The organism is Burkholderia sp. Bp9099 (assembly GCF_003857805.1).
Taxonomy (GTDB): Bacteria; Pseudomonadota; Gammaproteobacteria; order Burkholderiales; family Burkholderiaceae; genus Burkholderia.
In genome coordinates this window covers 57458-172800 of sequence record NZ_QTPU01000001.1, presented here as the reverse complement: position 1 = coordinate 172800, position 115343 = coordinate 57458, and the positions used below count along the sequence as shown (strand labels likewise).

94 protein-coding genes and 1 pseudogene (2 of these 95 running past the window's edge) are annotated in these 115343 nt (G+C 67.4%); 46 read left to right on the top strand and 49 right to left on the bottom strand.

Translation table 11 applies throughout. The features are described 5' to 3' along the window. Positions 1–257: the beginning of a response regulator gene (locus DIE17_RS00745; protein ID WP_044842980.1), read on the bottom strand. Its footprint begins 418 nt before the window's first position; only the first 257 of its 675 coding nucleotides appear in the window; its start codon is at positions 255–257; the stop codon falls past the left edge of the window. Between the two features lie 125 nt (positions 258–382). On the opposite strand from DIE17_RS00745, the gene DIE17_RS00740 reads away from it, so the two are divergent. The 4 genes from DIE17_RS00740 to DIE17_RS00725 all read left to right on the top strand — a co-directional run bounded on the left by DIE17_RS00740 (position 383) and on the right by DIE17_RS00725 (position 5675). Continuing rightward, entirely contained in the window at positions 383–1483 is a 1101-nt protein-coding gene (locus tag DIE17_RS00740) for an ABC transporter substrate-binding protein (RefSeq protein WP_044842979.1), read from the top strand. A gap of 114 nt (positions 1484–1597) precedes the next feature. Further along, positions 1598–3370 (top strand): iron ABC transporter permease, encoded by a 1773-nt coding sequence (locus DIE17_RS00735; protein WP_124920524.1) that lies wholly within the window; start codon positions 1598–1600, stop codon positions 3368–3370. After that, positions 3363–4430, top strand: coding sequence for an ABC transporter ATP-binding protein (locus DIE17_RS00730; protein ID WP_059450179.1), 1068 nt, complete (start codon positions 3363–3365; stop codon positions 4428–4430). Before DIE17_RS00735 ends, DIE17_RS00730 begins: the two co-directional genes overlap by 8 nt. Positions 4431–4583: 153 nt before the next feature. Next, positions 4584–5675: a porin gene (locus DIE17_RS00725; RefSeq protein WP_124891603.1), complete on the top strand. Its 1092-nt coding sequence runs from the start codon at positions 4584–4586 to the stop codon at positions 5673–5675. A 175-nt stretch (positions 5676–5850) separates the two neighbouring features. Here DIE17_RS00725 and DIE17_RS00720 read toward each other — a convergent pair whose 3' ends face one another. Beyond that, positions 5851–6813: a zinc-binding alcohol dehydrogenase family protein gene (locus tag DIE17_RS00720; RefSeq protein ID WP_124920523.1), complete on the bottom strand. Its 963-nt coding sequence runs from the start codon at positions 6811–6813 to the stop codon at positions 5851–5853. A gap of 46 nt (positions 6814–6859) precedes the next feature. Next, positions 6860–7111, bottom strand: coding sequence for a hypothetical protein (locus DIE17_RS00715; RefSeq protein ID WP_124519573.1), 252 nt, complete (start codon positions 7109–7111; stop codon positions 6860–6862). A gap of 95 nt (positions 7112–7206) precedes the next feature. On the opposite strand from DIE17_RS00715, the gene DIE17_RS00710 reads away from it, so the two are divergent. Beyond that, a complete protein-coding gene (locus DIE17_RS00710; protein WP_124665826.1) occupies positions 7207–7986 on the top strand; it encodes an AraC family transcriptional regulator in 780 nt (259 codons plus the stop codon). 155 nt (positions 7987–8141) lie between these two features. Here DIE17_RS00710 and hpaI read toward each other — a convergent pair whose 3' ends face one another. Genes hpaI through DIE17_RS00675 form a run of 7 tightly spaced genes read right to left on the bottom strand, consistent with a single transcriptional unit; the run spans position 8142 to position 14046 of the window. Beyond that, positions 8142–8948 carry a 4-hydroxy-2-oxoheptanedioate aldolase gene (hpaI, locus tag DIE17_RS00705; RefSeq protein WP_124920522.1) on the bottom strand — a complete coding sequence of 269 codons (807 nt, stop codon included), beginning with the start codon at positions 8946–8948 and terminating at the stop codon, positions 8142–8144. Positions 8949–8960: 12 nt separating this feature from the next. Next, positions 8961–9764: a 2-oxo-hept-4-ene-1,7-dioate hydratase gene (hpaH, locus tag DIE17_RS00700; RefSeq protein ID WP_124484945.1), complete on the bottom strand. Its 804-nt coding sequence runs from the start codon at positions 9762–9764 to the stop codon at positions 8961–8963. 20 nt (positions 9765–9784) lie between these two features. Beyond that, positions 9785–10177 carry a 5-carboxymethyl-2-hydroxymuconate Delta-isomerase gene (locus DIE17_RS00695; protein WP_044842970.1) on the bottom strand — a complete coding sequence of 131 codons (393 nt, stop codon included), beginning with the start codon at positions 10175–10177 and terminating at the stop codon, positions 9785–9787. 29 nt (positions 10178–10206) lie between these two features. Continuing rightward, positions 10207–11055, bottom strand: a complete 849-nt coding sequence (hpaD, locus tag DIE17_RS00690) for a 3,4-dihydroxyphenylacetate 2,3-dioxygenase (RefSeq protein ID WP_124920521.1) — start codon at positions 11053–11055, stop codon at positions 10207–10209. 54 nt (positions 11056–11109) lie between these two features. Continuing rightward, complete coding sequence (hpaE, locus tag DIE17_RS00685) at positions 11110–12573, bottom strand: 5-carboxymethyl-2-hydroxymuconate semialdehyde dehydrogenase (RefSeq protein WP_124665823.1); 1464 nt, start codon at positions 12571–12573, stop codon at positions 11110–11112. Positions 12574–12595: 22 nt separating this feature from the next. Beyond that, complete coding sequence (locus DIE17_RS00680; protein ID WP_124920520.1) at positions 12596–13360, bottom strand: fumarylacetoacetate hydrolase family protein; 765 nt, start codon at positions 13358–13360, stop codon at positions 12596–12598. Next, positions 13357–14046, bottom strand: coding sequence for a fumarylacetoacetate hydrolase family protein (locus tag DIE17_RS00675; protein WP_124484949.1), 690 nt, complete (start codon positions 14044–14046; stop codon positions 13357–13359). The genes DIE17_RS00680 and DIE17_RS00675 overlap by 4 nt, the downstream gene beginning before the upstream one ends. 153 nt (positions 14047–14199) lie before the next feature. On the opposite strand from DIE17_RS00675, the gene hpaR reads away from it, so the two are divergent. Then, a complete protein-coding gene (gene hpaR / locus DIE17_RS00670) occupies positions 14200–14640 on the top strand; it encodes a homoprotocatechuate degradation operon regulator HpaR (RefSeq protein WP_044842965.1) in 441 nt (146 codons plus the stop codon). An 82-nt stretch (positions 14641–14722) separates the two neighbouring features. Here hpaR and DIE17_RS00665 read toward each other — a convergent pair whose 3' ends face one another. Further along, positions 14723–15934 carry an SDR family oxidoreductase gene (locus DIE17_RS00665; RefSeq protein WP_124920519.1) on the bottom strand — a complete coding sequence of 404 codons (1212 nt, stop codon included), beginning with the start codon at positions 15932–15934 and terminating at the stop codon, positions 14723–14725. A gap of 637 nt (positions 15935–16571) precedes the next feature. Here DIE17_RS00665 and DIE17_RS00660 point away from each other — a divergent pair. Together DIE17_RS00660 and DIE17_RS00655 are read left to right on the top strand one after the other, a co-directional pair. Further along, positions 16572–16919 (top strand): DUF3564 family protein, encoded by a 348-nt coding sequence (locus DIE17_RS00660; protein ID WP_044842963.1) that lies wholly within the window; start codon positions 16572–16574, stop codon positions 16917–16919. A 398-nt stretch (positions 16920–17317) separates the two neighbouring features. Beyond that, on the top strand, positions 17318–19210 hold the full coding sequence (locus DIE17_RS00655) for a penicillin-binding protein 2 (protein ID WP_124920518.1): 1893 nt from the start codon (positions 17318–17320) through the stop codon (positions 19208–19210). Between the two features lie 195 nt (positions 19211–19405). Here DIE17_RS00655 and DIE17_RS00650 read toward each other — a convergent pair whose 3' ends face one another. From DIE17_RS00650 to DIE17_RS00625, 5 genes are all read right to left on the bottom strand, one after another. After that, positions 19406–21121 (bottom strand): cation:proton antiporter, encoded by a 1716-nt coding sequence (locus tag DIE17_RS00650; protein ID WP_124920517.1) that lies wholly within the window; start codon positions 21119–21121, stop codon positions 19406–19408. Positions 21122–21330: 209 nt separating this feature from the next. Continuing rightward, positions 21331–22758 carry a cytochrome c gene (locus DIE17_RS00645; RefSeq protein ID WP_124920516.1) on the bottom strand — a complete coding sequence of 476 codons (1428 nt, stop codon included), beginning with the start codon at positions 22756–22758 and terminating at the stop codon, positions 21331–21333. Further along, positions 22755–24533, bottom strand: coding sequence for a GMC family oxidoreductase (locus tag DIE17_RS00640; RefSeq protein WP_124570039.1), 1779 nt, complete (start codon positions 24531–24533; stop codon positions 22755–22757). Before DIE17_RS00640 ends, DIE17_RS00645 begins: the two co-directional genes overlap by 4 nt. Then, positions 24533–25270 (bottom strand): gluconate 2-dehydrogenase subunit 3 family protein, encoded by a 738-nt coding sequence (locus tag DIE17_RS00635; protein ID WP_124920515.1) that lies wholly within the window; start codon positions 25268–25270, stop codon positions 24533–24535. The genes DIE17_RS00640 and DIE17_RS00635 overlap by 1 nt, the downstream gene beginning before the upstream one ends. A 638-nt stretch (positions 25271–25908) precedes the next feature. Next, positions 25909–26325, bottom strand: coding sequence for a DUF3995 domain-containing protein (locus tag DIE17_RS00625; RefSeq protein ID WP_124891596.1), 417 nt, complete (start codon positions 26323–26325; stop codon positions 25909–25911). A 350-nt stretch (positions 26326–26675) separates the two neighbouring features. On the opposite strand from DIE17_RS00625, the gene ald reads away from it, so the two are divergent. Beyond that, on the top strand, positions 26676–27791 hold the full coding sequence (gene ald / locus DIE17_RS00620; RefSeq protein WP_124484957.1) for an alanine dehydrogenase: 1116 nt from the start codon (positions 26676–26678) through the stop codon (positions 27789–27791). A 33-nt stretch (positions 27792–27824) separates the two neighbouring features. Here the strand turns inward: ald and polX are convergent, their stop codons facing one another. Both polX and DIE17_RS00610 read right to left on the bottom strand, forming a co-directional pair. Next, positions 27825–29618, bottom strand: coding sequence for a DNA polymerase/3'-5' exonuclease PolX (polX, locus tag DIE17_RS00615; protein WP_124519600.1), 1794 nt, complete (start codon positions 29616–29618; stop codon positions 27825–27827). 167 nt (positions 29619–29785) lie between these two features. Beyond that, a complete protein-coding gene (locus tag DIE17_RS00610) occupies positions 29786–30178 on the bottom strand; it encodes a TraR/DksA C4-type zinc finger protein (RefSeq protein WP_124665810.1) in 393 nt (130 codons plus the stop codon). A gap of 342 nt (positions 30179–30520) precedes the next feature. Here DIE17_RS00610 and DIE17_RS37240 point away from each other — a divergent pair, with 342 nt between their 5' ends. Next, positions 30521–30694: a hypothetical protein gene (locus tag DIE17_RS37240; protein ID WP_185735353.1), complete on the top strand. Its 174-nt coding sequence runs from the start codon at positions 30521–30523 to the stop codon at positions 30692–30694. A gap of 73 nt (positions 30695–30767) precedes the next feature. Here DIE17_RS37240 and DIE17_RS00605 read toward each other — a convergent pair whose 3' ends face one another. Next, positions 30768–32159: an undecaprenyl-phosphate glucose phosphotransferase gene (locus DIE17_RS00605; protein ID WP_185735352.1), complete on the bottom strand. Its 1392-nt coding sequence runs from the start codon at positions 32157–32159 to the stop codon at positions 30768–30770. 32 nt (positions 32160–32191) lie between these two features. Then, positions 32192–32974 carry a Crp/Fnr family transcriptional regulator gene (locus tag DIE17_RS00600; RefSeq protein WP_124484962.1) on the bottom strand — a complete coding sequence of 261 codons (783 nt, stop codon included), beginning with the start codon at positions 32972–32974 and terminating at the stop codon, positions 32192–32194. A gap of 904 nt (positions 32975–33878) precedes the next feature. On the opposite strand from DIE17_RS00600, the gene DIE17_RS00595 reads away from it, so the two are divergent. The 6 genes from DIE17_RS00595 (at position 33879) to DIE17_RS00570 (ending at position 40765) form a co-directional block, all read left to right on the top strand. After that, the gene (locus tag DIE17_RS00595) at positions 33879–34661 is read left to right on the top strand and encodes a Crp/Fnr family transcriptional regulator (RefSeq protein ID WP_185500280.1); all 783 of its coding nucleotides are present in this window, start codon (positions 33879–33881) and stop codon (positions 34659–34661) included. 168 nt (positions 34662–34829) lie between these two features. Further along, complete coding sequence (locus DIE17_RS00590; RefSeq protein WP_044842951.1) at positions 34830–35081, top strand: acyl carrier protein; 252 nt, start codon at positions 34830–34832, stop codon at positions 35079–35081. Next, positions 35078–36274: an acyl-CoA dehydrogenase family protein gene (locus DIE17_RS00585; RefSeq protein ID WP_124484964.1), complete on the top strand. Its 1197-nt coding sequence runs from the start codon at positions 35078–35080 to the stop codon at positions 36272–36274. The genes DIE17_RS00590 and DIE17_RS00585 overlap by 4 nt, the downstream gene beginning before the upstream one ends. Next, positions 36271–37242, top strand: a complete 972-nt coding sequence (locus tag DIE17_RS00580) for an amino acid--[acyl-carrier-protein] ligase (RefSeq protein WP_124570048.1) — start codon at positions 36271–36273, stop codon at positions 37240–37242. Before DIE17_RS00585 ends, DIE17_RS00580 begins: the two co-directional genes overlap by 4 nt. Continuing rightward, positions 37239–38294 carry a DUF1839 family protein gene (locus DIE17_RS00575; protein WP_124484966.1) on the top strand — a complete coding sequence of 352 codons (1056 nt, stop codon included), beginning with the start codon at positions 37239–37241 and terminating at the stop codon, positions 38292–38294. The genes DIE17_RS00580 and DIE17_RS00575 overlap by 4 nt, the downstream gene beginning before the upstream one ends. Beyond that, complete coding sequence (locus DIE17_RS00570) at positions 38291–40765, top strand: glycosyl hydrolase 2 galactose-binding domain-containing protein (protein WP_124920513.1); 2475 nt, start codon at positions 38291–38293, stop codon at positions 40763–40765. The genes DIE17_RS00575 and DIE17_RS00570 overlap by 4 nt, the downstream gene beginning before the upstream one ends. A 63-nt stretch (positions 40766–40828) precedes the next feature. Here the strand turns inward: DIE17_RS00570 and DIE17_RS00565 are convergent, their stop codons facing one another. After that, positions 40829–42220, bottom strand: coding sequence for a sigma-54 dependent transcriptional regulator (locus tag DIE17_RS00565; RefSeq protein ID WP_185735351.1), 1392 nt, complete (start codon positions 42218–42220; stop codon positions 40829–40831). A gap of 1297 nt (positions 42221–43517) precedes the next feature. Between DIE17_RS00565 and DIE17_RS00555 the strand changes: the two genes are divergently transcribed. Then, on the top strand, positions 43518–44102 hold the full coding sequence (locus DIE17_RS00555; RefSeq protein WP_124920624.1) for a drug:proton antiporter: 585 nt from the start codon (positions 43518–43520) through the stop codon (positions 44100–44102). Continuing rightward, complete coding sequence (locus DIE17_RS00550) at positions 44099–45673, top strand: mannose-1-phosphate guanylyltransferase/mannose-6-phosphate isomerase (protein WP_124920511.1); 1575 nt, start codon at positions 44099–44101, stop codon at positions 45671–45673. Before DIE17_RS00555 ends, DIE17_RS00550 begins: the two co-directional genes overlap by 4 nt. A 114-nt stretch (positions 45674–45787) precedes the next feature. Here DIE17_RS00550 and DIE17_RS00545 read toward each other — a convergent pair whose 3' ends face one another. After that, positions 45788–47077 (bottom strand): right-handed parallel beta-helix repeat-containing protein, encoded by a 1290-nt coding sequence (locus DIE17_RS00545; protein WP_124920623.1) that lies wholly within the window; start codon positions 47075–47077, stop codon positions 45788–45790. Between the two features lie 434 nt (positions 47078–47511). Between DIE17_RS00545 and DIE17_RS00540 the strand changes: the two genes are divergently transcribed. From DIE17_RS00540 to DIE17_RS00530, 3 genes are all read left to right on the top strand, one after another. Continuing rightward, positions 47512–48561: a glycosyltransferase family 2 protein gene (locus DIE17_RS00540; RefSeq protein WP_124920510.1), complete on the top strand. Its 1050-nt coding sequence runs from the start codon at positions 47512–47514 to the stop codon at positions 48559–48561. Positions 48562–49000: 439 nt separating this feature from the next. Then, the gene (locus DIE17_RS00535) at positions 49001–50149 is read left to right on the top strand and encodes a glycosyltransferase (protein ID WP_124920509.1); all 1149 of its coding nucleotides are present in this window, start codon (positions 49001–49003) and stop codon (positions 50147–50149) included. Between the two features lie 27 nt (positions 50150–50176). Then, positions 50177–51256 carry a glycosyltransferase family 1 protein gene (locus DIE17_RS00530; protein ID WP_124920508.1) on the top strand — a complete coding sequence of 360 codons (1080 nt, stop codon included), beginning with the start codon at positions 50177–50179 and terminating at the stop codon, positions 51254–51256. 59 nt (positions 51257–51315) lie between these two features. Here DIE17_RS00530 and DIE17_RS00525 read toward each other — a convergent pair whose 3' ends face one another. From DIE17_RS00525 to DIE17_RS00490, 8 genes are all read right to left on the bottom strand, one after another. Beyond that, complete coding sequence (locus DIE17_RS00525; protein ID WP_124920507.1) at positions 51316–52485, bottom strand: acyltransferase family protein; 1170 nt, start codon at positions 52483–52485, stop codon at positions 51316–51318. A gap of 111 nt (positions 52486–52596) precedes the next feature. Further along, positions 52597–54027, bottom strand: a complete 1431-nt coding sequence (locus DIE17_RS00520; protein ID WP_124920506.1) for an MBOAT family O-acyltransferase — start codon at positions 54025–54027, stop codon at positions 52597–52599. A gap of 52 nt (positions 54028–54079) precedes the next feature. Continuing rightward, positions 54080–55000: an SGNH/GDSL hydrolase family protein gene (locus DIE17_RS00515; RefSeq protein WP_185735350.1), complete on the bottom strand. Its 921-nt coding sequence runs from the start codon at positions 54998–55000 to the stop codon at positions 54080–54082. Positions 55001–55237: 237 nt separating this feature from the next. Next, positions 55238–57019 (bottom strand): HAD-IIIC family phosphatase, encoded by a 1782-nt coding sequence (locus DIE17_RS00510; protein WP_185735349.1) that lies wholly within the window; start codon positions 57017–57019, stop codon positions 55238–55240. 217 nt (positions 57020–57236) lie between these two features. Next, positions 57237–57482, bottom strand: coding sequence for an acyl carrier protein (locus DIE17_RS00505; protein WP_059666713.1), 246 nt, complete (start codon positions 57480–57482; stop codon positions 57237–57239). Between the two features lie 387 nt (positions 57483–57869). Continuing rightward, complete coding sequence (locus DIE17_RS00500) at positions 57870–59204, bottom strand: oligosaccharide repeat unit polymerase (protein WP_124920503.1); 1335 nt, start codon at positions 59202–59204, stop codon at positions 57870–57872. Further along, positions 59201–61474: a polysaccharide biosynthesis tyrosine autokinase gene (locus DIE17_RS00495; protein ID WP_124920502.1), complete on the bottom strand. Its 2274-nt coding sequence runs from the start codon at positions 61472–61474 to the stop codon at positions 59201–59203. The genes DIE17_RS00500 and DIE17_RS00495 overlap by 4 nt, the downstream gene beginning before the upstream one ends. Positions 61475–61532: 58 nt before the next feature. Beyond that, entirely contained in the window at positions 61533–62708 is a 1176-nt protein-coding gene (locus tag DIE17_RS00490) for a polysaccharide biosynthesis/export family protein (RefSeq protein WP_260435783.1), read from the bottom strand. Here DIE17_RS00490 and DIE17_RS37770 point away from each other — a divergent pair. Further along, entirely contained in the window at positions 62617–63306 is a 690-nt protein-coding gene (locus tag DIE17_RS37770) for a hypothetical protein (RefSeq protein WP_260439190.1), read from the top strand. The genes DIE17_RS00490 and DIE17_RS37770 overlap by 92 nt on opposite strands. Positions 63307–63467: 161 nt before the next feature. Here the strand turns inward: DIE17_RS37770 and DIE17_RS00480 are convergent, their stop codons facing one another. After that, positions 63468–65324, bottom strand: coding sequence for a serine aminopeptidase domain-containing protein (locus DIE17_RS00480; protein WP_124920621.1), 1857 nt, complete (start codon positions 65322–65324; stop codon positions 63468–63470). A 575-nt stretch (positions 65325–65899) separates the two neighbouring features. Here DIE17_RS00480 and DIE17_RS00475 point away from each other — a divergent pair. The 8 genes from DIE17_RS00475 to DIE17_RS00440 all read left to right on the top strand — a co-directional run bounded on the left by DIE17_RS00475 (position 65900) and on the right by DIE17_RS00440 (position 74036). Further along, complete coding sequence (locus DIE17_RS00475; protein WP_124920501.1) at positions 65900–67159, top strand: oligosaccharide flippase family protein; 1260 nt, start codon at positions 65900–65902, stop codon at positions 67157–67159. Positions 67160–67668: 509 nt separating this feature from the next. Then, positions 67669–69870 (top strand): glycoside hydrolase family 3 C-terminal domain-containing protein, encoded by a 2202-nt coding sequence (locus DIE17_RS00470; RefSeq protein WP_124519642.1) that lies wholly within the window; start codon positions 67669–67671, stop codon positions 69868–69870. A 399-nt stretch (positions 69871–70269) separates the two neighbouring features. Continuing rightward, a complete protein-coding gene (gene pqqA, locus DIE17_RS00465; RefSeq protein ID WP_124485082.1) occupies positions 70270–70341 on the top strand; it encodes a pyrroloquinoline quinone precursor peptide PqqA in 72 nt (23 codons plus the stop codon). Between the two features lie 84 nt (positions 70342–70425). Further along, positions 70426–71337, top strand: a complete 912-nt coding sequence (pqqB, locus tag DIE17_RS00460; RefSeq protein ID WP_124519643.1) for a pyrroloquinoline quinone biosynthesis protein PqqB — start codon at positions 70426–70428, stop codon at positions 71335–71337. A gap of 103 nt (positions 71338–71440) precedes the next feature. Then, entirely contained in the window at positions 71441–72193 is a 753-nt protein-coding gene (gene pqqC, locus DIE17_RS00455) for a pyrroloquinoline-quinone synthase PqqC (protein ID WP_044843142.1), read from the top strand. Further along, positions 72190–72465, top strand: coding sequence for a pyrroloquinoline quinone biosynthesis peptide chaperone PqqD (gene pqqD, locus DIE17_RS00450; protein WP_044842933.1), 276 nt, complete (start codon positions 72190–72192; stop codon positions 72463–72465). Before pqqC ends, pqqD begins: the two co-directional genes overlap by 4 nt. Beyond that, positions 72437–73609 (top strand): pyrroloquinoline quinone biosynthesis protein PqqE, encoded by a 1173-nt coding sequence (gene pqqE, locus DIE17_RS00445; protein ID WP_185735348.1) that lies wholly within the window; start codon positions 72437–72439, stop codon positions 73607–73609. The genes pqqD and pqqE overlap by 29 nt, the downstream gene beginning before the upstream one ends. A 133-nt stretch (positions 73610–73742) precedes the next feature. Further along, entirely contained in the window at positions 73743–74036 is a 294-nt protein-coding gene (locus tag DIE17_RS00440; protein ID WP_124484984.1) for a putative quinol monooxygenase, read from the top strand. A gap of 157 nt (positions 74037–74193) precedes the next feature. Here DIE17_RS00440 and DIE17_RS00435 read toward each other — a convergent pair whose 3' ends face one another. Both DIE17_RS00435 and DIE17_RS00430 read right to left on the bottom strand, forming a co-directional pair. Continuing rightward, positions 74194–75114 carry a LysR family transcriptional regulator gene (locus DIE17_RS00435; RefSeq protein WP_124484985.1) on the bottom strand — a complete coding sequence of 307 codons (921 nt, stop codon included), beginning with the start codon at positions 75112–75114 and terminating at the stop codon, positions 74194–74196. Between the two features lie 120 nt (positions 75115–75234). Further along, positions 75235–76296 (bottom strand): porin, encoded by a 1062-nt coding sequence (locus DIE17_RS00430; protein ID WP_409333434.1) that lies wholly within the window; start codon positions 76294–76296, stop codon positions 75235–75237. Between the two features lie 785 nt (positions 76297–77081). Here DIE17_RS00430 and DIE17_RS00425 point away from each other — a divergent pair. Beyond that, positions 77082–77669 (top strand): YigZ family protein, encoded by a 588-nt coding sequence (locus DIE17_RS00425; protein WP_124484987.1) that lies wholly within the window; start codon positions 77082–77084, stop codon positions 77667–77669. A gap of 221 nt (positions 77670–77890) precedes the next feature. Next, a complete protein-coding gene (locus tag DIE17_RS00420) occupies positions 77891–78178 on the top strand; it encodes an H-NS family nucleoid-associated regulatory protein (protein ID WP_124485084.1) in 288 nt (95 codons plus the stop codon). A 55-nt stretch (positions 78179–78233) separates the two neighbouring features. Here the strand turns inward: DIE17_RS00420 and ppk2 are convergent, their stop codons facing one another. Both ppk2 and DIE17_RS00410 read right to left on the bottom strand, forming a co-directional pair. Then, positions 78234–79184: a polyphosphate kinase 2 gene (gene ppk2, locus DIE17_RS00415; protein ID WP_124484988.1), complete on the bottom strand. Its 951-nt coding sequence runs from the start codon at positions 79182–79184 to the stop codon at positions 78234–78236. 212 nt (positions 79185–79396) lie between these two features. Continuing rightward, positions 79397–79846 (bottom strand): winged helix-turn-helix transcriptional regulator, encoded by a 450-nt coding sequence (locus DIE17_RS00410; protein ID WP_124519704.1) that lies wholly within the window; start codon positions 79844–79846, stop codon positions 79397–79399. Between the two features lie 335 nt (positions 79847–80181). Here DIE17_RS00410 and DIE17_RS00405 point away from each other — a divergent pair, with 335 nt between their 5' ends. Further along, entirely contained in the window at positions 80182–81105 is a 924-nt protein-coding gene (locus tag DIE17_RS00405) for an alpha/beta fold hydrolase (RefSeq protein WP_124920619.1), read from the top strand. A gap of 124 nt (positions 81106–81229) precedes the next feature. Here DIE17_RS00405 and ggt read toward each other — a convergent pair whose 3' ends face one another. Continuing rightward, complete coding sequence (ggt, locus tag DIE17_RS00400; protein ID WP_124519647.1) at positions 81230–82951, bottom strand: gamma-glutamyltransferase; 1722 nt, start codon at positions 82949–82951, stop codon at positions 81230–81232. 401 nt (positions 82952–83352) lie between these two features. Here ggt and DIE17_RS00395 point away from each other — a divergent pair, with 401 nt between their 5' ends. From DIE17_RS00395 to DIE17_RS00380, 3 genes are all read left to right on the top strand, one after another. Next, positions 83353–83877 carry a metal-dependent hydrolase gene (locus DIE17_RS00395; RefSeq protein ID WP_124920500.1) on the top strand — a complete coding sequence of 175 codons (525 nt, stop codon included), beginning with the start codon at positions 83353–83355 and terminating at the stop codon, positions 83875–83877. A gap of 291 nt (positions 83878–84168) precedes the next feature. After that, the gene (locus DIE17_RS00385; RefSeq protein WP_124920499.1) at positions 84169–88674 is read left to right on the top strand and encodes a DEAD/DEAH box helicase; all 4506 of its coding nucleotides are present in this window, start codon (positions 84169–84171) and stop codon (positions 88672–88674) included. Positions 88675–88812: 138 nt separating this feature from the next. Next, complete coding sequence (locus tag DIE17_RS00380) at positions 88813–90087, top strand: APC family permease (protein ID WP_124484993.1); 1275 nt, start codon at positions 88813–88815, stop codon at positions 90085–90087. A gap of 96 nt (positions 90088–90183) precedes the next feature. Here DIE17_RS00380 and DIE17_RS00375 read toward each other — a convergent pair whose 3' ends face one another. The 3 genes from DIE17_RS00375 to pcaQ all read right to left on the bottom strand — a co-directional run bounded on the left by DIE17_RS00375 (position 90184) and on the right by pcaQ (position 92031). After that, on the bottom strand, positions 90184–90480 hold the full coding sequence (locus DIE17_RS00375) for an XRE family transcriptional regulator (protein WP_044842919.1): 297 nt from the start codon (positions 90478–90480) through the stop codon (positions 90184–90186). 70 nt (positions 90481–90550) lie between these two features. Then, the gene (locus tag DIE17_RS00370) at positions 90551–90910 is read right to left on the bottom strand and encodes a type II toxin-antitoxin system RelE/ParE family toxin (RefSeq protein WP_124920498.1); all 360 of its coding nucleotides are present in this window, start codon (positions 90908–90910) and stop codon (positions 90551–90553) included. 107 nt (positions 90911–91017) lie between these two features. Further along, entirely contained in the window at positions 91018–92031 is a 1014-nt protein-coding gene (gene pcaQ / locus DIE17_RS00365) for a pca operon transcription factor PcaQ (RefSeq protein WP_124920497.1), read from the bottom strand. A 276-nt stretch (positions 92032–92307) separates the two neighbouring features. Between pcaQ and pcaH the strand changes: the two genes are divergently transcribed. Then, positions 92308–93015: a protocatechuate 3,4-dioxygenase subunit beta gene (gene pcaH / locus DIE17_RS00355; RefSeq protein WP_124484995.1), complete on the top strand. Its 708-nt coding sequence runs from the start codon at positions 92308–92310 to the stop codon at positions 93013–93015. A 3-nt stretch (positions 93016–93018) separates the two neighbouring features. Further along, a complete protein-coding gene (gene pcaG, locus DIE17_RS00350; RefSeq protein ID WP_044842915.1) occupies positions 93019–93612 on the top strand; it encodes a protocatechuate 3,4-dioxygenase subunit alpha in 594 nt (197 codons plus the stop codon). Positions 93613–94072: 460 nt separating this feature from the next. On the opposite strand, the gene DIE17_RS00345 is transcribed toward pcaG, so the two are convergent. Beyond that, positions 94073–94852, bottom strand: coding sequence for a helix-turn-helix domain-containing protein (locus DIE17_RS00345; protein WP_044842914.1), 780 nt, complete (start codon positions 94850–94852; stop codon positions 94073–94075). 142 nt (positions 94853–94994) lie between these two features. Between DIE17_RS00345 and DIE17_RS00340 the strand changes: the two genes are divergently transcribed. Beyond that, positions 94995–95774, top strand: coding sequence for an alpha/beta fold hydrolase (locus DIE17_RS00340; RefSeq protein WP_124484997.1), 780 nt, complete (start codon positions 94995–94997; stop codon positions 95772–95774). A gap of 35 nt (positions 95775–95809) precedes the next feature. Here the strand turns inward: DIE17_RS00340 and DIE17_RS00335 are convergent, their stop codons facing one another. From DIE17_RS00335 to DIE17_RS00300, 8 genes are all read right to left on the bottom strand, one after another. After that, positions 95810–96637, bottom strand: coding sequence for a M55 family metallopeptidase (locus tag DIE17_RS00335; protein WP_124665787.1), 828 nt, complete (start codon positions 96635–96637; stop codon positions 95810–95812). Then, complete coding sequence (locus DIE17_RS00330; protein ID WP_124920496.1) at positions 96634–97725, bottom strand: P1 family peptidase; 1092 nt, start codon at positions 97723–97725, stop codon at positions 96634–96636. Before DIE17_RS00330 ends, DIE17_RS00335 begins: the two co-directional genes overlap by 4 nt. Further along, positions 97725–98618 carry a glutathione ABC transporter permease GsiD gene (gene gsiD, locus DIE17_RS00325; RefSeq protein ID WP_124485000.1) on the bottom strand — a complete coding sequence of 298 codons (894 nt, stop codon included), beginning with the start codon at positions 98616–98618 and terminating at the stop codon, positions 97725–97727. The genes DIE17_RS00330 and gsiD overlap by 1 nt, the downstream gene beginning before the upstream one ends. 13 nt (positions 98619–98631) lie before the next feature. Then, a complete protein-coding gene (gene gsiC / locus DIE17_RS00320) occupies positions 98632–99552 on the bottom strand; it encodes a glutathione ABC transporter permease GsiC (RefSeq protein WP_124485001.1) in 921 nt (306 codons plus the stop codon). 67 nt (positions 99553–99619) lie between these two features. Further along, complete coding sequence (gene gsiB, locus DIE17_RS00315) at positions 99620–101182, bottom strand: glutathione ABC transporter substrate-binding protein GsiB (RefSeq protein WP_044842908.1); 1563 nt, start codon at positions 101180–101182, stop codon at positions 99620–99622. A 129-nt stretch (positions 101183–101311) separates the two neighbouring features. Continuing rightward, the gene (locus DIE17_RS00310) at positions 101312–103252 is read right to left on the bottom strand and encodes a dipeptide ABC transporter ATP-binding protein (protein WP_124920495.1); all 1941 of its coding nucleotides are present in this window, start codon (positions 103250–103252) and stop codon (positions 101312–101314) included. A 27-nt stretch (positions 103253–103279) separates the two neighbouring features. Beyond that, complete coding sequence (locus DIE17_RS00305) at positions 103280–104266, bottom strand: isoaspartyl peptidase/L-asparaginase family protein (RefSeq protein ID WP_124920494.1); 987 nt, start codon at positions 104264–104266, stop codon at positions 103280–103282. After that, positions 104263–105213, bottom strand: a complete 951-nt coding sequence (locus tag DIE17_RS00300; protein ID WP_124485005.1) for a MurR/RpiR family transcriptional regulator — start codon at positions 105211–105213, stop codon at positions 104263–104265. The genes DIE17_RS00305 and DIE17_RS00300 overlap by 4 nt, the downstream gene beginning before the upstream one ends. Before the next feature lie 449 nt (positions 105214–105662). On the opposite strand from DIE17_RS00300, the gene DIE17_RS00295 reads away from it, so the two are divergent. From DIE17_RS00295 to DIE17_RS00275, 5 genes and pseudogenes are all read left to right on the top strand, one after another. Then, positions 105663–106934 (top strand): MFS transporter, encoded by a 1272-nt coding sequence (locus tag DIE17_RS00295; RefSeq protein ID WP_124519659.1) that lies wholly within the window; start codon positions 105663–105665, stop codon positions 106932–106934. Positions 106935–106961: 27 nt separating this feature from the next. After that, the gene (locus DIE17_RS00290; protein WP_124920493.1) at positions 106962–109382 is read left to right on the top strand and encodes a glycoside hydrolase family 31 protein; all 2421 of its coding nucleotides are present in this window, start codon (positions 106962–106964) and stop codon (positions 109380–109382) included. A 119-nt stretch (positions 109383–109501) separates the two neighbouring features. Next, entirely contained in the window at positions 109502–110689 is a 1188-nt protein-coding gene (locus tag DIE17_RS00285; protein WP_124920492.1) for a porin, read from the top strand. A gap of 325 nt (positions 110690–111014) precedes the next feature. After that, positions 111015–111278, top strand: a pseudogene (locus DIE17_RS00280) (BCCT family transporter); the annotation flags it as partial. A 5-nt stretch (positions 111279–111283) separates the two neighbouring features. After that, positions 111284–111595, top strand: coding sequence for a hypothetical protein (locus tag DIE17_RS00275; protein ID WP_044843140.1), 312 nt, complete (start codon positions 111284–111286; stop codon positions 111593–111595). A gap of 93 nt (positions 111596–111688) precedes the next feature. Here the strand turns inward: DIE17_RS00275 and DIE17_RS00270 are convergent, their stop codons facing one another. Next, the gene (locus DIE17_RS00270; RefSeq protein WP_124519662.1) at positions 111689–112537 is read right to left on the bottom strand and encodes a class I SAM-dependent methyltransferase; all 849 of its coding nucleotides are present in this window, start codon (positions 112535–112537) and stop codon (positions 111689–111691) included. A gap of 182 nt (positions 112538–112719) precedes the next feature. Here DIE17_RS00270 and DIE17_RS00265 point away from each other — a divergent pair, with 182 nt between their 5' ends. Together DIE17_RS00265 and DIE17_RS00260 are read left to right on the top strand one after the other, a co-directional pair. Beyond that, a complete protein-coding gene (locus DIE17_RS00265; protein WP_124519663.1) occupies positions 112720–114183 on the top strand; it encodes a metallophosphoesterase in 1464 nt (487 codons plus the stop codon). A gap of 230 nt (positions 114184–114413) precedes the next feature. Continuing rightward, positions 114414–115343, top strand: the 5' portion of a protein-coding gene (locus tag DIE17_RS00260; protein ID WP_124665779.1) for a cytochrome-c peroxidase. 375 nt of this gene lie beyond the right edge of the window; the window shows 930 of its 1305 coding nt (coding positions 1–930); it begins with the start codon at positions 114414–114416; its stop codon lies beyond the right edge, outside the window.

The window sequence follows — 115343 nt, the reverse complement described above, 5'->3', positions numbered from 1 at the left end:
TCCTCGACCGAGCCGTGAGCGGTGAGGATCAGCACCGGCACCGGATTGCGGCGCGCGCGCAGCCGCCGCAGCACCTCGAGCCCGTCGAGCTTCGGCAGCCCGAGATCGAGTATCACCAGCGCGTAGTCTTGCGTGCGCAGCACGTGATCCGCCGCCTCCCCGTCCGCCATGTGATCGACCGCGAAGCGCGCGGCACTCAGCGCGTCGTTCAACGACTGCGCAAGGTTCGGGTTGTCTTCGACGAGCAGCACACGCATGGGGACCTCGGGAAATCCATGACACAAAGGACACTATTGTGAACCGAAATGAAAGCAGGCTGAAAGTGCCTCGCAATTAACATCCGCGTCACTCGAACAACACACACGCGTAACTGGAGGAAGACATGCCGTTTGCACCGAAGCAGCTCGCCGCCGCGCTGGCGATCGTCCTGGGCACCGCCGCCGGCGCCGCCACCGCGCAGGTCCCGGCCGGGTATCCGGGTAACTACCAAGGTGTCGTCGACGCCGCGAAGAAGGAAGGCAAGCTGATCGTCTACTCGACGACCGACACGGGCCTCGTGCGCCCGCTGATCAAGGACTTCGAAAGCCTGTATGGCGTGAAGGTCGAGTACAACGACATGAACAGCACCGAGCTGTACAACCGCTACATCAGCGAGAACGCCGCGAGCAGCACCAGCGCCGACGTGCTGTGGAGCTCGGCGATGGACCTGCAGGTCAAGCTCGTCAACGACGGCCTGATGACGTCGTACGATTCGCCGGAAAGCGCGAACGTGCCGCAATGGGCGCAATACCAGAAGCAGGCGTACGGCACGACGTTCGAGCCGCTCGCGATCGTCTACAACAAGCGGCTGATTCCCGAGAACGAGGTGCCGAAAACGCGCACCGACCTGATCAAGCTGCTCACGTCGCAACCCGACAAGTTCAAAGGCAAGCTGACGACGTACGACGTCGAGAAATCCGGCGTCGGCTTCAACGCGCTGACGCAGGACGCGCACCTGAACGAGAAGGTCACGTGGGAGCTCGTGAAGGCGATCGGCGCGACCGGTCCGAAGCTGCAGTCGAGCACCGGCGCGATGATGGAGCGCATCTCGTCGGGCGAGAACCTGATCGGCTACAACATCATCGGCTCGTATGCGTACGCGAAGGCGAAGAAGGACAAGTCGATCGGTTACGTATTTCCGAAGGACTACACACAAGTCGTGAGCCGCCTGGCCACGATCTCGAAGAAGGCGAAGAATCCGAACGCCGCGAAGCTGTGGGTCGACTATCTGCTGTCGAAGCGCGGCCAGACGCTGATCGCGAACCAGGCGAACCTGTACGCGATTCGCACGGACGTGACCGGCGAAACGTCGGCCGCGAGCCTCACGAAGGAACTCGGCGATTCGCTGAAGCCGATCCCGATCGGCACCGGCCTGCTCGTCTATCTGGACCAGTCGAAGCGGCTCGCGTTCCTCAAGCAATGGCAGCAGGCGATCAAGAGCTGATCCGCTGATCGGCTCGGCCGACCGACGGCCGCCCGCCGCACGCCGCGCGGGCGGCCCCCTTCCCCTTACCGACTTCCTAGAGGCGGCCGTCCGGATGGCCGCAGGGGCGAACTCATGCTTTCAACCAGCACACGCGGAGCGGCGCCGGCCGTTCCGCCCACCACCGGCCAGGGTGGCGCGATTCCCGCGCTGCAGGTCAGCAACCTGCAGCCGCTCGCCGGCATGCTGCGCTGGATCGTCGTCGCGGTGCTCACCGTCGCGGTCGCGCTGCCGCTCGGCTTCATCCTGTTCCAGAGCCTGCTGTCCGCGCCGTTCTTCGACGCGAACAAGACGCTCGGCGTCGAAGGCTTCCGCTTCATCTTCACCGACCCGGACTTCTGGTCGGCCGTGAAGAACTCGTTCATCATCGCCGGCGGGATGCTGTTCATCTCGATCCCGCTCGGCGGCATCCTCGCGTTCCTGATGGTGCGCACCGACCTGCCCGGCCGCCGCTGGCTCGAGCCGCTGCTGCTTACGCCCGTGTTCGTGTCGCCGATGGTGCTCGCGTTCGGCTACGTGGTCGCGGCCGGCCCGGTCGGCTTCTATTCCGTGTGGTTCAAGGAACTGTTCGGGGTGCAGAGCGTACCCTGGAACGTGTACTCGATCTTCGCGATCACGATGATCGTCGGCCTCACGCACGTGCCGCACGTATACCTGTACTCGTCGGCCGCGCTGCGCAACCTCGGCTCGGACGTCGAGGAAGCGGCGCGCGTGACGGGGGCGCGGCCGTTCCGCGTCGCGCTCGACGTGAGCCTGCCGATGACGATGCCCGCGCTGCTGTTCGCCGGCGTGCTCGTGTTCTTCCTCGGCTTCGAGGTGTTCGGGCTGCCGCTCGTGCTCGGCGATCCCGAAGGCCACCTCGTGCTCGCGACCTACCTGTACAAGCTGACCAACAAGCTCGGCGTGCCGTCGTATCACCTGATGGCCGCGGTCGCGGTGTGCATCGTCGCGATCACGTTCCCGCTCGTGCTGCTGCAGCGCCGCCTGCTGAAGAGCGCGAACCGCTTCGTCACGGTGAAGGGCAAGGCCGGCCGTGCGACGGTGCTGCCGCTCGGCGTATGGCGCTGGGTCGCGCTCGCGATCGTCGCGCTGTGGCTGATGCTGACGGTGATCGTGCCGATCTCGGGCATCGTGCTGCGCGCGTTCGTGACCAACTGGGGCGAAGGCGTCGCGCTCGCCGAAGCGCTGACGCTGCAGAACTTCATCGAGCTGTTCGAGCAGGACAACCTCGTGCGCGCGATCGTCAACACGCTCGGCATCGGCGTGATCGGCGGTGCGCTCGCGATCGGCTTCTACTCGCTCGTCGCCTTCGCCGGCCATCGCCGCAACGACTGGGCGACGAAACTGCTCGACTACCTCGTGCTGCTGCCGCGCGCGGTGCCGGGCCTGCTTGCCGGTCTCGCGTTCCTGTGGATCTTCCTGTTCGTGCCGGGCCTGCGCGAGCTGAAGAACTCGATGTGGAGCATCTGGATCGCATACACGGTCGTGTGGCTCGCATACGGGATGCGGCTCATCCAGAGCGCGCTGCTGCAGGTCGGCCCGGAACTCGAGGAAGCCGGCCGCAGCGTCGGCGCGACGCGCAGCCGCGTGTCGCTCGACGTGACGCTGCCGCTCGTGCGCTTCGGCCTGCTCGCCGCGTGGCTGCTGATCTTCATGATCTTCGAGCGCGAATACTCGACCGCCGTCTATCTGCTGTCGCCCGGCACCGAAGTGATCGGCGCGCTGCTCGTGTCGCTGTGGGCGACCGGCGCCGTCGACCAGGTTGCCGCGCTCTCTGTCATCAACATCGCGATGGTCGGCGCCGGTCTCGGCGTGGCCCTGCGCTTCGGAGTGAAACTTCATGGATAAGCTCATCGTCGACGACCTGCATCTCAGCTACGGCGCCAACCCAATCCTCAAGGGCGTGTCGTTCGAACTGAAGGCCGGCGAAGTCGTGTGCCTGCTCGGCGCGTCGGGCAGCGGCAAGACCACGCTGCTGCGCGCGGTGGCCGGCCTCGAACAGCCGTCCGACGGGCGCATCCAGCTCGACGACCGCGTGTTCTTCGACGGCGCGCGGCACGTCGACCTGCCGGTCGAACAGCGTTCGCTCGGCCTCGTGTTCCAGTCGTACGCGCTGTGGCCGCACCGCACCGTCGCCGACAACGTCGGCTACGGGCTCAAGCTGCGCCGCGTGGCGCCGGCCGAACAGAAGCGCCGCGTGCAGACCGCGCTCGACCAGCTCGGCCTCGGCCATCTCGCCGAGCGCTTTCCGCATCAGCTGTCGGGCGGCCAGCAGCAGCGTGTCGCGATCGCGCGTGCGCTCGTCTACAACCCGCCGGTGATCCTGCTCGACGAGCCGCTGTCGAACCTCGACGCGAAGCTGCGCGAGGAAGCGCGTGCGTGGCTGCGCGAGCTGATCGTGTCGCTCGGGCTGTCGGCGCTCTGCGTGACGCACGACCAGACCGAAGCGATGGCGATGTCCGACCGCATCCTGCTGCTGCGCAACGGCCGCATCGAACAGGAAGGCACGCCGGCCGAGCTGTACGGCGCGCCGCGCTCGCTGTACACGGCCGAATTCATGGGCAGCAACAACCGCATCGATGCGCGCGTCGCGGCCGTCGACGGCGAACGCGTGACGCTCGCCGGCGACGGCTGGGAGCTGCAGGCGCTCGCCCGCGACACGTTCGCGCCGGGCCAGGACGCGCAGGCCGTGATCCGCCTCGAACGCGTGCAGGTCGCCGACGGCCCGGGCGCGAACCGGCTGCAGGCCGACCTCGTCACGTCGATGTATCTCGGCGACCGCTGGGAATACCTGTTCCATTGCGGCGAGATGCGCCTGCGCGCGTTCGGCCACGTGCCGCGCGCGGCCGGCAAGCACTGGATCGAATTCCCGACCAACGACTGCTGGGCGTTCGCGAAAGCCGGCTGACCCGCTTCGCGGCGGCTCGTGTGCCGCCGCGCGTGCATTCAACATGCTTTTGCGACTCGAATCGGCGGACGCTTCATGGCGTCCGCCGATGGCGCACCGAGTACGCGTTTTCCGTTTCGACCAACCCACAACAACCAAGGAGACACCGTCAAAATGAAGTCACGCGCAGAACGTTCCATTCGAACAGTAGTCCTCACCGGTTCGGCCGCGGCAGCCTGTCTCGCCGCGCCGGCCGCGCACGCGCAGTCGTCGGTCACGATCTACGGGATCATGGACGCCGGCATCGAATACACGAACCATGCGGCACCGGATGGCGGCAATTCGTTCAAGCTGAAGTCGGGCAACAAGAACACGTCGCGCTGGGGCTTGCGCGGCGTCGAGGATCTCGGCGGCGGGTTGAAGGCCGTGTTTCGCCTCGAAAGCGGCATCGATCTCGCGAATGGCGCGTCCGACGACGGCCCCGACTCGATCTTCGCGCGCCGTGCGACGGTGGGCCTGAAAGGCAAATGGGGCGAGCTGACGCTTGGCCGCAACTTCACCGTCACGTACGACTACATGATGCCGTTCGACCCGATGGGTTACTCGCAAAACTATTCGTGGGCGTCGTCGTCGATGGCGACCGGCGGGCGCAAGGACGGCATGTTCACGCGCTCGTCGAATGCAGTGCGTTACGACGGTGAATTCAGCGGCTTCAAGTTCGGCGCGCTGTATGGCTTCGGCAACGTGCCGGGCAGCGTGAAGACCAGCTCGAAATACGACTTCGCGCTCGGCTACGAGACCGGCCCGTTCGCGGCGGTGCTCACGTTCGACCGGCAGAACGGCGCGGCCGACAGCGTCACGCCGGCCGATACCGTCAACTACATCCAGGGGATTCACGCGGGCCTGAGCTACGACTTCGGCAACCTGAAGACGATGGCCGGCTATCGCAACTACAAGCGCACGTTTCGCACCGCGGCGGCGAACCAGCTGAGCGATATGTACTGGCTCGGCGGGTCGTACCAGTTCACGCCGACGTTCTCGCTGATCGCGGCCGTCTATCACCAGAACATCAAGGGCGGCACGGATGCCGACCCGACGCTGGTATCGGTTCGGGCGCAATATGCGCTGTCGAAGCGCACGGTGCTGTATGCGGCCGGCGCGTTCGCGATCGCGAAGCACGACCAGAAGGTCGGCGTGTCGCGCGATTTCGCCGGGTATGGCACCACGCAGGTCGGCGTGACGGCGGGGATTCAGCAGCGGTTCTGAGTGTGACGACGTGGGCGGCGGGTGACTTTCATGTCGCGCCGCCCGTTGTCGGTACACACCACCGCCCTGCTTCGCACCGCGCGTTCGCAATCGTCTAACGGCTCGACGCGACGGTGGATGCCAGTCTGCCGCCGGTGCGCGCACCGATCGCGTCATGTCCACGGCCTGCGGCCGGTCAATCGCCGCGCATCGTGAATACCGGGCGCACCCGACTGTTCGCATCGCCCCAGTGCTCGCCGACCGCCGACAGCGGCACCGTGCGCGTTTCGAGCGTCAGCCCCGCCGGGCCTGCCGCGTCGAATACGCCGCGCACCGAAGCCAGCAACCCCGGCAGCGACACGCTGCCAATACCGCTGCCCAGCAGTTCGATCGCTGTGGCACGCAATACGGCGCCCGGCAGCAGCACGTCCGCGCCGCCGATCGAGCCGATCTGCACGAAGCGCAACCGACGGCCGTCGGGTGTCGCCTTCGCGGCGGAAATCAGCAGTGCGAGCGCGCTCGCCCCCCAAAGATAGTCGAGCACGACGTCCACACCCGCGCGGAAATGCGGTTCGAGCGCGCGGGCCAGATGCGCGTCGTCCTGCTGCAGCGACACGACGGCGTCCGCGCCGGCGTTCAGCAACGCGTCCAGCGCGGCCGCGTTGCGGCCCGTCGCGATCACCTTCGCGGCGCCCAGATGCTTCGCGATCCGCACCGCGAGCCCGCCCGAGGCGCCCGTCGCGCCGTTGACCAGCACCGTTTCGCCCGCGACCAGCCGCGCGCGCTCGGTCAGCGCCGCCCACGACGACATGCCGGGAATCGCGATCGCGGCGGCCGTCACGTCGTCGAGGTCGTCCGGCAGCGGTACGCACTGCGTATCGGGTGCGATCGTGCGTTCGGCCATCGCGCCAAACGGCGCGGGCGCGCCGAAGAAATAGACGCGCCGGCCGTCGTCGCCGCGCCCCACGCCGTCGACGCCGACGACGAACGGATAGCCGCCGTCGGACGAATAGTGCGTGCCCGCCGCGCGCGCCTGCGCAAGACGGCTCAACGCGGACGCCGTCACGTCGATCAGACGGTGGCCGGGTATCGCATGCGGCGCTTCGAACTCCATATGAACGGGGCGCTCGCCGGCGCCCGTCACGACTGCTGCTTTCATGCCGACTCCTTGATTGATGGATCTCGATCGACGGTTCCGTCGTGTATCAGCGTGCGTCGAGCCACGCGCGCAGTGCTGGATCGCGCACTTCCAGCACGTCGAACAGGCCGAGCGCACGCAGCGCGGGCAATGCGTCGAGCGCGTCGGCTTCGGCACGGGCGCGCTCGGCGGGCGCCGCATCCGGATCGGTCAGCACGCGCGCATTGACCAGGAACGCGCCGACGGTGCCCTTGCGGATCGTCGTTCCGCCGGCCTTGATCCGGTCGGCATGGTCGGGAAGCATCTGTTCGGCTCGCATCGCGTCGTACTCCGGTTGTCATCGATGGACGCAGTTTAGGCGTGCGCAGTCGGCCGATCTCCGGTATAACAGTCATTCGATACTGAAATCCGGCCATGACCGATCCACTCCTGCCCGCCCGATTCGTCACGTCCGACGACGGCCCGTTCGTCGTCGCCGCCGTGCTGTCGCAGCGCGACCCGCGCATCACGCCGCCGCATGCGCACGCGCGCGGCCAGCTCGTCGGCGCACTGAGCGGCGTGGTGTCGATCGGCCTCGACGACCAAGACTGGGTCGTACCGGCGATTCATGCGATCTGGATTCCGCCGCATTGTCGGCATTCGCTGCGCTCGTTCGGGCCGATTTCCGGATGGTCGGCGTTCGTCGCCGAAGCGCGGTGCGCGGGGTTGCCTGACGCGCCGCGCGCGATCCGCACCACGCCGCTGCTGCGCGAAGCAGTGCAGCGCGCGGCAAGCTGGGGCGATGCGGAACTCGATGCCGCGCAGGCGCGCATTGCCGACGTGATCCTCGACGAGATCGCGTCGTCGGAAGTCGAAGCACTGGGGCTGGTGCGGCCGCAGGATCCGCGGCTCATGAAGATCACCGATGCGCTCGCCACGAACCTCGCGAACAACCGGCGACTGGAGGAATGGGCAGCATGGGCCGGCATTGGTGCCCGGACGATGAGCCGCCGCTTCGTCGCCGAGACAGGGCTCACGTTCGCGCAGTGGCGTCAGCAGGCTCGGCTGCTGCGGGCGCTGGAGAAAATCGCCGACGGCGTGCCGGTCACGACGATCGCGCTCGATCTCGGATACGACAACGTGAGCGCGTTCATTGACATGTTCCGGCGGGCGACGGGGACGACGCCGGGAAGGTATATGGAAGCGGGACGATAAGGTCGGCGCGATGCGCGGCGATGACGCAAACCGATTTCTCGTATTCCGTGCGATTCAAATCATCGCCCGATCCAACCGGGCAGCTGTCCGGTCGAGTTGCGCAGCGGCCGGGTCTGCCCGGTTGCGCTGCAGATTCCTTATCCCGTCCGCTTCGCTCAATACGTCCCATCCCCCTGCTTCACCACCTCCCCACCGCCCCCCTTGAACTGCGCCGCCAACCGCTCCGCACTCCGCGCCAGCAGCGTCGTATCGACCCCCACCGCAACAAACAACGCCCCCGCTTCCAGATACCGCCGCGCCGCCGCCTCATCCGCGCTGAGAATGCCCGGCGCCTTGCCTGCCGCCTTGATCGCCCGGATCGCGCCGTCGATCGCCGCCTGCACGTCCGGATGCCCCGGATTGCCGAGGTGCCCGAGATCGGCCGCCAGATCGGCCGGCCCGATGAACACGCCATCGACGCCCTCCACCCGCGCAATCGCATCGATCGCGTCGAGCCCGGCACGCGTCTCGACCTGCACGAGCACGGCCATTTCGTCGTTCGCGCGATGCAGATAGTCGCCGACGCGGTTCCACCGCGACGCGCGCGCGAGCGCACTGCCGACGCCGCGAATCCCGTGCGGCGGATAACGCGTCGCGGCCACCGCCGCGCGCGCTTCGTCGGCGCTCTGCACCATCGGCACGAGCAGCGTCTGCGCGCCGAGATCGAGCACCTGCTTGACGATCACCGGATCGTTCCACGGCACGCGTACGACCGGCTGCGACGGATACGGCGCGATCGCCTGCAACTGCGCGAGGATCGTCGGCACCGTGTTCGGCGCATGTTCGCCGTCGATCAGCAGCCAGTCGAAACCGGCGCCCGCGACGACTTCGGCGCTGTACGGATTCGCGAGGCCGAGCCACAACCCGACCTGCGCGTCGCCACGCTCGAGCGCGGCCTTGAAGACATTCGACGGAATCTGCATCGCTCGCTCACCTCACGCGAAATAGCACTGGATCGTCCCGAGCGGGCCGTAGTCGACGCTGAACGTGTCGCCCGAGCGCGCCGCGCACGGCCGCGTGAACGAGCCGCCGAGCACGACCTGCCCCGGCTCCAGCGCGACGTCGAAGCGCGACAGCCGATTCGCCAGCCACGCGACGCCATTGGCCGGATGGTTCAGCACGCCGGCCGCGACGCCCGTTTCCTCGACCACGCCGTTGCGCGACATGATCGCCGCGACCCAGCGCAGGTCGACGTCCTGCGGCCGCACCGGCCGCCCGCCGATCACGACGCCCGCGTTCGCCGCGTTGTCGGCGATCGTGTCGAACACCTTGCGCGGCCGCTTCGTATCGGGGTCGATCGACTGGCTGCGCGCGTCGATGATCTCGAGTGCGGGCACCACGTAATCGACCGCGTCGTACACGTCGAAGATCGTGCAGTTCGGGCCGGTGAGCCGCTTGCCGAGCACGAACGCGAGTTCGACCTCGACGCGCGGCACGATGAAGCGCCCGGCCGGGATCGTGCCGCCGTCGTCGAAGAACATGTCGTCGAGCAGCGCGCCGTAATCGGGCTCGTCGATCTGCGACGTGTTCTGCATCGCCTTCGACGTAAGGCCGATCTTGTGCCCCTTGAGCGTGCGGCCTTCCGCGAGCTTGAGGGCGACCCACGCGCGCTGGATCGCATACGCGTCGTCGATCGTGATGTCGGGATGGTCGAGCGAGATCTGGCGGATCTGCTTGCGTTCGCGCTCGGCGTCGTGCAGACGCTGCGCGAGCTGGTCGATGATGGCGGGTTCGAGCATGGTCGGATCGGGAATGGGGTTCAGCCGGCCCGCTTGTAGCGGGCGTGAATGTTGTTGTGCTTGTACGAGCCGCTTTCGCTGAACTCGGTCAGCTCCATCGACAGCGCGAGATAGCGCTTCGCATACAGCTCCGCGAAATGCGCCTTGATCGCATCGAACAGCGCGTCGCACGCGGCCTGCTTGGTCTCGTCGCTGCGGCCCGAGCCGATCTTCAGCGTCACGTGGACGAACGCGTCGTCCTCCGTGCCGTCGGCGACGCAGTAATCCTGCAGCTCGATCGCGCGCGAGCGGATGCCGCCGGTCGGAAACACGCCGCCCTGCGCGATCAGCGTCGCGTTGATCGTGCGCAGCAGCGCGGGAATGCGCGCGTCGTCGCGGATGTTCGCGGTGTATTCGACGACGATGTGTGGCATGGCAACGCTCCGGATAGTTGATGCGGCGCTCAGGCGAGCGGGAAGATCGCGTTGATCTGCCCGGTGCCCGAGCTCGCGAAATAGTCGGTGACGATCTCGACGGGCTTGTCGTAACGATCCCAGCCGAGCAGGCCGAGCAGCATCGCCGTGTCGTGCATGCCGCCTTCGCCGTGACAATGCGTGTTGTACTCGGGCAGCATCGCGCAGAAGGTCTTGAAATCGCCCTGCTTCCACAGCTCGACTACGCGCAGGTCGACCTGCCGGAAGAACTCGCGGCTGATCTCGTGAATCGATTCCTCCGGGCTGCCGTTGTCGTTGAAGCGATGCGACAGCGAGCCGCTCGCGAGGAACGCGACGTTCGAATCGCTCTTTTCGATCGCCTCGAGCAGCGCCTCGCCGAAGCGCCGGCTTTCGTCGAGCGTATGCCACATGCACCAGCCCGCGATCGACACGACCTTGAAGTGCTGGTCGGCGTTCATGTAGCGCATCGGCACGAGCGTGCCGTATTCGAGTTCGAGGCTGTCGATCTCGTGTGCGCGCGTCGCGATGCCGCGTGCGCTGGCCGTCTCCGCGATCAGGCGGCCGAGTTCGGGGTTGCCCGGATACGCGTACTGCATGTCGCGAATGAAGTGCGGCAGCTCGTTGCTGGTATACGTACCCGCGAACCGCGCCTTGCAGTTCACGTGATAGCCGGCGTTGACGAGCCAGTGCACGTCCGACACGACGATCGTATCGACGCCGAGCGCGCGGCAGCGCTCGCCGATCAGCTGGTGGCCGCGGATCGCCGCTTCGCGGCAGCCGTGATGCCTGCCGGGCAACTCCGACAGGTACATCGACGGCACGTGCGTGATCTTCGCGGCGAGGGACAGTTTGCCCATCGTTCAAGTCTCCGTATCGTTCGTTCTTGCTGGCGGCGCCACGACCCGCGCCCGTCACACGCCCCAGCGGGGAATGTGATGCGAACCCATCGAGATGCACACGTTCTTGATCTCCGCGAACACCTCGAAGCTGTACTCGCCGCCTTCGCGCCCGGTGCCCGACTCCTTCACGCCGCCGAACGGCTGGCGCAGGTCGCGCACGTTCTGGCTGTTCACGAACACCATCCCGGCCTCGATGCCGCGCGCGAGGCGATGCACCTTGCCGACGTCCTGCGTCCAGATGTACGACGCGAGCCCGTAGGACGTGTCGTTCGCAAGCCGCAGCCCTTCCTCCTCGTTCTCGAACGGAATCAGGCACGCGACCGGCCCGAAGATCTCTTCCTGCGCGATGCGCATCCGGTTGTCGACGTCGGCGAACACGGTCGGGCGCACGAAATTGCCGTTGCGCAGATGGTCGGCGAGGCCGGCCGGCTTGTCCGCGCCGCCTGCCACCACGCGCGCGCCTTCCTGCTCGCCGATCCGGATATAGCCGGTCACCTTCTCCCAGTGCTGGCGCGTGATCATCGCGCCGAGCTGCGTCGCCTGATCGGACGGATCGCCGACCACCAGGTTGTTCGCACGGCGCGCGAATTCCTGCACGAAGCGGTCGTAGATCGTGCGCTGCACGAAGATCCGCGAGCCCGCGGTACAGCGCTCGCCATTGATCGAGAAGATCGTGAACAGCGACGCGTCGAGCGCGCGGTCGAAATCGGCATCGTCGAAAATCAGCACGGGCGACTTGCCGCCGAGCTCCATCGAATATTTCTTCAGGCCCGCGCGCTCCATGATTCGCTTGCCCGTGACCGTGCCGCCCGTGAACGACACCGCGCGCACGTCCGGATGGCGCACCAGCGCGTCGCCGGCCGTCGCGCCGTAACCCTGCACGACGTTCAGCACGCCCGCCGGAATGCCGGCTTCGAGCGCGAGCCGGCCGAGCTGGTCGGCCGTCAGCGGCGACAGCTCCGACATCTTCAGCACGGCCGTGTTGCCGAGCGCGAGACACGGCGCCGTCTTCCACGTCGCGGTCATGAACGGCACGTTCCACGGCGACACCAGCGCGCACACGCCGACCGGCTGGTACAGCGTGTAGTTCAGCATCTGGTCGTCGACCGGATAGGTGCGGCCGTTCATCTGCACGCACACTTCCGCGAAGAAATTGAAGTTCTCGGACGCGCGCGGAATCAGCTGCTTGCTCGTCTGCGCGATCGGCAGGCCGGTGTCCTGCGTCTCGAGCGCGGCGAGCATCGGCACGTTCTTCTCGATCAACTCGCCGAGCTTGCGCATCAGCTTCGCGCGCTCCTTCGCGGGCGTGTTCGCCCACTTCGGGAATGCGTCCTTCGCCGCGCGCACGGCCGCGTCGACTTCGGCCTCGCCGGCCGACGCGACGTCGGTGATCGCGTCGCCCGTCGCCGGATTCAGCGTCGTGAAGGTCTCGCGGCTCTCGACCTCACGGCCGCCGATCCAGTGCTTGATGGTCATGTGCTCTCCTTGGGCGACGGGCTCAGCCGGCGCGATAGTAGTCTGCTTCGCCGACGATCGTGTTCACGAGCCGGCCGATTCCTTCGATTTCGGTCACGACCTCGTCGCCCGGCTTCGTGTCGGCCAGCCCTTCCGGCGTGCCCGTCAGGATCAGGTCGCCCGGCGAGAGCGTCATGAAGCTGCTGATGTGCTCGATCAGCGCGGGCACGTTGAAGATCATGTCGCGCGTGCTGCCGCGCTGCGTCTCCCGGCCGTTCACCGTCGTGCGCAGCGTCAGGTCGCCCGCGTCGCCGATCTCGTCGCGGCTGACGAACCACGGCCCGAGCGGCGTGCAGGTATCGCGGTTCTTCACGCGCAGGTTCGGGCGGTAGTAGTTTTCGAGGTAATCGCGGATCGCGTAGTCGTTCGCGACCGTGTAGCCCGCGACGTGGTCGAGCGCCTGCGCGCGGCTCACGTTGCGCGCCGGGCGGCTGATCACGACGGCCAGTTCGCACTCGTAGTGCATGTGCGTCGCGTCCGCCGGGCGCACGGTGCGCGAGCGGTGGCCGATGAACGTGTTCGGCCCCTTCAGGAAGATCAGCGGCTCGCTCGGCGCCTTGAACGCGAGTTCCTTCGCGTGGTCCGCGTAGTTGAGGCCGAGCGCGAACGTCGTGCGCGGCGCGACGGGCGGCAGCCACGTCACCACGTCCTCGGCGACCACGCGGCCCGTGTCGAGGCGGATCGCGCCGTCGCCGGCCGGTTCGGCCGCATGCAGTGCGCCGTTGTAGATCACGCGCGCCGTCTTCATCGTGCTTCCTCCGCAATCAGCGTATGCCGCAACGTGCCGATGCCGGCGGCGGTAATCTCGATCGTGCTGCCCGCGCGGGCACGCGGTGCGCGACCCGCGACGCCGAGCAGCAGCACGTCGCCCGCGTCGAACGACATGAATGCCGTCACGTCGGCGATCAATTCCCGCACCGGGCGGATCAGCGTGGCGGTCGACGCGGACACCACGGCGTCGCCGTCGATCCGCACGGTCAGGCCGATCGCGTCGACATCGCCGAGCGCGGCCGCCGGCACGATCGCCGGGCCCAGCGGGCAGAAGCCGTCGCGACACTTGAAGCGCACGGCCGGACGGTAGTAATCGGGATGCGGGACCGACACGTCGCTCGCGAGCGTGAAGCCGTGCACGTAATCGAGCGCCTGCGCGGCCGGCACGCGCGTCGCGCGCCGCGAGAACACGACGGCCAGCGACGCGCCGATCTCCAGCGCGTCGACGCCCGCGGGCACCACGACGGCCGCGCCATCGGCCGCATGCGTGTTGGCCGGTTTGATGTAAAGGATCGGCGCCTGCGGCGGACGACCGTAAGGCGGTGCGTGCACGGCATCGCCGAGCGCGTCGAGTGCGGCGCGCTCGTTGAGCAGCGCACCGTAGACGGTACCGATGGCGACCGGCAGCGGCGGCGCCGCGGCGGTCCTGCAAGACAGCTCCATGCGTCATTCCCCTGCCGCGCGTCGCGGCGCATCGTCAATAGTTAACATCTTAAGTAAACAATCGGACGCTGGCAACCGCGATTACCCTGATACATGAAATTCAGCACCGTCGGCTGTTAAGATTGATGCGTCCCCGTCCATTCCCCACCCCCGATGAACCGTACGCTCGACCATCGCAACCTGGCCATGCTGCTGCTCGAGGCCCGCGAAACGCTGATGGGCCTGTTCCGCCCCATTCTCAAGGAATTCGCGCTGACCGAACAGCAATGGCGGATCATCCGCGTGCTCGACGGCGAGCCGGCGAATGCGCTCGAAGCGGGACAGATCGCGCGCCGCTGCTGCATCCTCAGCCCGAGCCTCACCGGCGTGCTGGAACGGATGGAGCGCGACGGCCTGATCACGCGCACACGCGCGCAGGAAGATCAGCGCCGGCTGCTGGTGAGCCTGACGCCGCAAAGCAGGAAGCTGGTGACCGAAATCGGCCCGCGCATCGACGAGCAGTATCGCCAGCTCGAAGCGCGTTTCGGCCAGGACGGCCTGGACGACATCTACCGCGCGCTCGACCGGCTGATCGAACTCGGCAACGCGTCGTAGGGCCCGCCGCGGCCGGACCGCGGCGAGCGGCGGCGGGCGAACCCGAACCCGGGAACCGGCAAGCCGCGGATCGCGCGGGCCGTCAGTGCAGCGCCCCGCGCATCAGTTCGGTCACCGCGACGCCGCGGGACGTGCGCATGCATTCCTCGACGTAATCGATGAACGGCAGCGGCTCGAAATCGATTTCGTCGCGCACGCGGCGGTTGTCGAACACGCGATCGACCGTCGCGAACTCCGCGCCACGCTGCAACGCCCGGCCGATCACGCGCTCGAGCGCCGGATCGGACCGCCCGAGCACGTCGCGCACCACGAACGGCAGGTCGGCCGGCGCACACGCGGCGTAACGCGGCGCGCCCGTCATGCCGGCCGCCTCGTCCATCGCACGCACGATCTGCGCGACCTGCGGCGCCTCGTCGCCGGCCGACACGTGGTACACGTCGTGCATCAGCGTCGGCTTCACGGCCAGCAGCATCGTCGCGCGTGCGACGTCGTCGACCGACACGATATCGATGCGCGTCATCGGCCGTGCCGTGAAGCGGCGCGCCGCGTGCGCGACGCGGAACATCCAGAACGAGTTCGGCGCGGGCCGCGTGCCGAGCACCGTGTGACCGACGACGTGCGACGGACGCACGACGACGAGCGGCAGCCCGAGCGCGCGCAGGCGCTGCTCCGTTTCCGCCTTCGCCTGCAGGTAGCCGGCCGCGAGCACCGCGCCGTGCAGCCCGTCGCTGCCCTGCGCCGCGTCGCTCGCCGCCGCACCCGCCATTTCCTCGTAAACGATCCCGCCGCGGCCCGCATGCGCGTAAGCGGTGCCGACGTACACGAAACGCTGCAGTTGCGGTGCGTGCGCGAACCGCTCGGCAAAGCGCAGCGAATCGGCGAGGTCAGCCCGCAGATGCGAACCGTCGGCCGGCGACGCGTGGCCCGCGCAGTGAATCACGTGCGTCGCGCCGGCGAGACGCGGCGCGTCGGCGCCCTGCCACACGTCGCCGAGTGTACCGACGACCACGTTCGCGTCGCCGAGACGCGATGCCCAGTACGGCGCGAGCCCTGCGCGCAGCGCCGCTTCACGCAAACGCGCGACCGCATGGCCGCGATTCCCGGCGCGCACGACACACACGATGCGCTCGAGCAAGCCTGCGTTGACGAGCGCCGTCAGCACGGTACTGCCGATGAAGCCGGTGGCGCCGGTGAGCACCAGCCGCCCGACGTTGGCCGCCGCGACCGGTGCGCTGGCCGGCGACACGAGGCTCGTGCGCCAGTTGAGCGACAACGCGGTTTTCCAGATCAGCACGATAGTCTCCTTCGAAGAATCGGCCGGACGGCGCGGCAGCCCCGGATCGCGGCGCTGCGCACGGCGGTCGGCCGGGCCGGGGCCGACGCTCGCCCCGGCAGTCCCGACCGGCTGCGGCCCGCGATCGCGTCGATCGCGTCTCTGACACGAGGCGGCGGCCCGCCACGGACGGACGTCCGCGGCGCAGGATCGGGAAAATCCAAGTGTGGGGCCGGATCGTCCGCAAGTCTGTCCTGAAAGTTTCGTGAAAGTGTGTGGATTTGTGCACGAATGTCGGGGTGTGTCGTGCCGGCCGGCTCGTCAACTCGGAAACGCCCGGTCGGGCAGCTTGCGACGGAGGTTCGCCGGCGTGCTGCGGGCGAGCGCTTCGGCGCGACACATCGACGCGCCCCGGCCTAGTCATCGCATATCCCGGGCAGACCCGGAGCAGGCCGCGGCACGCAGATCGCGGTGTCGTCTGCGTTTGCACGCGGGGCCGGAATCCGCGCGTATCGTCAGACGTCCTTTCATCCGAGACACCAATAGACACAATGCGGATTTATTGAGGATTATCGCTTGCGTTTCACTGCAGTCTATCTAGACTATCCAAACCAAATCGGTCGAATGTGTCATTTTCTACTTTCCAGGAGACGTTCCAATGCGCCTCACTATCCGGATTAATGGCAGCGAATCGGCAACCCGGCACTCGTACGCGGTGTTGTGGGTCGATACCGACGAGCGGCTGTGGTCGCGCGAGGCACACCAGGGCATCGATCTCCCGGCCTGGGGCAAGGTTCGGGACGTGGAAGGCGCGATGGCCCTCTGCGCCGCCGACAGCGGGAATGCCGTGTGCCAGTTGAAGGGCCTGTCGTTCAGCGCGATGCAGCGCGAACAAGGTCCCGCGGTGCTCGCCGGCGAGCACCCCGACGGCGCGTGGCGCCTGCAGGCGGTCGATCGCTCCACGGCGGAGCCCGAATACCACGAATTCATTTCCGTCGCGCGATAGGTATTTTTGACGGCAATCCTCTGCGGTTTTCGGGTTTATTCCGGTTTCCGTGATATTCATTTCGATATTCAGAAATAACGGCGCCTCTCTTCGAGGCGTTTTTATTTTTCCGTCCCGAAAGTAATCGGGGCCGGGTTGACTGAGTCGCATCCGCGGTCACGACCGCCGCGCCATTCCGATTCGTCGGCGACATCGGGCAATGCCCGCGCCGCCGTCCCCGCCTTCGTTCCTGCCTTCGTTCCCGCCTTCATCCCGCCTTTTCCGCCCGAAGCCCGGCCGCCGACGCGCATCTTTTACGGGGCCGAAGCACAGTTTCCCCACACGACGTTTACTCATTTATTACAATCACATTATTCCGACTGACTTGCCGCCGTCCGGCGGCCCGACCCGGCCCTTGCATGCGCGTGAAAAAGAAGACCCACCCCGCCGATCCGTACGCCGCCGCGACCAAGCACCCGATGCTCGCGTCGCGCTTGCCGATGTGGCGCTCGAAGCTGGTCGTGATCATGGTGTCCCTCGGTTTCGCCGCGCTGATCGGACGCGCGTTCTGGGTGCAGGTCGCGAACCAGGATTTCTATGTCGGGGAAGGCCAGAAGCGCTACCAGCGCACGATCGAGCTCGACGCGATGCGCGGGCGCATCGTCGACCGCAACGGCGCGATGCTCGCGGTCAGCCTGTCGACCTATGAAATCTGGGCGAACCCGAAACAGGTCGCCGAAATCGACTATCCGCAGATCGCGAAGCTGCTCGACATGCCGCTCGCGGAGGTGAAGCGCCGCCTGCGCAACGACCGTACGTTCGTGCTGCTCAAGCGGCAGATCGACGCCGAGACCGCAAGCCGGCTCGGCAAGCTCGAAATCGACGGCATCACGCAGATCGCCGATTCGAAGCGCTTCTATCCGGAGGGCGAATCGGCCGCGCACGTGGTCGGCTTCACCAACGTCGAGGACAAGGGCCAGGAAGGCGTCGAACTCGCGGCGAACGGGCGGCTGTCGGGTACGTCCGGGCAGCGCGAGGTGATCCGCGACCGGCTCGGCCGCATCGTGTCCGACACGCGCCCGCTCGTGCCCGCCCAGCACGGCGCGACGATCGAACTGACGATCGACCGGCGGATCCAGCAACTCGCGTTCAGCCAGCTCAAGGCCGCGGTGCTCGAGAACAACGCGGTGGCCGGCAGCGTCGTCGTGCTCGATGCGCAGAACGGCGAAATCCTCGCGCTCGCGAACTATCCGACCTTCGACCCGAACGACCGTGCACGCCTCACGGGCCAGCAGCTGCGCAACCGCGCGGTGATCGACACGTTCGAGCCGGGCTCGACGATCAAGCCGCTCGTCGTCGCGCTGTCGATCGACGAGCGCAAGGTCACGCCGAACACGATCATCAACACGTCGCCGGGCACCTACAAGATCGGCCCGGCCGTGATCCACGACACGTCGAACCACGGCTCGCTGACCGTCTCGCAGGCACTGCAGAAGTCGAGCAACGTCGCGCTCGCGAAGCTTGCGCTGAACCTGCCCGCCGAAACGATCTGGAACAAGTACCAGGAATACGGGATCGGCCGCGCGCCGGAACTGACGTTCCCGGGCGTCGCGTCGGGCCGCCTGCGCGGCTACAAGCGCTGGCGGCCGATCGAGCAGGCGACGATGGCGTACGGCTACGGGCTGTCGATGTCGCTGCTGCAGATCGCGCAGACCTACACCGCCTATGCGGGCGACGGCACGCTGCACCCGGTGTCGCTGCTGAGGAACGGCTCCGACCCGCAGACGGTCGAGGCCCATCGCGGCCATCGCGTGACGTCGCCGCAGACCGCGGCGGCGATCCGTTCGATGCTCGAGTCGGCCGTCGGCGAAGGCGGCACGGGGCGCCGCGCGCGTGTCGACGGCTACCGGATCGGCGGCAAGACGGGCACGGCGCGCAAGCAGGTCGGCGCAACCTATGCGAAGGGCAAGTACCGCGCCCTGTTCGCGGGGATGGCGCCGATGAGCAACCCCCGCCTGATCGTCGCGGTGATGATCGACGAGCCGCGCGGCAAGGGTTATTACGGCGGCACGGTGGCCGGCCCGGTGTTCTCGTCGGTCACGAGCGGCTCGCTGCAGCTGCTCGGCGTGCCGCCGGACGCGCCGGTCGAGCCGACACCGAATGCGCCGCTCAAGGCTGCCGTACCGCAAAAGACGGTCGCGGCGCCGAAGGCCGCCGTGCAACCGAAGACGGCAGCCGGGCAACAGGCGTCGGCACCTGTGAAAACGGCCGCGCAAGCCGGCGCGGCCGTACAGACGAAGGCGGCGGGCTGAAGCCGCCTGGGTGCTGGTGGAGTCGCCGGGACGTGGCGCCGCGGCGAACAGGTCGGCTGACCGATCGAGATCAGCCGTTCGCTACGTAGAACCCGCCGCACGCGCCGTTCCGAGAGGCCGGCGCAATCCTGTAATCCCGGCGATCCGCGCAGTCGCAGCGATCCTGTCGATCCGAGCGATCCCGGCCGCCAACCGTCAATGCGCGGCCGCCACCGGCTTCGCCATCCTGCCGAGCACGTGCTCGGTCATCCCGCGCGCGAGTTCGCTCTCCCCCATGAACACGATGCCGATGCCCTCGCTCGACAGCAGGTCGGCCTCGTCGCTGCTGTTCGTGCACAGCACGACCTCCAGCGCCGGATTGAGCGTGCGCGAGATCTCGACGATCTGCCGCACGTCGAATACGTCCGGCAGCGTGACGACCAGCATCCCGGCGCGCGCGATATGCGCCTGCACGAGCACGATCGGCTCGATCGCGTCGCCCGACACGGCCGCGACGCCGCCCGCGCGCAGCTTCTCGACGAGCTCGCGATTCTGCTCGACGACGACATAGGCGATCCCGCGCTCGTCCAGCGCATGCGCGATCCGCGTGCCGACCTTGCCGTAGCCGACGATCACGACCTGGCCGGTCAGGTGCGTCTGCGGCGTCGACATCGGCAGCGCGGCGAGCGGATCGTCGCGTGCCTCGAGCTTGCGCGCGAACGCCGAATGCTTGCGGATCCATGCGAGCGCCGGATCGATCATCGCGAACAGCAGCGTGTTCATCGCGATCGAGATCAGCGCGACCGCGAGAATCAGGCTTTGCCCCTCGGCCGACAACAGCCCGAGCGCACGGCCGAGCCCCGCGAGGATGAACGAGAACTCGCCGATCTGGGCGAGGCCGGCGCCGACCGTCAGTGCGGTGTTCAGCGGATAGCGGAACGCGATCACGAGCGCGACCGCCGCGAGCGTCTTGCCGATCAGCACGATCGCCGCGACCTCGATCACATGCAGCGGCTCGGCGAGCAGCACCTTCGGGTCGAACAGCATCCCGACCGAAATGAAGAACAACACCGAGAACGCGTCGCGCAGCGGCAGCGTCTCGTCGGCGGCACGCCGGCTGAACTCCGACTCGCGCATCATCATCCCGGCGAAGAACGCGCCGAGCGCGAACGACACGTCGAACAGCTTTGCCGCGCCGAACGCGATGCCGACCGCCGCGGCGATCATGCACAGCGTGAACAGTTCGCGCGAACCGGTACGGGCGACGAGCCACAGGACGCGCGGGAACACGCGCTTGCCGACCACGAGCATCAGCGCGATGAATGCGGCGACCTTCAGCATCGTGACGCCGAGCGTGCCCCACACGCTGCCGCCGGCCGCGTGCGCATCGCCGGGCGGCGTGCCGCCGAGCAGCCCCGCGACGGGCGGCAGCAGCACGAGCACGAGCACCATCACGAGATCCTCGACGACGAGCCAGCCGACCGCGATGCGTCCGTTGACCGTCTCGACGAGCCCGCGCCCCTCGAGCGCCCGCAACAGCACGACCGTGCTCGCGACCGACAGCGCGAGCCCGAACACGAGCGCCGCGCCGAGGCTCCAGCCCCAGGTGAGCGCGAGCCCGCCGCCGAGCAGCGTCGCGACGGTAATCTGGACGACGGCCCCCGGCAGCGCGATCTTGCGCACCGCGAGCAGGTCGCCGAGCGAAAAATGGAGGCCGACGCCGAACATCAGCAGCATCACGCCGACTTCCGCGAGCTGCTGCGCGAGCGACAGGTCGCCGACGAAACCGGGCGTGCCGGGGCCGATCACGATCCCGGCGAGCAGATAGCCGACGAGCGGCGGCATTTTCAGCAGCGACGCGAGGTAACCGAAGATCATCGCGAGACCGAAACCGGCCGCGAGCAACGCAATCAGGCTGATGTCATGAGGCATCCCCCCTCCCGAGTTTTTGTAACGATTTAGTAAGGTTCAAGAATGGAAGGATAAGGGATGAGGCGAAAAATTGGCGCGCCACGGCGAAAAATTCACGCGTCGGCACGCCATTACGGGGTACAACCCCGGGCGGGCGGAACACGCCCCGCGGGCCGGTGGGCGCCGCGAGGCGGATCGATCGGGCGGGGCCGGATACCCCGCCGCGTGCGTCAGCGCGACGCCTGCGGGAACCGCGCGCCCGGCGGCGGCTCGGGCCGCGTCGACGGCGTGCCCTTGCGCACCTTCGCGACCTGCGCGGCGGTGATCGGCGCGCCCGTATTGCCCCAGCTCGTGCGCACGAAGTTCGACACGTCCGCCACTTCCTGGTCCGACAGGCGCCAGCCGAACGGCGGCATCGTGAAGGTCGACGGCGCCGTATGGGTGCCCTGCAGCGCGCTGCCTTCCAGCACGACGTGGATCAGCGACGTCGGATCGTCGCCCTGCACGACCGGGTTGCCGGCGAGCGCCGGGAACACGCGCGTGTAGCCGTGGCCGTCGCTGCGGTGGCACGCCATGCAGTTGTCGCGATAGACGGCGGCGCCCGGCTTGCTCGCGTCGCCGGTCTGCAGCGCCTTCGCCGCGGCCGCGTCGTACACGTGCGGCTGCTCGCCCTGCACGCGCGGCGGCAGCGTCTTCAGGTAGCGCGCGATCGCGGTCAGGTCGCCGTCGCTCATGTGCTGCATGCTGTGGCCGACCACGTCCGTCATCCCGCCGAACGCGGCCGTGCGCAGCGTGCGGCCGGTCTTCAGGAACTGCACGATCTCCGTTTCGTTCCACGTGCCGAGCCCGGTGCGCGGCTCGCCGCGCAGGCTCGTCGGCACCCAGCCGTCGATCGCCGCGCCGCCGGCCAGGAAGTCGAGGCCGCCCGCGTCGGTCAGCGCGCGTTCCTGCATCGTCGCCGCGCGCGGCGTGTGGCACGCGCCGCAATGGCCGAGCCCCTGCACGAGATACGCGCCGCGCGCGACCACCGGATCGGCGTACGGCGCCGCATCGAACGGCTTCGGCGCCGGCGCGAACATCTTGCGCCAGAACGTCAGCGGCCAGCGCATCGACAGCGGCCACACGATGTCGACCGCGCGGTTCTCGTGCTCGACCGGCGCGACGCCGTGCATGAAGTACGCGTACAGCGCCTTCATGTCGTCGTCGGTCAGGCGCGCATAGGACGGGTACGGCATCGCCGGGTACATCGTGTCGCCGTTCTTGCGCACGCCCTCGCGCACCGCGCGGGTGAAGTCCTCATACGTCCAGCCGCCGAGGCCCGTCTTCGGGTCCGGCGTGATGTTCGTCGAGTAGATGCCGCCGATCGGCGTGTCGAACTTCAGCCCGCCCGCGAACGGCTTGCCACCGCTCGCGGTGTGGCACGCGATGCAGTCGCCCGCGCGGGCCAGATATTCGCCGCGCTTGACGAGGTTGGCGTCGGCAGACTGCGCGACCGGTGCGGCGGCCGGGCCCGAAGCCGCGGCGGGCGCGGATGCCGGCTGCGCGAACGCGGCGCCGCCCGCGAGACCGAACGCCGCCCATGCCGTGCCGATCGCCAGTGCGCGCCGCAGCGGGGAAATCCGGCGCGCGGCGTTGTGGTGGTTCACTGTCCTCTTCATACGGTCACCAGCGGGGCGGGATTTTTCAGGTATTGCTCGCGGATCGCACGTGCCGACCAGTAGGCCAGCGCCGCGATGATCCCGGTCGGGTTGTAGCCGATGCCCTGCGGCAGCGCCGACGCGCCCATCACGAACACGTTGTGCACGTCCCAGCACTGCAGGTAGCGGTTCAGCACGCTCGTCTTCGGGTCGGTGCCCATGATCGCGCCGCCGACCAGGTGGGTCGTCTGGTACGCGCGCGAATCGAAGTGCTTGCCGAACTCGCGCGTCGACACGCCGATCGCCTTCGGCCCCATCGCCTCCGCGATCTTCTTCATCTGTCCGGTCACGTATTGCGCCATCCTGATGTCGTTGTCCTTCCAGTCGAACGTCATCCGCAGCAGCGGCTGGCCGTACGAATCGCGATAGGTCGGATCGAGGTCGAGGTACACGTCGCGATACGACATGTTGGTGCCGTGCGCGTCCATCGAGATCGTGTGCGCGTAGTTGTCCTTCACGGCCTTCTTCCACGCGGCGCCCCACTGCGGCGTGCCGGGCGGCGTCGCGATGCCGCTGATCGGCTTCACGCCGGCCTGGTTCACCCACAGCGGCGAGCCGCCGACGAAACCGAGCGGGCCGTGGTCGAAGTTGTCCGCGTTGAAGTCGTCCACCGCGACGCCGTTGCCGCCCGCGCCGATGAACGGGTTCGTGTAGGTGTCCTTGTCGAAGAACGCCTTGATCGTCGACAGGTTCTGGTACGCGAAATTGCGGCCCACCACGCCTTCGCCCGAGATCGGGTCGTACGGCTTGCCGATGCCCGACAGCAGCAGCAGGTGCACGTTGTGATACTGGAACGCGGCGACGATCACGAGATCGGCCGGCTGGTGCACTTCACGGCCGGCCGGGTCGACGTAGGTGACGCCCGTCGCGCGCTTCTTCGTGTCGTCGAGGTCCACGCGCAGCACGTGGCACTTCGAGCGCAGCTCGAAGTTCGGCACCTGCTTCAGCGCCGGGAGGATGTTCAGGTTCGGCGATGCCTTCGAGTACATGTAGCACGCGTAGCCGCTGCAGTAGCCGCAGAAGTTGCACGGCCCCATCTGCACGCCGTACGGGTTCGTGTACGGACCCGACGTGTTCGCCGACGGCAGCCGGTACGGATGCAGCCCGAGCGACTTCGCGGCGTCGGAGAAGCGCTGCGCCGAATACGTATTGAGCTGCGCGGGCAGCGGGAAGTTGTCGCTGCGGTTTGCCTCGAACACGTTGCCGTCGCCGACCACCTTGCCGCCGACCTTGTACGCCTGCCCCGACGTGCCGAACACCTTCTCGGCGAAGTCGAAATACGGCTCGAGTTCGTCGTAGGTGACGCCCGTGTCCTGGATCGTCATCCCTTCGGGGATGAACTTCTTGCCGTAGCGCTCTTCGTAGTGGCTGCGCAGGCGCAGTTCTTCCGGCGTGATCCGGAAATGCACGCCCGACCAGTGCAGCCCCGCGCCGCCGACGCCCTCGCCCGGCAGGAACGCGGCGAGCTGCCGGTACGGCAGCGCGGTGTCCTGCACGCCGTGGCGGATCGACACGGTCGTCTTCGACAGGTCGAGGAACAGCTTCTTGCGGACGTTGTAGGTCAGCTCGTCGATCGTGTTCGGATACGCGCCGTCCGGATAGGTGTCGCGATACTCGCCCCGCTCGAGCGCGACGACGTTCAGGCCCGCTTCAGTCAGTTCCTTCGCGAGAATCGCGCCGGTCCAGCCGAAGCCGACGATCACCGCATCGACGTGCGGCTTCTTTTCTGCGGCCATCAGGTGCGCTCCCCGTTGATCGAGACGGGGCCGTACGGATAGGGCTTGCCGTTCTGATTGACGAAATCCATGAAGTCGGCGCGCGCGCCCGGAAACCCGATCATCCTCCACGCGGCCATGTCGTGATTGCCGCCGTGCACCGGATCGCAGAAGTAGCCCTCGCGCGTGTTCTGCAGCAACAGGCCGAAGAACACCGCGGACGGCACGTCGTCGATCTGCGCGCCGCCTTTTTCCAGTTCGCCGAGCACGGTGTCGCGGGTCGGCGCGTCGAGGTCGGCGAACGCCTTGCCGTGGGCCTTTTCGCAATAGCGGTTGACCGCCGCGATGCCGAGCCGGTAGATGTCGCGCGGCACGAGCTTGAGCTGGTAGCCGAGCTCGGGCACGCCCTGCTGGAACGGCCCCTGCATGTACCACGTCGCGCCGTGCGCATACGGGGTTTCCATCTGGCGGTCGATGAATTCGGGCACGCCCGATTCGAGCGCGCCGGGGCCTTCGGCATCGGCCGGGATCAGCCGGTCGACGGCGGCCTGGACGAACGCCCACTCCTTCGCATCGAAGAAGGTCGGCTTGTACGGCGCGCGTTCGGCGCCGGCCGACGCAGTGGAGGCATTGCCGGCCGCGGTCGAGGACGACGACGAGCGCAGGTCGCAACCGGCGACCGACGCGATCGGCACGAGCGCGACCGACGTGCGCAGGAAGCGGCGACGCGAGTTGGGTTTGTCGGGTGGCGTGGACATGGTCGGATGTTGATCGTTGGGGAGCGTGATTCGGGAACCGTATTCCGGATGCGGCATGCCCGACACGGCAGCCATGCCGCGCGCGGCCGGCCGTCCTTTCTTGCGATGTTGCGAGCAAGCTCGATGCAGGCGCCGGCCGCGCACTGCGCGGTGGCGCCCGTCATGCAGCCGCGCGGCGCGCCGGTTCCGGCAGCCGCGCGGGGTCGACCTCTTCGCGGGTCTTATCGTCGGACAAATACGGGCTTGCCGCCCGCATCTGCCCCTCATCGCCATGGCCTATTCAACTTAGACACCGCGCCGGCCGACGGCAAGCGCAACGTGCACGACCCTCAATTCGGGCCCGGCGACAAATGCCGCGAATTATAGATGGAACCGGTTCCATTTCCAAAGGGTTCGGTGCAATTCATTACATCGAAAATCGCAATAATGAGGAAATCGTTTTCCGGAATACGCAAGAGCCGTGGCGCGGCCGCGGCGTCGATCGCAGGGCCGGACGCACGCGCGGGCGTCGCCCGACCGGCGCCCGTCGTTTTTCAGGGTTGCCGTGCCCGCGCCGCTCGGTGCTTTCCGATGCGGCGCCCGCGACGCGCGTTACCGCTTGGCTCGCAGCAAAACGGCCGTCCCGCTCGCCGCAGTGCTCACCACGGCCACAGCATCGACGCGATCGACAACGAAAGTGCCAAACACAGCGGCGAGTAACAGAGGCTGTCCATGCGCGCGAAACGCGACCCGCGAACCCGCTTGAAGAAGCCGACGTAGCGGAAATCGCCGACGGCGCGCACCGCGAAGATCAGTGCGAGCGCAACGATCGCGAACGTGATCGCGCCGGGATACAGGTTCTGCCACAGCCAGCCCGCGCGCGACGCCACCGCGCTTGCGCCGGCCAGCAACGCCGCCGCGACGGCGAGCGTGCCGGGCACGGTCGGCCGCAGCAGCGGTACGCCGTCCTGTTCCGGAATGGCCGCACGCTTGCCGAGCTGTCCGCCGAACGCCCAATAGACGTGAACGAGTGCGATCGCACAAAGCGTCGGCACGCTGAAATACGCGCCCGTCATGTCGGTAAGCTTCCTTGTCTCATCGTGTCGTCGTGTCGTGATCCAGCCGGAAGGAATCCGGCGCGCGGCCCCGCTCCGCGCCACACGAGACGATACCCAAACCGCGTGCCGCATGCAGTGCGACGTCCGGTCGCAATACGCCATGCCGCGTGTTGCGGTGCAGTGCACGCGCCGTCGCATCGGGCCGCCGCTTGACTTCCCTCCGGGCACCGCTACCCTCTTATTCCAGTACGGCACGCGAACCGTGCATGCGCAACCGTCGCACACGTGCCGTTCGCCGGCACGCACGATCGGACGATCGCGGCGCGCCCGGGCACGACAACCATGACAAATACCCATGGAGACAACTCATGCTGATCGGTGTGCCGAAGGAGATCAAGAATCACGAATACCGCGTCGGCCTCACGCCGGCCGGCGCACGTGAGCTCACGCGACACGGCCATCGCGTGCTCGTGCAGCGCGGCGCGGGCACGGCAATCGGTCTGCTCGACGACGACTACACGGCCGCCGGCGCCGCACTGTGCGACGACGCGCGCGACCTCTTCGCGCGCGCCGACATGATCATCAAGGTCAAGGAGCCGCAGGCGGCCGAGTGCGCGATGCTGCGGCGCGGACAGATTCTTTATACGTATCTGCATCTCGCCCCCGATCCCGAGCAGGCGGCCGCGCTCGTGAAGTCCGGCGCGGTCTGCATCGCGTACGAAACCGTGACGGGCCCGGGCGGCGGACTGCCGCTGCTCGCGCCGATGAGCGAGGTCGCGGGCCGCATGTCGATCCAGGTCGCGGCGACGCACCTCGAAAGCCCGCGCGGCGGCCGCGGGGTGCTGATGGCCGGCGTGCCCGGCGTGCCGGCCGCGCACGTCGTGGTGCTCGGCGCGGGCGTGGTGGGCACCGGTGCGCTGCAGATGGCGGTCGGCCTCGGCGCGCGCGTCACCGTGCTCGACACGAACGTGGGCCGGTTGCGCCAGCTCGATCTGGTCTTCGCGAACCGGATCGCGACCGTCTGCTCGAACGCGCATACGATCGACGAAGCCGTGCGCGACGCCGACGTCGTGATCGGCGCGGTGCTCGTGCCGGGCGCGTCGGCGCCGCGGCTCGTCACGCGCGACATGATCGCGACGATGCGCACGGGCGCCGTCGTCGTCGACGTCGCGATCGACCAGGGCGGCTGCTTCGAGACCTCGCATGCAACGACGCATGCGCAGCCGACCTTCGTCGTCGACGGCGTCGTGCATTACTGCGTCGCGAACATGCCTGGCGCGGTCGCGCGCACATCGACGTTCGCGTTGAACAACGCGACGCTCGGCCATGCGCTCGCGCTCGCCGACAAGGGCTGGAAACGCGCGATGGCCGACGACCCGCATCTGCGCGCGGGCCTGAACGTGTGCGACGGCCACATCACGTACGAGGCCGTCGCGCTGGCGCTCGGGCTGCCGTACGTACCGGCGGAAGACGTGCTGGCCTGACTTCGGCATGCGTAACGGCGCGCACGTGCGCCGTCACGCGCGCTTCGGGCGGCCGCGCTTCGACGCGATGCTTGTGCCGGTTGTGCCACTCGCACCACTAGCACCCATCGTGCGCGCCAGCAGCGGCCGCAGTTGCGCGAGCGTGCGCGTGTTGAGCACGTCCTGTCGCGTGAGCCACCCGCGCCGCGCCTGGCCGATACCGTATCCAAGATTGTCCAGATCGTCCGCGCACCGCGCGTCCGAGCCGATCGCCACCGCGACGCCGGCCTTGGCGGCCTCGCGGCACCAGACGTCCGGCAGATCGAGCCGCCGCGGGTCGCCGTCGAGTTCGACGAAGCAGTGGCGCGCGGCGGCCGCGGCGAGCACGCTCGGCACGTCGAGTTCGCATGCGTCGCGTTCGCCGAGCAGCCGGCCGGTCGGATGCGCGAGGATCGTGAAATACGGGTGATCGATCGCGCGCAGCATCCGCTCGGTCTGCGCGTCGCCCGGCAGGTCGAAGCGGTCACGTACCGCGCCGACCACGAGATCGAGCCGGCCGAGCACGTCGTCGGCCACATCGAGGCTGCCGTCCTCGCGAATGCCCGCCTCGACGCCCTTCAGCAGCACGAAGTCGTCGAATGACGCATTGAGGCGGTCGATCTCGTCGATCTGCCGTACGAGCCAGTCGGCATCGGTACGGCCGCCGCCGGACTCCGGCGTGCGATCGGTGACGGCCAGATACGCGAGCCCGCGCGCACGCGCCGCGTCCGCCATCGCGCGCAGGCTGTCGCGCCCTGCCGATGCGTCGGTATGCGCATGCAGATCGCCATGAACGTGCTTGCGTTCGACCAGCGCCGGCAGCGCGCCGACGCGCGACGCGTCGATCTCGCCGCGGCCCTCGCGCAACTCGGGCGGCACCCAGTGAAGGCCGATCGCCTCGTAGACGGATGCCTCCGTCGCGCCCGCGATCCGCTCGTCGCCGCGGAATACGCCGTATTCGTTGATCTTCAGCCCGCCGGCCTGCGCGATCCGGCGCAGCGCGATGTTGTGCGCTTTCGATCCCGTGAAGTAGACGAGCGCCGCGCCGAACGCGTCGGCGTCGACGACGCGCAGGTCGACCTGCAGCCCGTTGCCGAGCACGACGCTCGAACGCGTCTTGCCGTTCGCGAGCACGCGTGCGACCTCGCCATAGCCGACGAACGCATCGGCCACGGCGGCCGGATCGCGTGCGGTCACGAGGATGTCGAGATCACCGACCGTCTCGCGGCAGCGGCGAAAGCTGCCGGCCGGCACCGCTTCGCCGACGCCGCCCACCTTGCGCAAGCGCTCGAGCAACGGCATCAGCGATTGCGCGGCATCCGGCAGCAGAAAGCGCTGCGGCTCGCGCTTCAGGCGCTCGTCGAGCGCGTCGAGCAGGTGCGCTTCGGTCTTCGCGCCGAAACCCGGCAGCGCGCGCACGTGCCCGCTCTTCGCTTCGACGCGCAGCTGCTCGAGCGAGTCGACGTGCAGTGCGTCATGCAGCGCCTTGACGCGTTTCGCGCCGAGCCCCGGCACGTCGAGCAGTTCGACGATCGCGCCCGGCAACGCATGGCGCAGCGTTTGCTGCAGTTCGCAGGTACCGGTCGCGGCGATCTCGCGCAGCTTCGCCGCGAGATCGGCACCGATCGATGGAATCCGGCCGAGATCGCTGCCGCTCTCGATCATCGCCGGAATGTCGCGCCCGTAGTCGGCGATCGTACGGGCCGCGTTGCGGTAGGCACGCACGCGGAACGGGTTGGCGCCCTGGATCTCGAGCATGTCGGCGATTTCGGTGAAGACGGCCGCGCACTCGGCATTGTGGATCGGCATGATCGGCGTGGCTCCCTTCCACGTGGATGGCGCCGTGCGCCGGCGTGCCGGCGTCGGCCCGCCCGGCGCCGCATGTCGACGGCGGCGGGTGCCCGTTGGTCATCCTGCGCCGATTGCCCGTGTCGTGCCGCGCGGGGCTCGCTGCTTGCGTGGCCCCTGCACCGACGTCACAGCGATGCGCGCGGTGTCGTCGCGTAGCGCCGCTCGTATATCGACTGGCAATGCGTGCAACGCTCGGCGGTCGGGCGCGCGAGCAGTCGCTCGTAGCCGACCGGTGCATCGCAATCGATGCACTCGCCGTAGCTGCCGTCGCGCATGCGCTGCTGCGCGCGCCCGATCGCGCGCAACTCGGCCAGCTTCATCCCGATCAGCGCGTGATCCATGTCGACGAACAGATCGGCATTGGCCTCGTCGCCCTCGTCCGGCGCCGCGCCGGCAAGCTCCGCATAGGACTCCGACGCGCGCTGGTCCTCGCTCGCCCGGATCTCCGCACGCAACGCCTGCTCGCTCTCGGTCAGCCGTCGCTGCAGCGTCTGCCGTTGTTCTCGATCGAGCGCCATCGCCGTCCCTCCTTTTCCGGGTTCCGCGCAATGAGGCATGCGGCGCGCGGTTGTCGCGCCGGTGCACGGCGGCCCGGGATGCCCGGCTCGTCGTGCCCGGATGCGCGTCCGGCCACATGAAGTGCGGGACGCATTCGACGCAGCATAAACCCAATGCACACGCATGTGTTGACCGGCGTCAGCGCCCGCACCGCCCATCAGAAACCGGGGACTGATGCGAAAACCCCGCGGGGCAGCATTCGTCTGACGCAGCCGCCGTTGAGGTCGATCAATCCCCTGTAAAAAGTTGCGTCGTAGATTGAGAGCATGCGCGGCGAATCCGCGGCTTTCCGGGAGAACGTCATGTTGTTCGGCGTCGTCATCTGGGTGGCCCTTGCGGCCCTGTTCCCGACGATGGTCGTGCCGACGATCCAGCACGCCATCCAGCCGTCGAGCGCGCAAGCCGCGCCCGACGCCAGCCCCGCCGTCTCGCCCGCTGCGTTGCCGGCAGCCACTCAGCCGCCGGCGCACAGCTGAAGCGCGGTTGCGGGGCGCGTCGTATCGAGGCCGGAAGCACGAGTCGACGCTCGATACTTCGCAATCCTCTTCATCAAAATGCGTTGCGCCCGACGAAGCCGCGCACGACCGTCATCAGGATGATCTTCATGTCGAACCAGAAGCTCCAGTTCTGCATGTAGAACAGGTCGAACTTCACGCGCGCGGCCATCGCCTCGACCTTGCGTGTCTCGCCGCGATAGCCGTTCACCTGCGCCCATCCCGTGATTCCCGGCCGGACGCGATAGCGATACATGTAGCAGTCGATCAGTTGCCGGTAGAAGTCGTCGTGTTCGATCGCGTGCGGACGCGGGCCGACCACCGACATCTGGCCGAACAGCACGTTGAAGAACTGCGGCAACTCGTCGAGCGACGTGCGTCGCAGGAACGCGCCGACCGGCGTGATGCGCGCATCGTTGCGCGAGGCCTGTCGCACGATACCGGGCTGTACGCGATGCACGCGCATCGTCCTGAACTTGAGGATATGGAACTCGCGCCCGTCGGCGCCCTTGCGGCGCTGCCTGAACAAGACGGGCCCCGGCGACGACAGCTTCACCGCGATCGCCAGCGCCGCGAGCAGCGGCAGCAGCGGAATCAGCACGGCGCCGGCGAACAGCCGGTCGAACGCGAACTTCGCCCACAGTTCCGGCGCGGAACGCGGCGTGGTCGCGAGGTTGATGGCCGGCATGCCGAGCACATCGGTCGCGGATCGCTCGACGACCGCCATCTGCCGCACGTCCGGCAACAGCCGCAGTTCGACGAACTCGTCGCGCAGTTCGCGCACGATGCGCTGGATGCGTGACTCGTGCGACATCGGCAGCGTGAGCCACACTTCGTCGATCTCGCCGCCGCGGATCATGCGCCGCAACGCGCCCCAGTCGTCGATCACCGGCACGCCGCCGATCCCGTCAGTCGTGGCCGCGGCCGGTGCATCGTCGTCGAACACGCAGGCAGCCGCGAACGGCCCGGCCGGTTCGAGCTGCATGCGCTCGATCGCCACCCGTCCATAAGCGGTCGCCCCGACGACCGCAACCCGCCGCTGCCGCGCGCGCGGATCGCCACGCTTCATCGCCAGCGCGCAGAGTGCCAGCCTGCCGAGCAGCAGTGCCGCGTCGCCGGACAGCACCGTCCGCGCGATCCAGCGCGTCGTGACCGTGCCGCCGCGGTTCATGATCCACATCGTGCCGGCCACCGTCAGCGTGCCCACGCACACGACGGCCACCACCGTGCGCGTCAGCACGGCACCGCCGTCGTGCGGCGACGCCGCGCCGCGCGTCACGCGCACGCTGCGCGGCAACAGCGCGACGGTCAGCACGCACAGCAATGCGACCGTGCCGCGCTGCGCGTCCGACAGATCGTGCCACGCGAGCCCCATCGCAGCCTGCGCGGCGAGCGCACCTGCCAGCACCAGCGCAACGTCGACCGCGGCGATCGCGGCGCGTCGCATCGCATTCGTTCCACCCGCCATCGCATGCATCGTCACACACCGTGCGCGGGGAAACCGCCGTGCAGGTCCTGCATGCGCGGCCGCACCGGCAACGCACGCGCGCCGGCCCGCGTGCCGAGCAGCCGGCGATAGTCCGCGCGAATCAGCTCGTAGCACTCGCATGCCTGGCGCTCGAGACCGTCGCGATCGAGCACGGTGATGCGGCCGCGACGCTGACGGATCAGCCCGGCTTCCTGCAGGTTGCCGGCCGCTTCCGTCACGCCTTCGCGACGCACGCCGAGCATGTTCGCGATCGTCTGCTGCGTGACGGCCAGTTCGTCGCCGTCGATCCGGTCATGCGCGAGCAGCAGCCAGCGGCTCAACTGCTCGCTGACCGAGTGATGCCGGTTGCACAACGCGCTGCGCGAAATCTGCGCCATCGTCGCCTGGCAGTAGTTCAGCAGCAGCCGATACGTCGCCGGCGAACGTTCGAATTCCGAGCGCATCACGCAGGTCGGCACGCGGTAGGCCATCCCGCCGATACGGACTTCGACGCGATTCGATACCGCGGTGCCGCCGACGAGCGTCGCCAGACCGACCACACCTTCGCGGCCGACCACGGCGACCTCGACCATCGCTCCGTCCTCCATCAGGTGCTGCACCGACATCATGGCGGTGGTCGGGAAATGCAGGTGGCGCATCGGTTCCCCGACACGGTCGAGCATGCCGGCCTTGATCCGGACCAGTTCGAGGTGCGGTGCGATGGCACGGATGCTGTCCTCCGGAAGGGCATCGAGGATGGCATTCGCCGAGTAGCTCGAGTGAAGATGAAGCATGTCTGTATCCCTTTTATCGTCCGCGCCGCATGCAGCCGCGTCAGCGGAATTCGTTATCGCGATGCGCGCCCGGACGGCGACGCGGGTTGCGGCCCACAACCCTCGATCCAATCGACCCACAGCGTCTCGCCGCTGGATCGAATCGGCAGTCCCGTTTCGACACGCCCGTTTCGATAAGCGATTTACGTGCCAATACCCGCTCCATCCTTAATATATAAATGACTTGCGATTTAGCGCCCCCGAATAGCCGGTCGAAAACCGCAAAAAACGTCTCATTTCCGGACACCCGCTTGCGTCGCGGACGCAGCCGGCAATTCGACTGATCATTGAGCGCGGGGCCGGCAGTGGAACCGGCAGCGGCGCGGGAGTCTTATCGCTCAATAACTTACACCCGGTTTTCAATTGTTTCCATGATGTCTCAAACGGGCCAGAGTCGCGTGCCGCACGCTCGAATGGTCGTTTGAAACTGTCTCAAATATGAATCGCCGGATTAATTTACAACACTGCAATCAAACGCACATATCTCACGCAACACCATGATTCAATTAATAAATCATACCCGCGAATCTAAATTGTCAAATAATGTTCAATGCATTCTAGATATTTTTCTTGTACGATGCACTTCGTTGCCGGATTGATTCTCGATCAGCACCGAATTCGCGATTCACCCTCCAGTGCAATTAATTCATACGAAGACGATCTTCAAATACCTATAACCTTTTCATTTACCCCAAATCGTCAAACATTGTGAAGTGACGTAATGCGCAATTTATCGAATTGAATTGCGTGCTAGCCTTTTCCGCCATCGGCATTCGAATTTCTATGAACACGAATCCGCACGTGCGTGCTAAATCCCCGTGGATGGCGTCGCGCGATGTGCGATCGTTCCCTACGAGGATCCGCCGTGACCCACCAGGCCAATGACGCCGTCGCCCATGCGAGCGGCATGATCGAGCTTTCCCACAGCTTCGACGCCAACCGGTTCCTCGCGGCCCTCGACCGCGACGAACGCGCGACGCTGATTGCCAACCTCCAACTCGTTCACCTGAAATCGGGCCAGGTGCTGTGCGAACCGGGTGAAATGCTCACCGCGGTCTACCTGCCCGTCACGACGGCGATTTCGCTGCAGTACGTGTCGTCCGGCGGCATGACGCTGGAAGTGGCCGAGATCGGCAGCGAGAGCGTCGTCTGCGACGACGTGATCGGCGGCAGCGGCCGGATGCCGTGCCGTGCCGTCGCATGCCGCGACGGCTTCGTCTACCGGCTCGACCGGCGCATCTTCGCCGCCGCGTTCGACGCGTCGCCGGTGATTCGCCATCTGGTGTTCGTCTGCGTGCGGCTGCTGATGGCCCAGGTCTCGCAGATCACGTTCTGCAGCCGACATCACGTGCTCAAACATCAGTTATGCAGATGGTTCCTGCTCGCGTACGACCGGTCGCGCAGCATCGAGATCCAGATCACCCACAGCATGCTCGCGCAGATGCTCGGCGTGCGGCGCGAGACGGTCACGGATGCGGCCGGGGAGATCCAGAAACTCGGCCTGATCCGTCAGTACCGGAGCTCGATCGAGCTTGCCGACCTTGCGGGCCTCGAGAAAATGTCGTGCGGCTGCCGCGCGATCGTGCGCGACGAGATGAAGCGCATCCTGTCGGCCGACTCGGGCGTGAGCGCCGCGGCACGCGCGTGATGCGCACGGCGTGTCAGCGCACGCGTGCGACGCGAGTCAGCCGATTGTAGGGTGGCGAACAGAACGCCGGGCGTGCGAATGGTCTACTGATGCCGGACTGCCGGGGGGATGTCAGCGCGCTGCGCGCGTCCGCCCTTGCGGACGACACCTCACACGCCGGAGCAGCACGTGAAAAACGAAATCAGAACCATCCTCAAGCACGTCGCCCACCTCGAAGCCGCGATCGACTCGATCGGTGACGGGGATGACCTCTACGAAGCGGGCCTCTCCTCGCTCGATACGATCCAGCTGATGCTCGCGATCGAGAAGCAGTTCAACATCGAGATTCCCGACGAGATGCTGAACCGCAATCTGTTCCGCAGCGTCGACGCGCTCGCGGACACCATTGCGACCCTGCAGCGCGCCGAGCATTCCGCATGAGCGCGCTGCTTCCCGAACTCGCGGCCGACGACGAACCACGCCGGCTCGACGAGGCCGCGCACGCCGTCGCGCAAATCGCCGCCCAGCACGCGGATGCGGTCGACCGGGACGCGCGCTGCCCTGTCGAGGCGATCGAGGCCATGCGTGCGCGCCGCCTGCTGAGCGCAATGGTCCCGACCCGGCTCGGCGGCGCCGGCGCGTCGCTGGCCGACGTCGCATCGGCATGCTCGATCCTCGGCCAGGCCTGCGCGTCGTCGGCGATGGTGTTCGCGATGCACCAGATCCAGGTGGCCTGCATCGTCAATCACGCGGCCGACCAGGGCTGGCACAAGCTGTTCCTGCAACAGCTCGTGCGCCATCAGTGGCTGCTCGCGTCGGCGACGTCGGAGGACGGCGTCGGCGGCAACCTGCGCGCGAGCCAGTGCGCGCTCGAGGCCAACGGCGGCGAATTCCGGCTGCACAAATCTGCGCCGACGATCTCGTACGGCGACTACGCGGACGGCATCCTCGCGACCGCGCGGCGCGACGCCGACGCGCCGGCGTCCGAGCAGGTGCTCGTCACGGTGCTGCGCGACGGCTATACGCTCACGCGCCGCGGCGAATGGGACACGCTCGGCATGCGCGGCACGTGCAGCAACGGCTTCGTGCTCGATGCACAGGGCACGACCGTGCAGTGCCTGCCCGTGCCGTTCGCGCAGATCGCCGAACAGACGATGGTGCCGGTTTCGCACATCCTGTGGGCGGCGGTGTGGATCGGCGTGGCCGGCGACGCGTTCCATCGCGCGCACCAGTTCTTCCGCACGCAGGCGCGCCAGACCGACGGTGCGCCGTCGCCCGCGTCGCGGCGCATCGCCGAATCGCTTGCGCTGATGCAGGCGATGCAGGCCCGCGTCGACAGCGTGCTGCGCCTCTACGCCAGCGCGTCGCCCCGCTCGTGGTCGGCCGGCATGGCCTGGGCCGCCGAGATCAACACGCTGAAGACCTATGTGTCGTCGACCGCGCTCGAAGTCGCCCAGCAGGCGATGATGATCTGCGGGATGGCCGGCTACAAGCACGGCACGCCGTTCAGCATCGGCCGCCACCTGCGCGACCTGCACGCGGCGCCGCTGATGATCAGCAACGACCGCATTGCCGCCAATACCTCGAGCCTGCTGCTCGCACTGCGTCCCGCGACGCTGGAGAAACATTCGTGAACGATCGCCTCTCCGTGCCTTCCGCCGCCACCCCGTCCGACGCGCCGCTCGACCGCGCGGGCGTCAATCCGCTGCGCGACGAGCTGATCGATGCGGGACTGCTCGTGTCGACCGGCATCCAGGGCCTGTTCGGCCGCAGCGAGCGGTTCGAGCGCGTCGTCGAAGCGCTCGACGCCTTCGTCACGCGCCTCGGCGCCGACCAGCAAGCCGAAGTGCTGCGCTTCCCGCCGGCGATGAGCCGCACCGAATTCGAGCGCAGCGAATACATGAAGAGCTTCCCGCAACTCGCGGGCAGCGTGCATGCGTTCTGCGGCGACGAACAGCGGCACCAGCGCTTGCTGCAGTGTCTCGACCGCGGCGAGGACTGGACCGAAAGCCAGAAGCCGACCTACGTCGTGATGACGCCGGCCGCCTGCTATCCGGTCTATCCGGTCGTCGCGCGCGCCGGTGCGCTGCCCGACGACGGCCGCATCGTCGACGTGTTCTCGTATTGCTTCCGCCACGAGCCGTCGCTCGACCCGACCCGCATGCAGCTGTTCCGGATGCGCGAATACATACGCATCGGCACGCCCGAGCAGATCGTCGCGTTCCGCGCGACGTGGATGGAGCGCGGCACACGGATGATCGAGGCGCTGCAACTGCCGAACGCGATCGATCTCGCGAACGATCCGTTCTTCGGGCGCGGCGGCAAGATCGTCGCGAACAGCCAGCGCGAGCAGAACCTGAAGTTCGAGCTGCTGATCCCGATCGAGCACGACGACCGCCAGACCGCGTGCCTGAGCTTCAACTACCACATGGATCACTTCGGGCTGCTGTGGGACATCCGCACCGCGACGGGCGACGTCGCGCATACGGGCTGCGTCGGCTTCGGCCTCGAGCGGCTGACGCTCGCGCTGTTCCGTCATCACGGTTTCGACCTCGACGCATGGCCGGCCGACGTTCGCGACGTGCTGTGGGGTACGCGATGAAATTCGTGTCCCGCGACGGCGAGGACGCGTCGTTCGAGGACGTGCGCCACCGCGCACGCCACTATCGGCCGCACCCGCTGCACAGTCAGGAGATGGTCTGGAAACAGACCAACTGCTATGTCGACATGTGGCTCGAGGTGCTCCGCTGGTGGGGCCTCAACCCGTACGCGGCGCTGCCGTTTACGATCGCGCTCGACTTCGAGGGCGACCAGTTCACGTTCTTCAAGTTTCCGCACGACGAACTGGAGCGGCTGTACGGCATCGTCGTGCAGGAACACTCGATCTACGAGCCGCTCGACCAGCACATCGAGACGCAGGTCGCGCGCGGTCACCTGATGATCGTCGAGGTCGACGCGTGGTTCCTGCCGGACACGCGCGGCAGCAGCTACCGTACGCAGCATACGAAGACGACGATCGGCATCGACTCGATCGATCGCACGCGCCGCCAGATCGGCTACTTCCACAACAGCGGCTATTACGTGGCCGAGGACTTCGACTACAACGGGCTCGTCGGCGGCTGTTCGCCGATGCCGCTGCCGCCGTACGTCGAGTGCGCGAAGCGGCGTTTCGCACCGCTCGACGAGCGCGCGCTGTGCGAGGTCTCGCTCGCGTCGCTGCAGCGGCATCTGCGCCGGCTGCCGGTCGTCAATCCGGTCACGGCGTTCCGGCGCCAGCTGCAGCTCGATGCGAAATCGCTCGCCGATTCCCCGCTCGAACGCTTCCACGCGTACTCGTTCAATTCGGTGCGGCAACTCGGCGCGAACTTCGAACTGTTCGGCCATTACGCGCGCTGGCTGCAGGCGAGCGGCTGCGTCGGGCCGTTCGCCGAGATTCGTACCGCCTGCGACCGCATCGCATCCGAGGCGATGGTGCTGGAGTTCCGGCTGGCGCGGGCGTGTGCGCGCGGCAAGGAAGAGCGCGGCGACGCGACGCTCGAAGCGATCGAAGCGGCTTACGCGGACCTGATCGACTGCGCGCGGCAGATCGCCCCGCCGCTGCAGCACGCGGCGCCCGTGCGCGTCGACGCGGCCGCCGTGCCGTTGGTGCGGTGACGCGCGCGCATGCCGCGCTCGCGTGGTCGCTGCTCGCCACGCCCGCGGGTGCCGCGCGCGGGCCGCTCGATCTTCCGGCCGACGGCTGGATCGCCGCACCCGTCCCCGGCACGGTCGCGCAGGCGCTCGCGCTGGCCGGCCGGGCCGACGATACCGCGTCGCTCGACGAGCGCGACCACTGGTATCGCGTCGAACTGCACGGGCACGGGCCGCGCGTGCTGCGCTTTCACGGCCTCGCGACGCTCGCCGAGGCATGGCTCGACGACACGCCGATCCTGCGCTCGGACAGCATGTTCGTCGCGCACGACGTGCCCGTGTCGCTCGACGGCACGCACCGGTTGACCGTCTGCTTCCGCGCCCTCGCGCCGCACCTGCGCGATGTGCGCGCACCGCGCCGCGCACGCTGGCGCACGCGGCTCGCCGAACCGGCGACGTTGCGCACCGTTCGCACGTCGCTGCTCGGGCACATGCCCGGCTGGTTTCCGCGCTGCGTGCCGACCGGTCCGTGGCGGCCCGTCGACGTGCTGGACCCTGCCGACGGTCCCGTTCTCGTCCATTGCGACCTGCACGCCCGCATCGACGGCGATACCGGCTGGCTCGATGCGGCACTCACATTCGCCGGGCCGCTGCCCGAGGCGTTTGCGGCCCGGCTGTCGTGCGGCGAGCACCACGCGACGCTCGAACGCCGCGGCGCCGACCGGCTCCATGCGACCGTCGCAGTGCCGAACGTGCGCCGCTGGTGGCCGCACACGCATGGCGAACCGGTGCTTTACGACGTCGCATTGCACATCGGTGCCGAACGGCGGCCGCTCGGCGCGACGGGCTTTCGCACGATCGAACTGGACGCGGGCGACGACGGCAAGGGGTTCGGGTTGCGCGTCAACGGCGTGCGCGTGTTCGCGCGCGGCGCATGCTGGAGCAGCGCCGCACCGCTCGCGCTGCACGCCGACGACGCGACCTACGGCCGCCTGCTCGGATACGCGCGCGACGCCGGCTTCAACATGATCCGCGTCGGCGGCACGATGACCTACGAGGCCGACGCATTCCATGCGTGGTGCGATCGGCTCGGACTGCTCGTTTGGCAGGACTTCATGTTCGCGAACTTCGACTATGCGCTCGACGATCGCGCCTTCGCGGACGCCGTCGGTCGCGAAGCCGAACAGTTCCTCACGCGCGTGCGCGCGTCGCCGTCGCTCGCGGTGCTGTGCGGCGGCAGCGAGATTGCGCAGCAGGGCGCGATGTCGGGTCTCGGGCCGAAGCAGCGCTTCCTCGAACTGACCGCCGAGCGCCTCGCCGACCACGCGGCGGCACGGCGGCCCGACGCGCTGTACGTCCCCGACTCGCCCGACGGCGGCGTGCTGCCGTTCATGCCGCGCGAGCGCGTGTCGCACTATTACGGTGTCGGCGCGTACCTTCGCCCGCTCGACGACGCGCGTCGCGCCGACGTGCGCTTCGCGAGCGAATGCCTCGCGTTCGCGAACGTGCCGTGCGATGCGATGCTCGCCAGCCTCGGCTGGCCGGGCGTGCACGAGCCGCGGTGGAAAGCGGCCGTGCCGCGCGACCCCGGCACGTCGTGGGATTTCGACGATATTCGCGATCATTATCTGCAGACGTTGTACGACGTGGCGCCCGACCGCCTGCGGCGCGAGGATCCGTCGCGCTACTTCGAGCTGTCGCGCGCGGTGATCGCGGAACTGATGCGGGACACGTTCTCGGAGTGGCGGCGCACCGGTTCACGCTGCGCGGGTGCGCTCGTCTGGCAGTTCCAGGATGTGATGGCGGGCGCCGGATGGGGCTTGCTCGATGCGGCGCATCGGCCGAAATCGGCGTGGTATGCGCTGCGCCAGGTACTTCAGCCCGTGCAGGTCCTGCTCGTCGACGAAGGGCTGAACGGGCTCGACGTGCACGTGATCAACGAGCGGCCGGCGCCGCTGTCGGCGGCCGTCGAGCTGGTCGCGCTGCGCGACGGCCGCACGCCGCTCGCGCGTGCCGGCGCTCCGGTCCGGATCGCCGCGCACGACACGGTGCGGCTCGATTCGGCCGAATTGCTCGGCCGCTTCTTCGACTGGACCTACGCGTATCGCTTCGGCCCGTGCGAGCACGATACCGTCGTCGCGACACTGCGCGCCGACGACGGCACGCTGCTGTCGCAGGCGTTCTACTTCCCGTCCCGCACGCACCCGGCCGTGTTCGCCCGTCGCGAACCCGGCATCGAGGCATGCGTGTCGCGCACCGGCGACACGTGGCACGTCGACATCGGCACGCGCCACGTCGCACGTCACGTGCAGATCGATGCACCGGGCTTCGTGCCGCGCGACGACTGGTTCGATCTCGCGCCCGGCACGCCGGCGCGTGTCGCGCTCGTGCCGCTCGCGAACACCGGCGGCCATGCTGCCGCCGGCGCGCCGCCGACCGTCGAAATCCGCGCGGTCAACGCCGCGCGAACCGTGCGGGCGGCGTTGACCGGCTGACGCGAGCGGGCGCGGGACCCGGATCACGCACGCGCACACGCTCGCGCGGCCGCACCGCGCGCGTCAGTCCGACGACCCCGTGCTGCGCGGCCGCTCGATGCCGTACGCTTCCATCCAGCGATAGAGCGTTGCACGCGACACGCCGAGCTCGCGCGCGGATGCGGCGACGCGTCCGCGCGTGCGCAGCAGCGCGGTTTCGATCGCTTCGCGCTCGATCGACTTGCGGATGTCGGCCACCGACGGCGACGCCGCGTCGAGACAGTATTCGAGCTCGAGGTCCTGCGCGGTGATCAGGCGCCCTTCCGTCATCACGACCGCGCGCCGCACGCGGTTGATCAGTTCGCGCACGTTGCCCGGCCAGTCATGCTTGTAGAGCGCCGTGATCGCATCCGTCGAAAAGCCGCGCACGCGATGGCGCGCGTCGCCGCGAAAGCGTTCGAGCATGTGATGCGCGAGCAGCTCGATGTCCTTGCCGCGCGCGCGCAGCGGCGGCTGGTCGATGCGCATCACGCAAAGGCGGTGGAACAGGTCCGCGCGGAAACGCCCTTCTTCCATCGCTTCGCGCAGGTCAACGTGCGTCGCGGAGACGATCCGCACGTCGACCGGCACCGGGTCGCTGCCGCCGAGGCGATGGATCGCGCGCTCCTGCAGGAAGCGCAGCAGGCTCGCCTGGCTCTCGTGCGGCAGGTCGCCGATTTCGTCGAGCAGCAGCGTGCCGCCGTTTGCGGCTTCGACGTAGCCGATCTTGCGCGCGTTCGCGCCGGTAAACGCCCCGCGCTCATAACCGAACAGTTCCGATTGCAGCAGGTGGGGCGGGATCGCTCCGCAGTTGACCGCGACGAACGGGCCGTTGCGCCGTTCCGAATGACGATGGATCGCGACGGCCGTCAGTTCCTTGCCGGTTCCCGTCTCGCCGAACACGAACACGGGCGCGTCGGTGCGCGCGAAGCGCCGCACCGTATCGAACAGCCGCAGCATCGCGCTGCAGGTGCCGACGATGCCGTTCTCCTGCGATTCGAGGCGTTCCCGATCGCGCGCGAACAGGCATTCCATTCCGTACGCATGGCCGACCGTATCGGCAATGCGTTGGTGCGACGCGGGCAACGTGATGTAGTCGAAGCAATAGTCGCGCAACAGCGCGCGCACGTTCGGCGAGGCGGTCTGGCCGGTCTCGACGAGCGCGACCCACACGACGTCGCGCATCGACGCGCAGGTCGACGCGATGCTGCCGATCGCGTCGGCGTGACCGCCGCTCAGGTCGAGGATGCCGCAGGTGATTTCGCCGGAGGTATCGCGCAATTCGCTGGCGTGCGCGACGAGCGTCACTTTCCAGTCGCGTCGCGCGAGTTCCTTGCGCAGCATGACGGACGGCGTCTGGGTCCAGTAAATCAGAGGACGCTGCCCGGTAATCCTCTCCCCGCCGGCGCTCTTATCGCGCGTTATTGGCATATTCATAGCGAACCATCACTTTCTCCACTCCGCGAACCGTTCGCGTGCGCTGCGGCCGGCGGCGCATGGCCACCTGTCCGCGCCGCGTTTCCGCAGCCTTGGCGAAGATCGAAACTGCACACGGCGAGAGCCCCCGGAGGTCGAGCCGAATGTCATCCGGCCTCGTTGTCATCGAACTCGAAGGGAACGCGCGGCCGCGGGAGCCGCGGCGTTCCGGCTTTCATACGACGCGCCGTCAGGCGGAGCGCGTCGGCAAACGGGATTTCCGTCCGCATTTGCGTCGCGTCGTACACGACAGCCGCGCCCGATGCTGAACCGGATGGCCGCCAACCCGCTTTCGGAATGGTGGCCTCATTTCATCCGTTCCTGAATCTACACCCCGTATCGAGATGGCCTTGTTACTAAAAGATAAAATCGATTCAGCCGATTACGCTGCCGCCCCGGCGCGCGCGGCGCGCGTTTAGCGCCTCAGATTTGATTATCCACGACCATTCCCGTCTATCAGTGCCAAATACCACTTTTCCGCAAGATCGGCGCCTTCCATTGCCCGCGATTCTCGCTTGAATCGCGCAAATAATCCGGGAAGCGTTTTGCATCCGTGGATAATCGCGCCCCCCCTGCGACACCGCCATCACGCATCGAACGCGGGCGAACCGCGCGTGTTCGTTACAACATCGTAACGAAGCAGCCGGTCGTGCCGTCCGTCTCCTGACGCGATGCAGCATGGCGTCCATGCGTGTCGCGCCGCCAACGATCGCTGCCGACAGGCCGGCGCGAAGCGCACTGTGCTGGTGCGGGGCCGCATGCAGCGCGAAATCATCGGGCAGCGCACCGTCGCAAGTATGCGCGTGTTGGCCGGCGCGTCGAAACGATCGCGTCCGGATGAAGGATGCGCGCATCGCAAGGACATCGACGATGCGGCAGATGTTGGCCTGCGAGCAGCCGGTCGCGATGCGCGGCCGACCCGCCGTGAAGGATCGCAATCTCAAGTGCAGCCCCCGATTCTTCAATCGCGTTCGATGCGGGCTGCCCGCTGCGCGGTTCGCAGCGGACAGTCGCGACGAATCAATTATGGGAAAGCCGGCATGCGGCCACTGTGTGATACCGCACAGTGCCCCGCTCACGTCACGGCCCGTTTCGCGCCGCCGGCATCGCCCGCACGAAACGGACATAACGAGAGTGTGAGTATGCTTTCGAACAGACCGGCGCGCCCCGCATCCGCATCATGGACATCGGCGAGCCGCACCGGACAAACGCGTTCATGCGGCTCGGCGTGCTGAAGGCTTCACACGAGGACCGCATCATGGAATGGCATTGTTGTGAATTCGAACATCTGAGCGCCGTCGATCTCTATGCAATCCTGCGCTCGCGCAACGCAGTGCTGGTGGTCGAGGATGCGCATACGCATCTCGACATCGACGGCAAGGATGCGCATGCGCTGCACGTGTTCGCGTGCATGCACAAGGGTGACACGACGGAAGTCGTCGCCTACGCGCGCGTGCTGCCCGGCGACGACGCCGATCCGGACGTCGTGATCGACAAGGTGCTGACGAGCGAGGCATGTCGCGACGACCGCACCCTCGAGCAACTCATGCAGCGTGCGCTCACGGCCGCGCAGGCCGCATGGCCCGACGTGGCGGTGCGCACGCACGTTCCCGCGCAACGCCAGTCCTTCTACAAACGTTTCGGATTCCGCAAGGCCTACGGTCCCTATCTCGAACAGGGCGCGCCATTCGTCGGTCTCGTCCGGCCCGCCGACCGCGCCGCCGGCGCGCTGCGTCAGTTGCTGTCCCGGACCGTCTCGGCGCCGCGATCGCGCAACGAGGACACGCGCGTCGACGGCCGCGTACACAACCGGCTGCCCGCCGATACCGGAGCCAATCGATGAACGCCAACCTTCGCCCGGTTCCCGATCCCGAGTTGCCCTGCGTCCTGCCCGTCATACTCGCCGGTGGTTCCGGCACGCGCCTCTGGCCGCTGTCGCGCGAGCAGTATCCGAAACAGCTGATCGAGCTGACCTCGAACGAATCGCCGCTGTCGGCGACCGCGCGCCGCCTGAACGGCATCGCGAACGCGGCGCTCGGCGACACGCTGCTGCTGGTGTGCGGCGAACAGCATCGCATCATGAGCGCCGCACAGGTGCTCGGGCGCGCGGCGCCCGCCCGCATCCTGCTCGAACCGGCCGCGCGCAATACGGCGCCCGCGCTGACGCTCGCGGCGCTCGACGCCAGCGTGCTCGCGGACGATCCCATCCTCGCGGTCATGCCGGCGGATCACGTGATCGGCGACGTTGCCGCATTCCAGGAAGCGGTCGGCCGCGCGGCGCGCTACGCACAGGAAGGCGCGATCGTCACGCTCGGCGTGCTGCCGCGCCGCGCGGAAACCGGCTACGGCTACATCCAGGTCGGCGAGCCGCGCGCCGGCCTCCTCGGTGGACAAGGCGGCTATGCGATCGGGCGCTTCGTCGAGAAGCCGAACGCCGCGCTCGCCGAGCGCTACCTGCATTCGGGCGATTACTGGTGGAACAGCGGGATTTTCGTCACGCGCGCATCGACCTGGCTGAAGGCGATCCGCGCGCTCGCACCCGACATCCATGCGGCCTGCGACGCGGCATGGCGCGCGGGCACCGCCGAGCATCCGTTCTTCCGGATCGACGCGGCGGCCTTCGACGCGTGCCCGTCCGACTCGATCGACTACGCGGTCATGGAACGCCTCGCGGAGCACCCCGAACTCGGCATCGAAGGGATCGTGGTACCGCTGTCCGCAGGCTGGTCGGACGTCGGCACCTGGGATGCGATCTGGGAAATCATGCCGAAGGACGATCAGGGCAACGTCGCGCGCGGCCCGATCGTGTTCGAGGACACGCAGGACAGTCTCGTGCGCTCGGAGGGCCGGCTGATCGCGTGCGTCGGGATGAAGGACGTCGTCGTGATCGAGACGCCCGATGCGGTGCTGGTCGCGAACAAGCACGACGTGCAGCGCGTGAAGAACATCGTCGCGCGCCTGAAGACCGAGCAGCGCCCGCAGGCGAGCGAACACCGCAAGGTGCAGCGGCCGTGGGGCCACTACGATTCGATCGATCTCGGCGAGCGGTTCCAGGTGAAGCGGATCGTCGTCGAACCCGGCAAGCGGCTGTCGCTGCAGATGCACTATCACCGCGCCGAGCACTGGATCGTCGTGCGCGGCACCGCGAAGGTCACGCGCGGTAACGAGACCTTCCTGCTCAGCGAAAACGAATCGACCTATATCGCTGTCGGCGAGGTCCACCGCCTCGAGAATCCAGGCCGGATTCCGCTCGAGATCATCGAGGTGCAGTCGGGTGATTATCTCGGCGAAGACGATATCGTGCGGTTTGATGATCAGTATGGAAGGCCGGTCGTCGAGAACGCGCGGCAGCGACCGTCGCTCGCCTCGCGCGAACCGGACGAGGAAGCCTCGGAACGCAACGTCATCCGGTAAGCGCATGCGGATCGAGGCGGCGTGCGCGATGGCGATGCGCGCCGCCGCGCGAACAAGGGGTGGCCGCCTATTCGCCGCATGGCGTCGCCGACCGGCGGCCCACGCGACGCACGATCAGTCGATGCCGCCTTGCGACCAGCGCGCTTGCCTGACCGATTCGCGCACGCGCGGCAACAACGACGTATCCGCGCCGATCGCGTCACCTGCCGCCGACAACGGCTGACGCGCGGCCGCACACGGCGCGCCCCTCGCCTGCCCTCCCGACGCCCCCGCCGGTCGGCCGGTCGCGCAATCGTGCGCGGGGTCGACCCGGACCGGCATTCCGCCGATCCCCGACAGTTGATTGTCCGCGAGCCGCACACCCGACACGTTTCCCCACAGGCGAATGCCGTCGAATCGCGCATGCGACACACGGTTGCCGATCACGGTCACGCGCGACACCGAACCCGACCACGTGCTGACCTCGATCGCCGCCTGCTGCGTGACCGGACGAGGATCGGCCCGGCCCGTCGCTGTCTGGATATCCGCGATCGAGTTGCCCTCGATGCGGATGTCGGACGAGCCGGCAGTTCGATTGCTGTCTTCCTGCGCGACGAGAATGCCCGAGCTCACCTGTACGTTGCGCACGATATTGTTCGAGATAGTGACGTTCGCACCGCCGACCACCGTGATGCCCCGGCCCCACGGGTTGCCCTCCAGTGAGTTGCCGGTAATCAGCACGTTGCGCGTCAGCACGCCTTCCGCCTGGTAACTCACGACGGCGATCATGTCGTCGCCGGTCCCGCGCACGACGTTGCCCTGCACGAGCACGTTGTGCGAGCCGTGCGTCATGTGAATGCCGTCGGCCAGCGTCGACAGCACCTCGTTGCCGACGATCGCGACGTCAGCGCCGCCGAACACGAAGATCCCGCCGCCCGCGCCACCGTCGATGACGTTGTCGAGCACCTGCACGCCGCGCCCCGTCACCTCGACCTTCGAAGACTCCGGCGTCGTGAGGCGTGTCGTGCCGGTTCCGGTGAGCCGAAAACCGACGAGCGTCGTACCCTCGCCGCGCATCTCGACCGTCTGGTCGCCGGGGGTTGTCGCGATCAGCGTCGCGCCGTAGCCCGACAACACCACATTCCGCTGCCGCACGACCAGCGACCGGCCGACCACATACCGCCCCGGCGCGAACACCAGTCGCTGGCCAGGCTGCAACGCGTCCAGCGCATGTTGCAGCATGTCGGCCTGATCGGCCGCGTCCGCAGCGGGACGAACGTACGCATCCGGTACAGCCGAATGAAACGCACCAGGCGCAGGCGTGCCGGATGCCGCCGCGGCACTGCCCGGCCAAGCCAGCCCGCCTGCCACGCACATCGCGGCAAGCGCCGCACGCGCAAGAATCGGGCCGTGTGATCTATGCATGTCGAGTCGACTCCCTGGAATGACTTCGCGCGCGTCCGCCGGCGCGCCCGAATCGCTGCATGCCGGCCGAGTTGTCGGCCCGCGATACCGCCGAAACAGGCGGTGTACTACGTTCGATTGGATCATTCGAACCCGCCGCGTTTCAGTGCGTCAACAGACCAATACATCCCGCCTGCGCGGCGGATCCGACATGCCGTTGACGATTCATCGCGCTTCCAATGAAGCGAATCGCGGAACGGTAGGCTCGCGAACCGAGTGCCGGTCTGCGACACGTATCATGGCCACCATGCGACGCGACCGTGCGCCGGGATCGACCGACAGCACCGGTCGCACCCGATCCCGCGTCGCGGTCTCGGCGTGCCGTGCGCCGGGGCACCGAACCCTGCCCGCCGGGCCCCCGGATCGTCCGCACTTCGCTCGTCCAGAATCCGTTCATGACCGACCTGACCATCGCAATCTGCAACTACAACCACGGCGCATACCTGCGCGACGCGATCGATTCGGCGCTCGCGCAGGGCGCGCACGGTGTACGCGTGCTGGTCGTCGACGACGGTTCGACCGACGATTCGCGCGACATCATTCGCTCGTACGGCGAGCGCGTGACGGCGGTGTTCCAGGAGAATCGCGGTCAGGTCGCCGCATACAACCGCGCGCTCGAACATGTCACGACGCGCTACGTGATCCTGCTCGACGCTGACGACCTGCTCTATGCCGACGCCGCGGCCCGCGTGCTCGCCGCGTTCGCGTCCGGCGACTTCGTGAAGGTGCATTTCCGGCTCGACGTGATCGCGCAGGACGGTGCAATGACCGGGGCGAGCGTGCCGCAGTCGGCCGTCGACACCGATTGCGGCCGCCTGTTGCGCGCGGGCTGGCTGTACCCGTCGCCGCCCGCATCGGGCAACGCGTATCGGGTCGATGCACTCAAGCGCATCTTTCCGGTACCCGTCACCCCGGACAACCTGCATGGCGCGGATTTCTATGCGATCTACGGTATCGCGTTGCTCGGCGCCGTACACATGATCGATGCAACGCTCGGCGGCTATCGCGTCCATCAGCAGCCGGGGACGCGCCCGTCCGCCGACACGCCGGCCCTCGCCCTCACCAATTCGGAAGACGCCGCGACAGGCGCGCTGAAAGCCGAACGCCGATGGGCGACGCTGCGCATGCTTGCCGGCACGCGGCTGCACGAAGCATTGCCGATCGCGCCGCTCGACTTCGCGATCGAGAAGGCCCGCTTCGCAAGCACGCTCTATCACGCCCCACTCGTGCGGCGCTGGCGCTGGTTCCTGTGCGAATCCGGGCGCTACTGGCAAACCGTGCTGCGCAATCCGTTCTGGGGGCCCACCAAGAAAACGGCCGTGGCCGGGCTGTCACTCGCATGCTTGCTGCCGTCGGCAACGCTCAGCAACCGTGCGATTCGCTATATCTCCAATCCGCTCGCGCGCGTGCGGAAGTCGTCCGGCCATCACGCCGACGCTCGATAGCGTCGCCGAGTCGCGCCTTCGGTAAGCCATCGCACCCAGCGGGTCGCGCATGCGCTGCACAATGATCCGGACCAGTGGATTCACGCGCACTGACCGGATTTCGTCGTTGTCTCGTCTCCAGTCGTCGTAGTCGAACGCCGGTATCCGATGTTCGGAGGAATCGAGCCGACACGTAGAACGCGGCATTGATTCGTCACGCTGCGTCGTGTTCGGCACGTTCCGGCAACGTCGACCCGATATTCCATCGGCGGAAACCATCCGGCTGCCTCGTCAGCTCGAACAAGCGACTGCGACAGCAGGATCCAATGGCCACGGCAGCCATGCATTTATCAATCAGGAATGCATAGTTTAATGAACTCGACACCGAGACAACACGATTCGCGGGCGGCTCATCGTCACGACGGGCGATGAATGTGCGATCGGATCGCTAGACCGAAAGATGACCCAAGAAAAGATCGTTCATATCGCCGAAGCGTTTGGTGGCGGCGTGCTTTCGATGCTGACCCATCTCGCCAACCATGCCGCGGCGACCGGCGTCGACGTGACGGTTCTGCATTCGATCCGACCGGAAACCCCGACCGATTTTTCAACGCTGTTCCTGCCTGACGTGAAGCTCGTGTACGTCGACATGGCGCGCGAGGTAAGCGTCAAACAGGATCTGCGGAGCTTGCGTGCGCTGGTCCGCAACCTGCGCGACTGCAAGCCGACCGCGATTCATCTGCACTCGTCGAAGGCCGGCGTGCTGGGGCGAATCGCCGCCCGGATCGCCGCCCCGAATGCGAAGGTCTTCTACTCGCCGCACGGACTCTCGTTCCTGCGCCGCGACGTGTCGCGCATGAAGCAGTACGCCTATCTGAGCTTCGAGCGCATCGCGGCGCACATCGGCGGAACCATCGTCGCGTGCTCCGGCAGCGAACTCGCCGAGATCCGGGGAAAGGTCCGGGCGAAGTCGGCAGTCCTGGTGGAAAACGGCGTCAATGCGGCTGAGATCCCACCGCGTCGAACGCGCGACGATCGCAAGGTCGTCATCGGGATGAGCGGCCGGGCGTCGTTCCAGAAAAATCATGAAGCATTCGTGCGCCTTGCCGACACGCTGCACGGCGCGGACGTCGAGTTTCTCTGGATCGGCGGCGACGCCGCCGAGATTCCGGACCCCGGCCAGCGCCGGGCAGTCGTCTGCAGCGGCTGGGTCACCCGCGCACGCGCGCTCGCGCTGACGTCGGAACTGGATATCTACGTCCAGACCTCCCGATGGGAAGGCATGCCGGTCGCGTTGATCGAAGCGCAGGTCGCCGGCATACCGGCCGTGGTGACGGATGTCGTGGGCAATCGCGACGTGGTGATTCACGGCGTGACCGGCTATGTCGCGTCGAACGCCGACGAGATGGCCGCATATCTGACCCTGCTGCGCGACGACCGGCAGCTTCGCGAGGAAATGGGCGCAACTGCCCGGCAACGGGCGATTCAGCGATTTTCGATGAACGCGATCTTCCGTCAGTGGCACGCCCTTTACGGACTCGACACCGACGGGGCGCGAGTCGACACGCACGACTTCAAGCCGGTTGTTCCCGATCACGTCAAAGCCTGATTCCGATTTCGACATCCCCTTATCGACATGATCGCTTTCAAGAAACCGAAGCAACTCGTATACAACGGCCGATTCACCACGCAGAAGACGACCGGCGTGCAGCGCGTCGCGCGCGAGCTGATCGCCGCACTGATCAAGTTTCAGCCTCAGGATCCGGTGACCGTGCTGGTGCCTCCGCAGCCCGGCGTCGAGGTAAGCGGTGCGAGGACGGTCAAGGTCGGTTTTTACAAGGGCGTGGTCTGGGAGCAGCTGGTGCTCCCGCTGTTCGCTCGCCGCGGACGCATCGTCAATCTCAGCAATTCGGCATCCATTTTCATCGGCAACCAGATCATCTACATGCACGATGCGGCGGTGTTCGACACGCCCGCGCATTTCTCCCGGCCATTTCGCGTGTGGTACCGGATCATGTTCTGGATCCTGGCGCGAACCTCCGTTTGCGTGCTGACCAACTCCTATTTCTCGCGGGATCGCCTCGCGCATCACTGCGGCGTCTCCGCGGAGAAGATCAGCGTCGTGCCGCTCGGTGCGGATCATCTCGATGCCCTGGAAGCGGACACGAGCGTGCTCGACAAGCATGCGCTGACGCCCGGCCGCTTCGTGCTCGCGGTCAGCAGCATGAATCCGACCAAGAACTTCGGGCGGCTGATCGCGGCATTCCGGCAGATCGACGATCCGTCGGTCGATCTCGTCATCGTCGGCATGCAGAACGCCACCGTGTTCGGCAAGCAGGATCATCTCTCGGCATCCGAGCCGAACATCAAGTACGTGGGCTACATCAGCGACGAGCAATTGAAGGCGCTGTATCAGAACGCAGCGTGCTTCCTTTATCCGTCGATCTACGAAGGTTTCGGCATACCGCCTCTCGAGGCGATGCGCTACGGCTGTCCGGCGGTTGTCGGCAAATCGGCCGCACTGCCGGAAGTCTGTGCCGATGCGGCGCTGTACTGCGATCCGTTTTCGCAGGACGACATCGCGCAGAAATTGCGGAGCCTGCTCGATTCCGCCGAGCTCAGGGCCGAGCTCAAACGCAAGGGAAGCCTGCACGCGGAGAAATATCGCTGGAGCCGAAGCGCCGAGATGATGACGGAGATCTTCGAGGGGCTGTAAGAGAAACTCCCGCATTCCGGCGCCGCAACGACGCCGGTGTGCTCCTCGAACTGCTCCGGTTACCCGACGTTGACCGGGTTGCCGGTCGCGGCCCGATGATTTCCGAACATGCGCTTGCCCAGATACGACCTGATCGGTTCTTCAACAAATTTCGCCAGGATGGCGGCGGACACGATCGAAAGAGACGCGGCGATCATCGCGGTTCGGACAACGTGGATGTCGGCCTGTGGCGCATACGCGAACACCAGCCTTCCGATCGGATAGTGCACGCAATAAAGCGGATACGAGATCCAGCCGAGGAACGCGCTGAGCCTTGCAATCGTCTTGCCGCTCGGCGCGAGCATGGCCCCCCGGTAAACCAGCGCAGGTGCGACGAACAGCAGGATAGCCACTGAATACATCCCCTTGATCGACGACGGAAACGCGACGACCAGCAGGAAAACGACAAACAGCATGTAGTCGTTCTTTATGAGCCTGGCGACGAACCAATGCGGCTTCGCCGGAAGATCCGATTCGTACATCTTTCCAATCGCGATGCCCAACAAGAACCCGTAGCCCACCCTGAAGAAGCCGCCGATGAAGTTATCCGCCGCCCAGCCCTGGTTCATCATGATCGCCAGCTTGGCGTTATCGAGACTGGCAAGGAACCCATATACGAGGAATGCGACGAGACAGGCGTAGGCCCATCTCGACAGATTCCGCGCGGTCGTCTTGATTGCCGCGATCAGGATGACGCTCGCGAACAACTCGAAGAACAGCGACCAGGCAGGCGGATTCAGCGGGAATACGCCAGGATCATTGACGGACGGCAAGCTGTGATTCGCCGCGCCGACGAAACCCGACACCGAAAAGCGACCGAGGTATGGAACGAGAAAAAAATTCTGGCCGGTGGCGGCCGCCAGGTTGCCCAATGAGAACCGGGCGCACGAATTGGCCTGCATGACGATCAGGCTCGCGAAGCCGATCGCGAACCCGATGAAAATCATCGGGTACAGGCGTATTAACCTGCGCTTCAGATACTCGCCACGCCATGCGTCCTGGCGTAATCTTTCACCATAGGAATACGAAAGAATGAAGCCGCTCAGCATGAAAAACATGTCGACGGAAAGATAGGCACCCTGCAGGATCGTGCTCGATAGTTCCTGCAGGAAATGCATGAACATCACGCTTATCGCAGCGATGCCTCGCAAGCCGTCCAGGATTTCGAACTTCTGCTTGTGACTGGCCATGAAAGTGAGTGGCTCCGGGAAATATCGATCTTGCAGGTTCGGCGCGCGTCGGCGCACACTTCAGGTTTCCGGTGACCCGGCACCCTACGATCGCCGTGCCGCCGCCGCGGGTCAGAAAGTCTTGTAGACGATGTCCGGCGCGGGCGAATCGGAAATGACCAGCACCAGCACGGTCACGACCGCCAATACCGTGCACCACGAGGTACGGGCGTAACGCGACAGGAACAGTCCGGCCATGCCGCCTTGCGTCACACGCTCGTATACCGCGTTGAGCAAGGCAAGCGTCACCGTCGCGCCCACGAATACCAGCAGCCATACGAACGCGACGAGCGCCGGGCCGAGCGTCGTCGCGATAGTCTGGATTTCGCTCCAGGTCGACCAGAACCACAACAGGCTGAATGCGAAAAACGTGAACGTCAGCCCGCGCGCGCAATGGGCGTAGAGCGGCGTGTTGCACAGCGCGACGTACCGTTTCTTGCCAAGCCATTTGGTCATGCGGATCTGATACAGCTTGTTGACGCTGACGCCCCCGCCCTGCAGGACACCGAAGAACAGAAACATCGACGTCTGCCCGTGCCACGCGCCGACCAGGAAGAACGTCACGAAGAACGCGACGACACCCAGATACGGCTCCAGTGAGCGCGACGGAAAGCGACGCATGAGTGTCATCAGCAGCGGGTTGTATACGTAGGTCTTGAGCCAGCCGGAAAGCGTGATGTGCCAGCGACTCCAGAATCCGATGAAGTTGGTCGACGAGAACGGCCGGTCGAAATTCTCCGGCAGTGAGATCCCGAAGAAGCGCGCGACACCGACGACCGTGTCCGTGTAGCCGGAGAAGTTGAAATACAGATAGACCGGGTAGATCGCGGCGATCGCCAGCCCGGTCAGCATGCGCTCGCCGAGCGGTTGCATCGGCGACAGTTGCGCAAGCGCCTGATGATGGAGGTGCGACAGTGCCGCCGACACGATCGCCACCTTGAAGAATCCCACGATGATGCGCTCGAGCGCGACGCCGTAGTCGATTGCATCCGGTCCCGGCCGCTCGCTCGTCTGCGTCACGCTGTAATCCTGAAAGCGTTGAATCGGCCCCGACACGAGCGACGTGAAGTTGAGCACGTAATTCAGATACACCACCGGCGTCACGCGAACCGACAGGCCCGGACTGCGAGCGTCGATGATGAGATGGAGCATCCGGAAAAAGATGTAGGACACGCCGATCGTCGCGTAAGGGTGCGACAGCAGCAACGCGGACGGCACGAACGTATAGCGTTTGAGCCAGAAGAACAGCGCGATCACGATCGCAACGATCGGCGCGAACGCAGCCAGCCACTGCTTCGTTTGCATGCCCCGGACGCTCAGATAACCGACGAGCAGGAATGCGGCGAACGGAATCCACGCGACCGGATCGCGGGAAAACGTCGCCAGGAACAGCAGATTGACGACGAGAAATACCGCGTTTTGCCAGGTCAGCGACCGAGACAGGTTGAAGATCAGCGCGGCGACGGCTGCAAAGGCGAAGAACTGGAAGGATGGAATATTCATCGGGCGGCCTGAAAACGGTTCGAAACGATGGCGGCGGCATGCGCCGCCAGGTTCAATGTGACCCGCATGCCGACAACGCGGGTGCCCCGCCGGCGGTAAGCGCCGTCACCATGCTTCGCGCGACAACGCGCGCGCCGGCGGCGTTCAGATGGTTGTCGACCGGATAGTAGTAATCGGCCGGGTTCGCCGACTGCTTCAGGCTCGAGGCCAGATCGATGTAGCGCATGCCGTGCTTCGCGGCGATTTCGGCCATCGCGTGATCGAGCGCCAATGGATCGATGCCCGTGGGCAGCGATTTCGCGGCCAGGAGCCCGGCCTGCGTCCGTTGCGGAATCAGCATCAGCGCCACCGGCACGCCCGTCGCGCGAAACCTGTCCGCGACCGTTTCGGCCACTTTGTCGAACGTCTCGAGCCGCTCGCGCCAGGCGGTCGAAAATGGCGGCCGAAGGAAATCGGCCTTGTCGCCGTATTTCAGATACATCGGCACCTGAATGTCCGGATTTTCGAACATGTAGTGCTGTGCGACGGCGACGGCACGGCTGCCGCTCAGCCAGCCCTTGGCACGCGCCATCAGGTCGCTGCGCGGTTCCGGCGCGAAGGTAGCCGCGCGCGCATCCGCGACGTCCGGCAGATTGATCTTTTCCAGATCGAACGGCGCAACCGTGAGTACCGCTGCATCCGGCTGCAAGGCCAGCGCCGGTCCGATCCGGTTCAGCACCTTGCGGAACGGCAGTTCGTAGACACCGAGATTCTGGACCTCCACCGGTGCACCACACATCCTGCTCAGGTCATGTTCCGCCAGCGCCGCGAACGATTGGTCGTACGGGAGGCTCGTGCCTTCGGCAAACGACGTGCCGAGCAGCGCAACGCGTCGCGTACCGGCCGGCTTCGGTCCGCAACCCTCGGTCGAGCGGAAACCGCAAGCGTTGTAGTGGTAAGTGATCCACGGCGTTTCCGGAGTCTTGACCGTCATCGTGCAGTTCGGGACGTTGCGCATGCCCTCCCTGGCATCGGCCACATGGCATTCGCCCCCGCGCGTACCCGCGCTCCAGATCGCCCTCGTCGCGAATTCGGCGGCAACGAAAAGGCAGACCACCGTCGCCACGACGATCAACGGCAGCAATACATAGTCACGGCGCGGCAGCTTGCGAGAAGCCGCAACGTCATCCGTCTCGCGCAACGACGTGAGTGATACGGTGTTTTTCATGATTCAGGCGGCAGCAATCGTATCGAAACCCGCCCGCGTCACGGCGAAATGACCCGGCGCGATCTCGCGGTCGCTGGCCATTTCCCAGACCGTCGTGCCGTCCGGCTCTTCGCTCACGGCTTCGAAACCGAGCTTCGCATAATGATCCTTGACCAGCGCATTGCGGTCGGTCGGGATATAACGCCCGATCACGCGCGTGACATCGCGCTGGCGCGCATGCTGCAGCACTTCGCGCAACACCATCTGCTCGACCTGGCGCCCCAGCACGCGGCAGCTCATCAGCCACGAATCGATCTGCCAGGTACTCGGCGCACGTTCGTCGGGCCGGCAAATCACGACCGAGATCATGCCGTTGTCGCCGAACGTATCCGTCAGGCGAACCTGCAGCGTGAAAACCCGCCCGTCGCCTTCGAGCGCGTGGATCTCCGCGTCGGTATAGCGGCGCGTCGTCAAATTGAACTGGTTCGACTTGTTGATCAACTGAACAATGCGTGCCCGTCCGGTATCGTCGAACGGTGCGAAATCGATCTTCATGTCGAGCGAACGCAGGTACGCATCCATGTCGCCGGCCTGACTGCGCAGCGCCACGCGGCGCGCATTGTCCTGGTACATGTCGGCGCGCTTCTGATCTTCCGGCAAGAACGCGAGGGACTCGAAATAGCCCGCGGCGGCAAGGGTCCGCGCGTACAGCGAAGGATCATCGGGCAACTCGGGAACGGCGACTTCGGGCAACGTCGTACGGACCAGATTCCGCTCGACCGGATTGTCGTCGAGGAACACCATCGAATCGATACCGAGCGACAGCTCGTCGGCAATCGCGCGAATATTGGTAGCCTTGTCGTTCCAGTTGGCCTGGAACACCGCAAAGTGTTGCTCACGCAACAGCATTTCAGGGTGCTTTTGAAACGGCAGCCGCGCCGTATCGTCGTTGTTCTTCGACGACACCGCGAGCACGATGCCGCGCGCCCTCAGCGAAAGCGCGAGCTGCTGTACAGCGAGATGGGCTTCACCGACCGCATCGCCCTGCGCCACCTTGATGCCTTTGAGCAAGTCGTCGCCGATCACCCCGCCCCAAAGGGTGTTGTCGAGATCGAGTACCAGCACACGCCGGCTCTTGCCGCGCGCCGCGCCCAGCAGCCGGCCCACGTGATCCGCATAGAGCGGCACGTAGTCGCCGGCAAACGGATACTTGGCCAGATTCCATTGGGCGGGCGAATGCCAGTTCGCCAGTCCGACCGTCCCCGCGACATGCGCAACGTCGAACAGGATGTCGTTCGATTCCGCCACACGCTGCGCGAGCGCTCGATTGAAACGTTCGACGAGATTGAGCGGCGTGCCGGCAATCAGCGCATCCCGATTGCCGAACAGCGTGTCGGACGGCGGCGCGAGCGTCTGGACGATCGACGGCGCATTGCCGTGCTGCCTGAAGCCGGCCCGCAGTGCATCGATCTGATCCAGTGCCGCAGCCACGCTGTGCTGCGCCGCTTCCTCGTCGCCCGGTTGCGCGTTGAGCGGCAACCCACGGTAGTCCAGGGCCACCAGCACGGCATCGACTTGCGCGCGATTGATCGTCGAATCCGGCGCAAGGGCTTCCTGCATGACCTGCCCGTAGTGCCCCGACACGATCTCCAGCGCGACGCCATGACGCGCGGCGCTGGCGACGAGCGGCAACACGAGATGATCGAGCGTGCCGTTGCCGACCAGCCCGAGCCGGAACGGCGTGAGCGGCGCGAGCGTGCGCCCCGCACCCTGCAAGGCAACGATCGCGCGCCCCAGCTTGATCAACTGATTTTCGCCGAGCGCGCAGTTGGCCAGTTGGCGTAAGCGGCGGCCCAATCCGGCACCCGGATCATCGTCGATCGATTCTACGAGCGTGCGGCATCGCGCGGAGAAATCGTCAGGCGGGCGCGGCAACCAGGCCAGCGCAGTGTACAAATCATCTTTCATCGAAGGGCGCTCTCGGCAAAGCGGGTTCTGGACGGGACATGCGGGCCGACCTGCATCATGCGGCGTGGCGCTTGCTGATCAGATCTGCAAATTCACCGACGTTCTTGAGGCCGGAAATATCGGCTGCGGCAAGCTTGATTCCGAACGCGCGCTCGACGCTCAGAACCAGGCGGATATGCGACAGGCTGTCCCAGCCGTCGACGTCAGCGGCGGTCAGTTGAGGCGTTGCCACCAGCTCGTCGTCGTCGAATACGTCCCGCAATACATCGGTCAACTTGGCATAGACGGCAGATTGGCTCACGGCGAAGGCATCCTTTGACGTAGGGAAAAATGAACGATGCGATGTGCTCGGTCGAGGTTGTTCGCGTGCAGGTCATCGCATTGCATCGGTCAGCGGTCCGTGGTTCGTGGTCCGCAGCGGCACGACAACCTCGACCATCGTGCAAATGCTAGCCCGGCGATCGAATCATTAACGTGCGAAAAGCTACTTTTCCGGGAGGTGACCTGGCTGGAACGCAGGTTTCGACTGGCGACCGCGATGTCGAACGGGCACGCGGCTGCCCCCCGTTTCGCGCACGACAGGCACCGCGACGCGAGGCCGAACGTCGACTGGTCATCGGCGGCATTCGTGCTGCGATACGCTGCGAACCAGGCCGTCGATCGACACGTCAGCGCGCCCGCGTGCGCCTCACGGTGCGGCAGGATGGGTGGCCGGCGCGACCGATGCCGGTCGCTTGACGAAATAGCGGAACACGGCGATCAGCAAGACAATCGGCACGAAATTCCGTCCGCTGAACAAATTCGGAATTCGAAGAATCTCCATGATCGAAACGTAGAGCACGGCATGCGCGCAACACCAGAACCCGGCTCCGCTCCGCCAGCCTGCGTAGCTCCGTCCGAACACCCAGCCGAGGACAACCGCATCGAGCAGCCCGAACCAGCCCCATTCGTAAAAGTGAACGAAGATCCCGGAGGGATTGTTGAATTCCGGGTCGGCGTAGCTGTTCAGGAACACGGTGATGCTGTCGGTCGAGTCGAGCCACGGCTGCAACGGTGCGCCGATGATCGGAAAATGCAGCAGCCAGTCGAAAGTGAACATCGGATGGCCGCGGTCCCAGCCGAGCACGCTCAGTATCCCCGCACCGTTGTTCAGCGCCGTCGAGTAATAGAGGCCGAGACGTTCGAGCGCGAAATCGAAAAGGTTGTCGTAGATGGTGACGTAATAGGCTTCCCACGACCGGTTGTACTCGTTCGCGATGAAGAGCCCGAACAGCAACGGAATCGCGGCGTACGGCCCGAGCGTCAGCAGTCGCGAGAACCGGCCGCCGAGCCGGAACCGCACGATCATGAGCGCGCATGGCAGCGCCACCTCGATCAACGCGAGCCGCTCGGCAAAGATGAAGCTGCGCAGCAGCGTCAGCACCGCGAGCACGCCCAGGTAAACCTTGTAGCGGTTCACCCCTTTGACCGGCGTCTTGAACACATAGAAATACAACGCGACGTACGGCGCGGCTGCCTGCGTGAACGAGCTCAGGCCCGTGAAGTGCCCTTTCTGCTCGAGCATGACATACGCATTCGCTTCGCCGTGCAGGAACGCCAGCAACAACGCCGGACGCGCGAAAATCCCGCCCAGCAGCATGAGATTGCCGAACAGCGCGAGCACGAACACGAAATCGAGTACGCCGGCGGGCAACTCGGCTGGCGCGGCCGGCGGCCCCCGGCGCGACTGCGCCTCGGTCGTCGCCAGCCACGCCGTCACCACGACGACCAGCAGGAACAACGCGCCGACCAATGCGTAATAGCCGTCGAAGTAGAGCCGCGCGATCGATTTCTGATTGACCAGCAGACTCAGCGACAACATCCCGTACAACGGCAGGATGAAGATCAGCACGAGGCGGGCGGGATCTTCCCACCAGTAACCTGTGTAAGCACCTGCCTCGCGACGGAAACGCGCCGCCCTGCGCGCCGTCGCCCCGCTCTGTCGCGGACGGAGCCTGCCGTCGCCCGCACGCCGCCGTCTCATGAAGCCCGTTCCATCTGTTGTCGCGATACCGCCATTCCCTTGGCGACCGCCGCGGCCTGATGCGTGTTCGTATCCGCATAGCCGTAGTCGTACCGTCCCGGCGCGCCCTTGTAATCGTTCAGGACCACGCCGCGCACGTCGATATGCGCCTGTTCGAGCCGTCGTGCGCTTTCGTCGAGTTCCGCCAGTGTCGTCACGCCGCTGCGCGCGACGAGGAACACGGTTCCCGCGAGGCGGCCGAGCACCAGCGCATCGGCCACCGGCAGCAACGGCGGGCCGTCGATCACGACCATGTCGTAGCGCGATGCGACCTGCTCGATGAGTTCGGCGAGCGCGGGCTGCAGCAGCAGCTCGCCCGGATCGGGCACGACGCTGCCCATCGCGATGAAATCGAGGCCCGGCACGATGCCGCGCTTGATCGCCTCGTCGAGCCGATGGGTGCCAGCCACCACGTCCGACAGGCCCGGCGCGCGGCTGTAGCGGAATCGTTCGTGCAGCGACCCCTTGCGCAGGTCGGCATCGATCAGCAGGACTCGCCGCTTCGCCGCGCCGACGAGCGACGCGATATTCGCGGCGACGAACGACTTGCCGACACCCGTCGTCGGCCCGGAAATCAACACGACGGGATTCGACGCGTCCGGCATCGACAGTTGCAGTGCCGCACGGAAATTGCGCAGGCCTTCAAGCGCCGCGTCCTGCACGGCGACCGACGGCACCTGCGCGCGCGCGCCACGCCGTCCGGCCTTCGGGCGCAGCTCCGCTTGCGCCGCGCCCGGGCTGTGCGGCACGGTCGCGAACACAGGCAGTTCCGTCGTCCATTCGATTTCCTCGGCATCGCCGATCGTGCCGACGATGCGCTGCCGGACGATCACGATTGCCGCGCCTGCCAGCAGGCCCACCATCAGCAGGGCGATCACGGCGACCCCGCGATGCGGGCCGATCGGCTGCTCGGCGACCTTCGCCGTATCGACGATCCGCACGGTGCCGGTCTTGCTGGCCCGCGCGAGGATCATCTGCTGGCGCGTGTTGAGCAGGTTCGTGTACAGCGCCGTGTCGACGGCCACGTCGCGCTGCAACTGCAGCACGCCCTGTTCGACGGTCGGCAGTTGCTGGATCTGCTTGCGTGTCGTGTCGAGCGAACGCTGCGCGTCGGAGAGCTGAGCATCGACGGCCACCACGGCCGGATGCTTCGGCATGAAGCGCGTCAGCAATTCCTCGCGCCGCTGCTGCAGCGTCTGCACGCGCGTCTCGATGTCGACCGACTGCTGGCGCAACGCCAGCGCCTCGTCGCTCGTATTGACCGTCCCGTGCGAGGCCCGGAACGCGTTGAAGCGGCTTTCCGCCTTTTCGAGCTGCGCCTTGAGCTGCGGCAACTGGGCGTCCATGAAGCGGATCAGCTTGTCGGCCGCCTCGGACTTGCGCTGCGTGTTCTGCGCCAGGTATGCGTCGCCGATCGCGTTCAGCACGCGGCTGTCGTGCACGGGATCGGTGCCGTCAAGCGTCACGCCGACCATGTTCGACTGCTTGCCGCGCTCCGAGATCAGCGCGTTCTTCTGCAGCCAGGCCGTCGCCTCCTCGTCGCTGTAGCGCGTCAGGTCGAAACGTGCGCCGGGCTTGCCGGCCACGCCGCGCACGAATATGTCGAGCGGCCCCTGCGGCGTCTCGACATGTAGCGGCTGCCCGATGCGGCCCTGCCATGCCGGCCCCTTGCGGCCGAACCAGCCCGTACGCTGCAGCGTGTAGGCGCCGTCGTCGCCGACGGTCAGCGCGAACCGCTTGCCGAGCAGGCGCTTCGGCACGTCGAAGGTCGGCACGTCGATGCGCTCGGCGCCGTACACATAGCCGCCCGGCAGCGGCGACGACAGCCCGTCGGCCGCGTTCACGAACCGCCAGCCGATCAGCGGCAGGTAATGCGGCCTGGCGTCGACGGCCAGATTGGTGCTGTCGATCGCGCGATCGAGCACCGCGCGGGATTTCAACACTTCGATCTCGGTCGACGCATCCGTCTTCAGGTCGAATACCGACGACGGATCACCGGTCGGCGACGTCGATTTCGAGTCGGTCGGGCTTTGCTCGACCTGGAACAGGATGTCGGTCCGGTAGACGGGGGCCGCACACAGCGCATACACGGCGCCAACGAGTGCGCCCGCGAGCGCCGTGCCAAGGATCAGGCGCCGGCCGCCGTACAGCATGCCCCAGTAGCGGCGCACCGGATAGGACGGCCGCAGGGCGGGCCCGCTGTGCGGGTCGGGCAGGGTCGAGGAAGTCATACGGCATCAGTCCCGTAGGCGCGACGCGCGGTCGCGATGACGAAATGGGTCATGAGGGTCACGGCGAAATCGCCTTGGCCGTCAGCGCACCCTGCGCGGACGACGGAATCAGCAGGTTGACGACGCGGCTCCAGCGCACCAGCGACGACGCATCGACGAACACGACATCGCGACGCTCGAGCGGAAACTGATCGGCCAGCGCGAACGACGCGGGCGAACTGCCGTCGAGGTGGTACACCCGCGGGCGGTTGTCCGGGCCACGACGCACGACGAACACCTGGCGCGCGTCCGACGTGTACTGGCTCGCGCCGCCCGTGTCGCCGAGTGCTTCGCCGAGGCTCATCCGGCCGTCGGTCAGCGTCAGCGTCGCGGGCCGCGACACCTCGCCGAGCACGAACACCTTCGCGTCGCTCGCCGCGCGCACGCGCACGAGATCGCCGTCGCGCAGCAGGATGTTCGACGGGTTCACGCCCGCGGCGATCAGCGCCGGCAGGCTCACGTTCACGGTCTTGTCGCCGCGCGTCACCGAGACCTGCGAGCGATCGGCCGTCGGGGTAAAGCCGCCCGCGCGGTCGATCGCCTCGGGCAACGTCATCGGCATGTCGTTGACGATCTGCAGACCCGGCGTGCGCACCTCGCCGTCGAGATAGACACGCTTGCTGCGATAGGTCTGCACGCGCAGCGCGATCTGCGGCTTGCGCACATATTCGCCGAGACGCTTCGTCAGCAGCGCGCGCGCCTGCGCCTCGGTCAGCCCCGCCACGTGCACGAGGCCGGCATACGCGAACTGCACGTTGCCGTTTGCGTCGACCGTGTAGCCGGTCGCGACCGAACTGGCACCGACACCGTCGCCGCCCGCCGTCGTCTGCGTCGTCGGCAGGTTCAGTTCGGGGTGGTCCCATACGACGATGCCGAGCACGTCGCCCGGGCCGATCGTGTACGGCTTCGGCTTGCCGAACAGCTGGCGGATTTCCGCATCGACATCGGCCGGCCGGCTCGCATGCTGCTGCGCGACGAACGCCGGCGTGATTTCGATCAGCTCCTCGCTCGACACGTTCTGCACACCGTCGAGGCCGCCCGCGCCCGATGCATCGGCGCTCACGCGCGCATTCGCGTCACGGTCGGCAGGCGCCCGGTACGTCATGCCCGGCGACAACGCACATGCGCTCAATGCGCACGCGGCCGCCACGATCGCCATGCGCGACAGCCACGGTGCGCGACGGGTGCCGGCCATGCGTGCCTGCAACGCTCCGTGCGTCGATTCGGGTTGCGTGGTGATTGACATCGTGCCCTTCCAAAACTGTGCGGTAACCCGCCGAACGCGGCGAATTCCGGCATTACGCTTGCCGGCGCGGCTCGCATCACGGTGCCACGCCTCCCTCTACACCGCACGTCAAACCGTACGATTCGTCATGAACTGCTCTTCGTCGCTTTCGTTCCTCGTCTGCATCGCCTCGGCCGGCATCGTCTGCGCCGTCGATGCGCAGACGTTGCCCGCCGTCCCGGCCAACGCGCCGACGTTCGCATCGGCGGCGGCGCTCCCGCCCGTACCGCTGCAGCGATCGGCGCAAGCCGCCGCGACAAGCGACGCCGTCGAACCCGCTGCAGCCGCCCCCGGAGTCGCGATGTCCGCTTCCGCGCGTCCCGTCGCCAGCACCGCCGTCCAGCCCGAAACGCGCGCTCGCGGCGCGCTGCGCCGGCCGCTCGTGCCGGGGCGGCCGCATCGCCCGCAAGCGGCCAGTGCACCCGCCGACGACGTATGGCGCAGCGACAGGTTGTATGCGTCGCCCTACGCGAAGTCGCCCTATGAGCAACCGGACGATCCGGACTGAAGCATCCCGGCCGGTCATGCCTCGGCATGACCGGCGATGCACCGATACGGAATTGGACACCACGGCGAACGGCACGTCTGTGAGGGACCCCACCGAACGCCGATCTTCATGCGTAGAGGGGATCGCACCCCGATGCGCCGCCGCGTGCGACGCGGCGCGCATCACGACCGGCCGACGGACACGCTCGTGTACGATCGCGCGGCCGCTTCCGGTGCGGCCGGATCGGCGACGCGCGCGACCGGCCGGATCGCGTCGCGACCGAGCGCCTGCATGCACCGGTCGATCACGATGTCCGTGCCCACCGCGCCGTACACCGCATGGTCGACCTGCGGCTCGAGGTACAGACGCACGTGACGCGAGCACCGGAACGCGCGCTCGATTGCACCGAAGTGACGCCGGACATCGTCGATGCCGGGATCAAGCGCGCCGTACACCAGCGTCGTCCATACGTTGCGCTGCGCAAGCTCGTGCATCACGCCGCGCGGCGTGCCGATGCCCGGCTTCCAGCCGGCGCGCGCGACAAGCGCCTTCGCCGGCACGCTGACCCGCGCGATCGCATTCGCGGCCACCGCCCGCACGATCGGCCGCAGGTCGCGCCGATCCCGCACGAGGCGCTTCCATTTCTGCCAGTCGCGCACCGAAAGCCAGTAACCGCGCACCGAGTTGTTCCGCTGCTTCTGCACTGCCTCGAGCGAGAGTCCGGCCGGCCACACGAAGCGGGCGAGATTGATCGCGATCACGCCGCCGAGCGACGGCGTCTTCACGGCCGCATGCAACGCCGCATAGGCGCCGGAACAAATGCCCGCCGCGGCCACCTCCGGGTGACCGAGCGCGCGCAGCCAGTCCGCGGCAGCGGCCACGTCGTCGCTCGACCGCGCCGAATACACGACGCCCGACTGGTCGTCCAGCGCGGCGGGCCCGCTATCGCCGACGCCATGCACGTCGATCCGCAGTGTCGTCACGCCGGTGCGTGCCAGCGCGCGCGCGAGGCGCACGCTGAAGCGCCCTTCGCCGCTGCGCGGGTTCGTCGACGTGTTCGCGATCACGAGCGCCGGGCCGACCGGATTCGCAGGCCGCGTGTCGGCGGGACGGCACAGCACGCCGACGAGCCGGTCCGCACCGACCGCGACGACCTGCTCGGTCATGTCGTGCAGGTCCAGCGCGACGGCCGACTCGCCATTCCACGCCGAATCCGTTTGCATCGGGGTTTCGGCGCCAGCCGACATACGCGGCGCGAGTTCGGCGATCCAGTTCGCGAGCGTGTCGATCGCCGCGAGCGGCAAGCGCGAGCGCGTGCCGTCCAGCATCGTCGTCGGCCATTCGCGGAATGCATCGCTCGCCACGTCCACACCGCGCTCGAACAGCGCTTCGCGCAATGCCGGCCCGTCGCCCTGATCGGGCTGGATCAGCAGCATCGCGCCAGGCAACGTCGGCGCATCGCGCACGACGTCGCACAGATCGACCGCCTTCAGCGCATCGACGAAGTCGTCGGGAAACCGGTGTCCGAGCACGTTCATGCACGGTTCGTCGCGATGCGCGGCGCGGATCGCGGGCGACGTGATATCGAGCCACTGGCGATGCACGAACGACAGCTCGCGCAAGTAGGCGCGACCGCGCACGACCGGCGCCAGCGCCACCAGGGCGTCGACGCGCGGCGCCGGGCGCGGGCCCACGCCCGCGGCGGCCAGCATCGCGAACAACGCGCCCGCGCGGATCCCGACGAGCGTCAGCGTGGTTACGCCAACCTGATCGCGCAACAGGTCGATCGCGTCGTGAATGCTGGCGATGCTCGCGACATACCGACCGGCGTCGCGATCGTCGCCCGCCGAGTCGCCGGTGCACGGGTAGTTGAATCGCAATACCGTGACACCCTCGCGGGCCAGCCGCTCCGCGATCGCCCGCATGAGCTTGTGCGTCCACGATGCCTCGTGACCCAGCGATTCGCACAGGATCACGCCTTGTGTCGTATGTCCTTCGTGCAGCCACCCCACGCAGCTGCCGAACGTTATCGGCTTCAATCGGTACTCCTCGGCTCGGTATTTGTTATCGGATGCGGACACGCGTCCGGCGGCACACCGGAATCGGCCACTCCACGGTCGTGTGACCGCTCTACGGCGCACGGCCTTCACGCAACGGACCTCCGCCGCGCCCCTGCGCAACCCGTCCCTTCGCGATGCGTTGCCCTGCCCCGTTGCCTGGCGGCGGCAGGTTGCCGGCCCGAGTCGTCGTCAAGCCATGTCTGCCGCGCACGCAAACAGTCGTTCGATTAGAGCACTCGGCCCGAGCGCCCTTCGGTGCGCCAGCTTACAAATGCATTCATTACCGTGGCGATACAACGAGGCGCCCGCTGTCGGGATTCGCGCCGCGCGTGTGCGCCGAATCCGCGAAAGGTAGGCTCGCGAACACAGTCGTCTCGCTAGCCCCGTATCATGACCGCCATGCGATGTGGCCGTGTCCGGCATCGCCGGACGAAACCGGCGCCAGCTGGAACGGGCCGCGAACCCACGCAGCCGGATCAGCGCCGACCGGCCGCGCGAGCGCACGGCGGCCCGCACCTCGCCACCCTGCGACACCCACGGCGCCGACCAAGCGAATGTCAAACCTCAAGAAGAATTTCCTGCTGCTGCTGACGCTGCAGATTTCGATGTATGCGGTGCCGCTGCTGATCGCACCGTTGCTCACGCACGCGCTGGGCCCGGAAGGCTACGGGCAGCTCGCGTTCTCGCTCGCGGTCATCGCGTACCTCACCAACTGTACGAGCTACAGCTTCGACCTGACCGCCACGCCGCGCATCGCGCTCGCGCGCGACGACCGCGCCGAACGCTCCCGCATCTTCTGGGCGACGCTGTATGCGCAGATCGGCATCGCGGTGAGCTGTTTCATCGTGCTGGTCGGGCTGATCGTGCTGGTCGGCCGCTTCGGCGAAGACCGCGACCTGCTGCTGATCGGCTTCGGGATGGTGGCCGGCGTGGCGTTCACGCCGGGCTGGTATTTCCAGGGCATGGAGAAGTTGCGCGCGCTGAGCGTGATCCTGTTCGTTGGCCGCATCCTGAGCCTGCCCGCGATGTTCGCGCTCGTGCATAGCCCGGCGGACATCGACCGCGCGATGATCGTCAACGCGGCCGTCCCGACGCTGTCCGCGCTCGTACTGGCCGTCTATCTGTATGCCCAGCGCGAAATCGACTTCGTTCGCGTAGGTTTCGCCGACATCGCCGAATCGCTGAAAGGCGGCTGGCAGGTGTTCCTCGCATCGACGTCGATCGCGTTCTATGCGTCGACCAACACCGTGCTGCTCGGCTTCGTGTCGGGCAACGTCGCAGCCGGCTACTTCGCCGCCGGCGACAAGCTGATCCGCGCGGCGCTCAGCATGCTCCAGCCGCTGAAGGCCGCCACCTATCCTCGCATCAGCTATCTGATGCGGCATGCGCGAAACGACGCGTTCTCGTTCCTGCGCAAGCTGTTCGTGGTGCAGGTCGCGATGGTGCTCGGCATCTCGCTCGCGATCTTCTTCGGCGCGCCGCTCGCCGTGCGCATCCTGTACGGCCCTTCGTACGAACCGACGGTCCAGGTGCTGCGCTGGATGGCCTTCATTCCATTCATGGCCGGAATGACCGACCTCTTCGGTGTGCAGACGATGCTGCCGCTTGGAATGAAGTCCGAATTCACGCGTGTCCTGATGTCATCGGGCATTCTGAACATCGTCCTCGTGCCGGTGCTCGCGAAGTACTTCGCCGAACTGGGCGCCGCCGCCGCCGTGCTGACGGCCGAGGCTGCGGTCGCAGCGGCGCTCGCGACCGTCGTCTATCGTGCCGGGATTCCGCTGCCGGGCAGTCCCGTCGCTCGGCGCGGTTAGCTGGCGCAGCGTCCGTGCTGCCGGTTTTCCCCGAGGCGACCGGAATTCGACGGGGTTCCATTCGATGCACACGCAACGAATCCCCCACAAGCCTCCCGTCGCCGCCCCCGATCCGCCTCCCCTCGAAACGACCGCCCGCGGGTACTTCTTACCCTGCTGCACACGCACAATCAGGAACGCTTACCGGCTTTTCCCCACATCGCACACCCGCATCGAAAAAAGATCATACGTATCAGTAGAAACACCGATGCTGTAGTCAAACTACATTCGTACGATTGGCCACTGCAGAGAATCGCTACATCCGATTCGGCAGTGTCGGACGGTCCGCGTCGCCGTCCGCGTTGTTCGATCGGGCCCAACCGGCCGTAACGATTCCCCGCCTGGCCTGGCATGCCGACGCGCAACTACCCTGCATCGCCAGCCGAATGCGTCCGGTGCGAATCCACCGGACGTGCGCAGCTCCAGACATCATCCGAACAACAACCGGCAATACGATCATGGAGAGCAACATGCGGGACAAACACTGGCCGGCCGTCGTGCTGGCAGCGACCCTCTGCACCACCGCCTACGCAGGCAACGCCGATTTCAATTCACAGGGCGACGCCGCCGACGCATTCGCGTCGTCCGCCGCGCAGCGGCGCGCCGACGTCCTCGTGCGCAAGATGACGCTCGACGAGAAACTGCAGTTCATCCATTCGCAATACGAAATGTCGAAGGTGCCGAACGGCGGTGCCGGCTACATCCAGGGCGTGCCGCGGCTCGGCATTCCCGATCTCAACATGGTCGACTCCGCGACCGGCTCCGGCAGCACGTCGCTCGCGAGCACGACCTTCCCCGCCACGATCGCCGTCGCCGCGAGCTGGGATCGCCGCCTGTCGTACGACTACGGCAAGCAGGTTGCGATCCAGTTGCGCGCGCAAGGGTTCGGCATGGGTCTCGGCGGCGGCACCAATCTCGCGCGCGAGCCGCGCGGCGGCCGGCTGTTCGAGTATCTCGGCGAGGATCCGTTGCTCGCAGGCGACCTGCTCGCGGAGCGCACGCTCGCCACGCAGCGGCAGAAGGTCATCGCGACCATCAAGCACTATGCCGGCAACGAACAGGAGCATGGCCGGATGGGCGGCAACACGCAGATCGACGAACGCACGCTGCGCGAGCTCTACCTGCTGCCGTTCGAGATCGCCGCGAAGCGCGGGCAGCCCGGCAGCGTGATGTGCAGCTACAACCGCCTGAACGGCGCATACGCGTGCGAGAACACGCATCTGCTGAACGACGTGCTGAAGAACGAATGGGGCTTCCAGGGCCAGGTGCAATCCGACTGGGGCGCGACGCACAGCACGGCCGCCGCGATCAACGCCGGGCTCGACGAGGAAGAAGACGTCGGCCCGTCGGTCTACCTGACGCCGGCGGCCGTCAAGCAGGCGATCGCGAACGGCTCGGTATCGACCGCGCGCCTCGACGACATGGTGCGCCGCAAGCTCGCGGTGATGATCCGCGTCGGCGTGATGGACGATCCGGCCAAGGGCGGCGGCACGATCGATTTCGCGGCCGCGAACCGGTTCGCGCAGAGCGTCGCCGAGCAGTCGATCGTACTGCTGAAGAACGACGGCAACCAGTTGCCGTTGGCGGCGGCGGCCTTGTCGCGCATCGCGGTGATCGGCGGCCACGCCGACGCGGCCGTGCTGTCGGGCGGCGGCTCGGGCAACACGCGCGATCCGGTCACCGGTTCGTTCGCGGGCTGCGGCGGCCTGACGTTCGGGGCGTCGACCGGCTGCAGCTGGTGGCGCAATCCGTGGCTCAAGGTCGACGTGCCGATCGTCGCGGCGATCCGCGCGCTCGCGCCGGCGGCACAAGTCACGTTCGCGGGCAACAGCGACCAGCAGTCGCCGTTCCGCGCGTACACGCAGCAGGAAATCGACCAGGCCGCGGCGCTCGCGGGCCGCTCGGACGTCGCGATCGTCGTGGTCGCGCAGCCGGCCGGCGAGGATTTCGGCGATCTGCAAAGCCTGAGCCTCGCGAATCCGTCGAATCAGGATGCGCTCGTCGAAGCGGTCGCGCGGGCGAACCCGCACACGATCGTCGTCGTCCAGAGCGGCAACCCGGTGCTGATGCCGTGGAAGGACAACGTGTCGGCAATCGTCGAGGCGTGGTATCCGGGCGAAGGCGGCGGCAAGGCCATCGCGAACGTGCTGTTCGGCGCGGTCAACCCGTCTGGCAAGCTGCCCGTCACGTTCCCGGCGCGCGACCAGGACACGCCGACGTGGGGGCAAGGCGGCGCATTCGACAACGACCCCGTCTACGCGGAGAAGCTGAACATGGGCTACCGCTGGTACGACGCTCGCAACATCAAGCCGATGTTCGAATTCGGCCACGGGCTGTCGTACACGCACTTCGCGTATTCCGGGTTGTCGGTGTCGCGGCAACGGGACGGCTCGCTGAGCGTCGCGTTTACCGTGCGCAACGACGGGCGTGTCGCCGGCGCGGAAACGCCGCAGGTCTATCTCGGCGTGCCGTACAAGGACGAGCCGCCGAAGCGGCTGGTCGGCTGGGAAAAGATCCGGCTGAACCCGGGCGAGGCACGGCATGTCCGCGTGACCGTGTCGCCGCGGATGCAGAGCGTGTGGGATACGTCGCGCAATGGCTGGAAGGTCGTGCCGGGCGGGACGGTGTATGTCGGCGCGTCGTCGCGCGATATCCGGCTGCAGGGTAGCTAGGCAGCCGGCCTGACGATGCCGGTGTCGGGTGGAACGCCGCCCGACACCCGCGCACAACGCGTCGATTCGTACGATTAAAGAGGCGCCACCGGCTGGCAAACGATGCACAATCGCCGCGTTTCGTTCACATTGTCGACCAGGTGTCGGCAATGCGTGCGCGATGCGCACATGAATGAAAACCGGGAATGCCATCCATGCCCGGATTGACTTGCTCGTGCGCCCCGTTCGGCTACGATGTGAACGTGCGATTTACCGGACTTCGTGCCGGCCGCCCACCGCACGAATGTGATAGCGTAGTGAAGCCGCAGCACGGTCTCGTCGCCGATGGTCGGAGAAGAACATGTCGGCAGGTCCGCGGGCGCGCTTCGTCGTCAGTCGTCATTGCAAAGGAGTTCTCCTATGTGGACCAAACCTGCCTACACTGATCTGCGACTCGGTTTCGAAGTCACGATGTACGTGTCGAATCGCTGATTCGGGCACGCCATCCGGAAAGGAAAGCCTCGGTCTGCCGAGGCTTTTTCTTTGCTTCGCACCCCGGCCCCTCGTCGCACCGACATGCTCATACACATCCTCGGATCCGCCGCGGGCGGCGGCTTTCCGCAATGGAACTGCAACTGTGCGAACTGCGCGGGTTTTCGCGCGGGCACGATCGACGCGCAGGCCCGCACCCAGTCGTCGATCGCGCTGTCCGACGACGGCACGAACTGGGTGTTGTGCAACGCGTCCCCCGACATTCGCGCGCAGCTGCAAGCCTTCCAGCCGTTGCAGCCGGGCCGCGCGCTGCGCGACACCGGCATCGCCGCCGTCGTGCTGATGGACAGCCAGATCGACCATACCGCCGGCCTGCTGAGCCTGCGCGAAGGCTGTCCGCTGCAGCTGTGGTGTACCGACATGGTCCACCATGACCTCGTCAGCGGCTTTCCGCTGTTCAACATGCTCGCGCACTGGAACGGCGGGCTGGTCTGGAACCGCATCGTGCTCGGCGACAGCTTCACCGTGCCGGCCTGCCCGAACCTGCGCTTCACGCCGCTGCCGCTGAGCAGTGCGGCGCCACCCTATTCGCCGCATCGCTTCGATCCGCATCCCGGCGACAACATCGGCCTGCTCGTCGAGGATCGCCGCACCGGCGGCACGTTGTTCCATGCACCCGGGCTCGGCACGGTGGACGACGCGCTGCTGCAACGGATGAACGACGCGGACTGCGTGCTCGTGGACGGCACGCTGTGGGACGACGATGAGATGCTGCGACGCGGCGTCGGTGTACGCACCGGCCGCGAAATGGGTCATCTCGCACTGAACGGTCCGGGCGGCATGCTCGACGTGCTGGCCCGGGTGCCGGGCCCGCGCAAGGTCTTGATTCACGTCAATAACACCAATCCGATCCTCGACGAAGGTTCTCCCGAACGCGCGGAATTGCGGCAGCGCGGGATCGAGGTCGCCTTTGACGGGATGGACATCGTGCTATAAAAAACGCATGGTCCCGCTTCCGCGACGCACATCGTGATGCATACGACGTCGATTGCGGTACGACGCACGCCCTTCCAGTGTCCCCAACGTCATGGAACCGTCGATGAGCCAACCCGCTCTCACTCCCGCCCAGTTCGAGCAGGCGCTGCGTGCCAAGGGCGCCTTCTATCACATCCACCACCCGTACCACGTCGCGATGTTCGAAGGCCGCGCGACCCGGGAGCAGATCCAGGGCTGGGTCGCGAACCGCTTCTACTATCAGGTCAGCATTCCGCTGAAGGACGCGGCGATTCTCGCGAATTGCCCCGACCGCGAGGTTCGCCGCCAGTGGGTCCAGCGCCTGATCGATCACGACGGAACCGCCGGCGACGAAGGCGGTATCGAGGCGTGGCTGAGGCTCGGTGAAGCGGTCGGGTTGGACCGCGCGCAGTTGCGCTCGCAGGAACGCGTGCTGCCCGGCGTGCGTTTCGCCGTGGACGCCTACGTGAATTTCGCGCGCCGCGCGAACTGGCAGGAAGCTGCGAGCAGCTCGCTCACGGAACTGTTTGCGCCGCAGATCCACCAGTCGCGCCTCGACACCTGGCCGCGCCACTACCCGTGGATCGATCCGGACGGCTACGCGTATTTCCGCACGCGCCTCGGTCAGGCGCGCCGCGACGTCGAGCACGGGCTCGACATCACGCTGCGGCATTACACGACCTACGAGAGCCAGCAGCGGATGCTGGATATCCTGCAGTTCAAGCTCGACGTGCTGTGGACGATGCTCGACGCGATGTCGATGGCCTACGAACTGCACCGGCCGCCTTATCACACCGTCACCGACCAGCCGGTCTGGCACAAGGGAATCGCACCATGAATTTCGACAGGAATCGCGTGCCGCGCTGGCGGCCGGGTTTTCGCTTCCAGTTCGAGCCGGCCCAGCATGCACACGTGCTGCTGTACCCCGAAGGCATGGTCAGATTCAACGAAAGCGCGAGTGCGATCGGCGGGCTGATCGATGGCACGCGCACCGTCGCGGACATCGTTGCGCATCTCGAACGGCAATTCCCCGACGTGCCCGAACTCGGAACCGACGTCGAGGATTTCATGGAGACCGCCCGTGCCCAACACTGGATCGAACTCGCGTGAACCGGTGACGCCCGACGCCGCGCGGCCGGCAACCGGATTGCCGCTGTGGCTGCTGGCCGAACTGACGTACCGGTGCCCGCTGCAGTGCCCATACTGCTCGAATCCGCTCGATTTCTCGCGTCAGGGCGCGGAGCTCGACACGGCACAGTGGTTCAGGGTCATGGCCGAAGCGCGCGAGATGGGCGCCGTGCAGATCGGCTTCTCGGGCGGCGAACCGCTCGTCCGTCCGGATCTTGCCGCACTGATCGGCGAGGCGCGCCGCCTCGGTTACTACACGAACCTGATCACGTCGGGTATCGGCCTGACCGAGCAGAAGATCGAGGCGTTTCGCCGCGCCGGCCTCGATCACATCCAGATCAGCTTCCAGGCGAGCGACGCGACGGTCAACGACATGCTGGCCGGATCGGAAAAGGCATTCGCCCACAAGCTCGCGATGGCCCGCGCGGTCAAGGCGCACGGCTATCCGATGGTGCTGAACTTCGTCACGCACCGGCACAACATCGACGACATCGACCGCATCATCGAGCTGTGCATCGCGCTCGACGCGGACTACGTCGAGCTCGCGACGTGCCAGTATTACGGATGGGCCTACCTGAACCGTCAGGCGCTGCTCCCCACCCGCGCACAGCTCGAGCGCGCGGAGCGCATCACGAACGCGTATCGGGCGAAGCTCGCCGCCGCGAACAACCCATGCAGGCTGATCTTCGTCACGCCCGACTATTACGAGGAGCGGCCGAAGCCCTGCATGAGCGGCTGGGGCAGCCTGTTCCTGATCGTCACGCCGGACGGCACCGCACTGCCGTGCCACGGCGCGCGGCAACTGCCGATCGCCTTTCCGAACGTGCGCGATCACGACTTGCGACACATCTGGTACGAATCGTTCGGCTTCAACCGCTTCCGCGGCGACGACTGGATGCCCGAACCCTGCAAGTCGTGCGACGAGAAGAAGAAGGACTTCGGCGGGTGCCGATGCCAGGCGTATCTGATGACGGGCGATGCAAGCCTCACCGATCCCGTCTGCGGCAAGTCGCCTCATCACGGCCTGATCGAGAAAGCACGCGAGGCCGCGCTCGCGCCGCTGCAACCCATGACGCAACTCGTGTTTCGCAACGTACGCAATTCGCGTGAATTGACGAAGACCTGAACGGCGCCGCGCGCTCGCCGCCGATCGCCGGTGTTTCCTGATTTGGAACGCAATGTTCGCGCATCGCGTCGGGCCGGCTCACTATAATTCGTTCGATCGAAAGCGATCGTCAGACCCATTACCGGAGCAGACCATGAACGACCTTCATATCGTCGCCGTGCTGTACGCCAAGGCGGGGCAGGAGGCGCAATTGCGCGAAGACCTGATCGCCCTTGCCGGTCCGTCGCAGAATGAAGAAGGCAATCTGCGCTACGAGGTGCATGTCGACAGCGAAGATCCGCGCCGGTTCGTTTTTGTCGAACATTGGGCAGATCCCGCCCTGCGCGAAAAGCATCACACGCAAGGCGCACACATCCTGAATTTCCACGCCAACGGCGTGAAGAATGTCGAGCGCTCGGAAGTCTTCAAACTGTCTCGCCTCGCCTGACCCTCCTTTCCCGCGCTGACCACCGTTTCATGCGCGTGCGCGCGACGCCGGACATCTCGCCGCGCGCCGCGTCGTCGCCCCGGATTCAGCGAGGAGCGACGCGGTGTCCGGCAACCCATCGAATCCGCTTTTTGCAACGTTGCGCACCGACGGCCCGTCACGCGCCGGCTACCGCCCATGGCGCGGCAGCGAGGCGCTCCGCCAGATAGTCCAGGAACGCGGTCACGCGCAACGGCCGCAAGCTGCTCGGCGGCGTCACGAGATTCACGCCCACCGGATCGATCCGCCACTCGGGCAATACGTCCACCAGTTCGCCTCGCATCAACGCGTCCCTGACGACGAACTCGGGTTGCAACGCGACGCCCCGGCCAGCCAGCAGCGCGGGAACGATCACGTCGGCGCTGTTGCTGCGGATGATGCCGCGCACCGTGACCGCGAACGCGTCTCCGCACGCATGACGGAATTGCCATAGCTCGGGCGTCGCCAAGCCCGTGTAGACGAGACACGCATGCCGGGCCAGGTCGCGAGGATGCGTCGGTCGCCCCCAACGTTTCAGATAGGCCGGCGAAGCCACCAGCGGGTGATTCACCGCGCAGAGCCGGCGCGCCCGCAGCGACGAATCGGCGAGTTCCGCGATGAGCACCGCCACGTCGAACCCGCCACCCACCACATCGACGATGCGGTCGGTGACGCAAAGGTCGATCTCCACCTGCGGATAGCGTTCGAGAAAGGCGGGGATCAGCGGCGCGACGTGGCGGCTCGCGAACGACATCGGCACGGCAACGCGCACCAGACCGCGCAGTTCCGTCGCGTGCGACGACGCCTCGGTCTCCGCCGCCGCGGCTTCGCTGAGAATGCGAATCGCTCGCGATTTGGCGATTTCGCCGGCGGCCGTCAGCGAAACCTGACGCGAGTTTCGATAAAAGAGCGCCGTGCCGAGCCGGCGTTCGAGTCGGGAAATGGCTTTCGACACGGTCGGCTGCGAGAGGTCGAGCGCCTCCGCGGCCCTGACGAAAGAGCCCGTTTCGAGCACGTGCGCGAAAATCGCCCACGCCTCGAGGTCAGGAAGTATCTGCATCAGACAGCAAGCCTCCGGTTGGCCGATCCGGCCGGTTCCTGCCGATACCGGTGCCGCGCCCTGCAGCGTTCGCGCTGCATGAGCACCGCCGCCGATACCGGCTGCGCGATGTGCACACCGCTAGAAAAGCGTATGAAGGCCGATGCGGGCAATGGCCTGGTTCGCGCCGGACGACGCTCCATCCGGATCCATCACACCGTTGATTTGCGCCCGGGCACCGCTGCTTGCCCGCTGCCACACACCGGTCGCGTACACCATCGTTCGCTTCGACAGCGTGTACTGCACCGTCGCCGTGACCTGGTGAGCGTGGTCGTTGTCGAGCGCCGCATTGCCCTTCATGTACATGTAATCCGCGCCGATCCTGACCGGACCGGAGAGTTGCCAGGTACCGCCCGACTCGGCCATCCACACCGAGCCACCGGACGCAGCGTTATGAACGGTCGTCACCAGCGCGCTCAGGTTCGCCCGTCCGATCCGGTAGTGCGCCCCTGCGCCCCAGTTACGCACACTCGTCGCGACGGAGCCCGGCTGTGCGCCATATTTCTCGTTGGTGTACGCGGCGGCGGCGCCGAACGGTCCGGCCTCGTAGTCGAGACTGGCGCTCACCGTATTGCCCGCGCCGATCGAGCCCGGCACGCCGCCGAACGCATAAAGCGCGCCCGCCTTCAGCCCATGGATGACCGGGCTCACGAACTTGACGGCGTTCGCTACACGCTGACTGCCCGCCATCCGGTCCCAGTCGAACGCGCCGGTCGGGTTGCCGGGCAGCGCGAGCTTGCGAAAGGGTCCGTTGCGCAGGTTGTACAGTCCGGCGACATCGGCCGCCGCGTCGGTGCCGCTGAAGAACAGCGTATCGGCCATGAATTCATACTGGTTGCCGAACGTCAGCGTGCCCAGCCGGTCGTTCTGCACACCGACGTACGCGGTACGCGCGAACAGGCCATTGCCGATCAGCGCGCCGGTACCCGGTGAAATCTGGCTGACCAGCTGGAAAATGACCTTTGAGCCGCCGCCGACATCTTCGCTTCCGCGCAAGCCGAGCAGGCTCGGCGTAAAAATCCCGTCGTCGAATTTCGCATTGCCGTGGCCACCTTCGTTACTGACGTAACTCAGTCCCACGTCGAGCGCGCCGAACAACGTGACACTGCTCTGCGCGCACGCGATCGGCACATGCGCAATCATCAACAGGGCCGGGGCATAGAGACGCTTTCCGAACATGAACCGCCTTCTTCATTGCTTCGCAATCCGAATCACAACGACCGGACCTTTCAATCATCCCGCGCAATGCAGGTACGCACGCGCACGCCGCCGTCATGCCCGATCGCGCGACAGGCGGCACGCATCGACGGCACGAGTCTAGCGCACGGAATGACGCTTCGACGTTCGGCCCGCGAGAACACAATGTTCTGCATCTCCCGGCTACGCAATGCATCGCGGTTCGCCTACACTCGTTCGGTGCATCGGCAGATGCGCCGCGATTCGAGCCGCCATCCGAGCCGCGATTCAAGCCACGATCCGAGCCGCGATCCGTCGCCGACGAGAATCGATTGCGCATGCGATCGCGACACCCTCCGCCGCGCCCGATGCTTCGCGCTCAGGTCGAGCCGACCGGCGCACGCCAGGTCCCCACTTGCCAGGCCCGGAACTCCTTCCTCCGGCTTTCGTCCTCCGGAAAGTCCAGACCGCGCTTCACGTCCGATGTTTGAACCCGGGCGAAGCGCTCCATTAAGCGATCGTCACCCGGCGGTCGCGTTCGTCGCACGCGTTTTCACGCTCCGGAGCGGCCGGCGCGGCAACCGCGCCGAATCTCTCGACGCGCGCCACGGTAAAATTCCGTCGTGACCCGTTGCTCATCCCGTTCAGGCGCCCTGCCGGGCCTGCTGCGGCATGCATCGCCTGCCATCGGAAGCGCGCCGCACAGGAGCCCCTATCTCCTTGATTCCTATACATTCACCGTTTCCCGGAACATGACTTACTCGCTTGCCACCCTCTACACCCGGGAACTCGAGATCCGCAAGAGCCGCTTCATCGCGTTCGCGATCCCCGTCGAGGACCGCGATGCCGCGATGCAGGCGCTGCAGCGCCTGCGCGACGAACACCCGGCGGCCACCCACGTGTGCTGGGCCCTGCTCGCCGGCGGCCAGTCCGGCATGTCCGACGACGGCGAGCCGTCGGGCACTGCCGGCCGACCGATCCTCGAAGTGCTGCGTCATCACGATCTCGACGGCGTGCTCGGGGCGGTGGTCCGCTACTACGGCGGCGTGAAGCTCGGCGCGGGCGGCCTGGTGCGCGCCTATACGGATGCGATCGCGTCGGCGCTGCTCGACGCCGAGCGCGTCGAACGCATTCGCCACACGCGGATCGCGATCGAAATCGGCTACCCGGACGAAGCGCGGGTGCGCCGCTGGATCGAGCAGGCGGGTTACGCGCTGGTGGACAGCGCGTACGGGATGACGGTGAAGCTCGTGATCAAGCTGCCGGAAACGGCCGAGGCAGCAGCGAAGACCGAACTGTTCGACCTGACGCAGGGGCGCTCGGGCTTCCCCGACCTGTGAGGATCGGGCAACCCGCCCGGCCTCGCCGCCACGGGTTTCACACAGATTCCCGTGAAAATTCAGATGCGTCCGATAGAAAACCCGCGCGCCGAAGCTTAATCTCCCCCGTGTTCCTCGCGACGCGTCCTGCAAACGCCTGGCCGGGCGTGCAGACATGCGGCACACCGCGCGTCGCCAACGATCGCCAACAATCAGAATTCAGCTACGGGGATATCGGACGCATGCAACTGCAAAAACTGCAAGCCCAGCTCGCGGAACTCGATCGACGCATCCGGGTGGCGCGCCGCCGCGAACGCCAAGCGGCACTGGTGCAGGTACGCCAGCTCGTGACGGACCATGCGCTGACCGCGCGGGAAATCTTCGGGCAGGGTTACAGCGATCGCGTAAAGCTGTTCACGATGGGCACGAAATATCGCGATCCGGCGACGGGCGCGACCTGGAGCGGCCGCGGTCGTGCGCCCGCCTGGATCGCCGGGCGCGACCGCGCCGCGTTCCTGATCCGGGATTAACGCGCGCCGCGTTGCACGGCGCGCCTCCGTGGTCGATGCAGTCGACCCGAACCGCTCAATAAACGTCCGGGACGATCATGCTGTCCGGCGTCGGACGGCGAATGTAGTCCTCGTGATGCTCGCGCTGAGGCAGATCGATCGTCGGCCGCGGCACCTCGTGATACGGCACCTGGGTCAGCAGGTGATGGATGCAGTTCAGGCGCGCGCGCTTCTTGTCGACCGCCTGCACGACCCACCACGGCGCCTCGGGGATGTGCGTGCGCAGCATCATCTCTTCCTTCGCGGCCGTATACGCTTCCCAGCGGCGGCGGCTCTCGAGATCCATCGGGCTCAGCTTCCACTGCTTCAACGGATCCTCGATCCGGCTCTGGAAGCGCAGCTCCTGCTCGTGGTCGGTGATCGAGAACCAGTACTTGACGATCTGGATCCCGCTGCGCACGAGCATTTTCTCGAACTCGGGCACCGAGCGGAAAAACTCCTCGTATTCGTCGTCGGTGCAGAAATTCATCACGCGCTCGACGCCTGCGCGGTTGTACCAGCTGCGATCGAACAGCACGATCTCGCCGCCGGCCGGCAGATGCGCGACATAGCGCTGGAAATACCATTGCGTGCGTTCGCGATTGTTCGGGGCCGGCAGCGCCGCCACGCGGCACACGCGCGGGTTCAGGCGCTGCGTGATGCGCTTGATCGCACCGCCCTTGCCTGCCGCGTCGCGCCCCTCGAAAATCACGACGAGCCGGTGCCCCGTGCTCACGACCCAGTCCTGCAGCTTCACGAGTTCGCCCTGCAGCCGGAACAGCTCGCGGAAATACTGCTTGCGCGCTTCGCGGCGCTCCGGCGAGAACAGCAGATCCTCGTCGTTGTCGAAGCGGCGGTCGTCGAGCTCCATTTCGAGTTCTTCGTCGTACGCGTCGACGAGGTCTTCCTCAAAACGGCGCTGGCGCGATTCGAGCGATGCCGTATCGGTGAAGTCGTCGGACTCGGTGCGGGTATCGTTATCGCCCATGGGGCCTCCTTCCTTCAATTGGCGCAGCCAAACACCACCATTATCCCAGCGTCTCGCGTCAAATTGATGAAAAAGGGGTCGATCCGCCCCTCAGAAGCGGAATCCGGGCCGCGCTCGCCGAGAGCGTACTTGAACGCGGTCTAACCGCTCGCGAGCAGATCGGGCGCGCGCATACGCCGCTGGGGCGGTGACGCCCGGCCGCTGGCGATGCATCAACCGGGCGGCGGCAGCACGACCGTGTCCTCGGGCCCGAGCACGCGGCCGTCCTGCGAGCGAAGCTCCAGTTTCCTGACGGGCAAGCCGGTCTTGCGGTCGACGAGAAGCACGTGCGCCTCGTCCGGTTCGAAGAAGAAATCCTCGCCCCACTGCCGCAGCGCGACGAGCAGCGGAAACAGGCCTCGCCCCTTTTCGGTCAGTACGTACTCGTGATGCGCGCCGCCGTCCGCGGCCGGCACCATGTCCATGATTCCGTGCGCGACGAGGTTGCGCAAACGCGCGGCGAGGATGTTCTTCGCCAGGCCGAGATTTTTCTGGAATTCGCCGAAACGGCGCAGCCCGTCGAATGCGTCGCGGACGATCAGCAGCGACCACCAGTCGCCAATCGCATCCAGCGGGCGGGCAACGCCGCAAGGGGAATCTTCGTGGGTGGTTCGTCTGGTCATCGATGGAGGTCGAACGGCGGATGGTGCCATGGGCAATGAAGGTTTCAATATAAAACCAACAATACTGAAAATCAATCGCCGTGCGTCCATTGTTCGAGGAGCACGAACGAAACCGGGTTCCTCATCGGAATTGGTTAGTCGGGGTTAGTCTGGTCATGCATTTCGATGCCAAAAATTGCCGAATTTTCGATTTTTCTTACCTGAAGTCATCCCGTCGTCGAGGCGTTCGATCGTGTCCTGATCATTCATTCAGTTGCAACTTGAAACCTCATGTCCTACGCTCCAAATGGTTTCAACATGAAACCACTATCCACGACCATACGAAGGAGCGCTCGATGATTTCATCCGATGCCACGTTCGACGGCACCTTTCCATTCGCTCCGCACTTCAGCGACGCGCCCGGTTTCCGGATGCACTACGTGGATGAAGGCCCGCGCGACGGCGAAACGGTTCTGTGCCTGCATGGCGAACCCACCTGGGGTTACTTGTTCCGCCACCTGATCGCGGCACTGAGCCCGACACACCGCATCGTCGTGCCCGACCACATGGGATTCGGCAAAAGCGCGACGCCGCAGGATCGCCACTACGGGTTGCAGGACCATATCGACAACCTGGAGCGCTTCGTTCTCGCGCTCGGCCTCGACCGCTTGACGCTCGTGATGCACGACTTCGGCGGCCCGGTCGGCATGGGGCTCGCGGCCCGACATCCGGACCGGATCCGGCGCATCGTGTCGGCGAACGGGCCGACGCCGTTCGGCCAGCCCGATCTGGTCGAGCGCGTGACCGCGAACGGTCGCGACGCACCGTGGTTCCAGTGGATCGTGCGCGCGGCGGCAGACGACACACTCGAAACGGTGCTCGGGCAGCTAGGCTTCAACATCCTGAGTACGCTGAAGCTCAACGGTTTCGAGAATCATGCCGTCATCGACGATACCTGGATCGCCGCATACGGTGCGCCGTTCGCGCAACCGGCCGACTGTATCGGCGCGATCGGATGGGCGCGCGGATTTGCCGACGGCATGCACCGGTTCGAGGAGCCCGATGCTGCAGCGGTACGCGCGATACGCGACAAGCCCGCGCTCGCGATCTGGGGAGACGCCGATCGCACCCTCGGCGCCGAGCACTTCCTGCCGCTGTTCACTGCGCTGTTTCCGTCGGCGCCCGTCGAGCGGCTGGCCGGCGTCGGGCACTATTGCTTCGAGGATGCGCCCGACGCGGTGACCGACCGGATCGCCGGATTCATCCGCGCCACCGCCTGAGCGCGTTGCACCGCGCGTCCGAGCCATCCGACGCGGCTACCCGCCCGGCACCGGACTGCATGCCGGCCGCGGAACCGCGTGCGCGACCGCTTTCGCGCACGCGTCACTCACCCGCTACTCGACGTCACCGAATGATCCGCGTGACCCCGCGCCCACGCGGATCGGCCATCGCCTCCGGCGTCCTGCCGTCGATCTTGATCACCTGGATGTCGCCGCTGAAGTCCTGCCCCGTCAGCGTGTAGCCGCGGGCCTCGATCTGTTTCGCGAGTTCGCCTTCGATCGGGTGGTACGGCTCCCAGAAGATCGTGTTCGGCGGCAGCAGCTGATGGTGGAAACGCATCGCGCCGACGGCCTCCTTCAACGGCATCCTGAAGTCGTAGATGTTGTTGATCACCTGGAAGATCGACGTGAAGATCCGCGAGCCGCCCGGCGTGCCGATCACGAGCGACACCTTGCCGTCCTTCGTCATGATCGTCGGCGACATCGACGACAGCGGACGCTTCTTCGGCTCGATCGCGTTCGCGTCGCTGCCGACCACGCCGAACATGTTCGCGACACCCGGCTTCGCGGAGAAGTCGTCCATCTCGTCGTTCAGCACGATCCCGGTGCCGTCGGCGACCACCCCCGAACCGAAATAGCCGTTGATCGTGTACGTGTTCGACACCGCGTTGCCCCACTTGTCGACGACCGAGAAGTGCGTCGTCTCCGCCTTCTCCGGCATCGACGTGCCGAGGCCCGGCTGCACGCTCTTCGTGTCCGACGGTTCCTTCGGATTGACCTCCGCCGCGCGCTTCGCGATATACGCGTCATCGGTCAGCTGCGCGACCGGCACCTTGTAGAAGTCGGGGTCACCGAGATACTGCGCGCGATCCGCGAACACGCGCTTCTCGATTTCCGCGACGAGGTGGATGTATTGCGGCGAGTTGAGCTTCACGCCCTCGAACTCCTGCTTGAGATCGGCCTTCATCTTCAGCAGCTGCACGAGGCCGATGCCGCCCGAGCTCGGCGGCGGCGCGGTGATCACGTCATAGCCGTTCCACTTCGCCTGCACCGGCTGGCGCCACACCGCGCGGTATTGCGCGAGATCCTCGGTGGTGATCAGCCCGTTGCCGTCGCCGGTCTTCATCGACGCGGCGATCAGCTCGGCCGTCTTGCCCTTGTAGAATCCTTCCGCGCCGCCATCCGCAATGCGCGTGAGCACCGCCGCGAGATCGGGCTGCTTGAAGTTCGTGCCGGCCTTCATCGACGCGAAGTACTTGTCGAAGTTGGTCTTGCCGCCGAATTCCTTCGACGCGTCGACGCCGCGCTGCGCCAGCTGCTCGTCGACGACGAAGCCGTCGCGCGCATAGTGGATCGCCGGCGCGAGCACCTGCTTCCACTTCAGCTTGCCGAAACGCTTCTGCGCTTCCCACATGCCGGCGACCGTACCCGGCACGCCGGCCGCGCGCGGGCCGTACAGGCTCATGCCCTTGACGACGTTGCCGTCCTTGTCGAGATACATGTCCTTCGTCGCGGCGAGCGGCGCGCGCTCGCGATAGTCGATGAAATACGGCTTGCCGTCCTTGTAGATCGTCATGAAACCGCCGCCGCCGATGTTGCCGGCTTCCGGGTATGTAACCGCAAGCGTGAACGCGATCGCGACGGCCGCGTCGATCGCGTTGCCGCCTTCCTTGAAGATCCGCTCCGCGGCGTCCGCGCTGTACTTGTCGGCCACCGCAACCGCCGAGCTCGTCAGGACCGCCGGCTGCGGCCCTTTCGCGTAGGCCGGCGTGTTCGGCAGGAAGCCGATGCCGGCCATCGTCGCGAGCACGACGGCGGATGATTTGAAGCGATTCAGCATAGACATTGCATGTCCCCCATGTAGGTCTCCGGCGGGCTGGAAATAGCCCCTGATCCGCTTATAGCCGCTGGCGCACGGTCAGCCCTATGCCGGTTTCGTAGTGAATCGGGGAATGCGGCCGGAAAACTCGCGGCACACTACGAATTGCCGTGGATCGTGTACGGTCGGTCACACGGCGGAGCAAAAAATGAGCCGGCGGATCAGTCGAAATGGCATGCGGCGGATTCGCAGCGCACCCGCGCGATCGGAAATCACGGCACGCGCCGCATGCGCGGCTCCGGCACATGTAAAAAAATGCGATCGAACCGCCCGCTGAGCAGGCCGATCTGAGAAGATAGCGCCCCGCTTTCGCGCCCGATCGTTCGCGCTCGTCCGCAGCCGCTTCACGCTTCTTCGTCTCGTTTCCTATGGCATCACACAATGCGCATCACGCGTCCGGCTTCGCGGCCGGCGTCGCCGCCGCCGTCCTCGTCGCGCAAACCGGCGCGACCGGCCCCTGGCACGCGGGCCTGCTCGCCGCGTTCGCGGCCGGCGTCGCGGGCGGCACCGCGCCCGACTGGCTCGAAGTCGCGTGGTGGACCCGCAGGCGCCGCTTGTGGATCACGCACCGCACCATCACGCACTGGGGCATCGGCTGGATCGCGCTGCTTGCGCTGGGCTGGCACGGGCTCACGCATCATCCGCATCCGCTGTGGGCCGCGCCGCTGTTCGGCTTCGCGTGCGGCGGCGTGATGCACCTGCTCGCCGACTGGCCGAATCCGCTCGGCGTGCCGTGGATCTGGCGGCGCCATTCGCTGAACCTGTGGAACAGCGGACATTGCGACCTGATCGTCGTGGCCGCCGCCTGGGGCGGCACGCTGTGGCTCGCGCAATCGCTGTGGACGCGCGCGCCGTTCCTCGAACACTGGCTCGGCTGGTTGCATCGCGTGTAGTGACACGTCGTAGCGCATAGTCGCGCGCCGATACATGTCGTCACGCCTCGTGCTCCGCACCCGCCCGGCGCACGTCGAACCCGACTCCCTTCTCTCCTCGATCCAGCACCCGCGAACGAGCGGGTTCCGTTACGCACGCACGCCCGTTGAAATGCCGGCGCCGCGCCTCATCTGAATCTCCGGCGCGCGCATTCCCGCCGCGCGCGGTGCCCGGCACGCGCACGCGACGTCTGGCACACTGACGATTCGCACGCGGCCGCCCGCGCGCTCGCACCCCATTTCAACGCTCCGATGGACGTCACAGCCACCCGCCCCGCACACGCGCTCGACGTGTTCCACCCGGCCGTCGCCGCGTGGTTCCGCCGCACGTTTGCCGCGCCGACCGGCGCGCAGGCACTCGCATGGCCGCACATCAAGGCCGGCCGGTCGACGCTCGTCGCCGCGCCGACCGGCTCCGGCAAGACGCTCACCGCGTTCCTGTGCGCACTCGACGACCTCGTGCGCGATGCGCTCGCGCACGACGGCGCGCTGCCCGACGCGACGCTCGTCGTCTATGTGTCGCCGCTGAAGGCGCTGTCGAACGACATCCACGTGAACCTCGACGCGCCGCTCGCCGGCATCGCCGACTCGCTCGCGCAACTCGGCCTGCCGGTGCCGGCGATCCGCACCGCCGTGCGTACCGGCGACACCACGCAGGCCGAACGCGCGGCGCTGCGCAAGCGCGCGCCGCACATCCTCGTGACGACGCCCGAATCGCTGTACGTGCTGCTGTCGTCCACATCGGGGCGGCAAATGCTGTCGAACGTGCGTTCGGTGATCGTCGACGAGATCCACGCGCTTGCGTCGTCCAAGCGCGGCAGCCACCTCGCGTTGTCGCTCGAACGCCTCGACGCGTTGACGGGCCGCGCGTTGCCGCGCATCGGGTTGTCGGCCACGCAGAAACCGATCGACGCGGTCGCGCGCTTCCTGGTCGGCGGCCCGGCCGATGCGCCGCGCGAATGCACGATCGTCGACACCGGTCACACGCGCGAACGCGACCTCGCGCTCGAACTGCCGAACGTGCCGCTCGAGCCGGTGATGGCGACCGACGTGTGGGAACAGGTATACGACCGGATCGCCGCGCTTGCCGCCGCGCATCGCACGACGCTCGTGTTCGTGAACACGCGGCGCACCGCGGAACGCATGGCGCGCCATCTCGCCGACCGTCTCGGCAAGGACGCGATCGCCGCCCACCACGGCAGTCTCGCGAAGGAGCATCGCTTCGACGCCGAACAGCGGCTCAAGCGCGGCGAGCTGAAGCTGCTCGTCGCGACCGCGTCGCTCGAACTCGGCATCGACATCGGCGACGTCGATCTCGTGTGCCAGGTCGGTTCGCCGCGCGGGATCGCACCGTTCCTGCAGCGTGTCGGACGCTCGGGGCACCATGTCGGCGGCGTGCCGAAGGGCCGCCTGTTCCCGCTGTCGCGCGACGAGCTGGTCGAATGCGCGGCGCTGCTCGATTGCGTGCAACGCGGCGAGCTCGACGCGTTGCGGATTCCCGAGGCACCGCTCGACGTGCTCGCGCAGCAGATCGTCGCCGAAGTCGCCTGCGCGGAATGGCAGGAGGACGCGCTGTACGCGAGCTTCACGCGCGCGGCGCCCTACGCACGCCTGTCGCGCGAACGCTTCGACGACGTGATGAAGATGCTCGCCGAAGGCTTCACGAGCCGGCGCGGCGTGCGCGGTGCATACCTGCATCGCGACGTGGTCGGCGGCACGGTGCGCGGGCGCCGCAACGCGATGATGACCGCGACGACGTCGGGCGGCACGATTCCCGACATGGCCGACTACGCGGTGCTGCTCGAACCGCAGGGTATCCAGGTCGGCACCGTCAACGAGGATTTCGCGGTCGAGAGCCTCGCGGGCGACGTGTTCCAGCTCGGCAATCAGTCTTACCGGATCATTCGCGTGGAAACCGGCCGTGTGCGCGTCGAGGATGCGCAAGGTCAAGCGCCGGGCATTCCGTTCTGGCTCGGCGAGGGGCTCGGGCGCAGCGACGAGCTGTCGGCGGCGGTCGGCCGGCTGCGGGCGCGGCTCGACGGGCTGTTCGCCGAAGGCGATCGGCACTCCGAGGCCGGAGCACGCAAACGCGCGAGCGACGACGCAGCGGGCAAGACGGGCACGCGCGGCAAAACCGGCAAGGCGGCCGCCGAAGCCGACGCGTTGGCCGACTCGCGCAGCGATAACGCCGGCACCGCGATCGCCCCGCCCGCAAGCCGCCTCGCGCCGGCACTGCGCTGGCTCGTCGACGATCTCCGCCTGTCGCCCGATGCGGCCCGCCAGATCGCCGACTACCTCGCGCGCACGCGCGCGGCGCTCGGCGCCCTGCCGACGCAGGACACGCTCGTGATGGAGCGCTTCTTCGACGAATCGGGCGGCACGCAGCTGGTGATCCATTCGCCGTTCGGCAGCCGTATCAACCGCGCGTGGGGGCTCGCGCTGCGCAAGCGCTTCTGCCGCACGTTCAACTTCGAGCTGCAGGCCGCCGCGACCGACGACGCGATCATTCTTTCGCTGTCGCTCGCGCACAGCTTCGCGCTCGACGAAGTGTGGCGCTACCTGCGCTCGGCGAGCGCCGAGCACGTGCTGGTGCAGGCGCTGCTCGACGCACCGATGTTCGGCGTGCGCTGGCGCTGGAACGCGACGACCTCGCTCGCGCTGCCGCGCTTCACCGGCGGCCGGCGCACCGCGCCGCAACTGCAGCGGATGAAGAGCGACGACCTGCTCGCGACCGTGTTCCCCGACCAGGTCGCGTGCGTGGAGAACGTCGTCGGCGAACGCGAGATCCCGCACCATCCGCTCGTCGACCAGACGCTCGACGATTGCCTGCACGACGCGATGGATACCGACGGCTGGCTCGCGCTGCTGCGCCGGATCGAAAGCGGCGCGATCGAACTGATCGCGCGCGACCTGCCCGCGCCGTCGCCGCTCGCGGCCGAGATCCTGAACGCGAAGCCCTATGCGTTCCTCGACGACGCGCCGCTCGAGGAGCGCCGCACGCAGGCCGTGCAGTCGCGCCGCTGGAGCGATCCCGAATCGGCCGACGATCTCGGCGCGCTCGACGCCGATGCCATCGATGCGGTGCGCGACGAAGCGTGGCCGCTCGTACGCGATGCCGACGAAATGCACGACGCCCTGCTCACGCTCGCGTGCGTCGCCGACGGCGAAGCGCACGCGCACGAAGGCTGGCCCGAACGGCTCGCGGAACTGGCCGAGCGCCGTCGTGCGACGCAACTCGTCACGCCGGACGGCGCCGTGCTGTGGGTGCCGGTCGAACGGCTGGTCTGCATGCGCGCGCTGCATCCCAATGCACGCGTCGTGCCCGCGCTGAAGGTGCCGGCCGCCTGCGCGCAACCCTGGGAAGCCGATGCCGCGCTCGTCGACGTGATCCGCGCGCGGCTCACCGGCTTCGGGCCATCGACGCTCGACGCCATCGCGCAGCCGCTCGGCCTGCCGTCCGCGGCGATCGCGACCGCGCTCGCCGCACTGGAGCGCGAAGGCTACGTGATGCATGGCCGCTTCACGCCGGGCGCCACGACCGACGAATGGTGCGAACGCCACCTGCTCGCGCGCATTCATCGCTACACGGTCAAGCGGCTGCGCCGCGAGATCGAGCCGGTCGAGCGCGCCGATTTCATGCGCTTCCTGTTCCACTGGCAGCACCTGACGCCCGACACGCGCGGCACGGGCCGCGACGCGCTCGCGGCCGTCGTCGAGCAGCTCGAAGGCTACGAAGCCGCGGCGAGCGCATGGGAAGACGCGCTGCTGCCCGCGCGCCTGACCGACTACACGGCCGGCGGCCTCGACGAGCTGTGCCGCTCGGGCAAACTCGTGTGGACCCGCATCGGCGCGCCGGCGCGCGCGGCCGGCACGCCCGTGAAAACGACGCCGATCGTGCTGCTGCCGCGCCGCCACCTCGGCGCATGGCAGGCGCTGCGCGACCCGGACGCGCAGCCGGCGCTATCCGCGCGTGCGACGCAGGTGCGCGATGCACTTGCCGCACACGGCGCGATGTTCTTCGACGCGCTGCTCGACGAACTGCACATGCTGCCGGTCGAACTCGAGCAGGCGCTCGGCGAACTCGTGTCGGCCGGCCTCGTGAATGCAGACAGCTTCGCCGGGTTGCGCGCGCTGTTGAAGCCCGCGGTCAAGCGCAGCGCGACCTATGCGCCGCGCACGCGGCGCGGTGGCGCGCTGATCGGCGGGATGGACGACGCCGGCCGCTGGGCGCTCGTGCAACGCATGTCGGCGCCGGACGATGCGCCAACCCCGGCACCGAAGCGCGGTGCGCCCGCGATCGATCCCGATGCGCTCGAACACATCGCGTGGACGCTGCTGCGCCGCTATGGCGTGGTGTTCTGGCGGCTGCTCGAACGCGAAGCCGACTGGCTGCCGAGCTGGCGCGAACTCGTGCGGGTGCTGCAACGCCTCGAAGCGCGCGGCGAGATTCGCGGCGGCCGCTTCGTCGCGGGGCTCGCGGGCGAGCAGTTCGCGCTGCCGGAAGCGATCCCGGTCCTGCGCGAGCTGCGTCGCCAACCGGGCGACGGCCAGTACGTGTGCGTGACGGGCGCCGATCCGCTGAACCTTGCCGGCACGCTGTTGCCCGGCGACAAGGTGCCCGCGCTGGCCGGCAATCGCGTGCTGTTCCGCGACGGCGTGCCGGTCGCGTCGCTCGTGGCGGGCACGTTCCATTACGCGCCCGAGCTGCCGCCTGCCGCGCGCGAGGATGCGCGCCTGCGGCTCGCACGCCGCCACTGACTCCTGACATCGGCTGACACACGGCACATCGCGGACTACTAAACGCCGTGCGGCAGCACCGCGTACGTTCGGGTAGCATCGAACGATTCATTGCGCGCCCGAGCGTGCCCATAACGAGCCTTCAGGAGACTGCCTTTCATGCCCTCGCATGCCGATTCGCCCGCCGTTCATCACGCGGGCTCGCTGACGATTTTCCAGGGCGCCGCGCTGTATATCGGCGCGGTGCTCGGCACCGGCGTCATTGCGTTGCCCGCGCTCGCGGCCGAGGTTGCAGGCCCTGCATCGCTGCTGGCGTGGGCCGCGCTCGTCGTGCTGTCGGGGCCGCTTGCCGCCACCTTCGCCGCACTCGGCGCGCGCTATCCGGACGCGGGCGGCGTATCGACCTACGCGCGACGCGCATTCGGGCCGAAGGCCGCGGCAATCGTCGGCTGGTGTTTCTATTTCGCGGTGCCGGCCGGCGCGCCGGCCGCCGCGATGTTCGGCGGCGCGTACGTCGCCGCCGTCACGGGCGGCGGACACGTCACGGTGATCGTCACGGCTGCCGCGCTGATCGCCACGGTGTCGGCCGCGAATGCGTTCGGCGTCACGGTGTCGGGCCGCATGCAGCTCGTGCTGTCGGCGCTGCTCGTCACGCTGCTGCTGGCCGCCGTGCTCGCGTCCGCGCCGCATGCAAGCACGGTGAACCTGCATCCGTTCGCGCCGCATGGCTGGCTCGCGGTCGGCCAGGCTGCCGCACTGCTCGTGTGGAGCTTCGCGGGCTGGGAAGCGATCACGCACCTCGCGGCAGAGTTCCGCCGGCCCGCGCACGACATGCCGCGCTCGGCCGGGATCGCGGTCGTGGTCGTCGGCTTTCTGTATCTGTCGGTCGCGGCCGCGAGCGTCACGGTGCTCGGGCCGTCGGCCGGCGCGTCGGGTGCGCCGCTCGCGGAACTGATCGCGGGCGGCATCGGCGGTCACGCGCAGGTGCTGGCGGCAGCGGCCGCGCTGCTGCTCACGCTCGGCACGATGAATGCGTATTTCGCGGGCGCGGCGAAGCTCGGCGCAGCGCTCGGGCGCGACGGCGCACTGCCTGCGTGGCTCGCACAAGGCAGCCAGGTCGGCGGCGTGCCGCGCCGAAGTCTTGGCGTGATCGCGGTGCTGGCCGTCGTCGCGCTGGCCGCGACGACGCTCTCGGACGTCGGGCCGAAGCCGCTCGTGCTCGTCACGTCCGGATGCTTCGTGATGGTGTACGGACTCGGCGCGGCGGCCGCGCTGAAACTGCTGCCGCGCGGCGGCATCGCATATCGCTGCGCGTGGATTTCGCTGGTCGCCGTCGCCGGGCTGTTCTTGACGACAGGGTGGTTCATCTTGTGCCCGCTGCTGCTTGCGGGCGGTGCGCTGCTTTATCTGCGGATGGCCGGGCGACGCACGTGATCGCGTGCCGGCGCCCGTGTGCGGACGAGCAAACGGGCGCTCGCCGCGCTGCGCCGGCACACCGCGAACCGGCCGCGCACCGCTGCGCCGCGGGCGTCAGGCCGGCACCAGTTCGAAGCTGAGCCGCTTGCCGAGTGCGGTGGCCGCGCTCGCGAGCGTCGCGAGCGTGAGGCTCGTGTCGGTTTCGTCGAGCAGCCGGTTGAGCGCGGCGCGGCTGGTCTTCATCCGCGCGGCCATCGCGGTCTTCGTGATGTGCTGCGCCTTCATTTCCTGGCCGATCTGCCACGCGATCACGCGCTTGATCGCGGTGGCGGTGGCCGCTTCGAGATGGCCTTCGTCCTCGAGGAAGCTGTCGAAATCGCTGCCGATATGCGGGTTGTTCGTGGTCGTCATGGGTACTCCAGTGCATGGCGTGGCCGGCCGGCACATCGCCGATCGCATGTGCCGGCGCAGCCGGAGGAATTCAGATGGCGCGCGTCAGCGCTTTCAGCCGCGCGACGGTCACGTCGAGATCGTCGGACGGCGTGGCCTGCGACTGCTTGAAGAACGCGTGCAGCAGCACCATCGTGTCGCCGACGACCGTGAACAGCGCGCGCGCGCTTCGCTGCGGCAACATCACGCGGATTTCCCACAGATCCTGCGACATCTTCCGGACCAGCGGCATGCCGAGCGGCCAGCCGAGTTGAACGGTCTTGATCTCTTCGCCGATCACCCTGCGCTCGACCTGCCCGAGCGCCTTGAGCCATTCGCGCACCGGCTCGTTGCCACGCGCGGTGCGGAAGAACCGCACGTCGAGCGTGGCCTGAATCTGCCGTCTCGCCATCGTCGTGTCATCGAGTGTATCAAAAACGGTACGATACGCCAAGCACGACGACACCTGCTACTGACCGAATGGCTAACGAATGACGGTGAAAGAGCGGCAGCCGGACGTCATCCGTCCACGCCCTGCCCGGAGTCTCGACGCTGGCGGCGAGCCGGCTTGCGCGCGCTAGGGGGGGCGCGATGGGTGTGCGCATCGCCGAACCGCGCCTGCGCGATGTCGCGAACGGCGTCGATCAGCGTCCGGGCGACGGGAGACGGTTGCGCATCGGTGCGCAGCACGAGCCCGACCGGCTCGTCGGTGCCCGCGGACGGCAGCGGCAGCCGCGCGAGCGCGCCGGCCGACAAGTCGTATTCGGCCGCATAGAGCGGCACGAACCAGACTGCGTCGTTCTCGAGCGTGAGCGCACGCGCGACCGACACCGACAGCACCTCGATGAACGAATCAAGCGGCGGCGCGCCGCACGCGCCGAGCAGTTGCTCGGCCGACTGGCGGATCAGCGTGCCGAACGGCGGCAGCACGACCGGATAGCGCGCGAGCTCGGCGGCCGGCGCGGCACTCGCCAGCAGCGGATGGCCGGCGCGCACGACCGCGACGAGCGGTTCGTTGTACAGCTGCTCGAACGCGAGCCCGATCATCCGCTCCGGCTCCGACAGGCGCCCGATCGCGCATTCGATCGCCCCTGCCTTCAGACGCTCCAGCAGCTCGGTATTGGCAGCCGTCGCGATCCGCACCACGATGCGCGGCCAGCGTGCGGTCAGCGCCTTCATCAGCGCGGGCGCGAGCGATGCCGCGACCGTCGGCAGCATGCCGATTTCGAGCGTCGCCGCGGCCGCGCCGCCTTCGCGCGCGAGCAGCCCGACACCCTGCCGCAGCGCCAGCACGCACGCGTTCGCGTGCGGGATGAACAGTTGGGCTTCGCGGGTCGGCTGCGCGCCGTGCCGCCCGCGTTCGAACAACTTCACGCCGAGGATCGACTCCAGTTCGGCGATCGTCTTCGACACGGCCGGCTGCGTGATCGACAGGCTTTCGGCCGCCTTCTGCACGCCGCCCAACTGCGCGACCGCGAGAAAACACTGCAGGTGCCGGAATTTGACGCGGCCGTCGGCGATACGGTTATTCATAACGGGCGGTTATGCGAATGGTGATATCACGCCATTTTGCATAACTTTCCGGAAACGCCCAAGCATTCGGCGCGGCGTCACGCATGACGCCGCCGCGCATGGACTCCGGTCGCCGGGCAGCAACGCGATCACGCCGCTGTCCGGCGGATTTCCATGGGCGCCGCCGAACATAACGAACGGTTATGCGATTCGCGAAAAAAGGTCATTTTGCATAACTTTCCGGATTGGCTAAAGTCTTGCCATCCACTTCGCGAAATACCTGACAGGAGACGCCCGATGGATTCCCCCACGATCCTCACGCCGCGCGACTGGCCGTCGCATCCCGCGTATATCCACCCCGAGTACCGTTCGTCGGTCAAGCGCGGCCCGACCCGCCCGCTGATCCCGTTGAAGGAAAAGCTGCGCGACCAGTACGTGCCCGTCTACGGCACCGACGATCTCGGCGCACTCGACCACGACCTGACGAAGAACGCCGTGAAGAACGGCGAACCGCTCGGCGAGCGCATCGTCGTCACCGGCCGCGTGCTCGACGAAGGCGGCAAGCCCGTGCGCAACACGCTCGTCGAGGTATGGCAGGCGAATGCGGCCGGCCGCTACGTGCACAAGGTCGACCAGCACGACGCGCCGCTCGACCCGAACTTCCTCGGCGCAGGCCGCTGCATGACCGACGCCGAAGGCCGCTACCGCTTCCTGACGATCAAGCCCGGCGCGTATCCGTGGGGCAACCATCCGAACGCATGGCGCCCGAATCACATCCACTTCTCGCTGTTCGGCGACTACTTCGGCTCGCGCCTCGTCACGCAGATGTACTTCCCCGGCGATCCGCTGCTCGCGTACGACCCGATCTTCCAGGGCACGCCGGAAGCGGCGCGTGACCGCCTGATCTCGCGCTTCTCGATGGACATCACCGAAGAAGGCTATGCGCTCGGCTACGAATTCGACATCGTGCTGCGCGGCCGCGACGCCACCCCGATGGAGCGCTGAACCATGACGACGCTGAAGCAAACCCCTTCGCAGACGGTCGGCCCGTACTTCGCGTACGGCCTGTGCCCGCAGCAATACGACTACGACCTGAAGAGCCTGTTCACGCCGGCGATCGCCACGCCCGACGCCGAAGGCGAGCACGTGCTGCTGGTCGGACAGGTGTTCGACGGCGACGGCAACGTCGTCAGCGACGCGGTGCTCGAATTCACGCAGGTGGACGGCGCGGGCCGCTATCCCGCGTCGCGCGACGACATCGCGAAGTCCGGCTTCACGGGCTTCGCACGCGTCGGCACGGGCACCGATGCGCAGCACCGCTTCGTTGTCCAGACGGTCAAGCCGGGCCGCGCCGCCGCCGACGAAGCGCCGCACATCAACGTGACCGTGATGATGCGCGGGATCCTGACCCACGCGTTCACCCGCGTGTATTTCGACGACGAAGCCGCGGCGAACGCGGCCGATCCGGTGCTGAACCTCGTGCCGGCCGAACGCCGCGCAACGCTCGTCGCAAAGCGCGACGCGCAACCGGGCCGGCCCGTCGTGTACCGCTTCGACATTCGCATGCAGGGGCCGGACGAGACCGTGTTCTTCGACGTGTGACCCGCGAGCCGGCGCACGCCGGCTGCCCGCACCGAACCGCCGTGTGGCGCGATACCGACAGGCATCGCGTCGTGCGGCGGTTTTCGCTTTCGGGCCCCCACATTCGATGCCGTGCCGCAGCACGCCCGATCGGGACGGCCGACGCCCTTGGTTGACTGCTCGCGCCTCCGGCATCAAACGCGCGATTGAAACGCATGCTGCGACAGCACATGAATCGTCGGGCCCGCACGATATCGTTTGCGCGTTACACGGCGTATGCTTTGCTATCCGCCCGACACCGACGGGATTGAATCGGAACAGGCAACAATTTCACCCGCAATGCGCGAACACTGCCCCGCTGCCTGAGCGCGCATTTTTCTGACCGAGTGCCTTCAAGCGCGTCTGACCGAAACCTGGCAGACGCGTTTTTTTCGTCCGCGACCGGAGCACGCCGCCGCACTCGCCACCGCCTCTGCTCCGGCTAGCGGCGAACCTCCAGATACCGGCTCGGCGTTTCGCCGAGGATGCGGCGAAACGCCGACGTAAAGGCGCTCGCGCTCGCATAGCCCAGATCGAACGCGACCCGCGTCACCGGCTGACCGTCGCTCAGGCGGGTAATCGCCGCCAGCATGCAGACCTGCTGACGCCAGGCGGCGAAACTCACGCCGGTCTGCGCGCGGAACAGCCGCGTAAACGTGCGCCGGCTCACGCCCGCGTCGGTCGCCACCTGGTCGAGATCGGCCGCGATCGACGGCGACGCGAACAGATGCCGGCAGATCTTCGCGAGGCGCGCGTCGGCCGGCAGCGGCGCGTGCAGCGACAGCCGCGGCATCGTCGCGATTTCCGCGACCAGCAGCGCCATCAGCTTGCCCGCCCGGCCGTCGACGTCGTACATCGCCGGCAGGTCGATCGCATCGTCGATCAGTTGCCGCAGGAGCGGCGACACGCCGTACACGCCGCACTGGTCCGGCAGCCCCGCGGCCTCGGCCGTGTCGTCCGACACGAACGTGTTGAGCATCGTGACCGGCCCGGTCATCGTCATTTCGTGCCGCACGCCGGCCGGCACCCAGCACGCGCGTTGCGGCGGCACCAGCCAGCGGCCGTGCGGCGTCGACACGCTGATCGTGCCGCGCGACGCGAACGCGAACTGCCCGCGCCGGTGCGCGTGCTCCGGAAACGTCGTGCCCGCCGCGTAGTCGTTGGCGGTCACCACGACGCTACGGGGAATGTCTTCGTAGGGATCCAGCAGCGTATTTCTCAAGGCCCGAATTCCATCATGAATGACCCGATATCGAAGGCGGGTCACCTTCGATCGGTCTACGATCCGCTCCACGCTTGCGCGACCGGATGGCCGCAAGACCCGACGGCCGAATCGGCCGGATAGCGACTTCTTCGGAGCGGAGATGCCCAATACGTTTCATCGCGTGGGGGACGGCCCCCACCCTGTTCTCGTGCTGCACGGCTGGTTCGGCGACGCGCGTGCGTTCGAGCCCGTCGAGACGTGGCTGTCGCACGAACGCTTCACCTATGTGTTCATGGACTACCGCGGCTACGGCGGCATGCGCGGCGCGCACGGCGCGTACTCGATCGCCGAAATCGCCGCCGACACGCTCGCCCTCGCCGACGCGCTCGGCTGGCGCACGTTCAGCCTCGTCGGCCACTCGATGGGCGGCATGGCGATCGAGAAGGTCGCCGCCATGGCGCCCGACCGGGTACGCGCGCTGGTGCCGATCGCGCCGGTGCCGTGCGGCGGCCTGCCGTTCGACGCCGCGCGACGCGCGCTATTCGAACGCGCCGCCGACCAGCTCGCCGATCGCCGCACCATCATCGATCGCAGCACCGGCGGCCGGTTGCCCGCCGCCTGGGTCGAGTGGAAAGCCGCGTATTCGGCATCCTGTTCGTCGCCGCACGCGTTCGGCGCGTACTTCCGCGCGTGGGCCGACACGGATTTCACCGACGAGATCACGGGCCGCCATCCGGTGAAGGTGCTGATCGGCGAACACGATCCGGCGTTCGACGCGGCGCTGATGGCGCGCACCTATCTGCGGCGCTATCCGCGCGCGACCGTCGACGTGCTGCGCAATGCCGGTCATTACCCGATGAACGAAACCCCGCTCGCGCTGGTCGCCGCGATGGAAGCGTTCCTGCTCGACACGGCGGCAGACCGCGCGCCCGGTGCGTGACGCGCCGCGCATCGGCGGCCTCCGGTCGGCACGCATCACCGCAGCATGAACGACATGGCCGACAGGCTGTTCAGCGTGCGCACCACGTGCTCGACCGACGGCCCGTCGAAGCGCAGCGTCACCGCATCGACCCGCTCGAGCGACGGCAGCACGCAGAACAGATCGGCGAGCGCGGCCGTCTGCACGCGCAGCGTGCAAGCGGCCGGCGCGGGCCGGTGCGCGCCCGCACGCCAGCCGGACGACAGCGCATGTACGACCGTTTCGCGTGCGGCGGTCGCGATGCGCGCGCAGGACGCGGCCGGCGTGAGCGTGTCGCCGCTCGATGCGCCGCCGGCCGTCTTGACCGTCTCGAAACGCGCGTCCGGAAACAGCGGCCGGGTTTCCTCGGCGAATACGTCGTCGCCCGACGCCAGCGCGACGTGCGCGCCGTATTCGCGCGCCAGCGCGCCGTACAGCCCGGCTTCGCCGAGTTCGACGCCGTTCAGCCACACCTGCGTGAACGCGAAGCTGTTGATGGTGTGCGCAAGCACGCCGCGCGTCTGCGACTTCGCATGAAAGCCGATCATGAACACGAGGTCGGGCTGCTGCTCGAGGCCCGCCATCATCCCCAGCGTGCGCGGCTTGCCGAGCACGACGCGGGCGCGGGCATCGAGCCCGTCGGGCAACAGATTGCGGAAACCGCCGTGCGAATCGTTGACCCAGACGGCCTTCGCGCCGCCGGCGAACGCGCCTTCGATCGCCGCGTTCGCCTCGGCGGTCATCCAGCGGCGCGCACGTTCGTATTCCGGATTGCCGGCACGCGTCTGCTCGAGGGCGAACACGCCGGCGACACCCTCGATGTCGGTCGAGATCAGAATCTTCATGAATGGCTCGGACGTCCTTCGTTGCCTGCGTTGAATAACCGCTCGAGCTCGGGCACCGCATCGCGCAGCGATTGCCGTACGTGGCCGTCGCGGCCGGTCACGGTCACGGCCTGCAGCAGCGCGTCGGCGATCGCGTGCTCGACGCTTTCGGCCGCGGCCATGAACAGCGGATCGAGCGCCGCATCGGCCACGAGGGCCGGCAGCGCGACGGTCGACGCATCGTGCGCGATCGTGTACGCGGTGGAAAAGGCGAGCGCGATGTCGCCGCTGCCATGCCCGTAGACCGAGCCGGTGCGGGCGAGCCCCGCGCCCGCGCGGCGCGCGAGCCGCGACAGTTGCCGCGCGTCGAGCGGCGCATCGGTCGCGAGCAGCAGGATGATCGAGCCTTGCTCGGGCGGCGCCGCGTGCGTCGGCTGAGCGTCCGCTGCGGCACGCCGCTGCGCGACGATCCGTCCGACCGGCACGCCACCGAGCATCAGCATCGGCAGCCGGCCGAAATTCGCGAGCACCAGCGCGCCGATCGTATACGGCCTGCCGGCCGCGACGGCCACGCGCGACGCGGAGCCGATCCCGCCCTTCAGGTCGAAACACGACATCCCGCGCCCGGCGCCTGCCGCGCCACGTGCGAAATCTCGCGCCGCGGTATGGCAGGCTTCGTCGTAATGCGCGGCCGTCACAGCGAACGCCTGGATGTCGTTCAGATAGCCGTCGTTGCACTCGAACACGAGCGGGTTGACGGTCGGCCAGTCGCGGCCGATTTGCGGGTTCTCCGCGACCGCCGCGCGAATCTGCGCCTGCGCCACCGCGCCGACGCCGAACGTGTTGGTCAGCGCGATCGGCGTTTCGAGCGTGCCCAGTTCGTCGACCTGCACGAGCCCGACGCTCTTGCCGAAGCCGTTGATCACGGCCGCGCCGGCCGGCACCTTGCTGCGGTACAGGTCGCCCGGGTGCGGCTTCACGACGGTGACGCCCGTCTGCACGTCGCCCGCATTGAGCGTCGCATGGCCGACCGTCACGCCCGGCACGTCGGCGATCGTGCCGCGCGGCCCGGCCGGCAGCGTCGCGGCCCACATGGGCACGGCTCGCATCAGCGCCGCTCCAGCTTCGGGTCGAGCGCGTCGCGCAGCCCGTCGCCGAGCAGGTTGAACGCGAGCACGGTCAGGAAGATCGCGAGGCTCGGGAAGATCGCGACGTGCGGCGCGGTCACCATGTCCGCGCGCGCCTCGTTGAGCATCGCGCCCCACTCCGGCGTCGGCGGCTGCGCGCCGAGCCCGAGGAACGACAGGCTCGCGGCCGTGATGATCGACGTGCCGATCCGCATCGTGAAGTAGACGACGACCGACGACACGGTGCCCGGCAGGATGTGCCGCATGATGATCGTCCAGTCGGACGCGCCGATGCTGCGCGCGGCTTCCACGTAGGTCATGTGCTTGAGCATCAGCGTGTTGCCGCGCACGAGCCGCGCGAACGCCGGAATGCTGAAGATCGCGACCGCGCAGATCACGTTGACCATCCCGTTGCCGAGGATCGCGACCACGCCGATCGCGAGCAGGATCCCAGGGAACGCGAACAGCACGTCGGCCACGCGCATCGTGATGCGGTCCCACCAGCCTTCGTAGTAGCCGGCGAGCAGCCCGAAGAACGTGCCGATGAGCGCGCCGAGCGCGACCGAGAAGAAGCCGGCCGCGAGCGAGATGCGCGTGCCGGTGACGATCCGGCTGAAGATGTCGCGGCCAAGCGAGTCGACGCCGAACCAGTGCACGGCCGACGGCCCCGCATTCAGCGCGTCGTAGTCGAAGTAGTTCTCCGGATCGAACGGCACGATGTGCGGGCCGACGAAGGCCAGCACGATGAGCGCGAGCACGAAGCCGCCGGCGACCAGCGCGACGGTCTGCTTGCGGAACTTGCGCCAGAATTCACGCCACGGCGTGCGGATCGTGTTCGATGCGGCCGGCGCCGCGGGCTGGACAGTCGCGTTCATGCTGGCCTCACGCTCACTTGAACCGGATGGTCGGGTTGATGACCGCGTACAGCACGTCGACGGTCAGGTTGATCAGGATGAATTCGAGCGAGAACAGCAGCACGATCGCCTGGATCACCGGGTAGTCGCGCATCGTGACCGCATCGACCAGCAGGCGCCCGAGCCCCGGCCAGTTGAACACGGCCTCGACGACGATCGAGCCGCCGAGCAGGAAGCCGAACTGCAGCCCCATCATCGTGACGACCGGGATCATCGCGTTGCGCAGGCAATGCTTGAGCACCACCAGCGGCTCGTGCACGCCCTTCGCGCGCGCGGTGCGCACGTAGTCCTCGTTGAGCACCTCGACGAACGACGCGCGCGTGAAGCGCGCCATCACGGCCGCGACCGCGGCGCCGAGCGTCAGCGATGGCAGCACGTAGCTCTTCCACGTGCCGTCCGGCACGACCGGCAGCCAGCCGAGCTTCACCGAGAAGATCTCCATCAGCAGCATGCCGAGCGCGAACGCCGGAAACGAGATGCCCGACACCGCGATCGTCATCCCGAGGCGGTCGGGCCAGCGGTTGCGCCATACCGCCGACGCGATCCCGATCGCCATCCCGAACGCCGTCGCCCACACCATGCTGACGAGCGTGAGCAGCAGCGTCGGCATGAAGCGCTCGCCGATCTCGGTCGACACCGGCCGCTTGCTGCGCGTCGACGTGCCGAAATCGCCGTGCGCGATCTTCACGAAGAAGTTCGCGAACTGCGCGGGCAGCGGCCGGTCGAGCCCGAGATCGGTGCGCACCAGCGCGACCGTCGCGTCGTCGGCTTCGGGCCCGGCCGCGAGCCGCGCCGGGTCGCCCGGCAGCAGGTGCACGAACAGGAACACCAGCACCGCGACGATCGCGAGCGTGGGCAGCAGGCCGAACAGGCGTTTGACGAGAAAATTCAGCATGGGGCACCGATCGAATCAGCGCGCCGGCAGCTTGCGCCGCCGGCGCCGGACAGCAGGCGAGCTGCCGTCATTTCACCGAGATTTCGTCGAAGTTGAACGAACCGTCCGGCATCACGTACATGCCGTGCAGGCGCTTGCTGCGCGCGTAGACGATCTTCTCCTGCACCAGGAAGATCCACGGCGCGTCGGCCCACACCAGCTTCTGCGCGTCGGCGTACAGCGCGGCCTTCTTCGCGTTGTCGGTCGTCTCGAGCGCCTTCGCGAGATCGTCGTCGACGGCACCGTTCTTGTAGTACGCGGTGTTGTAGAGCTTCGGCGGCGCCGACGTGGACGCGAGCAGCGGCGACAGCGCCCAGTTCGCCTCGCCCGTCGAGGCCGACCAGCCGCTGTAGTACATCCGCACCGGCGCCGCCGCCGGATCCTGCGCGCTCTCGACCTTCGCGACCCGCTCGCCGGCCTCGAGCGCCTGCACCTGCACCTTCACACCGACCTGCGCGAGCTGCTGCTGGACGAACTGGATCAGCTTCTGCGCCGTCGAATGGTTGTACGCGGACCAGAGCGTCGACTCGAAGCCGTTCGGATAACCGGCCTCCTTCAGCAGCGCGCGCGCCTTCGCCGGATCGTACGGCCAGGGCCCGAGCTTGGTCGCGTATTCGACGCCGACCGGGGCGACGCCCGTCTGCGGGGTCGCGTAGCCGGCGAACACGACCTTCGCGAGCGCCTCCTTGTTGACCGCGTAGTTCAGCGCTTCACGCACCTTCGGATTGTCGAACGGCTTCTTCTGCGTGTTCAGCGAGATGTAGCGCTGGATGATCGACGGCCGCTCGATCAGCTCGACCTTCGGATTGCTCTTCAGGTCGGCCGCCTGCTCGAACGGAATCGTGAACGCGAAATCCGCCTCGCCGGTCTTGAGCAGCGCGGCGCGTGTGTTGTTGTCGACCACCGGCTTCCAGTCGATCGAATCGACCTTCGGATAGCCCTTCTTCCAGTAGCCGGCAAACTTCTTCACCTTCATGTCGTCGGTCTGCTTCCATTCGACGAACTCGAACGGGCCCGTGCCGACCGGATGCAGCGACACGTCGCGCCCCCACTTCTTCAGCGCGGCCGGCGAGATCATCACCGCCGACGGGTGCGCGAGCGTGTTGATGAACGCGGAGAACGGCTCGCGCAGCGTGAAGCGCACCGTCATCGGATCGACCACCTCGGTCTTCTCGATCACGCGGAACAGCCCGTAGCGCTTCAGCTTGTTCGCCGGATCGGTCACGCGGTCGAAGTTCGCCTTCACCGCGTCGGCGTTGAAGTCGGTGCCGTCGTGAAACTTCACGCCCGGGCGCAGCTTGACCGTGTAGACCTTCGCATCGGGCGACGCCTGGTAGCTCGTCGCGAGCACGTTCACCAGCTTCATGTCCTTGTCGAAGCCGAACAGCCCTTCGTAGAACGACTTCACGACGGCCTGCGACACCGTGTCGTTCGCGTCGTACGGGTCCATCGTCGTGAATGTCGAGTACACGGCGACCACGACGTTCTGCTGCGCGAACGCGGGCGCGGCGACCGAGAGCGCGAGCGCGCCTGCCCCCGCGGCGAACAGCGCGCGCGGGCGGAACATCGGGAACGAATGCGGCTTGTTCATCTTGTCTGGCTCCTGTGGATGATTCGGTAACGCGTGGTGGAAATCGCGGCGCGACTGCATCCGCTCCGGGAAGTGACGCCGTTGCCTGGCGCGTGCGCAGCTACGGTCCATATGCGCCTCGCCGCGCAATCAATACGCGCCGCCGACGCGATGCGTCGCGACGTAGTGATCGGGGCCGACCGCGACGAGCGGTGCGACGATCGGCTCGTCGCCGACCGCGCGGATCGGGCTCGGAATCTCGTCCGCCGCGAGCTGGCGCGGCGCATGCCGGCGTGCCGGGTCGGCCACCGGCACCGCGCTCATCAGCTTCCTCGTGTACGGATGCTGCGGCGCCTCGAACACCGCGCGGCGCGGGCCGATCTCGACGATCTGGCCGAGATACATCACCGCGACCCGATGGCTGACGCGCTCGACGACGGCCATGTCGTGCGAGATGAACAGATACGCGACGCCGAGCTCGCGCTGCAGGTCGAGCATCAGGTTCACGATCTGCGCCTGCACCGACACGTCGAGCGCGGACACCGATTCGTCGGCGATCACGACCTTCGGATTCAGCGCGAGCGCGCGCGCGATGGCGATCCGCTGGCGCTGGCCGCCCGAGAATTCGTGCGGATAGCGGCGCGCGGCCTCCGGCGGCAGGCCGACCTTGTCGAGCAGCCAGTCGACGCGCGCCTGCGCTTCGCGGCCGCTCGCGACACCGTGCACGAGCAGCGGCTCCATGATCGAGAAACCGACCGTCAGGCGCGGGTTCAGCGACGCGAACGGATCCTGGAAGATGAACTGGATGTTCCGGCGCAGCGCCTGCAGGTCCTGGCCCTTCAGCGCGCTGATATCGCGGCCGTCGAATTCGATCGAGCCGCTCTGCGATTCGACGAGGCGCAGCAGCGAGCGGCCGGTGGTCGACTTGCCGCAGCCCGATTCGCCGACGAGCGCCAGCGTCTCGCCCGCGCGCAGCTCGAAGCTCACGCGCTCGACCGCATGCACGTACTGCGACACGCGGCCGAACACGCCGCTCTTCACCGGAAACCGCGTGACGAGATCGCGCACGCGCAGGATCGGCGGCGCGGCCGGATCGACGCGCGGCTGCCCGGCGGCGGGGACCGCGGCGGCATCGTTCGCATCGGCCGCATCATTCGCGTCGTTCGCGGCAGGCGCCGGCGCGGCCGCGCTCGCGCCGTCCACCTTCAGCAGCGGAAATTTCTCGGGGATATCGGTGCCGTGCATCGAGCCGAGCCGCGGCACGGCCGCGAGCAGCGCACGCGTGTAGCGATGCGCGGGCGTCGCGAAAATGCGCTCGGACTCGCCCTCCTCGACCTTCTCGCCGCGATACATCACCAGCACGCGATCGGCCACTTCGGCCACCACGCCCATGTCGTGCGTGATGAAGATCACGCCCATGTTCATTTCGTCCTGCAGGCCGCGGATCAGTTGCAGGATCTGCGCCTGGATCGTCACGTCGAGCGCGGTCGTCGGTTCGTCGGCGATCAGGAGCGCGGGCCGGCACGACAGCGCCATCGCGATCATCACGCGCTGCCGCATCCCGCCGGACAACTGGTGCGGATAGCGCGCGAACACGCGGCGCGCCTCCGGAATGCGCACGAGATCGAGCAGCCGCAACGCTTCCGCGCGCGCTTCGGTCGCGCTCTTCGACTGGTGCAGCGCGATCGCCTCGCTGATCTGGTCGCCGACCGTAAACACCGGGTTCAGCGACGTCATCGGCTCCTGGAAGATCATCGCGATGTCGGCGCCGCGGATCCCGCGCATCGTCGCCGCACTCGCCTGCGCGAGGTCGACGAGCGCGCCGCCGCGGCGCCGCAACGCGATCCGGCCGCTCGTGATCTCGCCGCCGCCGTGCTCGACGAGCCGCATCAGCGCGAGCGACGTGACCGACTTGCCGGAGCCCGATTCGCCGACGATCGCGAGCGTCTCGCCGCGATCGACGTGAAACGACACGTTGCGCACCGCGTCGAACGTCGCGTTCTCTCGTCGGAACATCACCGACAGGTCGTCGACGGCGACCACGCGCTGTTCCGGCAGCACCAGCGCGGACGGGGTTCGGCTCGAAGTCATGCGAAGGTCTCCTCGTACGATCCGGAATCAGGCCGCATCGTTGCGATAGATGCCGACCACGGGCGTCTCGCCGACGCGTGCGTAGCCGCGATACATCCCTTCCGTGTTGAACGGCATCGCGACGTTGCCGTGCGCGTCGACCGCGACGATCCCGCCGCGCCCGGCCAGGCGCGGCAGCTTGTTCATCACGACGTCGTGCGCGGCGTCGGCAAGCGACGCGCCGCGATAGGCCATCTGCGCGGCCACGTCGTGCGCGGTCGCGAGCCGGATGAACATCTCGCCGGTGCCCGTCGCGGAGACCGCGCAGGTCGCGTCGTCCGCGTAGCAGCCGGCACCGATGATCGGCGAATCGCCGACGCGTCCGGGCTGCTTGTTGGTGATGCCGCCGGTCGACGTCGCCGCCGCGATATGGCCGCGCAGGTCGCACGCGACCGCGCCGACCGTGCCGTGCTTGCGGTCGGGATCGAGCGGCTCGGCCGGCTGCCCGGCGCCGAACGCGAAGGTCGCCGCGTCGTGGTCGAGCATCATGCCGGCCGCCTCGCGCGCCTTGAGCCACTGCGCACGACGCGCTTCCGTGTCGAAGTAGCCGGGCTCGGCGAGTTCGAGGCCCTGTGCGGCCGCGAACGCATCGGCGCCCGCGCCCGCGAACAGCACGTGCTCGCTTGCCTCCATCACGCGCCGCGCGGCGAGGACCGGATTGCGCACGCGGGTCGCGCAGCAGATCGCGCCGGCCGCGAGCGTCGTGCCGTCCATCACCGCCGCGTCGAGCTCGTGCTTGCCTTCGGCCGTATAGACGGCGCCGCGCCCGGCGTTGAACAACGGACAGTCCTCGAGCATCCGCACCGCGACGGTGACGGCGTCGAGCGCGCTGCCGCCGTCGGCGAGCACCTTCTGCGCGGCCTGCAGGATCGCGGTGAGTTCGGCGCGGTAACGGCGTTCGGTGTCGGTGTCCATCGCCTCGCGCAGGATCGTGCCTGCACCGCCATGAATCGCGACGATCGCGGATGAAGTCATGATTTTTTCGGACCGGAAGAAGAAGGGTTGGCGGCCGGCAGCGCCGCTTGCGGCTGGACCAGCCACGGCAACAGGAATTCGGTCATTTCGGCGGCGGACTTCGCGGAGCGGTGCGTGCGCAGCGCGACCGCGTCGATCAGCGCCTCGATCATCGTCAGCACGGCCGCTTCCGACGTGGCCGCGAAACGCCGCTCGGCCTTCACGTACAGGTTCAGCGACGCAATCGGTGCCAGCGGCGAACCGGGCCCGTCGGAAATGCCGAGCACGCGCGCGCCGCGCGCCGCCGCGCGGCGGGCCAGCTCGATCGTGTCCTTCACGTAGCGGGGAAACGCGAGCGCGATCACGAGATCGCGCGAGTCGGCCGTGTACAGGCGCCGCGCCGCATGCGACGGGCCGCCGAGCAGCGCGAGCGACTGCACGTTGTCGTGACACACCGACAGGCCGTGTTCCATCAGCCCGGTCAGAAACGCGCTCGAACCGGCGCCGAGGATCAGCACGCGCCGCGCGCCGACGATCGCCTCGACGGCCGCTTCGACGTCGGCCGCATCCAGCTGCGCGCGCGTGTTCTCGATGTTCGTGACGGCCTGGTCGAACACCGCGTCGATCCACGCGGCGCCGCGCACGCCCTGCTCCTGTTCTTGTTCCTGTGCGGAACGCAGCCGTTCGACCGGGCCGAGCGTCGCCTCGAAGCCGCGCACGAGCGCCGCGCGCATCGCCGGATAACCGTCGAAGCCGAGCGCCTTCGCGAAGCGGTTCGCGGTTGCGATCGATGCGTTCACGGCCTGCGCCAGCTCGTCGATCCGCATCGTCGCCGCGCGGAACGGATTCGCGAGCACGAACTCGCCCATCCGGCGGTGGATCGGCGTCATCCGCGGCATGGCCGAGGCGATGCGCTCCGCGATCGCGGATTCCTCGTGACTGACATCGTGCGGAAGGAGCGGCGTCATGCGAATGGTTTTGCAAGGTGGATGAAAATCAATTTACACAATCTGCCGACAGGAAAAAAATAAATTTTCATCAGGGTTGTCACGCCCATTGCCGGGCCCGGCTGATGCAGTCGGCCCGTCGACGGCCGCTCGGCCCCGGCAAGCGGGCGTTCGGCGCTCGGTCGTCACGCAACGCGCCGGACACCCGATCTGCACGCCTATCGGGAATACCCCAAGCATGTTCGTTCGAATGCAGATTCACGTTGACCTGATTCGAATTCGAACATAGGATGCTCGAAAATGATCAGTCGTCCGATAACATCAGCTTTCGACAACATCGAAATGTTCGATTGAATGTGGTCATTTCGAGAAAAACCGGGCGAATCGGCGCCCACCAAGATCGGACATCGTACAAATAAGACTGAACGAGACGCCCTGGCCGGGCGACTTGCATGGATCAGGAGACAGCAGTGAAAACAGTCAAGGCGTTGCGCTGGTGGATCATCGTGCTGGTATGCCTCGGCACGATCCTCAACTACCTCGCTCGAAACTCCCTCGCGGTGCTCGCACCGGAACTGAAGCAGGTGTTCGCGATCTCGACGCAGCAGTACTCGTATATCGTCGGCGCATTCCAGATCGGCTACACGATCATGCAGCCGGTGTGCGGGTTCATCGTCGACCTGATCGGGCTGCGGCTCGGGTTCGCGCTGTTCGCGATGCTTTGGTCGGTGGTCGGCGTCGCGCACGGCTTCGCGTCGGGCTGGCTGTCGCTCGGCATCCTGCGCGGCTTGCTCGGGCTGTTCGAGGCCGCCGCGATTCCGTCGGGGATGAAGGCCGTCGCCGAATGGTTTCCCGATCGCGAGAAATCCGTCGCGGTCGGCTACTTCAACGCCGGCACGTCGCTCGGCGCCGCGATCGCGCCGCCGCTCGTCGTGTTCCTGTCGATGCGGTTCGGCTGGCAATCCGCGTTCATGGTCACCGGCGCCCTCGGCTTCCTGTGGGCCGCGCTCTGGTACACGCAGTACCGCTCGCCGGCCTATCATCCGCGCCTCACGTCGCAGGAGCGCACGCTGATCCGCGACGGCCAGGCCACGATGCCGGCCGTGTCGAAGCGCCGGATTCGCGACGTCGTCACCGCGCGCCGCTTCTGGGCCATCGCGCTGCCGCGCTTCTTCGCGGAACCCGCATGGCAGACCTTCAGCTTCTGGATTCCGCTGTACCTCGCCACCGAGCGCCACATGGCGCTCACGCAGATCGCCGTCTTCGCGTGGATGCCGTTTCTCGCGGCCGACCTCGGCGGCATCGCGGGCGGCTACCTGTCGCCCTACCTCGCGAACCGGTTCAAACTGCCGCTCGTGTGGTCCCGCGTCGCCGGCGTCGCGCTCGGTTCGGTGCTGATGCTCGGGCCGGCGATGATCGGGCTCGTGTCGTCGCCGTATACGGCCATTGCCCTGTTCTGCGTCGGCGGCTTCGCGCACCAGATGATCTCCGCACTCGTCAACACGCTGTCGGCCGACGTGTTCGATCCCGAGGAAGTCGGCACCGCCAGCGGCTTCGCGGGCATGGCCGCGTGGATCGGCGGGCTCGGCTTCTCGCTGCTGGTCGGCGCGCTCGCCGACAAGATCGGCTACGCGCCGCTGTTCGCGTGCCTCGGCCTGTTCGACATCATCGGCGTCACGCTGCTCGCGGTGCTGATCCGCGGGCAGTCGAAGCAGGAACGCCTGCTCGCGCAACACGCCTGACCTTCGTTTTCATCAGGAATCGCCTTCATGACTTCGCTTCTTCATCCGCCCGTGTTCCGCGTCGCCGCCCGGCAGGCGAACCGTGTGCTGCTCGCGTCCGACGCGGGCGCGACCCTCGAGATCTTCGTGCTCGAGGACGACATCGTGCGCGTGCGCGTGCTGCCCGACGCAACGGCGCGCAACCCGCGCACCTGGACGATCGCACCGGGCCTCGACGACGTGCCGCTCGAGGGCCGCGACCGTCTCGACCTCGGCGGGTTCGCGCTGCCCGACTACGACTTCGGCGAGGACGACGGCGGCGTGCGCATCGAAACCGCGCAGGCCCGTCTCACGGTAAGCCGGCAGGGCGGCCATTGCACGTGGTCGATGCGTGGTGCCGACGGCGCGTGGCGCGTCGTGCTCGCCGACCGCGCGACGCAGGCGTACAACTTCGGCTGGTGGGACGACCGCGCCTATCACTACGTCGCCCGCGAGCGCGGCGACAAGGTGTTCGGCCTCGGCGAACGCGCGGGCGACCTCGACCGTACCGGCGCGCGCTTCGAGATGCGCAACATCGACGCGATGGGCTACAGCGCGAAGCACACGGACCCGCTCTACAAGCACATCCCGTTCTACGTCACCTGGTCGCCCGACGCGTGCCAGGGCTTCGGGCTGTTCTACGACACGCTGTCGGATTGCGCGTTCGACATGGGCCGCGAGCTCGACAACTACCACGGTCTGTACCGCTACTTCGTCGCCGAGCACGGCGATCTCGACTACTACTTCATCGCATCGCCCGACACGCCGCTCACGGCCGCACGGCGCTTCACGTGGCTCACCGGGCGCCCGGCGCGCACGCCGAAATGGGGGCTCGGCTATTCGGGCTCGACGATGAGCTACACCGACGCGCCGGACGCGCAGCGTCAGATGAGCCAGTTCGTCGAGCAGTGTGAATCGCACGACATCCTGTGCGATTCGTTCCACCTGTCGTCGGGCTATACGTCGATCGGCGCGAAGCGCTACGTGTTCAACTGGAACCGCGAGAAGTTTCCCGACGCGAAGGGATTCGTGAAGCACTACCGCGACCACGGCATCCGCCTGTGCGCGAACATCAAGCCGTGCCTGCTGCGCGACCATCCCGCGTTCGACGACGCTGCACGGCGCGGGCTGCTGATCCGCTCGGCGTCCGGCGAGCCGGCGTGGGTGCAGTTCTGGGACGAGGTCGGCGCATATATCGACTTCACGCAACCGGACGCCTGCCGCTGGTGGCGCGAGCAGGTCACGTCGGCGCTGCTCGACTACGGGATCGAGTCGACCTGGAACGACAACAACGAATACGAGATCTGGTCGCCCGACGCGATCGCGCACGGCTTCGGCCAGCCATTTCCCGCGCGCGAGGCGAAAGTGCTGCAGACGATGCTGATGATGCGTGCGTCGCGCGACGCGCAGCGCGCGCATGCGCCGGCGCAGCGGCCGTTCCTCGTGTCACGCTCCGGCGGCGCCGGCATGCAGCGTTATGTGCAGACCTGGTCCGGCGACAACTACACGTCATGGGAAACGCTGCGCTACAACCTGAAGATGGGCCTCGGGCTCGCGCTGTCGGGCGTGTCGAACATCGGTCACGACATCGGCGGCTTCTCCGGTCCCGCACCGTCGCCCGAGCTGCTGCTGCGCTGGGTCCAGTTCGGCATCTTCATGCCGCGCTTCAGCATCCATTCGTGGAATGACGACGGCACCGTCAACGAACCGTGGATGTATCCGGAGATCACCGCGCGGATCGCGTCGCTGATCAAGCAGCGCTACCGGCTGCTGCCTTATCTCTATCACCTGCTGTGGCTGTCGACCACGCGCTACGAGCCCGTGCTGCGGCCGACCTTCGGCGACTTCCCCCGCGACCCGCGCTGCTACGACGAATGCGACGACATGATGCTCGGCGACGCGCTGCTCGTCGCACCGGTGGTCGACCCGGGCCGCACGGAACGCACGGTCTACCTGCCGTCGGGCGCGCGCTGGCTGTGCTGCGCGAGCGCGCGTTCGTTCGACGGCGGCGCGAGCGTGACGCTGCCCGCGCCGCTCGACACGCCGGTGATGCTGTTGCGCGAAGGCCGTGTGCTGCCGCTGAACGTCGCCGAGCAACGCTTCGGCGCGCGCGCGGACACGCGCGGCTTCCTCGTCGCGCCACGCATCGAGGACGGTGTCGCATACGGCGAATGCGTCGAGGACGACGGCGAAACGGAAGCGTGGCGCGACGGCGAATACGGGCTGTGGCGCATCGAGACCGGCCGCCAGGCGTCGGGCGAACTCGGCGTGTCGGTCCGCTGGGACGGCCGCATGCATCGCCCCGCCGAGCGCCTCGAGATCCTGCTGCCGGCGTCGCTGCAAGGCGCGCTTGCGGTGCGCGGCGCGCGCGTCGAGCACGATGCGCGGGACGGCGCGTGGCGTCGCCTCGTCGTGGCGCTCGACGACTGACCGCGCACGCTCGGGCAAGCGCCGAGCCATGTTCGGGCGGACCGCGCACGCGGCCCGCCCCGCCATCCAAGAGGAGGCCGTCCAGCCTCCCGCCCCCTGAAGAGACCTGGAGATCGACAATGAAGACACCGCATCATCATTATGCAATCCTGATTTTATCCGCCGCGTCGCTCGGCGCTTCCGCCGCCCATGCGCAGAGCAGCGTGACGCTGTACGGCGTGGTCGACGATTCGCTCGCGTACGTGAACAACCAGCAAGGCCACTCGAACGTGTACATGCGCGACGGCAACCTGTATGCGTCGAAGTTCGGGCTGCGCGGCGACGAGGATCTCGGCGGCGGCACGCACGCGATCTTCGACCTGCAATCCGGCTTCAACCTGAACACCGGCGCGCAAGCCGCCGCCGGCACGATCTTCAACCGCCAGGCCTTCGTCGGGCTGCGCAACGACCATTACGGCACGGTGACGGCCGGCCGCCAGTACACGCCGTACTTCCTGCTGGTCGGCCCCTACGCGTCGAGCAGCTGGCTGACCGGTGCGACCGGCGCGCATCCGGGCGACATCGACGGCCTCGACACGACCATCCGCGTGAACAACTCGGTCACCTATACGTCGCCGACCTTGTCCGGGCTGACCGCGAGCGCGATGTACGCGTTCGGCGGCATCGCCGGCGCGACCGGCAAGGGCAATACGTTCAGCGCCGCGCTGCGCTATGCGAACGGGCCGGTCGGAATCGCGGCCGGCTACCTGCGCATCAACAGCTCGGGTTCGTCGGCGGGGTTCCTGAATCCGGCGACCGCGGCGTCGGGCAGCTTCGCCGTGTCCGTGCTGAACCAGGGCTACCTGACCGCGAAGGCCGTCGAGCAGGTCGCGACGGCCGGCAACTACACGCTCGGCAACCTGACGATGGGCCTCAACTACTCGAACGTGAAGTACCTGCCCGGCAGCGGCTCCGCGTTCGCGAACACGGCCGTGTTCAACACCTACGGCGCGCTCGCCGCGTACCGCTTCACGCCGACCTTCTCGGTGGCCGGCGCGTTCGCGTACACGCTCGCGTCGAAGGCGAACGGCGTGTCGAACGCGGCCCGCTACCAGCAGTATTCGCTGAAGGAGTCGTACAGCCTGTCGAAGCGCACGACGCTCTATGCGCTGCAGGCGTACACGCATTCGAGCGGGCGCACGCTCGGCGCGCAAGGTGCCGGCCATATCGTCGACGCGGCGCCGATCGTCGGCGACTCGCAGCAGCTCACGCCGTCGACGACGCACGGCCAGTTCGTCGGCATGGCCGGGATCGCCGTGACGTTCTGAAATCGCGGCAGCGCATCGCCCGCCGGCGCCCCGGACGGTCCGCATCATCCGGGGCGCCGGATTCCGCGCCTCGTCTGCGCTCGGTCTGGGCTCCGTCGCACGCGCCGGCTCAGTGCGAGGGTGTTCGCGATCGGCCCGATACCCTACAATTCGTCAGGTTAATCCCTGCTGCTTGCCCTTCTTGCAGTCCCGACACCGCGCTACACTCGACGCACGCCGTATCAGGGTCCGGCGTGCGACGCGCGCGCCGGGCGGCGTCGCGCCTCGTTGCGCCCACAACTGGATGCCAGCCATGCCAGGTTCCCGTCCCTCGACCCGCACGGCGTTAGAGCCGCAGGCCGTCGCCCCCAGCACGCCCGCCACCGCGCGCGAGGCCATGCTGATGCCCTTCTTCCACTGGGGCTTCCATGCGTGGGCGATCTACGGGCTGACGGGGCTCGTGCTCGCGCACTTCGGTTTCCGCTACAACCTGCCGCTGACGCTGCGGTCCGGGCTGTATCCGATGCTGCGGGAGCGCGTGAACGGCCGGATCGGCCACGCGGTCGACGCGTTCATCGCATCGTGCGGACGCGTAGCCTCCGACGGAGTCGCACGATGAGCGGCCTGCTGCACGATCGCACCGGCGACTTCATCGCGCTCGCGACGCTCGCGGTGCTTTACCTCGGTGGCGTCGGCCTCGCGCTGTGGCGAATCCGCACCGCCGCGCCGCGCGGCAAGGTCTACTGGATCGTCTGCATCGCGTTGCTGGCCGGCGGTGCGATCGCGATCACCGCCAACCTGTCGCCCGTGCCGAACAGCGGCGAGATGCCGCCCGGTTTCGCGCTCGGCGTCGAGGCGGTGCTGCTCGGGCTCGCGCTCGTCGCGGCGGGCTGCGCGTGGCTGATGTTGCGTGCGAGGCGCGGCTGATATCTGTCGCTTGCGCGGCGGCGCAGCCTTGCCTTGTCATGCGCGAACGGCAGCATGCATGCCGAACGTCGGTCGTCCTCGTAGCCTCACGCGTCATGCAGACGGCGCCCGCGCCGTGACGAGCCAGCACGCCGCGTCGAACCGCACGTCAGCGCCCTGCACGTAAGGCTCGAACGCAGCGCGCACCGTTTCGACCACGCGCCGCCGCGTCGCGTCGTCCGCGTCCTGAAGCGCGAGCCCGACCGGGCCCAGTCGCGCGATGTAGTCGTTCAACGCCGCCTCGGGCAACGCGCACGCCTGGTCGATCGGCTCGATCGCGATGTCGGCCCAGCCGCTGTCCGACAGCACCGACGCGATCCGCTGCCGGTCGCCGAACGCGAATTGCCCCGGCGCCCCCGGCTGCCGCGCCGGCAGGTCCGGCAGCAACGTTGCCGCGACACGCTCGGCCGTCGTCATGAACGGATTGTCGGCGGCGCCGCGCCATGCAACGAATCGCAGTTGCGCGTTCGCGCGCGCCGCGTGCCGCAGGTTCGCGAAGGCGCGCACCGGATCGTCGAAGAACATCACGCCGAAGCGCGACACGATCAGGTCGAACCGACCCGGCGCGAATGCATGCGTCTGCGCATCGGCATGCACGAAGCCGGCGCCCAGGCCGGCGCGTTCGGCACGCGCCCGTGCGGCGGCAATCATCCGCGCCGAAATATCGACGCCGGTACAGTGCGCGTGCGCACCAAGCCGCCGTGCGATCGCGAGCGTCACCGCGCCGGTGCCGCAGCCGACGTCGAGCACGCAGCGCGCGGATGCCGCGGCCGCCGCGTCCGCGAGCAGCGTCTCGAACGGCTCGAACATCCGGTCGAGCGAGCGCTGCGCGTCGACCCATGCCAGCCCCGACGGACCATTCCACAGCGCAGACTGCGCTTCGTTTGCCCGGCTGTCTTTCATCGTCGATTCTCCTTTTTCGTCCGTATCGTTGACCGTGATCCGGACTATGCTGCTTCAAGCCGGCTTGAGGTCAAGGCAGCGACCGCGGCACGACTCGCGCGCCGGCCGGCCGTCGGACTCCGCCCTTCACATTTCTTACACTCGCGCTGCGTATCGTTGACGACTTTCCTACGGTGCCTCTCATGCGACGACTCCTCCCGCGCGCACTGCTCGCGCGCTGCGCTCCGCTTGTTGCCCTCGCGGCGCTGTCCGCGTGTTCGAATCACATCGATACGCCCGCCGATCCGGCCAGTGCCGCGATCAACCTCCAGGCCGCGTGGGTCGAGATCGGCGACGCGAACCAGGCGATCGCACGCGTGATCACGAGCTACAGCCCTGCATCCGCGAGCGATCCGCTGTGCCCGCAACTGTCCGTCGACGGCAAGCTGTCGCGCATGACGCTGCGCGCCGGCGCCGCGACCGTTGCGCAGCGTCCGACGGCGAGCGCCGCGGCCGACTCGAAACCGTCGAGCTTCCCGGTGTCCGTCTGCGAAGCGGCGCTGCCGGCCGATGCGCAAACGGCGAGCGTCGCGGGCCGCGCGCTGCCGCTACCGAAAGCGCAGCCGCAGCGCATCGCGATCATCGCCGACACCGGCTGCCGGATGAAGAAGGCCGACAACGCATGGCAGGCGTGCAACGACGCGACGGTCTGGCCGTTCGACACGATCGCGGCGAGCGTCGCGAAGCTGTCGCCGGACCTCGTGCTGCACGTCGGCGACTATCACTACCGCGAAAACGCGTGCCCGCCCGACATCGCCGGCTGCAAGGACAGCCCATGGGGCTATGGCTGGGATGCGTGGCAGGCCGACCTGTTCCGCCCGGCCGCGCCGCTGTTCGCGAAGGCGCCGTGGGTCGTCGTGCGCGGCAACCACGAGGAATGCGCACGGGCCGGCCAGGGCTGGTACCGCTTCCTCGATCCGCGCCCGTATTCGGCGGCCCGTTCGTGCGACGATCCGGCCAACGACGACGACGCGAACTACTCGGATCCCTATGCGGTGTCGCTCGGCGGCGGCACGCAGGTGATCGTGTTCGACACCGCGAAGGTCGGCCGCAATCCGCTGAAGACGACCGACGCGCAATTCCGCATCTACCAGAAGCAGTTCCAGACGGTCGCGTCGCTCGCGTCGAAGGCCGGCATGTCGACGACGATCTTCACGAACCACCATCCGATCCTCGCGTTCGCGCCGATCGCCGGCAGCACGCCCGCGCCGGGCAACCTCGCGCTGCAGTCGGTGATGGCGAGCCTGAACGCGCAGGCGTACTACCCGCCCGGCATCCACGTCGCGCTGCACGGGCACGTGCACGACTTCCAGGCGATCAACTTCTCGTCCGGGCATCCGGCGACGATCGTGTCCGGCAACGGCGGCGACAACCTCGACGTCGCGCTGCCCGACCCGTTCCCCGCCGGCCTGACGCCGGCGCCGGGCGCCGTGATCGAACGGCTGTCGCACAACAACAGCTTCGGGTTCCTGATCATGGAGCGACGCGGGGCGCCGGCGACGGGCTGGGTGTTCCATGCGTATTCGGCGGCGGGCAAGCTGCTCGCGTCGTGCGACCAGTCGGGCAACACGCTCGCATGCGACAAGACGGGGTTCATCGCGCCGTGAGTGACGAAGTTCGATTGCATGGCGGTTTGATGGATTCTGCGGATGCGGCGTATGCGGCGTATGCGGCGTGTTCGGCGTGTTCGGCGTGTTCGGCGGATGCGGCCGGCTGCCGGGAAGGAATGGCTGGATCGCGAAGGCAGCCGATTCCTTCGGTCGCCCTCGCCGGGCGTCCGGCGTCCGCCGCGGTTCCGGCCGCCGGCGGACGGGCGGTACGCGCCCTTGCCGCCGCCGTGCTCGCCGGAGCGGCGCTCGCGGCCCACGGCGCACCTGCCGAAACGACCCTGCTCCCCGGCGCGCCGCCGGCGCGCGTCGTCGGTACGATCGGCAACGGCACGCCGCAGGTGACCGACAAGGTCGACGCAGCCACCGCCCGTTTCGCGCCCGACCCGACGCTCGTCGCGCTGGGCCGCCGGATCTTCTTCGATCCGCGGCTGTCCGAGCCGCGCGGCATGTCGTGCGCGGGCTGCCACGATCCGGGGCGCGCGTTCGCGCCGACCTTGTCGGCCGCTTCGCTCGCGGGGCCGGGCGTGCCGGAAGGCAGCCGCCACGGGCGCTTCAGCCAGCGCAACGCGCCATCGCTGCTCTACGTGCGCTACGTGCCGCGCCGCCACTTCTACCAGGACGACGACGCGCCCGCGCCGTCGCCGTTCGGCGGCCTGTTCAGCGACGGCCGCGCGGACACGCTCGCCGAACAGATCCGCGGGCCGTTGTTCGACCCGAACGAGATGAACAACCGGTCGCCGGCCGCGCTGCTGCGCAAGGTCGACGGCACCGAACTGGCGGGCGATCTCGCCGCGCGCTTCGGCACGTCGGTGCGGCGCGATCCCGAGCAACTGGTGCGGGCGCTCGGCTCGGCCGTCGAAGCCTATCTGCAGAGCGACGAGATGGCGCCGTTCACGTCGCGCTTCGACGCGTTCCTGCGCACGCGCAAGCCGCTCGCGCCGGCCGAGATGCGCGGCCTGGCGCTGTTCCGCAATCCCGACAAGGGCAATTGCATGAGCTGCCATACGCTGTCGGAAACGTCGAGCCGGCCGGAGCGCTCGCTCTTCACCGATTTCGGCTACGACGCGATCGCGGTGCCGCGCAACCACGCACTGCCCGCGAACCGCGATCCGCGCCATTTCGACAACGGTCTGTGCGATACGGCTGCGCGGCTGCGC

What these genes read in the sequence shown, in the direction of transcription:
- DIE17_RS00530 (WP_124920508.1), top strand. Translation starts at nt 50,177, where the DNA reads ATGATCGCTTTCAAGAAACCGAAGCAACTCGTATACAACGGCCGATTC.
- DIE17_RS00545 (WP_124920623.1), bottom strand. Translation starts at nt 47,077, where the DNA reads ATGCATAGATCACACGGCCCGATTCTTGCGCGTGCGGCGCTTGCCGCG.
- DIE17_RS00710 (WP_124665826.1), top strand. Translation starts at nt 7,207, where the DNA reads ATGACCGATCCACTCCTGCCCGCCCGATTCGTCACGTCCGACGACGGC.
- ggt (WP_124519647.1), bottom strand. Translation starts at nt 82,951, where the DNA reads ATGTCTATGCTGAATCGCTTCAAATCATCCGCCGTCGTGCTCGCGACG.
- gsiB (WP_044842908.1), bottom strand. Translation starts at nt 101,182, where the DNA reads ATGAACAAGCCGCATTCGTTCCCGATGTTCCGCCCGCGCGCGCTGTTC.
- DIE17_RS00370 (WP_124920498.1), bottom strand. Translation starts at nt 90,910, where the DNA reads ATGGCGAGACGGCAGATTCAGGCCACGCTCGACGTGCGGTTCTTCCGC.
- DIE17_RS00475 (WP_124920501.1), top strand. Translation starts at nt 65,900, where the DNA reads ATGTCAAACCTCAAGAAGAATTTCCTGCTGCTGCTGACGCTGCAGATT.
- DIE17_RS00740 (WP_044842979.1), top strand. Translation starts at nt 383, where the DNA reads ATGCCGTTTGCACCGAAGCAGCTCGCCGCCGCGCTGGCGATCGTCCTG.
- DIE17_RS00730 (WP_059450179.1), top strand. Translation starts at nt 3,363, where the DNA reads ATGGATAAGCTCATCGTCGACGACCTGCATCTCAGCTACGGCGCCAAC.
- DIE17_RS00720 (WP_124920523.1), bottom strand. Translation starts at nt 6,813, where the DNA reads ATGAAAGCAGCAGTCGTGACGGGCGCCGGCGAGCGCCCCGTTCATATG.
- DIE17_RS37240 (WP_185735353.1), top strand. Translation starts at nt 30,521, where the DNA reads ATGTTGTTCGGCGTCGTCATCTGGGTGGCCCTTGCGGCCCTGTTCCCG.
- DIE17_RS00490 (WP_260435783.1), bottom strand. Translation starts at nt 62,708, where the DNA reads ATGGCCGGCACCCGTCGCGCACCGTGGCTGTCGCGCATGGCGATCGTG.
- DIE17_RS00435 (WP_124484985.1), bottom strand. Translation starts at nt 75,114, where the DNA reads ATGCAGATACTTCCTGACCTCGAGGCGTGGGCGATTTTCGCGCACGTG.
- DIE17_RS00420 (WP_124485084.1), top strand. Translation starts at nt 77,891, where the DNA reads ATGCAACTGCAAAAACTGCAAGCCCAGCTCGCGGAACTCGATCGACGC.
- DIE17_RS00515 (WP_185735350.1), bottom strand. Translation starts at nt 55,000, where the DNA reads ATGACGGTCAAGACTCCGGAAACGCCGTGGATCACTTACCACTACAAC.
- DIE17_RS00600 (WP_124484962.1), bottom strand. Translation starts at nt 32,974, where the DNA reads ATGCTTCATCTTCACTCGAGCTACTCGGCGAATGCCATCCTCGATGCC.
- DIE17_RS00300 (WP_124485005.1), bottom strand. Translation starts at nt 105,213, where the DNA reads ATGACGCCGCTCCTTCCGCACGATGTCAGTCACGAGGAATCCGCGATC.
- DIE17_RS00380 (WP_124484993.1), top strand. Translation starts at nt 88,813, where the DNA reads ATGCCCTCGCATGCCGATTCGCCCGCCGTTCATCACGCGGGCTCGCTG.
- DIE17_RS00575 (WP_124484966.1), top strand. Translation starts at nt 37,239, where the DNA reads ATGAAATTCGTGTCCCGCGACGGCGAGGACGCGTCGTTCGAGGACGTG.
- pcaH (WP_124484995.1), top strand. Translation starts at nt 92,308, where the DNA reads ATGGATTCCCCCACGATCCTCACGCCGCGCGACTGGCCGTCGCATCCC.
- DIE17_RS00695 (WP_044842970.1), bottom strand. Translation starts at nt 10,177, where the DNA reads ATGCCACACATCGTCGTCGAATACACCGCGAACATCCGCGACGACGCG.
- DIE17_RS00285 (WP_124920492.1), top strand. Translation starts at nt 109,502, where the DNA reads ATGAAGACACCGCATCATCATTATGCAATCCTGATTTTATCCGCCGCG.
- DIE17_RS37770 (WP_260439190.1), top strand. Translation starts at nt 62,617, where the DNA reads ATGCCCGGCGACAACGCACATGCGCTCAATGCGCACGCGGCCGCCACG.
- DIE17_RS00340 (WP_124484997.1), top strand. Translation starts at nt 94,995, where the DNA reads ATGCCCAATACGTTTCATCGCGTGGGGGACGGCCCCCACCCTGTTCTC.
- DIE17_RS00520 (WP_124920506.1), bottom strand. Translation starts at nt 54,027, where the DNA reads ATGAATATTCCATCCTTCCAGTTCTTCGCCTTTGCAGCCGTCGCCGCG.
- DIE17_RS00550 (WP_124920511.1), top strand. Translation starts at nt 44,099, where the DNA reads ATGAACGCCAACCTTCGCCCGGTTCCCGATCCCGAGTTGCCCTGCGTC.
- DIE17_RS00525 (WP_124920507.1), bottom strand. Translation starts at nt 52,485, where the DNA reads ATGGCCAGTCACAAGCAGAAGTTCGAAATCCTGGACGGCTTGCGAGGC.
- pqqD (WP_044842933.1), top strand. Translation starts at nt 72,190, where the DNA reads ATGAATTTCGACAGGAATCGCGTGCCGCGCTGGCGGCCGGGTTTTCGC.
- DIE17_RS00495 (WP_124920502.1), bottom strand. Translation starts at nt 61,474, where the DNA reads ATGACTTCCTCGACCCTGCCCGACCCGCACAGCGGGCCCGCCCTGCGG.
- DIE17_RS00330 (WP_124920496.1), bottom strand. Translation starts at nt 97,725, where the DNA reads ATGCGAGCCGTGCCCATGTGGGCCGCGACGCTGCCGGCCGGGCCGCGC.
- gsiC (WP_124485001.1), bottom strand. Translation starts at nt 99,552, where the DNA reads ATGCTGAATTTTCTCGTCAAACGCCTGTTCGGCCTGCTGCCCACGCTC.
- gsiD (WP_124485000.1), bottom strand. Translation starts at nt 98,618, where the DNA reads ATGAACGCGACTGTCCAGCCCGCGGCGCCGGCCGCATCGAACACGATC.
- DIE17_RS00605 (WP_185735352.1), bottom strand. Translation starts at nt 32,159, where the DNA reads ATGCGACGCGCCGCGATCGCCGCGGTCGACGTTGCGCTGGTGCTGGCA.
- DIE17_RS00500 (WP_124920503.1), bottom strand. Translation starts at nt 59,204, where the DNA reads ATGAGACGGCGGCGTGCGGGCGACGGCAGGCTCCGTCCGCGACAGAGC.
- DIE17_RS00655 (WP_124920518.1), top strand. Translation starts at nt 17,318, where the DNA reads ATGCGCGTGAAAAAGAAGACCCACCCCGCCGATCCGTACGCCGCCGCG.
- DIE17_RS00310 (WP_124920495.1), bottom strand. Translation starts at nt 103,252, where the DNA reads ATGACTTCGAGCCGAACCCCGTCCGCGCTGGTGCTGCCGGAACAGCGC.
- DIE17_RS00675 (WP_124484949.1), bottom strand. Translation starts at nt 14,046, where the DNA reads ATGGAGCTGTCTTGCAGGACCGCCGCGGCGCCGCCGCTGCCGGTCGCC.
- DIE17_RS00610 (WP_124665810.1), bottom strand. Translation starts at nt 30,178, where the DNA reads ATGGCGCTCGATCGAGAACAACGGCAGACGCTGCAGCGACGGCTGACC.
- DIE17_RS00305 (WP_124920494.1), bottom strand. Translation starts at nt 104,266, where the DNA reads ATGACTTCATCCGCGATCGTCGCGATTCATGGCGGTGCAGGCACGATC.
- DIE17_RS00715 (WP_124519573.1), bottom strand. Translation starts at nt 7,111, where the DNA reads ATGCGAGCCGAACAGATGCTTCCCGACCATGCCGACCGGATCAAGGCC.
- DIE17_RS00540 (WP_124920510.1), top strand. Translation starts at nt 47,512, where the DNA reads ATGACCGACCTGACCATCGCAATCTGCAACTACAACCACGGCGCATAC.
- pqqB (WP_124519643.1), top strand. Translation starts at nt 70,426, where the DNA reads ATGCTCATACACATCCTCGGATCCGCCGCGGGCGGCGGCTTTCCGCAA.
- hpaI (WP_124920522.1), bottom strand. Translation starts at nt 8,948, where the DNA reads ATGCAGATTCCGTCGAATGTCTTCAAGGCCGCGCTCGAGCGTGGCGAC.
- DIE17_RS00680 (WP_124920520.1), bottom strand. Translation starts at nt 13,360, where the DNA reads ATGAAGACGGCGCGCGTGATCTACAACGGCGCACTGCATGCGGCCGAA.
- DIE17_RS00405 (WP_124920619.1), top strand. Translation starts at nt 80,182, where the DNA reads ATGATTTCATCCGATGCCACGTTCGACGGCACCTTTCCATTCGCTCCG.
- DIE17_RS00555 (WP_124920624.1), top strand. Translation starts at nt 43,518, where the DNA reads ATGGAATGGCATTGTTGTGAATTCGAACATCTGAGCGCCGTCGATCTC.
- DIE17_RS00395 (WP_124920500.1), top strand. Translation starts at nt 83,353, where the DNA reads ATGGCATCACACAATGCGCATCACGCGTCCGGCTTCGCGGCCGGCGTC.
- DIE17_RS00385 (WP_124920499.1), top strand. Translation starts at nt 84,169, where the DNA reads ATGGACGTCACAGCCACCCGCCCCGCACACGCGCTCGACGTGTTCCAC.
- hpaR (WP_044842965.1), top strand. Translation starts at nt 14,200, where the DNA reads ATGAACCGTACGCTCGACCATCGCAACCTGGCCATGCTGCTGCTCGAG.
- DIE17_RS00430 (WP_409333434.1), bottom strand. Translation starts at nt 76,296, where the DNA reads ATGATTGCGCATGTGCCGATCGCGTGCGCGCAGAGCAGTGTCACGTTG.
- DIE17_RS00335 (WP_124665787.1), bottom strand. Translation starts at nt 96,637, where the DNA reads ATGAAGATTCTGATCTCGACCGACATCGAGGGTGTCGCCGGCGTGTTC.
- DIE17_RS00735 (WP_124920524.1), top strand. Translation starts at nt 1,598, where the DNA reads ATGCTTTCAACCAGCACACGCGGAGCGGCGCCGGCCGTTCCGCCCACC.
- pcaG (WP_044842915.1), top strand. Translation starts at nt 93,019, where the DNA reads ATGACGACGCTGAAGCAAACCCCTTCGCAGACGGTCGGCCCGTACTTC.
- DIE17_RS00640 (WP_124570039.1), bottom strand. Translation starts at nt 24,533, where the DNA reads ATGGCCGCAGAAAAGAAGCCGCACGTCGATGCGGTGATCGTCGGCTTC.
- DIE17_RS00565 (WP_185735351.1), bottom strand. Translation starts at nt 42,220, where the DNA reads ATGAATATGCCAATAACGCGCGATAAGAGCGCCGGCGGGGAGAGGATT.
- DIE17_RS00725 (WP_124891603.1), top strand. Translation starts at nt 4,584, where the DNA reads ATGAAGTCACGCGCAGAACGTTCCATTCGAACAGTAGTCCTCACCGGT.
- DIE17_RS00440 (WP_124484984.1), top strand. Translation starts at nt 73,743, where the DNA reads ATGAACGACCTTCATATCGTCGCCGTGCTGTACGCCAAGGCGGGGCAG.
- DIE17_RS00635 (WP_124920515.1), bottom strand. Translation starts at nt 25,270, where the DNA reads ATGTCCACGCCACCCGACAAACCCAACTCGCGTCGCCGCTTCCTGCGC.
- ppk2 (WP_124484988.1), bottom strand. Translation starts at nt 79,184, where the DNA reads ATGGGCGATAACGATACCCGCACCGAGTCCGACGACTTCACCGATACG.
- DIE17_RS00645 (WP_124920516.1), bottom strand. Translation starts at nt 22,758, where the DNA reads ATGAAGAGGACAGTGAACCACCACAACGCCGCGCGCCGGATTTCCCCG.
- DIE17_RS00410 (WP_124519704.1), bottom strand. Translation starts at nt 79,846, where the DNA reads ATGACCAGACGAACCACCCACGAAGATTCCCCTTGCGGCGTTGCCCGC.
- DIE17_RS00265 (WP_124519663.1), top strand. Translation starts at nt 112,720, where the DNA reads ATGCGACGACTCCTCCCGCGCGCACTGCTCGCGCGCTGCGCTCCGCTT.
- pqqC (WP_044843142.1), top strand. Translation starts at nt 71,441, where the DNA reads ATGAGCCAACCCGCTCTCACTCCCGCCCAGTTCGAGCAGGCGCTGCGT.
- DIE17_RS00290 (WP_124920493.1), top strand. Translation starts at nt 106,962, where the DNA reads ATGACTTCGCTTCTTCATCCGCCCGTGTTCCGCGTCGCCGCCCGGCAG.
- hpaD (WP_124920521.1), bottom strand. Translation starts at nt 11,055, where the DNA reads ATGGGCAAACTGTCCCTCGCCGCGAAGATCACGCACGTGCCGTCGATG.
- DIE17_RS00470 (WP_124519642.1), top strand. Translation starts at nt 67,669, where the DNA reads ATGCGGGACAAACACTGGCCGGCCGTCGTGCTGGCAGCGACCCTCTGC.
- DIE17_RS00425 (WP_124484987.1), top strand. Translation starts at nt 77,082, where the DNA reads ATGACTTACTCGCTTGCCACCCTCTACACCCGGGAACTCGAGATCCGC.
- hpaE (WP_124665823.1), bottom strand. Translation starts at nt 12,573, where the DNA reads ATGACCATCAAGCACTGGATCGGCGGCCGTGAGGTCGAGAGCCGCGAG.
- polX (WP_124519600.1), bottom strand. Translation starts at nt 29,618, where the DNA reads ATGCCGATCCACAATGCCGAGTGCGCGGCCGTCTTCACCGAAATCGCC.
- hpaH (WP_124484945.1), bottom strand. Translation starts at nt 9,764, where the DNA reads ATGCTCGAACCCGCCATCATCGACCAGCTCGCGCAGCGTCTGCACGAC.
- DIE17_RS00585 (WP_124484964.1), top strand. Translation starts at nt 35,078, where the DNA reads ATGAGCGCGCTGCTTCCCGAACTCGCGGCCGACGACGAACCACGCCGG.
- DIE17_RS00375 (WP_044842919.1), bottom strand. Translation starts at nt 90,480, where the DNA reads ATGACGACCACGAACAACCCGCATATCGGCAGCGATTTCGACAGCTTC.
- DIE17_RS00275 (WP_044843140.1), top strand. Translation starts at nt 111,284, where the DNA reads ATGAGCGGCCTGCTGCACGATCGCACCGGCGACTTCATCGCGCTCGCG.
- DIE17_RS00625 (WP_124891596.1), bottom strand. Translation starts at nt 26,325, where the DNA reads ATGACGGGCGCGTATTTCAGCGTGCCGACGCTTTGTGCGATCGCACTC.
- DIE17_RS00650 (WP_124920517.1), bottom strand. Translation starts at nt 21,121, where the DNA reads ATGCCTCATGACATCAGCCTGATTGCGTTGCTCGCGGCCGGTTTCGGT.
- DIE17_RS00270 (WP_124519662.1), bottom strand. Translation starts at nt 112,537, where the DNA reads ATGAAAGACAGCCGGGCAAACGAAGCGCAGTCTGCGCTGTGGAATGGT.
- DIE17_RS00660 (WP_044842963.1), top strand. Translation starts at nt 16,572, where the DNA reads ATGCGCCTCACTATCCGGATTAATGGCAGCGAATCGGCAACCCGGCAC.
- pcaQ (WP_124920497.1), bottom strand. Translation starts at nt 92,031, where the DNA reads ATGAATAACCGTATCGCCGACGGCCGCGTCAAATTCCGGCACCTGCAG.
- ald (WP_124484957.1), top strand. Translation starts at nt 26,676, where the DNA reads ATGCTGATCGGTGTGCCGAAGGAGATCAAGAATCACGAATACCGCGTC.
- DIE17_RS00535 (WP_124920509.1), top strand. Translation starts at nt 49,001, where the DNA reads ATGACCCAAGAAAAGATCGTTCATATCGCCGAAGCGTTTGGTGGCGGC.